Origin of the sequence: Enterocloster aldenensis (assembly GCF_003434055.1) — a bacterium.
Taxonomy (GTDB): Bacteria; Bacillota; Clostridia; order Lachnospirales; family Lachnospiraceae; genus Enterocloster; species Enterocloster aldenensis.
In genome coordinates, this window is record NZ_QVEX01000013.1 from 1 (window position 1) to 113,469 (window position 113,469).

Below are 113,469 nucleotides of genomic sequence, written 5' to 3' on the forward strand. Positions count from 1 at the left end.
CCCGTTCACCGAGCCACCCGTTTTACGGGTGGCGGCGACTTTTACTGCCGTAACCTTTCTTTATAAGAACCTGGCGGTTTTGCTGACTGCATATAAATTCCTTACCAGCTCCGGTTTGGGAAAATAGGGGATGCTGTTTGCTGTCAAAGAATAAATACAAGGTGCCTTCCGCTGATGGCTGGATGTCCCAAAGTCGCGATATATTTGCATAAATTTTATATAATTATCGGAAAATATAAACAATTAATAAGATTTTAAAACCATCAATTGTATAAAAACAGAAACAATTGTAATTAGATGGAGGTAAATATAAATAAACTAAAAAGATAATAAAAAAATTAAAAAAGCATTGACAAATGACAGGCCATTTACTATAATAAAGACAACAAAAGAACAGAGAACAAAAAGAATTTAAGGAACTGTAGACAATCAGTTCACAAGCAACTTAAATCCAAGCAAAGGAGGTACGGACCACCAAAGACTGAATTTTAGTTTCATATATAACAAAAGAAATTTTTTATATATGAAACCAGGAGAAACCAATCTACTAAAAAGTGAAACGCTCAAACAGTAAAGTAATTTAAGTAATTGATTTAAAGAAACAAAAGAATCCAATCGGTTGGTAAACGATTCAAAGAGTAACAAAGTTTCAATAGATTAAAGAAGTTCCAAGTGAATGGGTAAGTTCACAAAAGAAAAGTATTTAATATTATAGAAGCAAGTCAACAAATTGAATAGTTAAAAGCAATTGCAGTATTTAAAGAAAGAATTTAAAGAAACAAGCTGTTGAGCAGAAACATTTATTATTAAGTGGTTGATGGCATTTTCAATAAGCTATCTCAAGAGTATCAATAAAAATCGTGTATCGGTTTAGTGATATGACGAGAAAGTATCATTAGAACGAAATAGATTGATACCGGATAGTATAGTAAGCAAGATGTAAGGAAAATGAATCAGACACACTGGTAAGATGAAGTAACAAGAGCGCGGTAACAATAGTAGAGAGGTGTAACAACTTAATATAGAAGTAAAAAGAAACAATTGTTTCAGAAAAGTGAGGCTTGGTCCAATGGACGAAATAGTCAGAAGACGGATATCGTAATCGAGAACGTGGTTAGTCAAAGATTCGATATCCGTCTTCTATGTTATTCAGGAAGCCATGGGAATAAAGGAATGTAATGATGTCGGGCGTTTCGGATGAAGGGACGCTTTTTTTGTGGGTATTACAGGCCTTCCAGGTCAAAGGGAGGTCTGTATTCCTCCTTTGCACTGCTCTTTTGCTGCATGAAGCCATGGGTGAGGCCAAGTTCCAGGGCAGTGTCCACCACGCGGTTGTATTCGTAGGTGGTTATGCGGCGGTTCAGTCCGGGAAAGTCGCTGCTGCGATGACAGGGCGTGTACTGGCTCATGAGGCTGATCATGTACTGGTCCCGGGGCAGGTTCTCCTTTATCCAGTGCAGAAGGGCAATGGAATCATCCTTATGGCCGGGAAGGACCATGTGGCGGATGATGACGCCCTTTTGCATAAGGGATGGATCTGCCTCCTGCCACACAGGGGCGCCTGTCTGCCGTATCATCTGGAGGATGGACAGGGAGGCGCGTTCAAAGTAATCACCGGCATGGGAATATCTGAGGGCCAGACGGTTATCATAATATTTGAAGTCAGGAAGCCAGATATCCACATAATCTTTCAGGGCCAGGATGGTTTCAACGGTTTCATAACCGCCGCTGTTGTAGACAATGGGAATGGTAAGTTCAGGCCGGGCAAGGTCCAGGGCGGCCGTGATATGGGGCAGGTACTGGGTGGGGGTCACCAAATTGATGTTATGGGCGCCTTTGTCCTGCAGGTCCAGGAAGATGCGGGCCAGATGTCCTGTGGACAGCTCTTTCCCGAAGTTCTGGCTGCTGAGCTCTGAGTTTTGGCAGAAGCAGCATCGGAGGGTACAGCCTGAGAAAAATACGGTCCCGCTGCCGCCAGGGCCTTTTTCCGGCCCGCTGATGCAGGGTTCCTCCCAGTGATGGAGGGCGGCCCTGGCAGCCTTTAGCTCATGGGTGCAGCCGCAGTACCCCGCGGCCCTGGCACGGTCAGCCTTACAGGCCCTGGGGCAAAGGCTGCAGCTTGTATAGTTGTCAAAGGAAATAGGGGTTCTGTGCTGCATGGTTTCATATTCTCCTGGTTTCAGATTCAGCTGGTACAGCGTTACCCAGCTATTTACGTAATGGAGCACTAGATGGTATAGTCCTGCTGTGCAGGCAGGCGGTGCTGCTCCCTGTATTCTTTTGGGGAAACCCCGTACTCTTTTTTGAAGGCCCGGAAAAAGCTGGTATAGTCCTTGAACCCGTACTGATGGTACACATGGCCGATGGGCTGGTCGGACAGGATGGCATTTTTACTGGCATGCAGGCGCTTTTTAAGGATGTACTGGTGAAGGGAGATGCCCATGTTGTCCTTAAATATATGTGAGATATGGTATTTGCTCACATAGAAAAAGGCGGAAAGGCTGTCCAGGCTTAAGTCGCCTTCCAGGTGCTGGTTTATATAGTCACAGATATTGAGGTACAGGACATTTTCATAGACAGCTGATTTCTGATGCAGGCTGTCGTAGAGCAGGCGGTTGATATAGACCAGGAATGATACGGCCATGAGTTCGGATGTCAGACGGTGGAAGGCCCGTCCGCTGCCTGATTCCTCAATCAGGTCGGTCAGCTTTCCCTGAATCTCCTGGGTTGTGATGGTGTCTGTGTGGAAGCGGTAGACCTGATGGCTCCCCGCATAATCAAAGCCGTAAGCCAGTTCCTCATCTGCCTGGCGCAGTTTCCGGTAATAATCGCTTCCCAGCCAGAAGACAAAGCGCCTGTACGGTTTGTCATGGGAGAGGAATTCAGGAAAATGCGGGACGCCCGGAGGAATCAGGAGACAGTCACCGTATTCCAGCAGATAGCTTTTATCTGCCATATGGTATTCCACATCGCCTTCCAGAAAAAAGTAGAACTCGTAGTAATCATGCACATGGGCGGCCACGGATTTAAGCGTGGTGTCATTATAATAGAACAGCTCAAAGTCAACGGGCTGCATGTACTGCCGTGTGTTGAAATCCGAGGATATCTGTTTTTTCAAAGGGAGTCTCCTTTCCGGCCGGATAAAGCGGTGACCTGATTTATTTTACCCAATCTTAGCATGAAACAACAACATTTGCAATATGCTGGGCAAGTATCACTATGGACGGAAATCCTGAATCTGTTATAATAAAATTAAGTTAAGGGACAGATACCAACAACAATTCTTAAGGAGGAGTTTACACATGAAATTATCATTCAGATGGTACGGAGAAGATGACAAGGTAACCCTGGAGAACATCCGCCAGATTCCTGGCATGCAGTCAATCGTAACGGCTGTATATGATGTGCCGGTAGGCGAGGTATGGAGCCGCGAGAGCATTGCGAAGTTAAAAAAGCAGGTTGAGGACGCAGGTCTTGGCTTTGATGTAATTGAGAGCATTCCGGTCCATGAGGATATCAAGCTTGGTAAGCCGTCCAGGGACAAATATATTGAGAACTACTGCGAAAACATCCGCCGCGTGGCTGAGGCAGGCATCAAGTGCGTATGTTATAATTTCATGCCGGTATTTGACTGGACAAGGACACAGTTAGACCATGAGCTGGGCGACGGCTCTACTTCCCTGGTATATTATCAGGAGCAGGTAGATGCCGTGAATCCGTTAAACAGCGACAGCGACCTGACCCTTCCGGGCTGGGATTCCAGCTACACCAGGGACGGGCTTAAGGCTGTTGTGGAGGAATACCACAGCCTGACAGAGGATATGCTGTGGGATAATGTAAAATACTTCCTGGAGCGCGTGATTCCGGTTGCTGCTGAGTGTGATGTGAACATGGCAATCCATGAAGACGATCCATGCTGGAGTATTTTCGGCCTGCCAAGGATCATCACCTGTGAGGAGAACCTGGACCGCTTCTTAAAGCTGGTGGATGACAGGCACAACGGCATCACGCTGTGCACCGGTTCCCTGGGCTGCTCTGCTAAGAACGACGTGGTGAGGATGGCTGGAAAGTACGCTGCCATGGGCAGGATCCACTTTGCCCACATCAGGAACGTGGCTGTGCTGGACAATGGATTTGAGGAGAGGGCGCATCTGTCCTCCTGCGGTTCCCTGGACATGTTCGGCATCGTGAAGGCCCTGGTGGACAATGGCTTTGACGGTTATGTAAGACCTGACCACGGACGTATGATCTGGGGAGAGACAGGACGCGCCGGATACGGCCTGTACGACAGGGCCCTGGGCGCAACTTATCTGAACGGCCTGTTCGAGGCAGTGGAGAAGATGAGCCGGTAATCCGGGATGTATTTTCATAAAGCAAGGAGAAAGGATCAGTGGGCAGATGGACTGGTCCTTTTTGCTTATGGCAAGCCATCATAAGGCGTAACAGTGCATGAAGGCATGGTAAGGCAGAGGAATGTGAGGAGGCGTAGAGGATATGGTGTTTGGATTGGATCTGTCAGGGCGCATGGCCGTGGTAACTGGGGCGGGCGGGATCCTGTGCGGCATGTTTGCCAGGACCCTTGCACAGGCAGGAGCGTCGGTGGCGCTCCTTGATATCAACCTGGAGACCGCGGAGCGGACAGCCAGGGAGATACGGGCCCAGGGAGGCAATGCGGCTGCGTATGAAGTGGATGTGATGGATAAGGACAGGCTGGAAGGCGTACATGCCAGGGTACTGGCAGACCTTGGGCCGTGTGATATCCTGATAAACGGGGCGGGAGGCAACCAGGCCTGCGCCAACACATCCAAGGAGTATTTTGAAATGGGGGATATTGAGGCGGATGTGACAACATTTTTTGACCTGGAATACAGGGGGGTGCAGAAGGTCCTGGACCTGAATTTTCTAGGCGCTTTCCTGACCTGCCAGGTATTTGCAAAGGATATGGTGGGAAGGGAGGGCTGCAATATATTGAATATTTCCTCGGCCAGCGCGCTGCGGCCCCTGACCAGGATTCCGGTATACAGCGGAGCCGTGGCAGCGCTCAGTAATTTCACACAGTGGCTGGCAGTGCATTTTGCCAGGGCGGGAATCCGCGTCAATGCCATCGCCCCGGGATTCTTTGTGACAAAGCAGAATGAGGGGCTGCTGTATGAGGAGGACGGCACCCCGGCAGCCAGAACGGCCAGGGTACTGGCCGCCACCCCCATGGGCCGGTTCGGCAGGCCCGAGGAACTGAATGGGGCCTTGATGTTCCTCTTGAATAATCAGGCTGCCGGGTTCATAACCGGGGTGGTGCTGCCGGTGGACGGAGGCTTTGGGGCAAATTCGGGGGTGTGATCCGTGGCGCCTGGGAATGCGATGCCTGGGAGTGTGATGCCTGGGAATGAGATGCCAGGAACCCGGTTCCTAAAAATGCGGTTCCTGGGTCTCATCCTTTAGCCTGAACCTGCCCACAAGGCTCTTGAGTATCTGGGCCTGCCCGGAGAGTTCCTCGCTGGCAGCCGCGCTTTCCTCTGCAGTGGCTGAATTGGTCTGGACCACGGAGGATATCTGATCCACGCCCTGGGTTACCTGGTGTATGGAGTCTGCCTGGTTTTTGGAAGCCTCGGCGGATTTGCTGGCCAGGCTGCGCACCTCGTCAGCCACCCGCTGTCGATTTCAGATACAGGCTTTGTTATCCCGCACACAATATAGACTGCAAACAGGATGGCGATGATGGTCAGGGCAGTGAGGGTGGCCAGGGTGGTCTTCTGTGCAAACGCATAGGCAATATCCGCCTGTTCATTGGCCTGGTCGCTGCCTGTCTTGTTGAACTGCATAAGTTCCTGGCACTTGGCTGTGAAATCATTAAAATGGGTCAGATGTTCGCTGTTCATGACAGCCATGGCTTCCTGTGTCTTGTTTTGGGAGCGGAGTTCAATCATTTTCTCGCCCTCGGACAGATAATTGTCCCAGTCTGTCCGGATTTCAGCCAGGAGCCGGCGGTCCGTATCATTTGCAATCAAAGGGGTATACTGTTCACAAAGGTTTTCAAAATTGGCGGACAGTTTATCCAGTTCCGCATTTACCAGGTCCATTTCCTGTGTATTCTGGGATATGACATGCTTGTATTCCTGGATAAGTATATCGGAGACAGTGGTGTTGATTTCTTCTGCAATAAGGGCTGAGGGCAGCCAGTTAGATGCAATGTACGTGGTTTTAAATTCTTCATTTTCTTGATAATCTCCTGTATTTTTTTGATTTGGCGTAGGCATCCGCATACCTATGCGGATGCCTTAACAGCGTAAGAGAAAATGTGCCCCGTTCATGTTGTGACGGTTCCCTTTTTTGTTTGGGAAATCATGGAAATTAATAAGGGAAAAAGCGGCTGATGAATAAAAAAACCAGTAATGGCTGTAGGGGAATGTTAGGGATTGGATTGAAAAAATAAGGCATGGCAGCGTCCATGGCTGCCATGCCTTATTTTTTTAAGAACATGTATGGAAAATCCTGACAATTCGCGCGGATTGCCAATGAAAGACAGACATGGCCGCCCGGCTAACGCGCGCTTTCCCTGCTGATATATCTGGGAAGGCCGTTTTCCATAATCCGTTCTGGTTCGCCTGCTATCAGGGGAAGGGCGTATTCATGAAATGCAGGGCTGATGTCGGTGCCGCATGGGGTTATCCATTCCAACGGGAACCCCTTTTCCTTGTTGCACACATTGCCCACATCCGTAAGGCCGAATTCCAGGCGGTAGCCAGGCCCGTCTGCGCGGGAGCAGGAAACCATGCACCCGGTAGCGCCTTTTAAGGATTGCTTAACGGCGGTGCGGCCTGAGAGGATTGCCTCGTCCACATCGGCGGCAGAGGCAAGGAGGCTGCTGCACCTCTGGTTCACATTCAGTTCCACGGAACGCACCTTGACCTGGAAGCGGTTGCGCACGTAGCTTTCCAGGATTTTTGCGCTGCCGGTAAGCATTTTGTGGCCAAATGTATCAAGCTGGGCTTCATTGGAATATTCACATATGAATTTGCCGCTTTGGTCGCGGATGCCTTCGGACACGCAGATCACCACATTGGGCTGCCGGTCCAGGGCCTTCTGCACGTCATCGAAAAAGCGTTCCATGGAAAAGGGGACCTCGGGCATGTAGATGAGCAGGGGGTTGTCGCCCGCATGCCTTCTTGCCAGGGCGCTGGCCGCGGTGACCCATCCGGCGTGGCGGCCCATCAGTTCCACGATGGTGACGGCGGGCTGCTGGTACACGGAGGCGTCCAGGCAGATTTCCCGGACCGTGGAGGCCACGTACTTGGCAGCGCTTCCGTAGCCGGGTGTGTGGTCCGTCACCGGAAGGTCGTTATCAATGGTTTTGGGAACCCCGATAAAGGATATGGTTTCATGGCGCAGGCGCGCGCACCGGGACAGCTTGTCCACCGTGTCCATGGAGTCATTGCCCCCGATGTAGAAGCAGGCGCCGATGTCCAGTGAAGCAAACTTTTCAAACAAAAGCCCATACACAGGCGCGTCCATATTGTTGGGAAGCTTATACCGGCAGGAGCCTAAGTAGGCGGCAGGGGTCTGCTTTAGCAGGAGCAGGTCCTCCCGGCTCAGGCTTTTTGACAGGTTCATGCAGTGGCCGGAGAGGAAACCTTCAATGCCGTTTACCATGCCGTAAACAGCGCCTATCTGTTCAGGGTGGCTGCTGCCTTCTGTGATTACTCCGTATAAGCTGGCGTTGATAACAGCGGTGGGACCGCCGGACTGGCCGACCAGGATATTCTTTCTCATGATGGTTCTCCTTAATTGTTGTCCTTGTTGTTCCTATTTTGTTCTTCCTATTGTTCTTCTTGTTCAGTTTTTTTGAGCAAGTTTCTTTATGAGTATATAACAAACAAAAGGACAATGCAATCAGCTCTTGTTAACATGTATAGAATTCCCTGCCAGATTTGTGTATATTGCCAATTGAAAACAGATAAGGTCTGTGCTAATCTGTATACAGATATTAAAAGTTGTATACAAGTGAGATGATTGGAATACAATCACGAAGTTAAAGGAGGATTTAAGTAATGGATATTCGTTATTCTGCAAATCAGAGAGATGTGAAGCGCTACACCACTGAGGAATTAAGGGATGAGTTCCTGATCCAGAACCTGTATGTGGCAGATGAGGTGGTTGCCGTGTATTCACATGTGGACCGTATGGTGACATTGGGCTGCATGCCTGTGACAGAGACTGTTTCCATTGACAAGGGAATCGACTGCTGGAAGAATTTTGGCACCCACTACTTCCTGGAGCGCCGTGAGATCGGTATCTTCAACATTGGCGGGGCAGGCCAGATCGTGGCTGACGGACAGGAATTCAACATGGGATATAAGGACTGCCTGTATATCACAAAGGGCACCAGGGAAGTGCATTTTTCAAGCCAGGACGCTGCCAATCCAGCTAAGTTCTATATGGTAAGCGCACCTGCCCACACATCCTTTACCACTACCTACATCCCCATTGAGAAGGCTGCCAAGAGGCCGTGCGGCGCTTCTGAGACAGCGAATAAGCGCGTGATTAACCAGTTCATCCATCCGGATGTGCTTCAGACCTGCCAGCTGTCCATGGGCATGACCGTTCTGGAGGAAGGCAGTGTATGGAATACCATGCCCGCCCACACCCATGAGCGCCGTATGGAGATTTACATGTATTTTGAGGTTCCGGGGGACAACGTTGTGTTCCATATGATGGGAGAGCCCACAGAGACAAGGCACATCATCATGAAGAACGAGGAAGCTGTCATCAGCCCGTCCTGGAGCATCCACAGCGGGGCCGGTACATCCAACTACACTTTTATCTGGGCCATGGGCGGAGAGAACATGGAGTTTGACGACATGGATACCATGATGCCGAATCAGATGAAATAACACAGATATCAAACAGCATATATATGGATTAACAGCGGACAACGGCAGGAGTGCCTGCCGATGAAGGAGGATAAGGATATGACAGATTATTTACAGAACTTTTCATTAAACGGCAAGGTTGCGCTGATTACAGGCGCGTCTTATGGAATCGGTTTTGCCATTGCAAAGGCCATGGCAGGCGCAGGGGCAACCATTGTATTCAATGATATTAAGCAGGAACTGGTTGATAAAGGCCTTGCTGCTTACAAGGAAGAGGGGATTGAAGCCCACGGATATGTATGTGACGTGACGGATGAGGATGCTGTGAACGGGATGGTTGCCGCCATTGAGAAGGAAGTGGGCGTGATTGACATCCTGGTCAACAATGCAGGAATCATCAAGCGGATTCCCATGTGCGATATGTCTGCGGCCGAGTTCAGACAGGTAATTGACGTGGACCTGAATGCGCCCTTCATCGTGTCCAAGGCAGTTATCCCCAGCATGATCAAGAAGGGCCACGGCAAGATCATCAACATCTGCTCCATGATGAGCGAACTGGGACGTGAGACTGTTTCCGCTTATGCGGCAGCCAAGGGCGGCCTTAAGATGCTGACCAAGAACATTGCGTCTGAGTACGGCGAATACAACATCCAGTGTAACGGTATCGGGCCTGGCTATATTGCAACACCGCAGACAGCGCCTCTGCGCCAGGTCCAGCCGGACGGCTCCAGACATCCCTTTGACCAGTTCATCATTGCCAAGACACCGGCCGGCCGCTGGGGCGAGGCAGAGGATCTGGGCGGACCAGCCGTATTCCTGGCATCCGAGGCATCCAATTTTGTCAACGGCCTTGTACTGTACGTGGATGGCGGCATCCTGGCCTACATCGGCAAGCAGCCAAAATAATCTGAGACAGCTGAAGTCAGGCGGCCCTGACAGGATTGGGCCGCTGCCTGACGGTATGGGGGTGAAACCATGGGAGAGATGAATTTCAAGAACCGCGGCGAGCTGGTATTCGAGACCCTGAAGCGGGAGATTCTGGACCTGCGGCTAAAGCCGGGCCAGATGATAAGTGAAAATGAAATATGCGACCGCTTCGGCGTGTCCAGGACTCCTGTGCGGGACGCCCTCAGGCTTTTGCAGGAACAGGGCTTTGCGGAAACCATTCCCTACCGGGGAACCTATGTGACGCTTCTGAGCCTGGATAACATCAAGCAGATGATTTACATGCGTGTTGCGGTTGAGACCATGGTGCTGCGGGATTTCATGCAGAACCGAACGCCCATGGTGATGGAAGATATCCGCCATGCAATTGCCCAGCAGCGGGCATTGATTGAAGAGGCAGGCTTTGAGCCGGAGCAGTTCTACCACATGGATGCCCAGATGCATTCCATATGGTTCGGCGCCGTAAAGCGCCAGAAGCTTTGGGAAATGCTTCAGGCACAGCAGCTTCATTACACAAGGTTCCGCATGCTGGATTTTATCACGGAGACTGACTTTACGCGCATCATCGGGGAACATGAGGAATTGTTCCGGCTGATTTCAGAAGGAAATGAAAAGAAGCTGGAGGAATCGCTCAAGGAACACCTGTATTACAGCATGAAGCGCATGCGCCATTCCATCGAAGTGGATTATAAAGATTATTTTGAAGAAGAACCGGAAGAAGGGCGGTTTGTCATATGACAAGCCGTTCTATTCTTTTTTCAGATAAATCCGCTCATCCGGATTTTCCTTCAGATACTCTTCCAGGTCTTCGGGGGAAAGGTTGGAGCGGACCTCCTCAAAATAGGCTGCCCCGTCCATGGAGATGAAATCAATGAGGCGTTTCACCACCTCCGGGTCATCCAGTAACTGTTCAATCTTTTCATCCGTAAAATAAGCCATTGTCGTATACCTGCCTTCCTGTTTCCAATATATGTAATTTATACATCCTAATACCTATAGTATATTCGTAATTGCGAAGATATTCAATATCTGAAATCTATTTTATGCTTAATCTATCAAACAGACCAGATTACATAGGAGTAAGAGATGATAGATTATTCGCCCTTTTGGAAGACTTTGGAAGATTCAAAGGAAAACTGGTATACGCTTACCAAGCATCATCATGTGTCGGACAGTACGCTTCACAGACTGAAGCACAACAAGGATATTTCCATGAAGACAGTGAATGATTTGTGCAGGATACTGAATTGTGATATAGAGAATATTGCAACCTATGTGGCCTCGGATGAGGACCAGAAGCTGTAACTTTTATGGAATGGTGTGTGTCTGGGAACTGCCTTTTGTCAGCTGGCTGGAATGAAACCACATACCTGGCAGGAATGAATCTGCGAACACACACCGGAATCAGATAGATGCCCTTCAGCGCGGCCCCACGGCCATGGCTGGCGGGCATTTTATGTTTATCCCTTTTCAAACAGACCAAACTATTATAGAATGTTTTCAGGATGAAAGGAGGCGGATGGCGGATATGGGACAGAATAAGAAAAGCAATCAGGGATTCGTTGGCCGTATCTGGCTATCCTGTTCCCTGGAACAGAAGGTCCGCTATATTGCGGGTTCGGCTGCAATTGTGGTCATATTGTCCATTGCTGCCAATCTACTGGTGGCCGGCTTTGGCATGAAGGGATTCCATACAGTGCTTGAGAACAATTCCCATGCCCTGTCCTTCTGGTCCGCCATGTCAGGGGAGAGCAGTGCGTTCGTGGCCCTTGTCAGGGACAGGACAGAGGAAAACCAGAAGCGGTTTCATGAGGCGTGTCTTAAATCAGAAGCAGCCCTTGAGGGACTGAGCTTTGATTACAATAAGATCGGGGCAGTCCCTTATGCCAGGACCTGGTCCATTTTCAATATGTATGAAAACTATGCCAGGGAAAGGGACGGGTTCCTGGACATGGAGGAGGACGATGAGGGGTACATGGACCGGCTGTATACCATCTACCGCGTCCAGGGATATCTGGAAAACCATGCAGGACGCCTGGAACAGATGACGGTTGAGATGGGGAACGAGAGTTATGAAAGGCAGCGGCCCCTGCTCATAATCGTGCCTGTAATCAGCGTGCTCTGGGGAGCGGCTGCCCTGCTTATGGTGCGGTGGCTGAAGCAATCCGTGTACCGCGGCATTGTGCGGCCAGTGGTGGAACTGGCAGAGGATTCAAGACGTATTGGGGAAAATGATTTTTCAGGGCCGGATATCCAGGCAGAGGGGCAGGATGAGATTGCCAGCCTGGTCAGGGCCTTCTGTACTATGAAGGATTCCACCAAGGGTTATATCCAGGCGCTGACTGAAAAGCATGAAATGGAAAAACAGCTGGACGCGGTGCGGCTTCAGATGCTGAAGAACCAGATTAATCCCCATTTCCTGTTTAATACCCTGAACATGATTGCCGGCACGGCCCAGATTGAGGACGCTGATACAACGGAGAAGATGATTACGGCCCTTGGGCGGCTGTTCCGCTATAACCTTAAGTCATCGGACTCGGTCATGCCCCTGGAGCGGGAGCTTAAGGTGGTGCAGGATTATATGTACCTGCAGAAGATGCGGTTTGGACAGCGGCTTACATTTACCTGTGACTGCCATCCCGATACCCTGGAATTGCTGGTGCCTTCCTTTGCGCTTCAGCCGCTGGTGGAGAATTCCATCAAGTATGGGATTTCACCCAGAAGCCAGGGCGGGAAAATCCACATACGTTCCTGGCTGGAGGGAAAGCGGCTGTGGATATCTGTTGCGGACACAGGGCTTGGGATGGAGGAAGGGCGGCTCAAGGAGATACGGGAGGCGCTTAAGGCCGGGGACGACAGGTCTGCCGGAGTGGGGCTTGGCAATATATACCGGAGACTTCATGTCATGTATAAGGACGGCGGGATGTTCCTGTACAGCCGCAAGGGCTGCGGTACGGTGGTGCAGATGGCATTTACGGGGGAAAACCTCCACGGAGGGGAGAAGCTCAATGGAGGGAAGAACCTCAATGGAGGGAAGAACCTCAATGGAGGGGAGAACCTCAATGGAGGGGAGAACCTTAATGGAGAAGAAAACCCCAATGGAAAGGATGAAGTATGAACAGATATCGCATACTGCTGGCGGATGATGAACAGATTGAGCGTATGGCGCTGGCAAAACGGCTTGTGAAGCATTTTGGGGACAGCCTGGCCATCAGCGAGGCTGTCAATGGGGCGGAGGCCCTTAAGGTGTTTAAAAGGGAGCAGAGCCAGATCGTGCTCATGGATATTTCCATGCCCGAGATGAACGGGGCGGAGGCGGCGGAGCAGATCCGTGGAATGGATGAGGACTGTATCATCATTTTCCTGACAGCCTATGATGATTTTGCCTATGCAAAAAGGGCAATCGTAATCCGGGCCCTGGATTATCTTTTAAAGCCCTGTGACGAGGACGAGCTGGTGTCTGTGATTGAGGAGGCTATGCGTCTTACGGACCGCAGGGAGTTAAAGAAGGCGCGGGACTTTGGCATGGATGGAGGGAAGGCCCTGGATGGAGGCATACCGGGAGTCCGGGGGGTAAGTATGGCCAAAATCCCATCCGGGGGCGCCCAGGATATGGCGGGCGGCCATGGGCTGGAGGATGCGGGAACCGCCCGCATGGCCCTTGCAGCGGAAACCATGCGGGAGTATATACGGAATAATTACATGAAGGAAATATCCATGCAGGATGCGGCAAGGGTGATGAATTATTCGGATGCGTATTTCTGCAAATTATTTAAACAGTGCTTTGACCAGAATTTCACCTCTTATCTGACCAATTTCCGGGTGAACGAGGCAAAAAAGCTTTTGAAGGACCGGAATATCAGTGTGAAGGATGTGGGGATGCGGGTGGGATATTATGATTCCAATTATTTTGCCAAAGTTTTCAAGCGGGTCACAGGCGTGATTCCTTCGGAGTACAGGGACAGCCAGCACTCCATCCGGCATGGCGATGCCAACCGTCCCACCTGGAATTGTTAATAAAATGACAAAATCTTCTTCCCCAATGACAAACTTTTACGGTACAAATTAAATGCCCCGGGCTATATAATTAAGAAAGTGTTAAGGAAGGCGCCAAAACCTTAATGGATTCTGGATTGTAAAGCCGCGGGGTTTCTTTTTATGCGGTATGGTATGGAGGATTTCAGTCCAGAATAAGTACAGACCAGAATAAGTACAGAAAATATGGAACGTTTGCTGTATAAAGGGAAAGGAATGGAAAATGGTGAGGAAATTCATAAAGAAAACAACAGCAGTCCTGCTGTGTGCCGCTGTGGCTGCAGGCCTTATGGGCTGTGGATCCGTGACTTCCGGGAAACGGATCATCCGTGTCTCCCACGCACAGTCGGAAACACATCCCGAGCACATTGGATTGCTTGCATTTAAGGAATATGTGGAGGAACGCCTGGGGGACAGGTACGAGGTACAGATATTCCCCAATGAAATCCTGGGTTCTGCCCAGAAGGCCATTGAATTGACCCAGACAGGAGCCATTGATTTTGTGGTGGCGGGAACCGCCAACCTGGAAACATTTGCAGGTGTGTATGAAATCTTCAGCATGCCCTACCTGTTTGATTCCGAGGATGTGTATAAATCCGTGATGCAGGATACGGATTATATGGAACAGGTGTATGAGTCCACGGACGAGGCCGGATTCCGGGTTGTGACCTGGTATAACGCGGGAACCAGGAACTTTTATGCCAAGACGCCCATCCGCACGCCTGAGGACCTTAAGGGTAAGAAAATCAGGGTACAACAGAGCCCGGCCAGCGTTGCCATGGTCAATGCTTTTGGAGCGGCTGCCGCGCCCATGGGATTCGGGGAAGTGTATACGGCCATCCAGCAGGGCGTGATTGACGGGGCTGAGAACAATGAGCTGGCCCTTACCAACAACAAGCACGGCGAGGTTGCCAAATATTATGCTTACAATAAACACCAGATGGTGCCGGACATGCTGGTGGCAAACCTTAAATTCCTTCAGGGGCTGGATCCTGAGGAGTACCAGGTTTTCAAGGATGCGGCCCTCCTTTCCACCCAGGTTGAGATGGAGGAGTGGGATAAGAGCATTGAGGCGGCAAAACAGATTGCATCTGAGGACATGGGAGTGGAATTCATTGATGTGGATGTGGATGCATTTAAGCAGAAGGTACTTCCCCTTCATGAGAAGATGCTGAAGGAGAACCCAAAGATTGCAGACCTGTACCTGTATATCCAGGAAGTAAATGAAAAAGCAAAGGGAGGGCAGTAGGATGGAGAACATGCATAAAGTAAGAGCCGGCATCATGCGGGTCCTGGGGATTGTGATTACCTGCCTGTTTGCCCTGATGACTGTTATCGGCACGTATCAGATTGTGACAAGATACTTCTTTAACCGCCCCAGCACCGTGTCTGAGGAGCTTCTGACCTATTCCTTTACCTGGATGTCCCTGCTGGCTTCCGCCTATGTGTTTGGCAAGAGGGACCACATGCGCATGGGCTTTCTGGCAGATAAATTTACAGGGCCGGGCCGCAGATACCTGGAGGCTGCCATTGATCTGCTGACCTTTGCATTTGCAGGCGTTGTCATGGTATATGGAGGCATTTCCATTACAAAGCTGACCATGATCCAGACCACGGCATCCCTGAGGGTGCCCATGGGGTACATTTATGTAATCGTGCCTGTGACCGGCGTGCTGATCATGCTGTTCAGCCTGATGAACGCTGCGGACATGCTTCACAGGGATTTTAGCGGGAAAGAGGAGGTGTAGGAGATGAATATAGCAGTTGCCTGTGGATTGATCATATTAGTATTGCTGGTCATCATGCTTCTGGCCGGCGTCCCCATTGCAGTGGCCCTGGCCGTGTCATCCATCTGCGCCATCCTTCCTGTGCTGGATACGGGCGCGGCAGTGCTTACCGGGGCACAGAGGATATTTTCCGGTATTTCCGTGTTCAGCCTTCTGGCCATACCTTTCTTTATCCTGGCTGGAAATATCATGAACAAGGGCGGGATTGCCATCCGCCTCATTAATTTTGCAAAGCTGTTTACCGGCAATATCCCAGGCGCCCTGGCACATACCAATGCGGTTGCCAACATGCTCTTTGGCGCTATCTCCGGTTCCGGTACGGCGGCAGCTTCTGCCATGGGTTCCATCATTGGGCCCATTGAGGAGGAAGAGGGGTATGACAGGGATTTCTCTGCGGCAGCCAATATTGCCACGGCTCCCACCGGCCTTCTGATTCCGCCCAGCAATGTCATGATTACCTATTCCCTTGTCAGCGGAGGAACCTCCGTGGCAGCCCTGTTCATGGCAGGGTATATACCGGGAATCCTCTGGGGACTGGCGTGTATGGCCGTAATCTACTATTTTGCAAAGAAGAAAGGATACCGCAGCGCGGTTAAATACAGCTTTAGCGAAAAGGTTAAGGTATTCTTCCAGGCAATCCCATGTCTTCTCATGATTGTGATTGTAATCGGAGGAATCATAAGCGGTATCTTCACGGCCACGGAGGGAAGCGTGGTGGCTGTTGTATACAGCCTGATCCTGTCGCTGTTCTTCTATAAGTCAATCAAGGTTTCCGAACTGCCTAAGATTTTCCTGGACAGCGCCGAGATGACGGGTATCATCATTTTCCTGATTGGCGTGTCCAGCATCATGAGCTGGGTCATGGCGTTTACAGGCATACCCTCGGCTGTGTCCGAGGCCATGCTGGGAATCAGCAATAACCGGTATGTGATCCTCTTTATCATTAATATCCTGCTTCTGATCATCGGCACATTCATGGATATGACGCCTGCCTGCCTGATTTTCACCCCTATCTTCCTGCCCATCTGCCAGGCTTTGGGGATGAATACCGTGCATTTCGGCATCATGATGATATTCAACCTGTGTATCGGAACCATCACGCCGCCGGTGGGGACCACGCTGTTCGTAGGTGTTAAGGTGGGTAAGAGCAGGATTGAAAATGTGATTAAGCCGCTGTTATATTATTTCGCCGCCATATTCATTGTGCTGCTTCTTGTATCCTATGTTCCCATCCTGTCCATGTGGCTGCCGGGACTGCTGGGATATGTGTGATGGAACGCAGGAGGGATATGTAATTCATGTGAATGGAAGGACTGCTGTCTGCCGCCGGATGTCTGCGGCGGACGGCAGTCCTTTTGCAGGGGCGGGGGGAGCGGCGGAAAAATAAAGAAAAGGTGAAATTTATGGAAAAGTACGGGTTGTGGTCAGGGATGAATTCTGCTATAGTACATATCGTGCATTAAGATGTGTTAAAAAATGGATGAGGGAAAACAGGTATGGCAGAGATACTTATGAAAGCAGGCTCCTTTATAGCAATTATCATACTGGGGTATGTGCTGAGAAGAAGAGGATTTTTTAAAGAGGAAGATTTTTATGTGCTGTCCAGGATTGTGCTTAAGATAACGCTTCCTGCAGCCATCGTGACAAATTTTACGGGTATTGACATGAAGCCGTCCATGCTGCTCATGAGCCTTCTGGGACTGGGCGGGGGAATCATACTGACCGGCATGGCGTTTTTGATCAGTGCCGGAAAGAACGGCGAGGAAAAGGCATTTAATATCATCAATCTTACCGGATATAACATAGGGAACTTTACCATGCCCTTTGCCCAAAGCTTCCTGGGGCCGTTGGGAGTGGTTGCCACCAGTCTCTTTGACTCGGGCAATGCCCTGGTCTGCCTGGGAGGCACCTACAGTGTGGCGGTGATGGCCAAGGGGGAAAAGGGGAAGTTCAGCATCATGCCGATCATAAAGACCCTTTTATCATCCGTTCCCTTTGACGCGTATCTGCTGATGACCGTCCTGTCCCTGCTGCACCTTTCACTTCCCGCGCCAATGGTTTCATTTACCGGGATCATTGCCAATGGAAACGCTTTTATGGCAATGCTTATGCTGGGTGTGGGATTCAAGATGACCTTGGATAAAAGCCGCATGGGCAAAATCATACAGATACTGTTCATCCGGTATTCCGTATCCATTGCGCTGGCAGCCGCGTTTTATTTCCTCCTTCCCTTTGAACTGGAGTACAGACAGGCCCTGGCCATCCTGGCCCTCAGCCCCATCGCGTCTGCGGCGCCGGCCTTTACAGGGGATTTAGACGGGGATATCGGGCTGGCAAGCGCGGTTAATTCCATTTCCATTGTAATCAGTATTGTGCTGATAACGGGAACACTGCTGCTGGTTCTGTAAGGGAAGGGCAGCCATTCCCTTGAATAAATCAATGGGGACAGCAATATATATAATAAAAAAGGCTGAAAAAATGATAACTGAGCGTTATATCGTTAACTTTTACAGTGTGGGGGATAAACGGTTTAACCTGGCGGAGGTCAAAGAGACATGGATTCATGCTGCGGCCTATGAAAATCAGCGCTGCGGGGTTTTTGTAAATGGTGTGATAGAGAAAATGGAATTAATCTGTGATTTACAGGACCAGTGCAGAAGGGACAGCATGGGCGTAAGGATTATAGCAACCCGCAATCCTGTGCTTTATGAGGACAAAGAGGCATTCTTTGACGCGATACGCAGGGTAATCCTTGATGTGAAGCAGAGCCTCAATGATCCCTATGTCACTATCAGCATATTAAGTACCAATTATTTTTATTTTGACAGTCTTTAGGGCGTGCAGGTGACGGGAATGGTTATCCCTGCACGCCCTGGGCTGTTTTTGTCTTTTGCTGTTTCACAAAAAAGAAACCCCGCACATATTTCATATACGGGGTCCTAAAAAGGGGAGGATAAGTATTAAGAATTTTCTTAACACTCTCATTATTGCCCTATTTCCCGTGAATATACACCGGAAGGCTTATTTTTATTAAAATTCCCCCAAAAGGTTTTTGGGGGCTTATGGCATATCCGGTTTACGGTGCCCTGCCTGGCTGAGGCTTGGGATGCAGAAGCCTCAATGGCAGACATGGACAAGCGGGGCAGCGCCAAGGGGCAGAAAAAATCCAGGCCCACCGCAACCTTGCGGCGAGCCTGGAAAAAAGGGGAGGATAAGTATTAATTATTTTCTCTTTCGTGTATACCCTTATTATGGACACATACCGGAAGAATATACACTGGCATGAAAAAAATATTCAGACAGGGGTACGGCATAAGAAAATCAAATGCAGGCCATGGTTCAAAGGCGGGAAACCATAGCTGTCCCGTACTGCTTAAGGTTCACTGCATGGCTCAATAAATCGCTTGGCGCCACGAAGAGCGCAGGTACCGGCAGGTCGATGCCGGAATGTTCCAGGACCTGCTCCACCAGATCCAGGAAGTCTGCCGCCAGGTTTATGGTATTCCTCAATTCACCTGACCCAAGGAGGGTGCGGTCGTCGCTGGGTTCATTCAGGGCGGAATAGCACTCCTGGGCCAGGACCTCCAGGTCAAGATTACCATGGAATATATCCGATGGGTATCTCAGGTTCTCCCCCCATGTATCATCTAACATATCCGCAAGGCAGATCGTACCGGGATGACCGGCTTCAAGGAGGCCGTCCTTGAGCATGATCCGGTAGCCGGAACCACAGTCCGCGTAACACTGGTATACCAGTTGGGAGCAGACCATGACAGGCACATCACCTTTATGTATCACCTTATTAAGCAGCTTATCAAGTTCCCTGCACGCCATGTTGAGAATCAGGTCGGTAATCTTCTGCCATCTGGGCGTGGGACGGACAGTCCGGTAAATCAATAAGCCTGCAAAGAATATGAGATCAGGATAATCGTACTGCACGTCTTCATCCAGATAACGCTTGGCAGCAGCTATCAATGGGGCCGGGTCCTTTTCAGGGGACAGGCGCAGAAGATATGCCTTTTCGCCGCCGTGGGCTGTCTCACGGCAGCTGCTTAACTGGATGCCGTTTCCGCCCATCTCAATCATATTATCTCCTGAATACCGTATGGCTGCGTGGCTGACCGTGGAGTTGGTCAGCTTGGCGATACATTTACTGAGCCAGCTGTCCCCGGCCTCGAAAATGATGACATCACCAGGTTTCATTGTAATCATAAGGGGCTCCTTTCTCATTGGCTAAGATATGGTTTTATTATAACACCCCCTATCAGCGGATACAATGACCTTTCCAAAACATATGGCCTCCGCTTTTTCCCATGGTTTTCAGGGCCGGCCGCAATGTCCCTGGGGAGGATGCCGGATTATGGCAAATTTGGATCAAACAGGGGATGGCGCCCCGGCAATCCCTGTGATATGATAACAACAGCACGATACAGGTTTCCGGTTGGTCCGGAGGCTGGATCAATCTTTTCTGTAATCAGGAGGGACATCTGTGGAGGAGAGCAGGGAAAAGGAAGTAATGGAGGCAGCTTTGCAGGCCGGCCATCTGCTGTTGGAAAATGGGGCTGAGATATCCAGGGTGGAGGAGACAATGGAGCGCATCTGCCGGTACTATGGGGTGCATTCCGGCAATGCCTTTGTGCTGACCAACGGTATATTCGTAACCGTGGGGAACAGGAATGAACCTGTATTTGCAAAGGTGGAGCATATCCCGGTCAGCGGCACCCATCTGGACCGTGTGGCGGCAGTGAACCAGCTGTCCAGGGAGATAGAAGAGGGCAGGTACACCATAGGCCAGGTGTCAGGCAGGCTGGATGATATCAAGCGGATGCCCGGAAAGACAAAGCACATGCAGGTGCTGGCATCGGGCTGCGGCAGCGCTGCCTTCTGTTATCTGTTTGGGGGAAATGCATCGGACAGCGCAGTTGCATTTACAGCCGGAATCCTCCTGTATCTATATGTGCTGTATATAAGCGGGCCGCACCTGTCTAAAATCGTGGGCAACATAAGCGGCGGCGCCCTGGTGACGGCAATCTGCATCCTTTTGTTTACGGCAGGAATCGGGGACCATCTGAATTTCATGGTCATCGGTTCCATCATGCCGCTGATACCGGGTGTTCCCTTTACGAATTCCATCCGTGATATCGCGGACGGGGATTATATCTCGGGTTCGGTGAGGATGCTGGATGCCCTTCTGGTGTTTTTCTGCATTGCCATTGGCGTGGGTATCGGGTTTTCCCTGATAGGGGGGATGATGGGAGGGATGCTGTTATGATGCCGCAGGTTTGCGCTGCAATGATTGGTACGGTTGCTTTTTCCCTGCTATTCGGGGTGCCCCGGAAATACTATCCATGGTGCGGTGTGATCGGGGGCGCGGGATGGGCCGTATATGTGCTGGCTTCCGGCCGGTGGGGGATTGTATGCTCTTCCTTTGCGGCCACGGTAGTGGTCATTTTCCTGTCCCGGGCGTCAGCTGTCATAAACCGGTGCCCGGTTACGATTTTCCTTATATCCGGCATATTCCCGCTGGTGCCTGGCGCAGGGATTTACTGGACCGTATATTATCTTGTCACGGACCAGCTGGGACTGGCCGTGCATACCGGGTATGCGGCGGTTAAGGCAGCGGTGGCCATTGTGCTGGGGATTGTGGCTGTGTTTGAACTGCCTCAGGGGATGTTTGCCTGGATAGCAGGGAAACTGCGGCAGATTCCGGCATGCTGCCGCAGGAACGGCAGATGAAGGGACGGTATATAAAGCGAGGTATATAATAAAGTCTTTCGTTTCATTTTAGGAAATATTTTTATAAATGTAATAAGTTTGCTCTATCTATATGGCCGCCTGTGTTTTACAATAATAGTAGAAAGGAGGCGGCAGAAATGGAGTGGATGGATTGTGGACAAGAGGAAGCATTATTAAAGGAATGTCAGTGGGCAGAGGAGCATGTGAAGGACGAAGACGTACCGCAGCCAGCCCCGGACGAATTAGAGATGATCATAAAACGGATTGAGGAAGAATGCAGAAGGTAACGGCCCTGATGTGATGGTGCATCAGGACCGTTACTTTTTATATGCTGTTACGGCTGCTGTTAAAGCCAGATATATGCCCTTATCCCTATGGCAGTCATTAACAGAAGGAACATGAATCCCAATCCCATTAAGTCGTCCCTTGTCTGTTTTTTCATAATGGATACGCCTCCTTTCCTATCCTTGTCTGACACTATGATAATGCCGGACAGGATAAAGATTCCATTGGAAAGAAGGGGATGGGGATAAAGATTTCATCCATAAAAACAAAAAAGTGCCAAAAACCTTTTAAAATCAAGGCTTTCAGCACCAATATCCAGTGGAGACAACAGGACTCGAACCTGCGACCCTCTACACGTCAAGCAGATGCTCTCCCAGCTGAGCTATGTCTCCATAGGGCGATTATAGCATAGCAGACCGGGAGATGGCAAGAAAAAAATGTAATTTTTCTAATAATATATTCAATACAGATCCTTAAATCTAAAAATCCAATCCTTCAGGCATCAGGAACCGTTTATTCCGTAGGCGCCATAAGGATCCGTCCGCTGCCCCGGTAGACATTGACCAGTCCTTCGCCAGACACCGCGGAGCCCATAAGGGACTTTGAAGAACGCTCAACCGTGAATTTCAGGGAATTGGACCATGCGATAGCCATATTGCCGTCGATTTTCACTTCATCGTCCTGCAGGTTGAACTCAATCAACTCATCCCGGGGAACCGGGCTTTCCAGAACAGCGATGCCGCTGCCCGTAAGGCAGAGATTAAAAAGCCCTTCTTTGCCTGCAACCGCAGAGGAGAGGGTGGTCCTGGCAACCACTTTTTGGGATATATTGGAATCACATGCAAGGAAGAGCCCATCTTCCAAAACCAGGCTTCCCCACTCAGCTACATCCTCCAACAGGATATGCTTGTAAGTAGGCTCCAGCATGACCAGACCATTACCAGAATATTCCGGTTTGGCAGAACTTTCCTTTGTTACCTTGGAAGCAATGGCTTTTCCTAGAAAGTCGCCTACTCCCTTGATGCCGGATGTCATTTTTACGGCTCCTGCAATCCACTGCATGGCGCCGGCCTGAACCGTAAAAGTATTTCCGTTTAATTCAATAAGTACCTGACGTCTTCGCACGTTCATTTCTGCTGCGTAGTAAGCAGCCATTGCAGAGCCTGGATTAACGCTTAAATCACGCTGATGCTCAAACACTTTGATGCAGTCCCGCTGGTCTATCATTTTCATGTTGCCATTGTCATAGAGGTTATTACACTTTACCATACTTATATCTCCTCATTTCTTATGTTTGGTCAGGACATCCGGATATGTATTAAATGTGCCTGTGTTTTAACATACCACATATCCGGGGGGAAAACAAGAAAAGAAATAATTAGGGTGCGGCAGGACGAGATAATCGGAAATCCCCCATTAAAAGGGAGGAGCCGGTCAGAATTCCTTCTGCCGGCTGAGTATTATGAAAAAAATCTTATAAGCATTGTTTGTTTACAAGATATAGTATATTCAACAAATATGAGCATTTCATAGACAAAACATAGACAAAATATGAACAGTTTGTAAGAAGTTTGTGAAGCCGCAGAAGGCCTTCAATTGCCCATGACTTCCTTCATCTGTTCCGTGACGGGATGATAGCCGTCGCCATTTAACAGGCCATTGCGGACCGTGTCATATAAACCCATGGCAAGGACGATAATCAGTATGATTGCAATACATTTAACAAAAAATTTCACAGCAGGCCCTCCGCTTTTCTGAATCAGACACCATTTACATATCTACTTTATCATTTTACCCGGAATATCTCAATATAAAGATTATGTGCCGATATCATGCCCTTCTGTTATTTTCATGGTAGAAGGAGGGAACGGAATGGATGGCGGTGACAGGCTTCATAGGATTATTTTGAGGGAATACAGAAATAATCAGCTTTTAAATGAGGCCAGCTGGGCACAGAAGGCTGTGGATGAAAGCCGGGTTCCACAGCCCGGACCGGATGAACTGGATAAGATAATGGAAAAAATTGAACATGGCCATGAAAAATAGGCGGCGTGCTGATATGCGTTACAAAGGAGTGATTTTTGTTGTATAAGCCTCACCGCGTATTGGTTTATAGATGTCTACAATTGCAAAATGCGGTAAAAGGCCGGGTTCTTTTGGTTCAGCAATGGTCATGAACTTATAATTCGTCCCATTGACAATCTGTTTAGCCACTGCAATGGGATGATAGAAATAGTCCTCGTGTTTTCCAATGGCATTATAGAATATAAATGATTCGTATGTTGTCAGGTATGGCTGATATTCCCAGCTGCCAGGCATAGCGATCCTCCTCATATGCATTTTCTATACTATATGCTGATGGGGGAAAATGGTTGCAGATGGGATAGGGATAGAAACGCTTGTCCATACGGAACCGGGGATACAAAAGCTTATCCATGTGAAAAAGGCAGAAAAACACATTGCTTTTTGACATTTTAATGAATGGATATTAAAATGAAAGAAAACAGATTGGTGTTACGGAGGCCGGATTCGTCAGGCGGCGTTTCCGGAAATTGGGAGGATATCATGGAGAGCCGGGTATACAGGCCATTAAAGAATTATAGTATTGAGGAAATAAAAAGGATTTTATCTGAGGACAATCATGATGGGCTTATGCTGCTGCCACTGTCGGCAGGAGAGTATTTTAGGGATTGGCATATAGGTGAAAATGCTCGGAAGAGATACAGGGATGATGGCGGATATTAAATCCGTAATCAAATTAAAATAGACAAAGAACAGCCCACTTCGCGGTTTTTGAAACGTACATCCTACATGTAAAAACCTGTTCTGGCCTCTCGCCCAAAAAGCCAGGTCTTCCCGTACCTGGCTTTTTGGCGTGAACTTTCTTTATTCCTCAACCATTCCAATTAGGTCGAATTTTTCCGTCGAAACAATGACATCATACGATTTTTTCTCCGGTATCTCATACTTCACCCAGATGGTTCTGTCGGAAAGATTGTAATACCATCCGGTTTCGGCCTCCTCCCAACCGTCCCTTACAAGATAGCGCGGGATGCGCTCGCCGTCGACCGTTACCCAGAATGCACCTTTTTGCTTGCTGACAAGCCGGATTGTAACTCGCTCCAATGGGCTTTTGTAGGTTCCCTTGGTATCAAAGTGAATTATCGTCTGATTACCAGCAGTTACATTAACTGCGGTTTTCGCGTAAACACCTTTCTTATAGTCCTCCGTGTGTCCGTCATCGTCATAGAATACAAAGCTGGTGTCCGTATCCGCGCTGATTAGGAAATCCACATGACGCATCCTGTCCGACAGAATATGCTTAACATCCTCGCTGGTCACATAAACCGCACTTCCCCTGAGGAACATGGGAATGCTGCCCAGATTTACTGGAAGCTCGATGGTCTGACCGCCCGCATATTCCTTCAGGTTGTCATTCATGTCGAACCATCTGCAGCCTGACGGCAGATAGATAGTTCTTGTCCTTGCCTCCGGCTCCACCACATTGGCAACTAGCACGCTCCTTCCGAACATGAATATGAAATTATTATCGCTGTAACACTTCTTATCTTCCGGGAACTCTAAAAACAGTGGGCGCATAGCCGGCATGCCGTTCTGGTTTGCCTCATACATCAGGCTATACAGATACGGAAGCATCCGGTATCGCTGGGCGTAAGCCGCCTTCACATATTCCCGATTCTCCTCATACATCCAGGGCTGTGTCACCGTGTTGTCATTATTTGCCGAATTCAAGCAGAAGCGTGGCTGGAAAATACCACTTTGAATCCAACGAAGCAAAAGCTCCGCCTCCGGCACAGATCCCGCGAACCCGCCAATGTCACAGCCCATGTTGGCACAGCCGGAAAGTCCCATGCCTACGATTGTGGCGATGTTAAACTTTACTGTACGCCAGTCTGTCAGATTATCTCCTCCCCATACCTGCGCGTATCTCTGGATGCCTGCATATCCCGCACGGTTGATGATGTAGGGCCGCTCTCCCGGATAAACGTCGGCAATCGCCTGCTTTCCAAGAAATGCCATCAAATTGGAATGCAGGATCTTGAGCTCCGCCATTGTCCCTCCGGCGCCTTCAAAATCACAGTATGCGTCCCGATCCTCCACGCCGTCCATCTCACAGTTGTCATTCCATACGGTCTTTGTTCCCATTCTTAGGATCCGGTCTTCCAAAAGCATCTTCCAGGTCTCACGGGCCTTCGGGTTCGTGAAGTCTAAAAACCTGCCTTCTCCGCCCCACCATCTTCCATAATAATCCCCGTCGCCGCCTGGGTTTTTAATAAACACACCGTTCTCCTCGAATAGGTTCATATAAGGATGATTTTTCAGAATACCCGGTTTCAGATTGGGAATCACATTGATTCCTCTGGCATTCATACGCTTAAAGAAATCCTCAGGATTTGGAAATCTCCTGTAATTCCAGTTAAAGATATAGCGGAGGTTGTCCTCCTCGCCGCTGGAATAGCCGGAAGCCAGCCAGAAGTTATCGATTAGGATGCCCTCCTTCTCATGCTTATCGATTACCCGATAGATTTCCTGATCACAGTTAGCCTCAAGTTCTGCGTAATACATGGTCGAGGCACAATATCCCAGAGACTGTTTGGTGGGCAGCGCGCAGCGCCCTGTCAGCATCGTATAGCGGTCTAAAACCGCTGAAAGCTCAGGACCATTAATGAGGAACAGGTCAATATCTCCCCCATCAGTCTGGTAATAGCAATACCGATCCCAATAGCCGGAAATCTCTTGCCCCATATCAAATACGCTGTCGTAGGAATTATGATAAAATAAGCCGATGGCATAGGCTGTTTTCTCGTTAATCCGGATATAAAACGGTATATGCTTGTACATGGGATCCCCAAACTCCGGATCGTGGCCAATCGCGTCCTTGGGTGACATCCTGAGTCTTCTCCCTTTCTTGTCCAGACAGCCCGTCTTTTCACCAAAGCCGTAAAAGTGGTCGTTAACTGGATCCATTTTGGAATAGTGGGCCAACCGTCCCAGATAATCCTTCTCAAACGCCCTCTCCTTCAGATCCTGATAAACGACAGCCCCGTCCAGGGTCTTTAACGTCAGGAAAAAGGGGGTTTTCCTGATTTCCAGGATGCAGGTGCCTGTTGTAAATACCAGCTTTCCGTTCTTCTCCTCACAGGGAATATCCAGGGACTTGATGCGTGTGCGCTCGTCCTTTAAAAGTTCATCCATCCGATCCTCCCAGGCGGTAGTCACCAGCGTATAGGATTCTTCCTTAAAATCCCGCCGGAAGCTTACCCGTACCCGGATCACGTCATCCGTCATAAAAATCAGCAATACATCCGCCGCATCCCCGTGCAGAACATAACCGGAACCAGTCTTTTCTATTGATTTCAGTTCACGTAAAAGCATCGCGTTCCTCCATAATCATAAAACTGCAGCCGCCCGAACTCAGACGGCTGCGTCATTAGTTACATCCCAATCAAATCAAAATCTTCAAAGGAAACAACCAACTGAACATCCTTTTTCGGATTTGCATATTTTACCAGAACGGCCTTCTTTGTCTGGCTGTAATACCAGCCGCTGTCCGCAGCTTCATACTTCCTGCGGTTTAAGTAGTGTTTCAGCCGTTGTCCGCCAAGAGCTGCACAGAATGGGCTCCTGTCCTTGCGGATGATTTCTACAGTAACGTTCTCCACCGTATCCCGGTAGTCACCCTCAGCAGTAAAATTAATCTTCACCACATCGGTCCCGCTGACGCTGACAGTGGTTTTGCGGAAAAATCCTTTTTCGAAATCATTGGTTTTTCCGTCATCATCGTACAGCACAAATTGAGAGCCTTCCTTAGACGGGGCAATAATCAGACGGAGTTCCTCTACACAGTCACGTTCCATGTTCATCAGTTGATTATCCGCCATAGCCAGAATTCCGCCCTCCCGCAGAAACATTGGGATGGTCTCCATCGTTACAGGAACCTCAATCGTCTGCCCTCCCTCATAGCAGCGGTAATTATCATTCATGTCGTACCACCTTAAGCCGGCCGGCAGATAAACCCGGCGGCTTGCCGCATCTTTTTCAATAACATTAGCAACCAATAGGCTCTTTCCGAACAGAAAGTCGAAGCTATTGTCATAGGTGTTCTCATCCTCCTGAAATTCATAAACCAATGCCCGCATAATCGGCGCGCCGCACTTTGCCGCCTCGTACTCGCAGGAGTAAAGATAGGGGGCCATACGGTAGCGCAAGAGAATCGCGCTCCGAATCAGGTCCGTACTGTCCTTAAACATCCATGGCTCCGTCACGGTATTATCATTGCTTGCCGAATGGATGGAGAAACGGGCCTGGAAAATGCCCTGCTGCACCCAGCGCACAAGCAGTTCTTCCTCAGGCGCGGGCCCGGCAAAGCCGCCGATATCCGCTCCTTCATTCGGCTGCCCAGAAAGACCCATTCCGGTGATGGTCGGAATGTTGTACTTTAAGCTTTTCCAACTGGTATAGTTGTCGCCGCACCAGGTCTGCGCATAACGCTGTATGCCGCTGCTTCCGCTTCGGCATACAGAATAGGGCCGCATATCTGCGTCATGTTCCTTCACCGCATCGTTGCTCAGCTTGCACATCAGCGTGCTCATGATTGGCTTCAGTTGGGCAATGGTACCGCCTTTGCCGTCAAAGTCCACAATAACATCCTTATCCAGCAGGCTGTCATACTCACAGTTGTCATTCCAGATTGAGTTGGTTCCCACAGCAACCAGGCTTTCGGTCACATATTTTTTCCATGCCTCACGAGCCGCTGGCTTTGTAAAATCCCAGAACGCCCCGGGACCGCCCCACCAGCTTCCCACCGCGTACTGCTCCGGATTCTTGCTGTCCTTCACAAACACATCCTGGCTTTTGAACTCCTCGAACCACGGGTGGCACAGGAGAATACCAGGCTTGATATTGGGAACATTCTCCGCTCCCTTGTCCTGCATTGCATGGAAATATGCAGATGGATCCTTAAAGCGGGTCGTATTCCATGTGAACACGCAGCGCTTGTTTCCAACGCTGGTATATCCGGAGGAAAGATGGAAACCGTCAATCGGAAAGCCTTCCTCCTTAATTGTATCGATAAAGCCAAGAACCGCGTCATCGCTGTTCCTCTCCAGCTCCGGATAATACATGGAACTTCCCTGGTAGCCCAGCGCGCGCTTGGGCAGCAAAGCCGGTCTTCCGGTTAGCAGCGTGTAGTTATCTACAATCCGTGCAATGGAGTTTCCGCCCAGCAGAAACATATCGATGTCTCCGCCGTCTGCTTGCCAGTAGGTATAACGATGCCAGTAATTGCTCTTTTCACAGCCCATGTTAAAGCAGGACTCATAGAAGTTATGATAGAACACGCCTACCGCCTTTTTTGAGCTGCGGTTTAAGCGGATATAAAACGGGATATGTTTATATAGCGTATCGGTCTTTTCCGCGTCATAGCCCATGGCATCGGTAGCGCGTTCACGAAGAAACATCTTATTTTTATTCAGAGGACCAGCTTTTTCACCAAATCCGTAGAAGCAGTCCTCCTCCTCCATACAGGAATAATGGGTCACGCGATGGTTGGAGTCCAGCGAAACGGGATTTCCGTGCAAATCACTGTAAAGCAGGGTTCCTTCCGTGTCATACAGCTCAAATCCAATTGGATTCTTCATAAGTACAAGGCGGATTTTTCCAGTATCGAAGGTAATCTCATTATCTGTTTCTTCCACCCCAGGGATTACCGGTTCCACACGGGTTCTCTCCATCTCAAACAGCGGGTCCAGGCGGTCCTCCCATGCCGTTGTCATCAAAACATAGGATTCTTCAGTAAATTCCTTGTCAAATGCGGTACGGACCCTCACAATCTCATCGGTAACGAATATAATCTTGATATCGGCGCAGTTTGTATGTACCAGCCATGCGCCGTCTGTCCTTTCAATCCCTGAAAATTGTGTGCAAATTTCCATACTCTGTCTCCATTCTTAGGATTATCGGCGGTTTCTGCCGCTTTTTACCATTTTTACTACCACATGCTTGGTACAAGACCGCACAGATACGGTACAAGCAGCGGAATAGCAGGTATAAAGCTTACCAGGAACAGGGCGATTACCATTGCCGTGAATATCGGAACAATATATTTAGTAACCCCCTCAATCTTTACGCGGCCGACACCGCAGCCCACGAACAGGCAGGAACCTACCGGGGGTGTTACGGAGCCGATACCAAGGTTCATGATCAGCATAAGTCCGAAATGCACCGGACTCATTCCAACGCTGGTGGCGATTGGAAGGAAGATTGGAGTGAAAATCAGCACGGCCGGAGTCAAATCCAGAAACATACCCATCACCAGCAGGAACACATTCATGATTAAAATAATCATATACCGATTATTGGAAACACTCATCAGCCCCTCGCTGATAGCCGCCGGAATACCAGAATAGGACATCACGTAGGACATGATTGAGGATGCCGCAATCAGGAACAGAATTGTCGCGGAACTCTTCATCGTGTCTGCAAGCAGGTCATAAAAGGTTTTTATACTCATCTCACGGTAGATGATTGCCAGAAATGTGCAGTACAGGCACATGACCACGCCTGCCTCCGTTGCCGTGAAAATACCGGCCAAAATGCCTCCCATTACGATAATAACAGCCAACAGGGACGGAACTGCCTCCAGTACAATTTTCCATGCTGGATTCTCCTCCTTCACAGCGGATGCCTTGTAGCCCTTCTTCATCGCCAAAAAGATTGCCAGCCCCGCGACTGCAATGCCAAGCAGGGCTCCGGTCAGATAACCGCCCATGAACAAGGCTGCCACGGAAACGCCGCCTGCGGTGATGGAATACAGAATTAACGGACCAGACGGCGGTATTAGGATTCCTGTTGGCGCCGAACAGATGTTTACAGCTGCAGAATAATTGGGATCATATCCCTCGTCCAGCTCCAGCGGGCTCATGATGGAACCCATCGCTGAGGTTGCTGCTACGGAAGAACCAGATACGGCGCCGAAAAACATATTTGCCAGTACATTTGTAGCTGCCAGATATCCAGGTACCCAGCCTACCAGCAGTCTTGCAAGACGGACCAGCCGCTTTGCAATCCCTCCCTTGTTCATAATGTTGCCGCCCAAAGAAAAGAACGGAAGAGCCAGAAGGGAGAAGGAATCGCAGCCGGAGAAGCATCTCTGTGCAGCTGTCAACGCGAAGATATTCCCGTCCATACCGCTCATGATTGCAGTAATAATGGAAGCGATACCAATTCCCGCCGAAATTGGAACGCCTGCAAACAGCATAACAAAAAATGAACCAAACAGTATTAACGTAGCCTGAACAACCATGCTTATTTCCCTCCTTTGCTGTCAGCCAAAAGCTGTATATACTTGATTATACGGGCAATCACAATGAAAATGCCTGAGATTGGAAGACATCCGTACAGCAGTCTAAACGGGATACGCATCACGGAGGACTTGTTGGTTGCATTATTTGCAAGCTGCATTCCGCCGTAAATAAAAACATAGCACACAAAGAACAGAATCGCCGCCTCAATGAAAATCATAAGGACAGGGCGTACCAATCCTTTCACACGATCCTTTACCAAATCCAGCGCCAGATGCTCATCCTTGTAAAAGCAGTAGGCAGAACCAAGCATGGAAGCCCAGATTAGCACGTAGCGGAGGAATTCATCCGTAAATGTAGACGGATTTTTTAAAATCCAGCGGGTAAAAATCTGCCATGTACCGCCCGCCAGAAGAGCAAACATGGCAGCGGCCATGATAAAGCGCATTACGGTATCCAGAAAAAAATTAAACTTTTTCAAAATCTCATCTCCTTCATGAAGTAAGCAACAGCATCCGGCTGGTTCCTACTTGCCGGCAGCCTGAATCTTCTCAACGATTGCATATACCTCCGCGTTGCTGGTCTTTAAGCCGTCATAAATAGACTGGCATGCCTCCTGGAATGCCGCAGTGTCCACATCCTCTACAAAGGTAATGCCGTTTCCTTCCGCCGCAGTCTTAACCTCGTTCTCAAAATCCGCCCAGCGGGTCTTGTACTCGTCTGTTGCGGCCGCCGCAGTCTCCTTCATGATGTTCTTCTGGCTGTCGCTCATCTGATTCCAAACCTTGGTGGAGATTACAATGACGTCAGGAATACGGGTATGCTCATCATAGCAGTAGTATTTTGTAACATCGCTGTGATCGCGGAGAGCGGTGATGTTATTCTCAGCGCCGTCGATTACTCCCTGCTGCAGGCCAGTATAAATCTCAGAGTAGCTCATGACCGTTGCGGAGCCGCCCAGCGCGTTCATCATGTCGATGGCTATCTGGCTGTCCATGGTGCGGATTTTCAAGCCCTTTAAATCAGCCGGTACTCGAATGGGTGTGTTGGCGGTATAGAAGGAACGGGAACCGGAATCCAGCCAGGTCAGTCCAATAAAGCCGTCGCCCTCGGTAATGTTGTAGAGTTCCCCGGCAATCTCACCATCCATAACCTTATAGTAATGATTCTTGTCGTTAAATACATACGGAACAGACAGAGCGTTCCATGCCTCGTTAAAGTTACCAAGGGTTGACGCGGAAACCTTTGCCATATCCAGCGCACCCGCCTGAATGGAAGAAACGTTGTCTGCTTCAGACCCCAATTGACCATTGGGAAGGATTTTAATGTTGATTGTTCCATTGGACTTCTCCTTTACTGCTGCAGCCCATGCGGTCATCTGGATGTGCACCGCATGATCCTCAGCCAGTCCATGGCTCAGCTTTAGATTAAAGGTCTGCTCAGACGCCGATGTCCCGCCGTTTCCTCCTGCCGTCTGCGAAGACGCCGTGCCTGATCCGCCTCCACATGCCGTCAGCATCATTGCTCCTGTTACGGCCAATGCCATCATTGCGTAATTACGTAATCTCATAAATACTTCCTCCTTTTAAATGGTTTCATTTATCAATCAGCCAACGCCTGCTTTGCGGCTGTCAACTGTTGCTTTTTATGCAGATATGGAATATCATCCGCGCTTTAAATTGCATGCTATTATTTTTTATTGCCAGTTACTATTTTGAAAAATATAGTGTTTTTGCATAAAAATTTGATTGAAATACTGACTGTTGCATTAATAATCAGCATATCTTTTGTTCATACAAGCAAATTTTATCAGTTTTATATCATAAAAGTCCCATTCTTTTGTGATTAAAAACTTGCAAAATGTGATATTTAAGAATATACTTTTGGAAAAAGAAGAAGGTTTTTGATTTAAGCAAAGAGGGGGAACTAGATGATTGTTCAGAAGATTGCACACTGCACGGATTCCATTCTGACTCAGGAGATGGCCCGCATCGGTCTTGAGGACTATGGAGTGGTTGTAACCTGGTACACAAACCAGAACAACAAGCAGTCTGTGGTCCACTCACACCCGTACCACGAAATCGTCCTGCCTGTTTCCGGAAGCAACGTACTCTACGCCTTTCAGGGGAGCCTTTACACCCTCCATCCTGGAGAGATGGTCTTTTTTCCCGCGGAAATTTATCATTCCGGACGTTATACGGTTACAGACATCGTATCTAACCGACTGGTTGTCCAGATTAGCGCGGAAATCTGGGATTATGCCATTCACGCATCCGGATTAATCAATCCGGATTGGCAGAAGAATATCGTTATTTTGAGCGCGGACGCTGTATCCGCCTTTGACCTGCGGGGGCATTTGGAGCGCATGGCCCAGATTCCCTGGATTAAAAAAGCTTATCAGGAAACGGTGTTAAACTGTGAGTTGATGGAGCTCCAGCTTTTTATCAACCAACTCGTGGAGGAGCAGCATACCAAATCCCCCAGCTTAACCAGCGCGCTGATTTCCCGGGCTGTTGAATATATCCAGAAGCATTACACTGAGCCCACCCTTACGGTGGCGTCTCTCGCTGAAAATATCTTCATCAGCCGGGAGCATCTCTCCAGAGCTTTCAAGGAATACACTATGGAGAGCATTCACGGATATATCAACAATCTGCGAATGCAGCACTTTCGACGTGATATTGCCGCCGGACACAGCGTGCTGGATGCCTGTACAAACAGCGGCTTTGGCAGCTATAACAGTTTCCTAAAGTCCTTTAGGAATCTATATGGAATGACTCCCACCCAGTATCGCGCGCAGCTTAATTCCATTGAAAAAAGGAGCCTTAATACTTATAATTCACTGGCCGGGGCATGCAGATTTGGAAACGACACTTAAATATATTTTTAATCCTTTTAGGAAGATGAAGCCAAAGAGTAGATTAAAAACTTCTATATCGATAACAGACAGGGCTTATCTTCAATTGTCTTCGGAAATTTATGTGATGTCATAAAATAAAAAGTACCAAAACCCTTGATTCAGCAAGGATTTCAGCACTTTTTGATAATGGAGACAACGGGATTCGAACCCGCGGTCTCTGCGTTGCGAACGCAGCGCTCTCCCAGCTGAGCCATGTCCCCATGAGTTATATTATAGCACAAATGGGAAAAATTACAAGAACATCCTGGAGTGGAAATCAGCTGTCCCTGACATACTATCATTGAGGTGATGAAAATGGACAGGGACTTAGAAGAAAAGGCTGCCAGAAAGAAATCAAATGAAATGTTCAACAGCATAACAGAAAAACAGAAACCGGAAAACCAGAACCAGACCCATAACTCCCGCAGGGAGGGAATGGGACCTAATGCGAAGCGGAAACCTTGTTAAGCATAAAGTGGAACGCACAGCTGACGGAAAGCAATTTTCAAACACACCCCGAGGGTTCTGCCGGAATACAATTATCAAACATACCCCAGGACGTGAATGGACTTTTTCCACTATCCATTGCGTCCTGGGATACTTTTGTTTTGCCGAAATTACACGAATCACCCACTTATCCACAATAATGTGGAAAAGATTGTGGATAAAGTGTTATTATCTGAAAAATAAAACAGATTATCCACATTTATATAAAAACTGGGACAAAACCCTGCCGTTATGCGGCCAAAGTTTTGTCCCAATTCCTGACTTACTGAGCCTTATTTACAAAAGACTCACAGTCCGTGCATTCCTTCTGTGTGGGGTTTGCCTCATGTGTGCCAACCTTGATCCGGTCCAGGGTGCAGTAGTTTTCTTTCTGGTCATGGAATGTGCAGTTCTTGATGGTACATTCAATGCTCTCGTTTTTGCCATTTACCTTCATGGAAAAACCTCCTTTAAATTTGATTGGATTACATGTTTATTATCTGCACAAAACCGAAAAGTATGTAAAGCGCAAAATATATTTGAAAAATCTTTACTTTTGTTATATACTATGGACTAGCACATAAATAATACAAAAAGGATGGTTTTACTATGGCACTGTTAGAGACATGGAGAAATCTGGCGTATGGCGACGGCCTGGATGATAAAAAGAAAGAAGAATTGTGGGCTGGGTATTTTCAGATTGAAAAAGGGATTTATGAGCAGATTCTCAGCAACCCTGAGGAAGTGGTCACCGGAACTGTAAAAGAACTGGCAGAAAAGTATGAGACTGAGATCCTTATCATGACCGGTTTCCTGGATGGGATTAATGAGAGTCTTAAGGGATACGAAAACCCGATTGAGACAATGGAAGAGGATACCCAGGTCAAGATTGAGATTGACCCTGAGAAGCTGTATTACAATATGGTAGAGGCAAAGGCCAACTGGCTGTTTGAACTTCCGCAGTGGGACAGCATCCTTACTCCTGAGAAGCGCAAGGAGCTTTACAAGGCACAGAAGGCTTCCGGCACGGTCCGCAAGGGAAAGAAGATTTTCCCCAACGATCCGTGTCCATGCGGCAGCGGCAAGAAGTATAAGAAGTGCTGCGGTAAGAACGCATAGGATCCATATGTGTCTGAGGACATCTGATTGTAAGCCGCCTGTCCGGAGGGAGCTCCGGGCAGGCGCTTTTGCAGTATGGAAAGCAGGAGGATGAAGGATGGAGGCATACACTGGTTTTGCCGAGGTTTACGATGTATTCCAGGACAATGTACCATATGAAGAGTGGTGCTCTTATGTGACAGGGCTTCTTAAGGAGTACCAGGTCATGGACGGCCTGGTGCTGGATTTGGGATGCGGGACCGGAAGCCTGACCGGGCTTATGGCAAGGTCCGGGTACGATATGATTGGGATTGACAATTCCGGGGAAATGCTCCAGATAGCCATGAACAAGCGCAATGCATCGGGGTTGGATATCCTTTACCTGCTGCAGGACATGCGCGGGTTTGAACTGTATGGAACGGTTAAGGCTGTCATCAGTATCTGTGATTCCATGAATTATATTATGGAATATCAGGAACTGGTGGAGGTATTCCGGCTGGTCAACAATTATCTGGACCCCAAAGGCGTATTTATTTTTGACCTTAACACAGAATATAAGTACAGGGAACTGCTGGCGGACAATACATTTGCAGAAGACAGGGAGGAGTCCAGCTTTATCTGGAACAATTTTTATGATGAGGAAGATAAGGTCAATGAATATGACCTGACCCTTTTTGTAAAAGAAGGGGAGCTCTACAGGAAGTTTGAAGAAACCCATTACCAGCGCGCATACGGTCTGGACCAGATACAACAGGCAATCCGTGATGGGGGAATGGAATTCGTGGCTGCATATGACGCCTGCACCCGCAATCCCGTACAGCAGGACAGCGAACGGATTTACGTGATTGCGCGGGAAAACGGTAAATAAGATAGGAGAGATACAATGTCAGATTATGTGATAAGAGCAACTGCGGCGGACGGTGAGATCCGTGCGTTTGCTTCCACCACAAGGGATTTGGTGGAAGAGGCAAGAAAGGCCCATAATACCAGCCCGGTAGCAACCGCTGCACTGGGACGGCTTCTCACCGCGGGAGTCATGATGGGTATTGACATGAAAGGGGAAAAGGACCTTCTGACCCTGAAGATACAGGGGGACGGACCCATTGGCGGACTGACCGTGACCGCTGATTCCCTTGGGAATGTGAAAGGATATGCCTTTAATCCCATGGTCATGCTGCCCCCTAATTCAAAGGGAAAGCTGGACGTGGGCGGCGCCCTGGGCGTGGGTGTCCTGAGTGTGATTAAGGATATCGGCCTGAAAGAACCATATGTGGGGCAGACTATCCTGGTGAGCGGGGAAATTGCAGAGGACCTTACCTACTATTATGCCACATCCGAACAGATTCCTTCCTCCGTGGCGCTGGGTGTGCTGATGAATAAGGATAATACGGTGCGCCAGGCTGGCGGTTTCATGATTCAGCTGATGCCGGGCGCGTCCGAGGCAGTCATTGGCAAATTGGAAGATAAGCTTAAGGAAATATCCTCCATCACCACCCTGCTGGATGTGGGCAATACGCCGGAGAGAATACTGGAATATATTCTTGGCGGGTTCGGACTGGAGATAAATGACAGGACACCGGTGCAGTTTAACTGCAACTGTACCAAGAGCAGGGTGGAAAAGGCCCTGATCAGTGTGGGGAAAAAGGATATCCAGGAAATGATTGAAGACGGGAAGCCCATTGAGGTGAACTGCCATTTCTGCGGCAGGCATTATGAGTTCTCAACCCATGACCTGGAGGACATACTGGAACGCGCAAGATAGAAAAAGGGCAGAAAACAACAAGAGCCAATCATATGACTGGCTCTTACTTGTAATCATTTGAAATCAGATATAACTTACTTCAACTCTATCAATGATGATATATGTTTGAAAAAGGTACACTGTTGTTCATTGATTAAATTCTGGTTACGTTGGTAGCCTGAGGACCCTTAGCTCCGTTAACTACATCGAACTCAACCTCTGCGCCCTCATCTAAGGACTTGAAGCCTTCCATGTTCAGACCTGAGTAATGTACGAAAACGTCATTGCCCTGCTCGTCAGAAATAAATCCGTAACCCTTCTGGTTGTTGAACCACTTAACTGTACCTTTCATTACGATACCTCCAAAAAATATAAAAAAATTGTTCTGTTGCAAGTTATTTCGCAACTGTCCTTAGGATATCACAAATGTTGAAAAGTGTCAAACGTTTTTGGTTATAAAGCATAAACAATTTATACAAACCTTAGATTCTATTGTTCAAAGGTTAAAATATGAAGAAAAAGGGGCAAAAGGGTGAATTATATGATATACTAACTGGCATAAAGGGTAAGAAAAGAAGGGATTTAAGAATGAAGGTTCAAAATATATGGAGGCATTATTGCACCATTACAAAACACAGGCGCCTGGTTCGCAGGCACTGTTTTAAAATCGGCCTGTATTGGCAGGGACTGACACACGATCTTTCCAAGTACAGCCCTGAGGAATTCTGGACCGGCGTCCGGTACTACCAGGGCGACAGGAGTCCGAACGCTGCGGAGCGGGAGGACGTGGGATATTCCAGGGCCTGGCTGCACCACAAGGGCAGGAATAAGCACCATTATGAGTACTGGATCGATATTTCCAACCACAAGGAAGATGGACTGGTGGGCAATAAGATGCCGGTCAGGTATGTGGCTGAGATGATATGCGACCGGATTGCGGCCTGCGAAGTTTATAAAGGAAAGGACTATACCAGCGCGGCCCCGCTTGAATATTATGAATATACAAAAAAGTATATCACCATCCATCCAAGGACAAGGGCGCTGCTGGAAAAGCTGCTCATCATGCTGAGGGATAAGGGAGAAGAGGCGACCTATGCGTATCTTCGCAAACTGCTGAAAAAAGGGACATATTAAGGCCGGCTAAGAAGCCGGTATCCGCCTATTCCTCAGGAAACAGCTGCCGGTCAATGATCTGGACCGCATCTTCGATACAGCCAGGACATGGACGCAGCGGTGTCCCGGTGTCCTCCCCTCTTAATTCACGGCAGGTAAGACTGCCGTTCTTTTTTAGGAAAGCCTGAAGGCAGGAGGCGGATGCCTCATACGATGCCTTTTTGGAATCTGGCGCCTGCGTATGTCCGGTACTGCACTTCAGGCCGGACAATACGGCGGCGGCAGAGATTGCCCCGCATGTCCCATCCATACAGCCCATCCCAAGTCCAAGTCCTTCCGTTATCCGGAACAGGGTCTTTTCATCCAATCCTGTTTTCTCCGTAAATGCGCATGCAACAGACTGGGCGCAGTTAAAGCCCCTGTCGTGGAATGCGATTGCCTGTTTTGCTCTTTCTTTTCCTGAAATTCCTGACATAAGAAAATCTCCTTTAAAAAAATGGTCATGTTTTTTTAACGACATGGTTCCGCCCTGCCCTGAACCATGCAGGATGATTCATTCCCAACGGTTGACGGAAAGCAATTGTTAAACACATTATGGGCCTGTCTTAACACTGCCTTGGGATATGCCTGAGCATGACATGGAACAGAAAACCGCCCAGCACAACCGATAAAAGATACAGTATGTTGCCTGGAACCGTCCCTATGGTCAGGGCAATCTGATGAAAGACAACCTGCCCATTGGGGTAATATGGGCTGATGTAGAACATATCGGCATTTCCATAAGGATGGGATGCCACATTGATGAAGGTGGCAGCCGCAGCACACCCGCAGAAAAAGGGCAGCGTATCCGCGAATTCAGACAGGCTTTGTCCGCCCAGACCGGCAAACGCACAGTAAAGCCCAATGAAAATCAGGATAAAATGCCATATGAAGCCATGGAGTGTTAATACAAGATAAGGGTGCATCAGCCCGCTGGGTTCTGCCAGCGCCATGACGCCTCCTAATAAGGCAAAGTCCTGCAGGAAGGTATGGACTGCTTTTACGCAACGGCAGGACATACGCGGCTTTATGAATGGAAGCAGCAGGCACAGGTACATGGGAATGCTGCACAGCTGGAATGGAAAATACCACCAGTCGTATTGCCCGCCGTTGACAATATAATACAGGAATCCCTGCTTATAAATCTCACTGACAGCCAGAATCAGGCCGCAGGCTGGCAGCACCTGCGGATGTGTGCCGCGCGGCAGTTTCCATGCCAGGAAAATGGCGGCAAGGATACCTGCGCCCCCAAAGACAAGATGGAAGCCGGAATATGGGACAGGTGTCCTCATGGGCCATGACGACATCTGGAATAGGGCTTTTATAATGGTACTCATAGACAGCGCCTCCTGTGGGAACGATTATACAACATATGCAGATGCATGACAACTCTTTCGCCTGGAATAAAATTATATTCAGGGGGAAAGCTAAAGAAACAGGAAAAATAATGGAAAGGCAGGAAAGAAAAGATATGGGATTTGTCATAGCGTTGCTGTCAGGTGCATTAATGAGCATACAGGGCGTATTTAATACGGAGGTAACAAAGCAGACCAGCGTATGGGTGGCCGCGGGCTGGGTGCAGCTGACCGCGTTCATTACCTGTGTTGTAATCTGGCTTTTTACAGGAAGGGAGCCCATCGCAGGGCTGATGCAGGTATCGCCCAAATATGTCATGGTGGGAGGTATCCTGGGGGCCCTCATCACATACACGGTCATCCGCAGCATGGCCAGCCTCGGACCTGCACAGACAGCCCTCTTAATCGTGATTTCACAGATCATCGTGGCATACGGGATTGAGCTGTTTGGGATGTTCGGCGTGGAAAAGAGTCCCTTTGCATGGCATAAGCTCATTGGCGCTGCGGTTGCCATTGGCGGGATCATTATTTTTGAAAGATAAAAATTGGAAATAACTCTTGTATTTAAATAGGCTAACAGTTAGAATAGTACTATCAGGCTGGGATGGTACCCGTATAAAGGAGGGATACCATTCAGATGAGACTTATATCTTTAAAAACATGTAAGGTTCCTGCCATCGTCATATGCATGTTGGCTGCAGGCATATGTTATAGTTGTGGCGGGCATCCGGATCCTTCGGTAGGTTCCGGTTATGAAGGGATTGTCCTGGAGTTGGGAGATTCAGGTTCTGGACAGGATGGATTAGGAAATCCGGGTTCTGGGAAGGATGAACCAGGAGATTCGGGTTCTGGGAAGGATGAATCAGGAAATCCGGGTTTTGGAAAGGATGAATCAGGAAAGCCGGATTCAGGACAGGATGGATTAGGAAAGCTTGATTCAGGCCAGTCAGATCCGGGCCGGGGGGATTCCGCACAATCACCTGCCGCCATGGTTTATGTACATGTATGCGGAATGGTGGAACAGCCGGGCGTATATGGTCTTCCGGAAGGAAGCCGGGTATATGAGGCGGTTGAGGCGGCCGGAGGCATTAGGGACGGCGGCGCGGCAGATTACCTGAACCTGGCAGAGACGCTTAAGGACGGTATGAAGCTGGAAGTACCCAGCGAGAGCCAGGCCGAGGAATGGAAGGCACAGGGCATTAAGCCTGCTGCGGATCCTGAAGCAAAGGCCAGGCACATGGTGAACCTGAACACGGCTACCAGGGAGGAGCTTATGAGCCTTCGCGGTATCGGGGAGTCCAGGGCAGAGGACATCATCCGCTACAGGGAAACGTACGGCGGATTCCAGTCCATTGAGGATATCATGAATGTGTCCGGCATCAAGGACGCTGCGTTTGAAAAGATTAAGGACAGTATCACAGTATAAAAGAGTTGGGCGGCCCGAGGTTTGATTTGGGCCGCCATTGATAGATAAGGGGAATGAACATGCCGAGAGTATTAGTTGTTGATGATGAAAAATTAATTGTAAAAGGTATCCGCTTCAGCCTGGAACAGGATGGCATGGAAGTGGATTGTGCATATGACGGCGAGGAGGCAGTGGAACTGGCTAAAAAGACAGAGTACGATATCGTCCTTTTGGATGTGATGCTTCCAAAACTGGACGGTTATGAGGTCTGCCAGGCCATCCGGGAGTTTTCCGACATGCCGATTATCATGCTGACCGCTAAGGGCGGGGACATGGATAAGATTCTTGGACTGGAGTATGGGGCGGATGACTATATAAGCAAGCCCTTTAATATCCTGGAAGTCAAGGCCAGGATTAAGGCAATCATACGGCGCAGCTCCAAGAACAGGCGCCTGAAAAAAGAAGAGGCCAACAATAGCGTCATTGGTCAGGGGGACCTTAAGATGGACACGGAAAGCCGCAGGGTATTCATAGGAGAGAGGGAGATTAACCTGACAGCCAAGGAATTTGACCTGCTGGAACTTCTGGTGCGCAATCCCAACAAGGTATACAGCAGGGAAGCGCTGCTGACCTATGTGTGGGGCAACAAGGCCATGGACAGCGGCGATGTCCGCACCGTGGACGTCCATGTGAGAAGGCTGAGGGAAAAGATAGAGCCAAGCCCAAGCGACCCAAAGTATGTACATACGAAGTGGGGCGTTGGATACTATTTCCGTGTAAAGGGCTGAGAAACGGTTGGGAGAACGGCAGAATCGGCTGAGAAAACAGCTGGATTGGCTGGGAGTACGGTAGGATAGGCTGAGAGGATGACATAAAGATGACAGAGAATGGCAAATACAAAATCAGGACAGCGGTGCCGGATGATTTGGATCAGGCGGCACAGGTGGAACTGAATTGTTTCCCGGCGGCAGAGGCAGCTGACAGGGCAGCCTTAAAAGCGCGCCTGGAGGCATTTGGGGAAAGCTTCCTGGTGGCGGAAGCGGACGGGCGGATCATTGGATTCATTAATGGCGCGGTTACAGATGAAAAGACCATTGCGGACAAGATGTTTGAGGACATTTCCCTGCATGATCCGGATGGGGCGTTCCAGAGTATTTTCGGGCTGGATGTGATTGAGGAGTACCGTCATATGGGAGTTGCTTCCAGGCTTATGGAGGCCATGATTGAAACCGCAGGAAAGCAGGGCAGGAAAGGGCTTATACTGACATGCAAGGACAGGCTGATCGGTTATTATGAGAAGTTCGGGTATGTGAATATGGGTGTTTCAAAGTCAGTTCACGGCGGGGCTGTGTGGTATGATATGGTACTGGAGTTTTAGCGGATGAAGATTACCCTTGTAACAGTAGGAAAGATAAAAGAACGGTATTTTGAGGATGCCATAAAGGAGTATTCCAAACGCCTTGGCCGTTACTGCAGGCTGGATATCATCCAGGTGCAGGACGAGAAGACACCGGACGGGGCCGGCGAAGCAATGGAACGCCAGATTAAGGATAAGGAAGGACAGCGCATCCTTTCCAATATTAAAGATGGGGCTTATGTGATTGCCCTGGCCATTGAAGGCAGGATGTTATCCAGTGAGGAACTGGCATCCAGGCTTCAGAAGCTGGGAGTGGATGGCATAAGCCATATTGTGTTTGTGATTGGAGGTTCCCTTGGACTGTCGGAAGAAGTGATGAGGCGGGCGGATTTCGCGCTGAGTTTTTCAAAGATGACATTTCCCCACCAGATGATGCGGGTCGTTCTGCTGGAGCAGGTATACAGAAGTTACCGTATCATGGCTGGGGAACCGTACCATAAGTAACAGGGACGCCAGATGACAGGAGGACAGGAACAATGGGGGACAGGCAGGGGGAGGAATCGCCCAAAGCAATTATTTTCACAGGCATTCAGGCAAGTGGGAAATCCACTTTTTTTAAACAGCATTTCCGGTCCGGTTTTGTACATATTAATCTGGATACGCTGCATACCAGGAATAAAGAGGCGGCGATATTAGAACAATGCCTGCAGAACCGGGCATCCTTTGTTGTGGATAATACAAATCCAACCGCAGATGACAGGCAGCGGTACATAAAAGCAGCCAGGGAGCATGGGTACCGGATAGAAGGATATTTTTTCCAGTCCATTGTGAGGGACTGTGTGGAGCGCAATTCACACCGTTCTGGAAAGGCGTGTATTCCCGGAAAGGCAATTGCCTGTACCTCAAACCGCCTGGAACTTCCTTCCTATGAGGAGGGATTCGACGCGCTGTATTTTGTGCGGATTCAGGATGGCGCATTTGCAGTTGACAGGTGGAATGAAGTTTCAGACACAATGTAGTACTGCCTTGCATAAGGCGGTACGGAATGGGGGAACGATAATGATTTTTGACGAATTAGATACAAGTATGCGCAGGTTTGAGACATCCCTGGACCAGACCGTCCTTCCGGAACTTTACATGGCGGTGAGGATAGACGGGAGGAATTTTACAAAGCTGACCAAGGAGACCTGCCGATTTGAGGCGCCGTTTGACGTCCGTTTCAGGGATGCCATGGTTGATACGGTCAGGCATCTGATGGACTGCGGGTTCCGTATTGTGTACGGTTATACCCAGAGCGATGAGATTTCCCTGCTGTTCCACCCAAAGGACAATACCTTTGGCAGGAAGACAAGGAAAATCAATTCGGTCCTGGCAGGGGAGGCCAGCGCATTTTTCTCCCTGCATCTGGGGGTATTGGCCTGCTTTGACTGCAGGGTGGTGCCGCTGCCCAATCTGGAATGCGTGCGGGATTATTTTTCCTGGAGGCAGGAGGATGCCCACAGGAACTCCTTGAATGCCCACTGTTACTGGCTGCTGCGCAGGGAGGGAATGTCCCCCAGGGAGGCCACAAGGGAAATTGAGGGAAGGACCGTTGCTTTTAAGAATGAACTTCTGTTTTCCAGGAATATTAATTTCAATGATCTGCCCAACTGGCAGAAACGGGGAGTGGGCTTATACTACTCCTCCTATGAGAAGAAGGGATATAATCCGGTGAAGGATGAGACGGTAACCAGCATCCGCAGCAGGCTTGATGTAAATATGGACCTGGAAATAGGCCAGGCGTATACGGACTGGGTCATTTCCCTGATTCCGGAAGATTAAAAAGGATTAAGAATGCTTCTGTAAAAAGCATGAGGTTTTTTGGACCGCGGCAGCCATGGTATAATGGACACGCCGATGGTAAATTGAAAAACATGATAAGGAGGCCCTGTTTTTATGAGGAAATATGTTATAGCTGCATAGCATGGGCTTGTGCAGTGAAAATAAAGTAATTGTATAGCCTTTGCTATTCCGGACCGTATAATAGTTTGGGAGGCAGCGATGCGCTATCAGAAAGCAAATGAGATTCTTCCGGTGGAACTGGTGGAGTTGATTCAGGATTATATTGACGGGGAATACGTATATATCCCCAGAAAGCAGGAAAATAAAAAGGGCTGGGGGGAAACTTCCCGGGCAAGGGAGGAACTTCAGTCAAGAAATATAGAAATATTTGTAAAATATAGTCAGGGATTGGGAATAAAGGACCTGGCAGAGCAATATTTCCTGTCGGAAAAAAGCATACAGAGGATTGTGCTTCAGGAACGGAAAAAGAGTGAAGGGAAGCAAGGCAGCGTACCGGAATAGCGGATACGCTGCCTTTTCCTTGTTTCTGGTTTGAGTTTGAGGTTTATATCCGGGTCCGCGGATGATAGAGTGGATTGCGGAGGAAGATTTGAGATGAAACAGAATAATAGGAAAAAATGGATTATAATGCCGGAATCACTTCCGGTCGTATTGAGACGGTGCCCGAAGTGCGGAAAAAAGACAGAGTTTGGGAACAGCGGAAAATTCCGGGTCAATGCAAACGGGCGCATGCTGGACATATGGCTGATTTACCGCTGTAAGACGTGTGAAACATCCTGGAACATGACCATATATGAGCGCGTGGCACCGGACCGTCTGAAGCAGGAGGAGTACAGGCGTTTTCTTGACAATGACATGCACCTGGCAGCGGAATATGGAAGCAGCCCGGCCATATTTGCCAGGAACCGGGCGGACTGGACGCTTCCGTCCAATGAGTATACGGTACAGGCAGTGGATACACTGGCGCCGTGCAGGCGCGAGGGGTGGGATGAAATCCAGATAAAGCTGGGAGGCTGCATAACCCCCAGGCTGGACACGCTGTTTGCAAGGCAGCTGGGGATTTCCAGAAGCCAGGTAAAACGTCTCTGTGAGCAGGAATTGATATGGGGGCCGGAAGGGAAGGCGGCGGCCAATGCCAGGGTAAGGGACGGTCAGGAATTTTATGTCAGGACATCGTTGGAAACAGAGGCGGGCCAGGGCACGATGGAGAGGGCGTCAGGAGATATGGGTTGTATTTGCCATCCCCATGATTTATACTAAAATGTGACAAAACCTGAGGGAAAAGGAATACACTTCATGATACCTGCATTTGAATCACTATACCATCCATTGACATCGCGGCCCTTTTTAAGGGATGAATCTTATACGGAATATGCACCCTGCCCAGCCCTGCGCCCCTATATTGCATGCTTCTGGTCCATGGAGGGCAGCGGGAGAGGCGGCGCTGTGCGGGTAATCCCGGACACCTGCATTGACATCATCATTGAAGTCAACCATTCAAGACAGACCATAAAGACAAGGCTGTGCGGGCTGCAGGATTTTTCCGTGCTCAAACCCCTCAGGATGACAGGGGATGAGGTGACCAGCTTTGCCGTCAGGTTCCATTTTTGGGCGGCCAGGCTGTTTCTGGATTTGAATCTGAGGGATTTATACAACCAGGTATGGGATTTGGAACTGGTGCAGCCCGGATTTACGGCTGATTTTGACATATTTTTTTATTACCGTTCCGTGGGGGCACGGATTGCGTGGATGGAACGTTTTATGCTGGAAAAGCTGAATCCGGACCAGTATGACCCGAACCTGTACAATGCCGTTGAATATATCCTGAAAACAAAGGGAAATGCCGCGGTAAAGGAATTATGCGGACACACCTGTGTGGGCCAGAGGCAGATGGAACGTCTTTTCCAGCGGGATGTCGGCATTTCCATGAAGCGGACAGCCAGTCTGGTGCGGTACCAGAATGTATGGCGGGAGATTGTGGGCCAAAAGGAGTTCCAGATCCAGGATGCGGTATACCGGTATGGATACTCGGACCAGTCCCACCTGCTCAATGCGTTCAGACGGTTTCACGGTGTGTGGCCGGACCAGGCAAAGCAGGCTGCCCTTAAATGGGTCTGATGTCGTTTTTTTTCAATACAGACACAACCTCCTGTGATACAGTTTTCCTAAACCGAACTGGAGGTATCAGATGAAGAGATTAAGCAAGTCAGCCTATAAGGAAGTACGCACCTGGATATACCGCAATGCAAGGCCTCTGGAACTGGCATTATGGCAGTTCTGTTTTGAGGGCGGAACCAGGGAACATGTGATGGAGATGCTGGGATTTTACCAGAATGAGGACGGGGGCTTTGGGAACGCGGTGGAGCCGGATTGCTGGAATACGGAATCCTCGCCTTACGCGGTCCTGGTCGTTACGGGCATGCTCCGGCGGATTGGTTTTACGGACAGTAATCATCCGGTCCTCAGAGGGATGCTTCAATACCTTGACAGCGGCGCGCATGTGTCGGAGGATGGCTGGAATTTCAGTATCCCGTCCAATGACGCTTATCCCAGGGCTCCCTGGATGACATATGATGCGTCCGTCAACCGGGTTCAGGACATGGGAATCTCGGCAGGCTTATGTACTTTTATCCTGCGCCATGGGGACAGGCAGTCAGGACTATATGCAAAGGCCATTAATCTTTCTGGGCGGATACTGGATAAAATGAAGCGGACAGAGGATTTTGGGGAAATGGGGGCAGGAGGGATCGGCATGCTGGTCCAGGCGCTGGAAGCATGCGGCCTGGGGCAGCGCTTTGACTGCGGGTCCGTTAAGGCAATGCTGCCAGGTCTGGTGAACCGTTCCATTGAGCGCAACCCGGATCATTGGGCATCCTATACGCCCAGGCCGTCTGAATTCATCTGGTCTCCTGATTGTCCTTTTTATCCCGGAAACGAGGAAGTCGTGGATCTGGAACTGGATTACCTGGTGGATACAAGAAATCCGGGAGGCGTCTGGAATATTACATGGACATGGTTTGGGCTGGGGGAACAGTATCCAAAGGAGTTCGCCATCAGCGAGAACTGGTGGAAGGCTTTAAAGGCAATTGAGAAGCTGAGTTTTCTGGAGGCATTTGGAAGGATGGACCGATAGGGCAGACTGTGATAAGGCTGGAGCCGGACTTGGGGGCTGTCCCCGGCTCCAGCCTTCATTTCACAGGGATATAGAGGTCAATCTGGCTGTCGGCGCAGTCATACCCCAGAAAGCGTCCGTCGTACAGTTCAAAGTCTTCCCGCTCATCCAGCTGTTCGTCTGTTGTCAGAAACCAGGTGCTCCAGATATACCGGAAGGACAGGGACAGGTTTTTGAGGCTTCCGGTGTGGGTGAATACGGCGTATTTCCCGCCCTTCAGGATTTTGGGGATGAAGGGGGAAGGAAGGTTCTCAAAGGAGGATACCTCCACCGCAGCCACCTCCGGGAACAGCACATCATCATTCATGGTATAAAGGCTGTTGCCTTCTTCGCAGGCCTCGCAGATCCCAAAGCCGCGGCTGGACGGGAAGGTGTTGGGAACCAGGTGCATCTGGGCGCGGAAGGTATCCCACAGTCCGGGGATTACATTGTCCCCAAGGGTGGTGAAGCCGCGCAGTCCGGCTGCTTTTATATCCGGAAGTTCCAGGATCCTGGGATGGACAGTCAGGTTGTTCGTCAGATGGGCCAGCATCAGCTGGTCCATTTTTGGCTTGGAGCTGATGAAAAGTTCCAAACGGTTCTGACGGTACTTTATAGGGCTTACGTGATAGACGGATTTGAAGGCGCGGCTGAATGCCTCGCTGGATTCAAAGCCATGGCTGATTGCGATGTCAATAATCCGTCTGTCCGTGTAGAGCAGTTCCCTGGCCCCATTGGAGAGGCGCCGTTTCTTGATATAGCTGCCCACGCTTTCGCCCAGTAAAGCTGAGAATACCCGCGTCAGATGGTAGTAGGAGTAGCCCGCATGGCGGGCCACCTCCTCTACGGTCAGTGGGTCACCCAGATGGTTTTCAATATACACAACGGCCTGTTCCAGTGATTGTTCGTAATTCATGGAAAACTCCTGTTTATTCAATGTCTGTCAGTTGGAATAGGGATGGGGGAGCCGGCTGGCTGCACAGGTCCATGGCCCTGACGCCTTCCGTGAAATCCCCATCCAGGGAATAATGCTGCCAGCCGTTTGTTTCCTGTCCGCCCCAGCAAAGCTCCATGGTCCCGGCCGCCGGGTCAATGACCATGCTTTTTGTGGTGCCGAAGAAGTCATCATAATAAGGGCAGGACAGTCCGGCCGGATATGGGGTGAGAAGGAACTGCTTTAAATCCTCTGTCCCAAGACCTTTTCCGTGCTGTTCAAGGAATGCTTCTATGTTCCTGATGCGCTTAAGGGAGTTCTCCATGGCCCGGGGTTCATGGGGAATCAGTTCCTCAAGGAGCGGATGGTTTGTGGCATACAGGTACTGTGCATCAGAGGAAGGATCGATGGTCCTGAAAGCCTTCCGCCCGTCCAGTGTCTCATAGAGGGCTGCATTGCCCGCCTTGTCCGTAAGGATCAGGTTCATATTAAATGCAATGGGCATGTCTTTTAACCGGTCCAGGCATTCTTTTACATCCCGGCAGGTGTCAAGCAGTGTGCGGATGACGGCCCAGAACTGGAGGCCGGTGACGGCCGGGCGGCGCATGTTCTCATCAACCCCCACCGGGAAGCTGGTGGAGCTCATGGTTACCGCAAGTCCCATCTCATTGAAACCATCATCCCTGCCCAGTCCCAGGACGCTGGTCCCGATATGGATATAGGCGCCTTGGATGCTGGTCTTAATTACATTAAAATCCTCAAATGCATCGTTGAATTCATAGTTGCGCGCCACCTTCGGGCGCCCGTCCTTTGTCATGGACGGCAGCAGGGATATGTGGCTGCAGCCGGGATGAAGCCAGGTCATGGCGTAGTAGACAAGATTCTGGGGCCTGGTTTTAAGGGCGTCCGCAACACCCTGCAGCTCTTCATTCAGCCCCGGGCACCACTGGGAAAACAGGGCCGAGGCCTTTTCCCATTCCTCTGTTCCAAATCCCGGGTACCCGGCTGTGTAACATGATTTCAGCTGGGGGATGGCTGCGTACTGGGTGCCCAGGCGGTAACCGGCCTCATAATGTGTTCCTGTCAGCAGGGTGTTTCTGGTATATACTTTTTTCATGGAAATCCTCCTCTTTCTGGCTTGGTTTTATTTGTAAGACACTTCTATTGTACCGGAAAGGGAATTTATTTCATGATATTTCCTGCGGTTTTGCAGGGCCGGGTCAAGAGGCCTTCCTTTAGGGCGTGTTTGAAAATTCATTCCCGCCATCTGCCCATAGTATAACATGTTTCCAAAAAGGAAAACAGATAATGATTGCAGGGAGATGTTTCTTTAGGGTATACTAATACTGTGTTGTGTAAATAAATGCGTCTGATACGGCATTTATCCATCTAATTTATCAGCAGGAAGAAGGCAGGCCATGAAGAAGGATCCTCAGGGAAAGCGCTGGCACAGGCTTGACAACACGGGAAAGATATTTCCCATGATTGCCAATGAAAACCTGAGCAACGTGTTCCGCATCTCAGTCATATTAAAACATGATATAGTGCCCAATCTGCTTCAGCAGGCGCTTCAGGATACCCTTCCCATGTTTAAGGGATTTAAGGTAAAACTGAAGCGGGGGTTTTTCTGGTATTACTTTGAAGGCAACAAACGCACGCCTTATATAGAAAAGGAGACCTCCTGGCCCTGCCGCTATATTGACCCTAAGAGCAGCCAGCTGTATCTGTTCCGGGTCAGCTATTACGGCCGCCGCATCAACCTGGAGGTGTTCCACGCTGTCACGGACGGCATGGGGGCTGTGAACTTCATCCGTGAACTGACCGCCCGTTATCTTGACCTGAAGAACGGCACGCCCCACCTGCTAAGGGAGGAGGAACAGGGGACTGCTTATAAGATAGAGGACAGCTATCTGAAGAATTATAAAAAGATGCCGGGCAGACGTTACAGTTCCAAACCAGCCTACAGGATGGAGGGGGAATACCTTGCCATGGGCGGCGAGAGCGTGGTTCACGGCACCGTGGATATACAGGACCTGAAACGGGTATGCCGTGAAAAAGGGGTCAGTGTCACCAAATACCTGACCGCCTCCCTGATATGGTCCATCTGCCAGGTTTACATGGGCGGGACGCCCGGCACCCAGTCAATCGGCATCAACCTGCCCATTAACCTGAGGGCGTTTTTCGGTTCAGATACAGCGTCTAATTTCTTTGCGGTGACAGCCATTGATTATAACAGGGAGAAGGGTGACGGCTCCTTTGATTCCATCCTGGCCGCGGTCTGCAGCCAGATGGATGACAATATTGTCAAGGAAAAGCTGGAACAGACCATATCCTATAATGTGTCCAATGAAAAGAAATGGTATGTGCGCATCCTGCCCCTGTTTGTCAAATGGCTGGCCCTTGGATTTATCTTCAGGCGCAACGACAGGGCGCATACCATGACCCTGTCCAACATCGGCCCCATAACCATGGATGAGGAGTACCGGGAGGAGATTGAGAATTTCCATCTGCTTATCGGGGTTTCCAAACGCCAGCCCGCCAAATGCGGTGTATGCGCTTATGAGGGCAAGGTTAATATTACGTTTACCAAGGTATTTGGGGACAGCCGTCTGGAGGATTGTTTTTTCGGGCACCTTGAACAGGCCGGGATACCGGTGGGGTTGGAGAGCAACGGGCTTGTGAAACCGGAAGCGTGGAAGGGTACCTACCCGGTTGTGGAATATGATAAGAATAAGTGGAAGAAACTGGTTTATCTATTTTACGGAATCCTGGCCGTGGTTGCCGTGGTGCTGGGGGTGGTGAACATTGCCACCTATGACCATCTCTGGTGGTCCGGCATCGCCATACCTGGGATTGCCTATGCAGGGCTTACGGTCCGATATTCCATATTAAAACATGCGAATCTGGGGAAAACGGTTGTCATTGAGACCATTGGGATGCAGGTCCTGTTGATCATGATTGACCGGGTGCTTGGCTATGAGGGCTGGTCCGTTAATTATGCGGTGCCTGCCACCATCCTGTTCGCGGATGTGGCAGTGGTGTTTTTGATACTTGTCAACCGGCTGAACTGGCAGAGCTACTTCATGTACCAGCTTGCAATCACCATATTCAGCTTCATACCGCTGATTCTGTGGGCGGTGGGGCTTGTCACAAGACCACTGATGGCTTTCATTACAGTGGTGCTCACCGTGTTCATCCTGGCCATGACCATTTTCCTGGGCGACAGGGGAGTGAAGAACGAATTAATCAGACGGTTCCATCTATAGGGAACCAGGAGGAGACCAAATGCGGAATAAAAAGGTAAGTATCCGGGGAGGCCTGATGCGTGATATGATACACGACATCATGGAAACCTCCTTAGGAAAGCCCATACAGACAGGAGAATTCAGGAAGAATCCAGTGGAACCTGCCTGGGTCTGCCCGTCCGGTTATGAGTATGAAATCATTGAAAACGGGCCGTTTAAAATGGAGTTCTTAAAGCCCGAGGGCGTGGTGACGGGCCGTGCCGTGCTGCAGCTGCACGGAGGCGGCTACATCGGCCCCATGAAGAATATATACCGGAAGTTTGCGGTGCGCTATTCCCGTCTCAGTTTTGGCGGGGATGTGCTGACAGCGGATTACAGGGTTGCCCCGGAGTATCCGTATCCGGCGGCCCTGGAGGACGCGCTTCACGCCTACCAGTGGCTGGTGAAGGAAAAACGTTACCGTCCGGGCCAGATTGTGATTGCCGGGGATTCGGCAGGCGGCGGACTTGCCCTTGCCCTGTGCCTTTACCTCAGGGACCACGGACTGCCGCAGCCGGCCGGCCTGGTGCTCATGTCGCCCTGGGCGGACGTTACATGCAGCGGTGACAGCTATGATTTTAATTTTGAAAAGGACCCGCTGTTTGGCAATTCCAGAGAGACAATGCTTTATAATTCCCCATATATAGGGGATGCGGATCCAAGGGATCCATATCTGTCGCCGGTATTCGGGGACTTTCGGGGACTTCCGGCCATGCTGTTACAGGCAGGCAGCCATGAAATGCTTCTTAGCGATACGCTGGCGGCAGCTGAGAATGCCAGGCAGGCAGGCGTGCGGCGCCGGGTATCTGTTTACGAGGGCATGTTCCATGTGTTTCAGATGAGCATGGACCTGATACCTGAGAGCAGGGAGGCGTGGGATGAGGTGGCGCGCTTCATGCAGATTGTGTTCAGGATTGACAGGAGGCCTGAGGGGCGGGTGGTCAGGAAGGTTAAAAGGGGACGGTAGCTGCGTCCGCAGACTGGGAAGCCCCGGCCATGCGGAGTGGAACTAAGGATAAGATATTGGAGTGGGATGGCTCTGGATAATCAGAAGATTATCCAGGGCTTTTTTGGTCCCTGTTTTTGGGCGGTTTTTGCTGGATGGCGGAATTATGGGGCGTAAGGAGGATTTTGTCTGGGGTTAAGCGGTTTTTCATTTTTAATCTCCAGTCATATTTTCAGGCCTGTCTCATATATTGAGGTAAAAGGGGTGAGACAGATGGCTAAGAGGGAAGAAATCTTAAAAATATTTCCCAGGGAACTGAGAACCATATTGGGACAGGTTCCGGTGGATTTCAGGGATGTCCAGGAAATCCGGCTGAGGACGGGGATGCCGCTGATGATGATCTGCGGGAACCGGGAGTATCTGGTGACAAGGGACGGGAGCCTGAGACAGGATACCGGGAATATGGACCGGGAAATGTTTCTGGCGGCAACCCAGGCCCAGATGAAAGAGACAGTGGAATATATGGGCAGCTTTTCCCTTTATGCGGCAGAGGAGGAGCTTCGCCAGGGATTCCTGACCATCCAGGGCGGGCACCGGATTGGTGTTGCGGGAAGGACCCTGGTCCAGGGGCAGGATATCAGGCTGATGAAGTTCATCTCTTTTATCAATATCAGAGTGGCACACCAGGTTCCGGGCTGTGCCGATGGCGTGATGGATTTCCTTTATGACGGGAAATTCCTGAATACGCTGGTTATCTCGCCGCCCAGGTGCGGCAAGACCACCTTGCTGCGGGATATGATACGGCAGGTATCGGATGGATGGGTGAGGCGGTCTGGGGGCAGGGTTCCCGGCGTCAGCGTGGGGGTGGTGGATGAGCGGTCTGAACTGGCGGCCTGTTATCAGGGGGTTCCCCAGAATGATTTGGGGATGCGTACGGATGTGCTGGACTGCTGTCCTAAAAGCCAGGGCATGATGATGCTGGTAAGGACCATGGCACCCAGCGTGATTGCGGTGGATGAGATTGGAAGCCGCCGGGACGCGGAGGCCATTGAATATGTGAGGAACTGCGGCTGCGCCCTGGCTGCCACCATACACGGCAGTTCCCTTAAGGATATCAGGCAGAAGCCGTCCATGGGGGAACTTTTGGAACAGGGGACATTTGAACGTCTGATCCTGCTTGACAGCAGGGAAGGGCCAGGGCATGTGCAATGTATATGGGATGGCAGAAGCCGGGTCCTTTATGAGGATGGAACGGTTTCTAAGGAATTGTGATAAGGGATTGTAGGGATTGTGATAAGAGGTTGTGACGAGGAGGAGGCCATGGCATTGAAGTGGATAGGAAGCATGCTGGTCCTTTTTTCGGCCGGCGGTTTTGGGATATGGTCTGCCATGCAGTGGAGGGAACGGCTGCGGCTGTTGGAAAAGCTGCGGCAGATGATTTATTTCCTGAAAGGTGAGATTACATACAGCCATGCACCTCTGGCGGAAGCGCTGGAGCGGGTGGGGAAGCGGGAGGCTGGCCCCCTGGGACAGCTGTTTACGGCTGCGGCAGAGGGAATCTGCCGCCAGGAAGGGGAATCCCTGCAGGAGATATGGCGCAGGGAGGTTCAGGTCCTTTCATCCCCAAAGATAAGGCTTCCTCTCACAGAGGAGGATCTGGAACAGCTGGCAGGCCTGGGGGAGCATCTGGGATATCTGGATGTGGACATGCAGGAGCGTACGCTGGGGCTGTACCTGGAACAGCTGGATATTTCCATTGAATATCTCAGGACAAACCAGAGGGAAAAATGCAGGCTGTATACCAGCCTGGGCATCATGGGCGGCATGTTCCTTGTCATTGTGATGTACTGATGTATGACACACCTTAAGGAAATGGAATAAGAATAGTTGAGGAGACGGCAAATGGGTGTAAATCTGATATTTCGCATAGCGGCAGTGGGAATCCTGGTTTCCGTAATCTGCCAGGTATTAAAACACAGCGGCAGGGATGAACAGGCATTCCTTACAAGCCTTGCAGGACTTGTACTGGTATTGTTCTGGATGATCCCTTACATATATGACCTGTTTGAAACCATGAAGAACCTGTTTGCATTATAATGGCCCCCGGGCCTGTTTCAGGGAAGGCGGAGACATAATGACAATCATCACAATTGCGGCGGCCGGCATCGCAACCGTCCTGCTTGCAGTGCAGTTAAAGGGCATTAAGGGGGAGTATGCCGCCTACATGGTCATGGCGGCAGGCTTTTTCATCTTTTTTTACGGTACGGGAAAACTGAGGGCGATTCTGGATGCCCTGGAACAGATCCAGGGTTACATAAAGGTCAACAGTGTATATCTTGTGACCCTTCTGAAAATGATAGGAATCACGTATGTGGCGGAATTTGCATCCGGCATCTGCAAGGATTCGGGATATGGTTCCCTTGGAAACCAGATTGAAATATTCGGGAAGCTTTCCATCCTTGGAATCAGTATGCCGATACTTCTGGCGCTTTTTGGGACATTGGAGACATTTTTGCGATGAAAAGGATGGGAAAATGGCTGAAAAAAGGCCTGGCTGTCCTGGCATTGTCCGTACTGCTGTCAGGCGCCGGGGCAGGCGCGGCCCGGGCGGCAGGGACGGACATGTCCGGCAGTCCCGCGGTCAGCGGTGATCCGGAAGAGGAATTGACGCGAGGCGCAGAAGAACTTGGAATCACACAGGAGATGGAAGGGATGCAGCAGTTCCTGAACGAGGTCATGGGACAGCATGGGGGAGGCATGGGGGATTTCTCCTTCTGGGGCCTGATGAAGGAACTGGTGAAAGGCAATCTGGGCGGAATCCTGGGACAGGTGGGGGCAGGTATCAGGAATACATTGTTTTCCGAGGTGGATAAAGGCGGCCATATGCTGTTCCAGGTGGCGGCAATCGGGATTATCGGAGCTGTGTTTACCAATGTCTCTTCTGTTTTTAAGGGCGGACAGATATCCGATGCAGGCTTTTTCGTCACATACCTTCTGCTGTTTACCTGTCTGGCAGCCAGTTTTACAGCCAGTCTCCAGGTGGCGGCCCAGGTGCTGGAACAGATATTGGAATTCATGCGGCTGCTCATGCCGGCCTACTTCATGTCGGTGGCATTTTCCGGAGGCAGCATGAGCGCCCTGGCCCTCTATGAGGGGATGCTGGGAGGGGTAACGCTGATACAGTGGCTGTGCAGCACGGTCCTTTTGTCCATGGTCCGGATTTATGTGCTCATGGTGCTGGGCAGCCATGTGGTGAAAGAGGCACTGCTCTCCAAGCTGACCGAGCTGCTGGAACAGGCGGTGGGGTGGAGCCTTAAGACCCTTACGGGGCTGGTGGTGGGATTCCACCTCATACAGGCAATGATCCTGCCCTATGCGGATGCGGCAGGACAGGCGGGAATGAAACGGCTGATAGAAATCATACCCGGGTTGGGGCAGGGGGCAGGGGCCATGGCACAGATGGTGCTGGGGTCAGGAGTCCTGATCAAGAATACCATAGGGGCCGCGGCCGTGGTGGTGCTGGCGGTCATCACGGTCATCCCCATCATCAAACTGATGGTACTGATGGTCCTGTACCAGTGCGTGGCAGCGGTGATGCAGCCCGTTTGTGACAAACGGATCGTATCCTGCGTCTCAGGGGTGTCAAAGGGACATAAAATGCTGGTCCAGATTGTCCTTTATTCCATGTTCCTGTTCATGATATCCATTGCAATCACCTGCGCCTCTACTAATGTGAATTATTTTGCATCATAGCTACCGTGTCAGAAGGAGGAACCAATGCAGGCAGTATACGGATGGGTTAAAAATATCATATACTTCATGATTTTCCTGTCAGTGGTAAACAATCTCCTGGCAGATTCAAAATACGAAAAATACATCCGCTTTTTTGCCGGAATGGTGCTGATCCTCCTGGTTGTGAGCCCGCTTACAGGGAAAATGCGTCTGGACGAACAGATTTCTTCCATGTTCCAGTCCATTTCCCTCCATAACGATGCCAGCGACTTAAAGAGCCAGCTGTGGAACATGGATGAAAAACGTCTGGACCAGATCCTGGGACGGTACCAGGATGCGGTGGAAGCGGATGTGGCTGCCATGGCGGCTGCGGACGGCCTTATCTGTGTCCGTGCACAGGTGCGGATAGACGGGGACAGGAACAGCAGCACTTACGGCCAGGTGAAAGAAATCCGTATGGAAGTAAGGGATGACAAGGAACAGGAAAGCGGGAAAGAGGATTATATGGGAAGCAGGCCTGTGAATGTGGAGGCGGGCAATGTGGGCAGCATCAAGGTCAGGCCGGTGGAGCTGGGGGAGGACGATGGGGAAGAAGATAGGAAGGATGTGGGTAAGGACGTTGGGGATGTGGGAAAGAAGCCGGACAGTAATCCTGGCTTGGAGCATTTAACAGGAAAGGTGGCGCAGTACTATGGGCTTGAAGAATCGCATATCAAAGTTCAGTGGAAAGATGACTAAGGAAAAATGGCTGTTGCTGCTGCTGGTGGGGGTACTTCTCATGATTCTTTCATTTCCCCTTCCGGGCAGCAGACGTACCGGGAAGGATGGGGAAAGCCGGTCAGGACAGGTCAGCCGGAATGAGGGCGCTGTCCCCCTGTGGACTGGGGATGCACAGGAAAATGACCAGGATGCAGAACCGGACCAGGCGTCCCTTAACGGACCGGGCCAGGACGGGGATGGTCCTGACAGCGTTTACCCTGCCTCGGCCTCGGCCGGGGGAGAGGGGTCCTATGAAACACAGATGGAGAACCGGATTAAGAATATCCTGAAGTCGGTGGACGGGGTGGGGAAAGTGGACGTGATGGTGGTCTTAAAATCCTCCAGTGAAAAGGTGGTGCACGTGGACCGGACCACCAATTCAAGCACCACCCAGGAAAAGGATTCCGGAGGCGGCACCCGTGATGTGGTGAATAACCAGTCGCAGGAAAGCACGGTCCTGTCCGGTTCCGGATCCGGGTCAGGCGGGAACAGCCCCATCATAGAAAAGGAACTGAGTCCGGAACTGTCCGGAATCATCATCAGTGCGGAGGGAGGAGGCAGTCCAACCGTAAAAGCTGAAATTTCTGAAGCAATGGAAGCATTATTTGGCCTTCCCCCACATAAAATAAAAGTATTAAAGAGGGTGGAATAAATAAAGGAGTGCAGGATATGAAGATCAAGAATATGAAACAGGTAAAAGAGCATATGAAGGACATGAACATGAAACGTCTGTTCCGCAGGAACCAGATCATCATCACCACACTGGCCGTGATGATTGCAGCGGCAGGATACCTGAACTACGCAGGTAAAAAAGATCTGGCAAACGGAAACAGGGTGTACGAGGCAGGAGCCATGGACATCTCGGATGAAGATATCCTGGCAGAGAACCAGGCAGCTTCCCTCAATGGCCAGGCAGGGCTTCAGGAGATACAGAGCCTGGACCAGGACCCCTCGGACCTGGACGCTGTCAGCAATATGGATGGGGCCCAGGCAGCCGCTGACACTGGTACGGACGCGGGCCAGCTGGCTCAGGCCGGGGATGTGGAGGAAGCAACCCAGGCAGCCGCTGACACCGGTACGGACGCGGGCCAGCTGGCACAGGCAGAAAACGGGGCTTCCCAGACCGGCCTTGAGAATCCGGGTGAGGCAGTGCTGACCAGCGGCATGAGTGTTGCGGATTACATAGCAAATGTCCAGCTCAGCAGGGAGCAGATCCGTGCAAAGAACAAGGAAACCCTGATGAACCTGATTAACAGCACAAGCATTGACGAGGCAGCCAAGCAGCAGGCAATCCAGGATATGATTAAACTGACCGAGGTTTCCGAGAAGGAAAATGCCGCAGAAACCCTCCTGATGGCAAAGGGATTCTCTGACCCGGTTGTCAGCATCACCCAGGATAAGGTGGATGTTGTCATCAACGCCCCGTCCATCACCGATCCGCAGCGCGCCCAGATTGAAGATATCGTAAAGCGCAAGGCAGAGGTAGGAGCGGACCAGATCATCATCACACTGTTAAATATGGCAGAGTAGGGACAGGGAAGGTATCTTATAGAAACCGCCGGCATGGCAACACGGCGCGCGGCAATATGGCAAGGCTTTCAGAACAGGACTCCGGGAAAACGGGAAGTCCTGTCCTGTAAGCCTTGTTTCCTTATTACGCTTCACAGGAATGACTGGAAATTAATCCTATACATCTCCCCGCAGATTTGTTATAATACTAATTAATTAAGTCTTAACAGGAGGTTATTTGTGATGGCAGAGGATAATCGCAGTATCCATAAATTATACGAAAAGGATAAGATCGGCGAGGTGCAGATTGCGGATGAGGTGGTTGCAATCATTGCAGGCCTGGCGGCCACCGAGGTGGAGGGAGTTGACTCCATGGCAGGCAATATCACCAATGAACTGGTGGGCAAGCTGGGCATGAAGAACCTGAGCAAGGGCGTCAAGGTGGAGGTGACCGAGGAGCATGTGTCCGTGGACCTTTCCCTGAACATCCGGTACGGCTACAACATCCCGGCTGTAAGCGAACAGGTGCAGGATAAGGTAAGCGCGGCCATTGAGAATATGACAGGCCTGACCGTGCTGGATGTAAACATCAAGATAGCAGGTGTCAACATGGAAGAGGGCAAGTAGCCGGATTTTGCGCAGATTAGGGTCTGTTGTATGGATCCTGCAATATACCCCGGTACTGGATCATATGGATAAGAACACTCCCCGGAGCGTTGCCTGGGGAGTGTTTTATACATTTTTTATTGTTTTTATGCAGTGATTTTGCTATAATGTCTACAGCGGAACTTCCTTTATCAGGGGAGGACCAACCAACATTGAAGAAAGGAAAATGTACGGAAGGCCTGATGCATGAAGGAAAGCATTTTTAAAACCGGACCAGGCGCAGCCCGGCACCGGGACATGCCCAGGAGCTTTTCAGGTACAAGAAGAGAAAATGACCAGAAGAGAATTGCGGGAGCACTGTTTCAAGATGTTGTTCTCGGCAGACTTCTATCCAACCCAGGAGGAGGCCGTCGCCCAGCTGGACCAGTATTTCCAGTCCCCGGAAGAATATGACACTGATCCGGAAGGTGTCCTTCAGGTATTGCATAAAGTAGAATTAAAATCAGAAGACAGTGAATATCTTCAGGCAAGAACAGTCAACATAATAGATAAGATACCGGAGATTGATGCGAAGCTGAACGAGGTGGCAGCCGGATGGAAGACAAAGCGTATGGGTAAGGTGGAACTGACCATCCTGCGCCTGGCTCTTTTTGAGATGCTGTATGATGAGAATATCCCGGAGAAGGTATCCATCAACGAGGCAGTGGAGCTGGCCAAGAAGTTTGGCGGCAATGACTCGCCTGCTTTTGTCAACGGAATCCTTGCAAGGTTCATAGGCTAGCGTATGGCAAGTATCTATACCGTATCACAGGTAACTGCATATATCAGGAACATGTTTACACAGGACTTCGCACTGAACCGGATTTCCATCAAGGGCGAGGTCTCTAATTGTAAATACCACACATCCGGACATATTTATTTTACCCTGAAGGACGGCGGCTCGCAGATTGCCGCCGTCATGTTTGCAGGGCAGAGGAAGGGACTGGCCTTTGATTTGGAGGAAGGCCAGGAAGTCACGGTAACAGGCAATGTGGATGTGTATGAGCGGGACGGAAGATACCAACTTTATGCAAAGGAGATTACCAGGGAAGGAAGGGGCGACCTTTTTGCACGGTTTGAGAAGCTGCGGGATGAACTGGAGGAGATGGGGATGTTTGACGGCTGTTACAAGCAGCCCATTCCCAAGTACGCCAGGAAGGTAGGCATCGTGACGGCCGGTACAGGCGCGGCCATCCGTGATATCATGAACATTTCCGCAAGAAGGAATCCCTATGTGCAGCTGGTGTTATACCCGGCCCTGGTGCAGGGGGAGAGGGCAAAGCACAGCATTGTAAAAGGGATTGAAACCCTGGACGCCATGGGACTTGACGTAATCATCGTGGGCAGGGGCGGAGGTTCCATTGAGGATTTGTGGGCCTTTAACGAGGAAATGGTGGCCAGGGCCATATTTAACTGTTCCACCCCTGTGATTTCAGCGGTTGGACATGAGACAGATGTGACCATTGCGGATTATGTGGCGGACCTTAGGGCGCCCACGCCGTCCGCGGCAGCTGAATTGGCTGTGTTTGATTACAGCCAGTTTGAGGAGCAGGTCAGGCTGTACAGCCAGGTCCTCAACCGTTCCATGGAAAGGAAGCTGGAACGGCTTCATTTCCGCCTGGAGCAGGGAAAGATGCGCCTGAAAATGCGCAGCCCGGAGCGCCAGCTGGCAGACCGCCGCCAGCGCCTTGCTGATATAGAGAGTTTCCTGGAACGCAGGATAAAGGATAAGCTGGAGCAGGACAGGCGCAGCCTGGAGGATAAGCGCCAGCGCCTGGAACTGTATATGTGGGACGGACTGAAGGCGGGACGGCACCGTCTGGCGCTGGACGCCGGGCGGCTGGATGCATTATCCCCATTGAAAAAACTCAGCGGAGGCTACGGTTTCGTAACGGATTCGCGGGGAAATGCTGTCAGGAGCATTGGACAGACAGGCACAGGGGACAGGATAGGAATAAGTGTAAGGGACGGCAGGATAGAGGCACAGGTAACAGGAACCGTGGCCGTCAGGCTGCCGGAAAGTGAGGAGTAAGGAATGCCACGCAGGAAAGCAGACGCGCAGGAGAATATAGAAAAGAAGCAGGACGCAAAGACACAGCCAAAGGAAGAAAAACAGCAGGGCATAGAGGAGAATTTTGCACAGCTGGAGGAAATCATAAGAAAACTGGAAGCAGGGGACAGCACGCTGGAAGAATCATTTACATGTTATGAAGCCGGAATGAAGCTGGTAAAGTCCCTGGGCAGCCAGATTGATAAAGTGGAAAAGAAAATTCAGATATTGAGCGAGGGTGATGAAAATGAATGACAAGGAAACATTTAAGCAGGAATTGAAAACACGCACAGCGGAGATTGAACAGTTAATCGGGACGTATCTGCCGGAGGAGACCGGACATCAGAAAACCATCCTGGAAGCCATGAACTACAGCATGACAGCCGGCGGGAAACGCCTGCGTCCCATGCTGATGCAGGAGATGTGCCGTCTGTTCACGGGCTGCCTCCTGGAGTCTGTGATTCCTTTTATGGCCGCAGTGGAGATGATCCACACCTCTTCCCTGGTCCACGACGACCTTCCATGCATGGACGATGACATGATGCGCAGGGGCAAGCCAAGTACCTGGGCTGAGTTTGGCGAGGACATCGGCGTGCTCACAGGAGATGCCCTTATGATGTATGCATTTGAGACAGCGGTATCCGCGTTTGAGACAAGCATTGACCCGGACGAGCTGTCAAGGATTGGCAGGGCCATGGGAATCCTTGCGCGAAAGACCGGTGTCTATGGCATGATCGGCGGACAGACCGTGGATGTGGAACTGGCAGGAGGGCCCATTCCAAAGGACAAGCTGGATTTCATCTACCGTCTGAAGACAGGCGCCCTGATTGAAGCCTCCATGCTGATTGGCGCCGTGCTGGGCGGAGCCGCGGAGGAGGACTGCAAGATTGTGGAATCCCTTGCATTGAAGATCGGCATGGCATTCCAGATCCAGGATGATATCCTGGATGTGACCGGCAGCCAGGAAGTAATCGGCAAGCCGGTGAACAGTGATGAGAAGAACAAGAAGACCACCTATGTGACCCTGGAGGGTCTGGACAAGGCAAAGAAGGACGTGGAACAGATATCCGCGGAGGCCATTGAGGAGCTGGGTAAACTTCCGGGCAACAACGAGTTCCTGGAGCAGTTAATCCATGTGCTGATTAACAGGCAGAAATAAGCCGGTGCAACTATTTGGAGAACCATCAATATGATATTGGAACAGATTAAAGGGCCGGAGGAGCTGAAAGCCCTTCCGCCCGAGGATTTAAAAACGCTGGCTCAGGAGATACGTGAATTCCTGATAGAGAAAATCAGCCATACAGGGGGCCATCTGGCCTCAAACCTGGGCGTGGTGGAGCTGACCATTGCCCTTCATACTACCTTTAACCTGCCGGAAGATAAGCTGATCTGGGATGTGGGCCACCAGTCCTATACCCACAAGATACTGACCGGCAGGATGGCTGATTTTGATGAGCTCAGGCAGTATGGGGGCTTAAGCGGCTTTCCCAAACGCAAGGAAAGCCCGTATGATTCATTTGATACAGGGCACAGTTCCACGTCCATATCCGCAGGGCTGGGGATTGCCCTGGGCAGGGATTTAAAAGGGCTTGATTATAAGGTGGTGTCCGTTATCGGCGACGGGGCGCTTACAGGCGGGATGGCCTATGAGGCGCTTAATAATGCCGCAAGGATGAAGAGGAATTTCATCATTGTCCTCAATGACAACAAAATGTCCATATCGGAGAATGTAGGGGGCATGTCCCGTTACTTAAACGGTCTGCGTACAGGCAGCGGATACAATGACTTAAAGAAGAATGTGGCAGATGCCCTTGACCGGATACCGGTTGTGGGGTCTGTGATGATAGACAAGATCAAGCGCACCAAGAACAGCATCAAGCAGCTGTTCATACCCGGAATGCTGTTTGAGAACATGGGCATTACCTATCTGGGCCCTGTGGACGGCCATAATATCCCGGCCATGTGCAAGGTGTTTAAGGAGGCGCAGAAACTGGACCATTCAGTCCTGGTCCATGTAATCACGAAAAAAGGAAAAGGCTACCGTCCGGCGGAAAAAAATCCTTCCCGGTTCCATGGGGTTGGACCTTTTGATGTTGGGACAGGGGAGCCTTTGTCAACACAGGAGCATCCGTCCTACACAGATGTATTTTCCAGGAAAATCTGTCAGTTGGGCGGGCAGTATCCCAATCTGGTGGCTGTGACCGCAGCCATGCCGGACGGGACGGGGCTGACTGCCTTTGGAAAGAAATACCCCTTCCGCTTTTTTGATGTGGGCATAGCGGAGGCCCACGCCGTGACCTCTGCGGCCGGGATGGCGGCGGCCGGGCTAAGGCCGGTGGTGGCGGTCTATTCCTCCTTTTTACAGCGGGGATTTGACCAGGTGCTTCACGATGTCTGTATCCAGAACCTGCCCGTGCTGTTTGCAGTGGACCGGGCAGGGCTTGTGGGCAGCGATGGGGAGACACATCAGGGGATTTTTGATTATTCTTATCTTACCTGCATCCCGAACATGAGCGTCATGGCCCCCAAGAACCTGTGGGAGCTTCGGGCCATGCTGGATTTTGCCATGGAATATAACGGTCCGCTGGCCATCCGTTACCCCAGGGGGGAGGCCTACCGTGGGCTGAGGGAATTCCGGCAGCCCATTGCATACGGCAAAGGTGAGATGCTTTACGAGGAAAAGGACATTGCCCTTCTGGCAGTGGGAAGCATGGTCAGCACAGGTGAGCATGTCAGGGAAAAGCTGAAAAAGGAAGGTTATTCCTGCTCCCTTGCCAATGGAAGGTTCGTGAAGCCTGTGGACACGGAACTGGTGGCACATCTGGCCGGGAACCACGGCCTGATTGTGACATTGGAGGAAAATGTGCTTCAGGGCGGGTATGGGCTGGCAGTGACAGCTTATATCCATGCGCATTTTCCTCATATAAAAGTATTGAATGTAGCGCTGCCCGACGCTTATGTGGAGCACGGCAATGTGTCCATCTTAAGGGAAGGGCTGGGAATCGACAGCGATTCCATCATAAGGAGCATGAAGGCAGGAGGATGGCTGGAATAATGAAAGAACGGTTGGATGTGCTTATGGTGCAGAAAAACCTGGCAGGGTCCAGGGAAAAGGCCAAGGCATTGATTATGTCGGGAATCGTTTATGTAAACGGACAAAAGGAAGATAAAGCCGGCACCTCCTTTGACACTGCGGCCCAGATTGAGGTCAGGGGAAATACGCTCAGATATGTAAGCCGGGGAGGACTTAAGCTGGAAAAGGCCATGAGCCATTTTGGCGTGGGACTTGAAGGCAAGGTGTGCATGGATGTGGGAGCCTCCACCGGGGGATTTACGGACTGCATGCTCCAGAACGGGGCGGTTAAGGTGTACAGCGTGGACGTGGGACACGGACAGCTGGCATGGAAACTCAGGAATGACGAGCGGGTTGTTTGTATGGAAAAGACGAATATCCGCTATGTACTGCCCGGTGATATCGGGGACAGGATCATGTTCGCAAGTATCGACGTATCCTTCATCTCCCTGACCAAGGTGCTGGGGCCGGTGAAGAACCTTCTTGCAGAGGATGGACAGATTGTGTGCCTGATTAAGCCGCAGTTTGAGGCCGGCCGTGAAAAGGTAGGCAAGAAAGGGGTTGTCAGGGACAAGAGCGTGCATCTGGAGGTCATTGACATGGTAATCCGGTATGCAGTCAGCATTGGCTTTGAGGTGCTGAACCTGGAATTCTCACCAATCAAGGGGCCTGAGGGCAATATCGAATATCTGCTTTATCTTCAGAACCATCCTGAGGGACAGGACGGGGAATTGGTCCTGTACAGCCAGGTGCCTGTGGATGCCAGGGAGATTGTGGAACAGGCCCATGGATCCCTGGATAAATAACATAACCGGTACCATGGAATCCATACAGCACCGAACTGGTATCCATGCATCAGTTATCCATGCATCAACTATCCATGCATCAATGGCATGACAGAGCATACACATAAAACGGCAGGAGCCCAACCATGAAACATTTTTATATTATTGCCAATCTGGATAAAGAATATGTAAAAGAGGCCCAGGCATTCATCAAGACTTATCTGGAAGCCAAGGGAGCCGCGTGCAGGCTGAACAATCCATACCAGAAGGGGAGGGAGAGCACCCATACGGATTCCGGCCAGGTACCGGCGGACACGGAGTGCATCATCACCATTGGAGGCGACGGGACCCTGATACAGGCTGCCAGGGATCTGGCCGGTAGAGGTATCCCCATGGTGGGGGTGAACCGGGGACATCTGGGGTATCTGAACCAAATCAGCCGCCAGGAGGACATAGCGCCTGTCATGGACGCGCTTTTGGAAGACCGCTTCCAGCTAGAGAAGCGGATGATGCTTGGGGGAACCGCATACCATGACGGTGGGCCGGTCCTTGAGGACATTGCGCTCAATGAAATAGCAGTGACAAGGCAGGATCCATTAAAGGTCCTGCGGTATTCGGTATATGTAAATGATGAATATCTCAATGAATATGCGGCGGACGGCGTGCTGGTGGCAACACCCACCGGCTCCACGGCTTATAACCTGTCGGCCGGCGGCCCGGTCATAGCGCCGTCAGCCAGGATGATGGTGCTTACGCCCATCTGTTCCCACTCGCTCAATGCCAGGAGTATCGTGCTGGCGCCGGAGGACAAGATAGAAATCCGGCTTCTGAACAGCGGGCAGGTGGTATCCTTTGACGGGGACAGCTTTGTGGAGCTGACCGCGGGGGACAGCATCCGTATTGCATGTTCCAGGCTGGAGACAGTCATGGTTAAACTAAAACAGGTTTCATTTATGCAGAATCTCAGCAACCATTTGGGGAGAATATGACATGAAAGTAGAAAGGCACAGTAAAATTGTAGAATTAATTGGAAAATATGAGATAGAGACCCAGGAAGAGCTGGCCGAAAAGCTGAACCAGGCAGGGTTCAACGTGACCCAGGCAACCGTGTCCAGGGACATACGGGAACTGAAGCTGACCAAGATGCAGTCAGAAAGCGGAAGACAGCGTTACATGGTGCTAGAAAGCCCGGCCGGCACATCCGCCATCAAGTATATCCGTATCCTCAAGGATGGTTTCATGTCAATGGATATGGCCCAGAACATCCTGGTGATTAAAACCGTATCCGGCATGGCCATGGCTGTGGCAGCTGCTTTGGATGCCATCCATTTTACTGAGATTGTGGGCTGCATTGCGGGAGATGACACCATTATGTGTGCAATCCGCAGCGTGGATGATACGATTATCGTGATGGAGAAGATTAAGAAAATGGTTCAGGACTGATTTGCCATAGGAATGGGAGGTGCAAGATGCTGCTGGAACTGCATGTAAGGAATCTGGCCCTGATTGAGAAAGCAGATGTGGAATTCGGCGAGGGGCTGAACATACTCACGGGTGAGACCGGCGCCGGTAAATCCATCATAATCGGCTCCGTGACCATGGCCCTGGGAGGAAAGGCTTCCAGGGAGAGCATCCGCCATGGGGCGGATCATGCCTACGTTGAACTTGTATTCTCTGTGTCCGGGGAGGATAAGATTAAGGCCTTAAGGGACCTGGAGGTGGAGCCTGCAGAGGACGGGCTTGTAATTGTCTCGCGCAAAATCATGGCTTCCAGAAGCGTAAGCCGTATCAATGATGAGACGGTGACCACGGCCAGGCTCCGCCAGATTACGGGCCTTCTCCTGGATATCCATGGGCAGCATGAACACCAGTCCCTGCTGTACAAATCAAAACATCTGGAAATTCTTGACGCCTATATTAAGGCCGGTACCCAGCCTGTCAAACAGAAAATTGCAGACGGATACCAGTCCTACCGCGCCCTTGTGCAGCGGCTGGAGGAATTTGACATGGACAGCGAAAGCCGTATCCGTGAAGCTGATTTCCTCCGCTTTGAGATACAGGAGATTGAGGAAGCAGGCTTGAAGGATGGCGAGGAGGAGGAACTGACTGCGGTTTACAGAAAGTTTTCCCATTCGCAGAAGATAGCGGCCAGCTTGGGGGAGGCCTATAACGCGGTGGAGGGGGAGTGGCTGTCGCGCGCCCTTAAGGAAGTGGAGCAGGTGGTGGAATTTGACCATGCCCTGGACAATATCCGTGACCAGCTTTATGATGCGGATTCCATATTGGAAGATGCAAAGCGGGAAATATCCTCCTACATGAGTTCCGTGGAGTTTGATGAGGAGACATTCCGCCAGACCGAGGAACGTCTGGATTTAATCCATAACCTGCAGGCCAAGTACGGCGCAACCATATCAAAAATCAACCAGAAACTGGAAGAAAAAAGGAAACGTCTGGACGAACTGGAGGATTATGATTATCACAGGGAACAGACAAAGAAGGAACTGGATCAATGCAGGAATCATTTAGAAGGATTCTGCGCACAATTATCAGAGATACGTAAAAAGGCATCTCGGGACCTTGTTAAAAAAATCAGGGACGGCCTCATTGACCTGAACTTCCTGGATGTGGAATTTGACATGGAATTCAGGCGCCTGGAGCATTTTAGCGCATCAGGATGGGATGAGGCACAGTTCATCATTTCCACCAATCCCGGACAGCCCATGCGGCCCCTGAAGGACGTTGCTTCCGGCGGCGAGCTGTCCAGAATCATGTTGGCCATCAAGACCGTGCTGGCGGATTCCGACGACATCCCCACATTGATTTTTGATGAGATTGACACCGGGATCAGCGGAAGGACCGCCCAGAAGGTATCGGAAAAGCTATCCTATATAGCTGGCAGCCATCAGGTCATCTGTATCACCCACCTTCCCCAGATTGCAGCCATGGCGGACGCCCACTTTGAGATTTCAAAATCTGCCAGTAATGGCAGCACTCTTACAACCATCCGGATCCTGGACCGCCAGGCATCCGTAGAAGAGCTGGCCAGGCTATTAGGCGGCGCTGAGATTACGGATACGGTGCGCAAAAATGCGGCTGAGATGAAGGAATTGGCAGACAGGACAAAATAAAACAGATTGAAATCCGCAGGACGGATAATACTAAGAAAGAGGCAGTGAGCATGCGTCTTTCTTTTTTTGACTTTAAAATGGATCCGGCGGGCATAAGGAAGTCCGGAAACATTTAAAAACACGCTCTTGCCGAAATAACATGGTGACTATATAAGGAGGCAGGGCGATGACAGGAAAATCTAAATTTTACCGGTGGCTGGGACGCATTTTCTGGCTTTCCATTGTGGCTGTAACAGGATACACGTGGTATTATATGGACCAGGCGGTGCCGGACCGGGTAAGTATCATACAAAACCAGGAGGAGGATTTTTCCTTTGGACTGCCTTTGAAAGCAACCATCATCAGTGACAGTGAGGAAGTATCGCTTGGAAATGAAAGCAATATACCGGCTGACCAGATTACCATCAGCGGCAGGCAGCATTTTTCCATGATCGCAGGAGAGCAGGGAAGCTACCAGGTGGGGCTTAAACTGTTTGGACTTATAAAATTAAAGGACATCCAGGTGGATGTGGTGGATACAAGGTACGCAATCCCATGCGGAAGCCCGATTGGCATTTATCTGAAATCAGACGGCGTCATGGTAATCGGAACCGGGCGGATCACGGGACCGGACGGGATGGAAGTGGAGCCGGCCTTTGGCATTTTAAAAACAGGGGATTATATAGAAGCATTCAACGGCAAGCCCATGAAGACAAAAGAAGACCTTATCAGTGCGGTAAATGATTCAGGGGGCCAGGATTCGGTGGTAACCGTGCGCAGGGACGGGGAACCAATCGATGTAAGCGTAAAACCAATTGCATCTTCAGACGGGAAATATAAGCTTGGGGCCTGGGTCAGGGATGATACCCAGGGAATCGGAACCATTACTTATGTGGATATGAATGGTAACTTCGGCGCACTGGGCCACGGCATCAGCGACAGTGACACCGGAGACCTGGTGGAGACTTCCCAGGGCGCGCTATATTCCACGGAAATCATGGGGATTGAAAAAGGAACCATAGGAAAACCGGGCCTGCTTTCCGGCGTCATCTATTATGGCCCGCAGTCCCACATGGGGGATATCTCACAGAACACCAACGAGGGCATATTCGGAACCGTGAACCAGCAGTTTAAGAAGCAGCTGACCGGCGAGCCCATGGAGATTGCCTGCCGCCAGGACGTGAAGCCGGGGGTTGCATATATCAGGAGTAATGTAAGCGGGGAACTGGAGGATTATGAGATAGAGATACAGAAGGTGGATTATAATGCCAGCCACAAGAATAAGAGCATGGTAATCAAGGTGACGGACCCGAGGCTTCTGGAATTGACAGGGGGGATTGTGCAGGGTATGAGCGGTTCGCCTATCATACAGGATGGGAAGCTGGCAGGAGCGGTGACACATGTGTTTGTGCAGGATGCGAGCAGGGGGTATGGGATTTTGATTGAGAATATGTTGGAGCATTGAGGCCGGTAATAGGAAATGAGGGATTAGAGAAAAGGGGACCATCACACAGGTTGGTTAATTTAGTGTGATGGCCCCTTTTCCTTAAAGCTGTTGTAAATTTCATAAAACTTATTTCAATCCACGAAACAAGAAACTTTCGACATTTGTATTATAATAAAATATGAACGCCTTGTCAAAACCATACTAACTACTAAAAAATAAGTGAAAGAGATTTAATTATTAAAATTTAAGTTATATAAAATTTAAAAAACATAATTATATCCTTGACAATCAACTCAACAAGTAGTAATCTATATTTAGAATTAACCCCCTACCCCACGTAATCAGACATATTGCACAATTCCAATCAACCTACAAAGGAGGGATTCATATAATCAACCAACCATATGCTCATTATAACTCCCACTCAGATACATATCAACTAAATTCCAAACACAATTCCGACACCGCTGTAATCGCAGAAAAGAAAAATCCCATTCCTATTTTAAAAGATATTTTATGGCTGACCTGCCAACTCCACGATTCCGGAAAGTATCCGGAACACTGGCAGCAATATTTTATGAAATCCATTTGTAATAATGGTATCCCATCCGGTCCCAAGCAAGACCATACCACGGCGGGAGGTCAGATAATCCAGGAAACCTTTCCGGGTACGCTGCTATCTGAGATGATTCAGATAGCTATCTACTCCCACCATGGCCTGAAGGATTGTATTTCCATAATTGACAGTTCCATTCTGCTACGTCAGCGGAAGGAAAAGGCAAAGAAGCTGCCCATAGAAGAGGCAAAGGATTATTTCTATCAGACGGTAGAACCATCGGAATTTGCAAGGCGATGCGCCGGGGCCAGGGAAGAATCAAAGCTGATTCCCGGAAAAATCAAGGATACCATGAAAAGTTGGGATAAGCCGGAACTTTATGGAAACAGGGATTTTTTCCTTGGAATGTATGAGCGTATCTTATTATCACTGCTTATTGACGCCGACCGCAGGGATACAGAAGATTTCATGACCGGGGATGGGAAAGCGGTCTGTCAGCCGGAGGAATACCCTCCTGAGAAGCTTCAGGATGTCTGGAGGATATGCATGGAACACGTGGAAAAAAAGTATGCCCAATTCACAGACAAGAGCGGCATAAACCGATACCGCAGTGAGATATCCGACAGATGCATGAAACAGGCGCTGAAGAATATAAGGCTCTATTGCCTGACAGTACCTACCGGTTCCGGGAAAACACTAAGCAGCCTCCGTTTTGCGGTCCGCCATGCCCTGGAGTATCAGAAAAGGCGGATTATATATGTGGCTCCATATCAATCAATCCTGGACCAGAATGCAGAGGAGATTAGGAGAGCGTTGGATTATCCTGGTATCGTTCTGGAGCACCATTGCAACATTATTTTGGAAACAGAGGAAGAACAGGCATACTACGATCGTGTTACTGAAGATTGGGCGCTTCCTGTAATCGTCACTACGGCCGTGCAATTCCTGAATACCCTTTTTGCCGGTAAGACTGGTAACATACGAAGGATGCACAGTCTATGCAATAGTGTCATCATCATGGATGAGGTACAGTCCCTGCCGGTCAGGACCATCCAGTTATTTAACATGGCTGTAAATTTCCTCACAGAGTTCGCGAATACCACCATGGTGCTGTGTACGGCAACCCAGCCCCTTCTGGACAGGATACCAGTAAACCGCCTCCGCCCAACAAACGATATGGCAGGACATGTGGATTTCTATCAGGAGGCATTCCGCAGAACAGAGATAAAAGATTGTACGGATTTGGTTCCGGGCGGTATGGATATCCGGGAAGCAGCGGAGTTTGTGCTGGAAAAAGCCAGGGATTTGAAACAGGTCTTATTTGTGGTTAACACCAAACGGTGCGCCAGGGAATTATTTGAGATGCTGGAGTCGCTGAATGTAGATGGGTTTAAGCTCTTCCATCTCAGTACAGGGATGTGCCCGGAGCACCGCAGTGACGTATTGAAGGAATTGTCAGGTTGTTTGGAAAACAATGGGTATGAGCCAGTACCTCTTATATGTGTCAGTACCCAATTGATTGAGGCCGGGGTAGACCTTTCGTTCCGGTGTGTAATCCGTTCACTTGCAGGGCTGGATAATATCATCCAGGCTGCGGGCCGCTGCAACCGCCACAAGGAAGTTGCTATGGGTAAGGTTTTTATTGTGAAAATGTCAGGAGTTGCTGAGAATCTCTCCCATCTGGCTTACATTCGGAAGGCACAGGAATCTACGGAACAGGTACTGACTCAATTCGCCAGGAACCCCGAAGTATTAGGCGGTAGGCTGGACAGCGGGTTATCAGTAAAGATGTACTATGAATGTAATTTCCAAAAATGGCTGAAGGAGATGGAATACCCGGAAACCGTGGAAGGGGTTTCCACCAGCTTGGTAGAACTTTTGTCGGGAAACCATGATTTCCTACCGTACCAGCAAAGGAAACCAGCGTGCAAAGACGCGGGGCTGCCTATATTAAAACAGGCATTTAAGACCGCAGGGGACCTTTTTGAGGCAATTGAGGAGAATGGAAAAACCACGGTCATTGTTCCGTACAATAACGAGGCAGTTGAATTGTTGAGCCAGCTGACAGGCGACTCAGCTTCCTCACAGCAGAAGAAGCAGGCGCTTAGAAAGCTGCAGCGCTTTACTGTTGCCATATCCGGGACAGAGAAAAGAGGATTAGAAGACGCTATTCATTCAGTATGGGATGGGAGGGTGCTGGTTTTGGATGAGCGGTATTATGACAAAGATAATCTGGGGGTTACCCAGATTCCAGGTCTGATGAGCGAGTTGATGATATAAAGAGAAAACAAAAGGAGGTGAAAGGGATATGCATGAAAACAGGGTGGAATTTCAGGTCAGCGGTGACTATGCGATGTTTGCAGACCCGGTAACCAGAGTGGGAGGGGAAAAGCTTTCCTATCAGATTCCTACATATGAGGCATTAAAAGGCATATTGCAAAGTGTATATTGGAAACCAACGCTCGTTTGGTTTATTGACGCTGTGCGTATCATGAATCCAATCCAGACCGAGACAAAAGGGGTGCGCCCTATTGGCTATGGAGGGGGAAATGATCTTTCCTACTACACATATCTAAAGCACGTGCGTTACCAGGTAAGAGCACATTTTGAATGGAACATGAACCGTCCGGAACTTGCCGCGGACCGCAATGAGAACAAGCATCACAATATCGCGAAACGGATGATAGCCAGAGGCGGACGCCGCGATATTTTCCTTGGGACAAGGGAGTGCCAGGGATATGTGGAGCCATGCGATTTTGAAGCGGGGCAGGATGAGGGATTTTATTCCAGCATTGCGGAATTGGCATACGGATTCATGTATCACGGCATTACTTATGCGGACGAGGCCGTCCTGGAGGAGGATAAAGGCAGGATGACAGTCAGGTTCTGGCGTCCGGTGATGAAAAATGGCGTGATTCATTTCCCAAGGCCAGAAGAATGTACGGATAAACGCCATATTAAAGATATGGAGATGAAGCTGTTTGATAACAGGAATTTTTTTGGCTTAGAAGAATTTTCCGAGGAGGAGGTGTCTGAGTGGACTGGGTAAGGGAATTATGTGATTTATACGAGAAAAATGCGAATCTGGCCGGTCAGTATGAGAAGGGCCGTTTCGGTGAACCACTCATTCTCCTGCCGGTATTCCACTCTACGGTTGCGTCCCAGATTACGGTGACCATAAATGAAAAAGGAGAATTTCTACGGGCGGTTACTGTAGAGGATGAGGAAAAACTGACCGTGATACCGGTGACAGAGAAATCTGCCAGCCGGACTGCCGGTGTAGAAGCCCATCCTCTTTGTGATAATTTAAAATATCTGGCTGGTGATTATATGGATTACGTGGTGCCGGATAAAGGAAAGGGCTATACGGAAAACCATAAGTTATATATGGAGGGGCTGAGAAAGTGGGTTGAATCTGCATTTTCACATGAAAAGGTACAGGCTATCTGGAACTATCTGAACCAGGAATGTCTGATGAAGGATTTGGTTTCCTATGGTTGTCTGAAGACGGATGGGCAAGGTAAGGTTTTGAAGACGGTAAAAATACAGAATGTATCCCAGATAGATTCTTTCGTGAGGTTCCGGGTTGAGAAGCCATGGGATATAGAGGGGAATCTGCTGGAGGGACTGGACGGTGCGGAACGGCCTGAGTGCTGGCTGGATGTTTCCCTTGAAAATGCCTATATTGCCTACTGCCGTGCTTCGTGGCAGAAGAGAGGACTTTCCTACCTGACCGGGAATCAGGAACATATATCCTATCTCCACCCTAAAAAGATACGGAATGAAGGAGATGGGGCAAAGCTGATTTCAGCCAATGATGAGACATACTTCACATACAGGGGCAGATTTTCCAATAAGGATGAGGCATTTGCCATCGGATATGAGGATTCCCAGAAAGCCCATAATGCCCTGAAATGGATTATCCGCAGGCAGGGTAGAAATTGGAACAGCCTCTGTGTGGTGACCTGGGAGTCGGATTTGATTCCTCTTCCGGATTGGTGTCTGGATACGGATATGGTCTGTGATATTTATGAGTCAGAGGATGTCTGGGGAGATGAAGAGGAAAGTGGGGAAGGGCCTGGATATGCAGGTACGAATCCCAGGGACGCTGCCAGATTCCAGGCCGCGATTGCAGGATATAGGGCGAGGCTGGATGTGGATTCCAGGACTGTGCTGATGGCTTTTGACGCTGCTACCACCGGGCGCCTGGCCATAATGGAATATGAGAGCCTTGCCTCCAGCCATTATCTGGAGCGGTTGAGGGAATGGTACACCGGCTGTGGGTGGCTGCATCCGAAGTTTAAGGATAAAAAATACTGCCTGTATTATGGGATGGCCGGAGTGAGGGATATAGCTGATATTTTATATGGGTCGGAGCAGAATGGAATGCTTACTTTAAAAGGCGGTAATGAGAAAATGTATGCGGAAGTTTTAAAACGCCTGCTGCCCTGCATTATTTCCGGGCGACCGGTTCCGGAGGATATGGTGCACCTGGCTTATAGGAAGGCCTCATCCCCGGTGTCATATGACAGCTGGTATAATTGGGAGCGTGTGCTGGCACTGGCGTGTTCCTTTGAGAAGAAAAAGAGGATGGAACAGAGGAAGGAGGAGTGGACAGTGGCATTAAACACAGAGAGCCAGGACAGGAATTACCTGTACGGGAGGCTGTTGGCAATCGCTGACCGGGTGGAGTACCGGACATTTGAGAAGGATGAGGTGAGGGAGACGAATGCAAAGCGGTTCATGAATGCATTTTCCCAACAGCCTTTTAGAACATGGAAGGTTATTGAAGAAAGGCTGGGACCGTACTTTGTAAAGCTGTCCCTGCCCGAAAGACTGCGCTATGAGCACATGATAGAGGATGTTAGCTGGAAGTTCCAGGAAGGGGATTTTGAGAAAAATGATGCGTTAAACGGCCTTTATCTATTGGGATACCATAATCAATCGTATGCGTTTAGAAATTATGCAGAGGAGGAAAAGAAATGAGCAAGTTAAAGGGGAAAATTGATTTTGTACTTCTGATTTCGGCTACAAATGCCAATCCAAATGGAGACCCGCTTAACGGGAACCGCCCCAGGGAAAATTTTGATGGATATGGTGAGATTTCCGATGTCTGCATCAAAAGAAAGATTAGGAACCGTCTCCAGGATATGGGACAGAAGATTTTTGTGCAGTCCGATGACCGTGCGGATGACGGCTATGGAAGCCTGAGGGAGCGCGCGGAGGGCTGTGAATCCCTGAAGACCGAGATGAAACAAGGAAAAAAGGCCAACAAGGAGAGATGTGCCCAGATTGCATGCCAGGAATGGATGGATGTGAGAAGTTTCGGACAGGTATTTGCTTTTAAGGGTGCGGATGTCTCACTGGGAATCCGTGGCCCTGTCTCAATCCATCAGGCAGTGAGCCAGTCCCCTGTGGATATAATCAGTATGCAGATTACAAAAAGCGTGAACAGTGAGTCTGGAAAAGAGGGAAAGGCATCAGACACCATGGGAACAAAGCACAGGATTGGGTTTGGGCTATATGTTGTGAAGGGCAGTGTTAATGTGCAGTTGGCTGAGAAAACCGGATTTTCCCAGGAAGATGCTGATATTTTAAAAGCGGCTCTGAAGACATTATTTGAAAATGACGCATCCTCTGCCCGGCCGGAAGGCAGCATGGAGGTATGCCGCCTGTATTGGTGGCAGCATGATGAGAAGACACCCAAGACGCCATCCGCAAAGATTCAAAGGAGTGTAAAGATTACGCCCATGGTAGAGCGTCCCAAGTCGTTTGAGGATTATCAGGTAGAATTGGAACCTGTTGACTGTGTAAAACCGGAGGTATACAATTTTGTATGAAGAAGATGAGTTCCTTCAGCTGTCAGGAATCCAACATTTTTCCTTTTGCAGGAGACAATGGGCATTGGCTTATATTGAACTACAATGGAATGAAAATGTGCGGACCGTAGAAGGGCATCTGCTTCACGAGCGGGCTCATGATAGGACAATTGCAGAGAAGCGGGGAGATATCATTGTTTCCAGGGCAATGCCGGTCCATTCCAGGGAGTTGGGAATCAGCGGGGAGTGTGATGTGGTGGAATTCCATAGAAGCCAGGGTGGAATTCCACTTACTGGCAGAGAAGGACTCTATCAGGTGGTGCCAGTGGAGTACAAAAGAGGAGAACCTAAAGAAAGCGATGTGGATATACTACAGCTGACGGCCCAGGCTATATGCCTGGAGGAGATGATGTGCTGTGAGATACCGGTGGGATATCTGTTCTATGGGGAGACCAGGCATAGGACTAAGGTGGATATTACAGATGGGATGAGAGCAAAAGTCCGGGAAATATTCTGTGAAATGCATCAATATTTTGAAAAGAGATATACTCCCCGGGTAAAACGTACAAAAAGCTGCAATGCCTGTTCCTTAAAGGATATGTGTCTGCCGGTGCTGGGAGAGGACAAGACAGCGAAAGCATATATTGAAAAAATGCTGGATGAAAAATGAAGGATGGGATTGAATTGCGTGATAAGCATGATTAACATAGAAATTACACAATACAGTACCAGATAAGGAGCTGCCATGAAAAGACTTCTGAATACACTTTATATTACCTCACCAGACAGATATCTGTCCCTGGACGGGGAAAATGTGGTGGTTTATGAAAAACAGGTAGAAATAGGAAGGGTTCCTCTGCATAATCTGGAAGCAATCGTGACTTTTGGCTATACCGGAGCCAGTCCAGCGCTTATGGCGGCATGTGCGAAACGGGATATAGCATTATCCTTTCTGTCCGGAAGCGGGCGGTTCCTGGCCAGGATATCCGGCGAGGTGCGGGGGAATATTACACTCCGTAGGGAACAATATAGGATAGCTTGGGATACAGAAAAAAGCATACGGATATCCCGGAACTGTATAGCAGGTAAAGTGTATAATGAAAAATGGGTACTGGAGCGTGCTGCCAGGGATTATCCTATGCGGTTAGATGGAGAGAAGCTGAAGAAAAAATCAGGCTTTTTATCAAGTTCCCTGAAAAAAATCAGGGTATGTGAGGACGCGGCTGAGTTAAGAGGGCTTGAGGGCGAGGCGGCATCTGTTTATTTTTCTGTGTTTGACGATTTGATATTGCAGCAAAAGGAGGATTTCTTTTTCCACGGACGCTCAAAGCGTCCGCCCACAGATAAAGTAAACGCCATGCTGTCATTTGCGTATACACTATTAACCGGAATGTGTGCAGGAGCGTTAGAGACAGTAGGATTGGATCCATATGCCGGTTTTTTCCACACGGATAGGCCGGGAAGGATGTCTTTGGCTTTGGATATGGTGGAAGAATTAAGAAGCGTGCTGGCGGACCGTTTTGTGTTGACCATAATTAATAAAAAAATAGTGAAGCCAGAAGGGTTTGACCAAAAGGAAAATGGAGCAGTGATTATGGATGATGACACCAGAAAGCTGTTCCTATCTCAGTGGCAGATAAAAAAACAGGAGATTATCCGTCATCCCTTTCTAGGGGAAAAGGTAGAATGGGGGATGGTGCCGTATGTCCAGGCCCTATTGCTGGCACGGTATATCCGTGGTGATTTGGATGAATATCCTCCGTTTTTTTGGAAGTAGGTGATGGGATGCTTGTGTTAATCACATATGATGTGAAAACAGAAACAGCGGCTGGAAGGAAACGTCTCCGGCAGGTGGCTAAACAATGTGTCAATTATGGCCAACGGGTGCAGAATTCAGTCTTTGAATGTAATATGGATGCAGCAAAATGCAGGGAAGTAAAAGCTATCCTGGAAAAAATCATAGATAAGGATGTGGATAGTTTGAGATTTTATTATTTGGGTGACAAGTATAAAAATAAAGTGGAGCATATGGGGGCAAAGCCAGGATTTGATGTAACAGAACCGTTAATTATGTAGTGCGAATGTGATGCTCTCATAAAATCCCTGGGGGATTCGCACCGGATTATGGGGGGATTATGGGATCAGGTTAAAAGGTTTGATTGTTTGGAGTGAAGATTTGAGAGGTTTGTGAAAGAAAATATTGGATAATATGGACAAAAAGCATTATGATTTTTTGTGAATATTTGCTGTCTCCCTTCGTGAGAAGGGAGTGGATTTAAACATTGGAGCTGGGGTACTGGCTGGAGCAGCTGCCTGGTCTCCCTTCGTGAGAAGGGAGTGGATTTAAACATCTGGGCAATACCGGGGACCCGGTCCGCAACTGTCTCCCTTCGTGAGAAGGGAGTGGATTTAAACAGTTACAGGAAATACATTACAGAATGCCGCTAATTGTCTCCCTTCGTGAGAAGGGAGTGGATTTAAACGATTAGCAGTACCCCAGCCAGTATAACGTTGTAGTCTCCCTTCGTGAGAAGGGAGTGGATTTAAACCCGGCCAGAGGTAACGGTCATCTTCCTCGCCTCTGTCTCCCTTCGTGAGAAGGGAGTGGATTTAAACACACGGTCCGACATTATGGTGTTATAGGCATCAATGTCTCCCTTCGTGAGAAGGGAGTGGATTTAAACGCATTGGAATACATGGAAAAGGTGAGGTACCAGGAAGTCTCCCTTCGTGAGAAGGGAGTGGATTTAAACGTGAGGAGTTTTGGGTCTGTCCCCACCAGGAAGGCCGTCTCCCTTCGTGAGAAGGGAGTGGATTTAAACGAGAAAGGGTTGGAAGCGGATGGAGATACGGGAATGTCTCCCTTCGTGAGAAGGGAGTGGATTTAAACACCAAAAAAGGTTATTTCTGCCCTTCCTTCCTCGTCTCCCTTCGTGAGAAGGGAGTGGATTTAAACCTTTTGCCTTATACATGGTCTTGTTTTCAGGAGCTGTCTCCCTTCGTGAGAAGGGAGTGGATTTAAACATCGCAACCATTTCCTAAGGAGGGATGCCATGGAGTCTCCCTTCGTGAGAAGGGAGTGGATTTAAACATATGACACCAGCGTTGATTATCTGATAGGACGGGTCTCCCTTCGTGAGAAGGGAGTGGATTTAAACATTGATACCTACGAATTTTCCAGCACAGATACAATGTCTCCCTTCGTGAGAAGGGAGTGGATTTAAACTAACAAGGACAAATCAGCCTCCGTCTGGATGTATGTCTCCCTTCGTGAGAAGGGAGTGGATTTAAACAACGAATAGTTAGCAGGGGTGAGGTTTCCCATCCGTCTCCCTTCGTGAGAAGGGAGTGGATTTAAACGCTGAAAAACGTTGCAAGGCTGTAATGGAACGTAAGGTCTCCTTTCGTGAGAAGGGAGTGGATTTAAACATATCTGTCACCTCAAACACGCCTCCATTTCGATGTCTCCTTTCGTGAAAAGGGAACGCATTGAAGTAAAAGTACATCTTAAAACAAGAGAAATCAAAAAAGCCTTCCTACAAAGAAAGAGTTGTAAGCCAACTGTATAACTTAAGTAAAAATGTATTGTCTTTATTGTTAAGAAAGAAAAAATCTATCCCAGCTACTCATGCTTGAAGAATGGGGGGGGGGGGGGATACAGAAGCGGATGTGCTTATGAAATTCATAAACAAAAGGGATTATAACGGCGAAATTGGGCTGTTAAATGCTGGATACGGTAAGAGACTGAATCTGATTTTAACGGGAAAATACAGATGAGAAGTTTGGGACTTTTCTGATGTAGATGTTCAGCCTTGCTGTTGCTGCCTAAGTTGAATCCATTCCCAATAGTACTACCAATGACAACCTTATCAATTCTACACCGCCATATTACTAAAAATTGAAGGTTCCTCCATATTTGAATATGCAGTGGATTTTTTATCGTGGCAGGAAAGTAATATCCTTTTGGTTTCAGTAACTTCCTGTTTAGCATCTAAAGGGCCGATAAGTACCGGGTCGTTAACCCCCTGTCTGAATTAGTTTGTACAAAGAAAAGACAGTATAATAAATCGGACAAATCATAAAGAAGTACAATGTACGGAATAAGCCCAAAAAGAGAAGTACAATATGGAATATGGATATTTAGCACGGGAATCGGAAGGGGTGAATAAGACTACAAGGAAAATGTTCATTAAATTAATGAGTGTTTTTTATATACGCGTTTGCAATCATTTAATTTCTTGGAAAGGATTCTATTAATTTCGAAAACATCTCTTATAGCAGTGTATCTTTTTACCTAATCATCATAATAAGTCTTATTCTGATTTGTACATTGATTAAATTAGTCGCTACTGGACGGACAGCCAGTAATGGTGATAATTTATTTCTCCCTTATAAGGATAACACACAGTAAGAGGCGGGCAGGATTATTGACAGGAGGCTCTTGAGGGGAAAATCCTTGTAGAGGAATACATCGACAAATTTTCAGACCCAGAAAAGGCATCTGGAGAAAAGATTGTTCTGATGCCTTCCTACTTGCTGTTATGCGGGAGAAAGGGCGGACCTAAAGGTACTTCAAAGGTAACGGCAATCACCTGCCAAAAGATTTATTGGATATGCGCACAGGCTGGTATCAAGGGAGGACCATTTATTGTAAGACTCCTTATTTTTACTGAAAATAAGATTTACAGTCTGACCGGGACAGATATAGAGCATGTTCAGAGGATAGCATATAAGCTTTATCAGTACATACCAAATGTTTTCAGCGGCTGCGATTCATTTTCCCTGTCTTATGAATTGGAAAAAGCTTTTAGTAAAAATCCGGCGGAGTTTCTGGAGATTTATGAGAATAAAAAAAGAAAATCAAGAATGTTGGATTAATGTCCGCCTGGTACAGACATACAAAGGGCAGCCTGCCTCTGAGGACAGGCTGTCTTTTGCATCTGTTATATGAACCGGGACCACCTATGCTTACTGTCTGATATTGGACAATAAACCGCATTTGTGTTGGATATTGGATACATAAAGTCCGTAATGAACGGGAAGCGGTGCCGGATGTACGATTATATGAATTAATATTATGGATACCAAAACAGGAGTCAGATATAATTCAGCGTTATACAGCTAGTTTGTTTAAACATAATCTTATAACCTCATTTTATGACCTATGAGATTGTCATATGTCATGGGGCTTGCTTCCTGGTTATCCGCGGTCCAATGGATGAAATACCAATTTAGTGTTGTAAAGTATAGAATTATTTTGATAATATACCCAGCACATTTGGGGATGGTACGGCATCTGCTAAGGAACGGTGTCTTATATAGGCGACTGGCAGGGGGGCTTTCTATACGCATTCCACAAAGAATCTGCGGTTTACAATCATCCTGCACCGACAGGATTTTAAAATTTTCTGGTCCAAAAGACAGGGGGAAATCAATCTTCTGTGCGTTCTATATATTGCCTGTAGAAATATGGACATAATGGTCGAAAAAAGAGGAAAATGATAAAAAGTATGTCGAATTGTGTAATATTCCCAAAAAAGTACTGGATATTAATTACAAATTTGTTAATAGATAAAACAAAATATTGCAAAATATCACCCTCAATGATACAATGGTAATTCGACACGTGTCTAAAATTGCGACCACGAATCTTATTATATATGCTATGGGGAGCATATATAATAAGATTCGCCAGGAGCTCAGGACGAATGATATGGATTTTTGTAAACCATAAGGTCGAAAATCAACTAACACATATTTTAGCAGGCAGTTTAGCATAGGCAAACAATTTTAGGAGGTAAAAGGAAGTGGAAAAGCTGAATGTTGCGATTGTTGATGACAATCCGCTGATTCTGAATACTCTGGATGAGCTGATTAACGCTGAAGATGGATTATCCGTGATTGGAAAGGCTGACAATGGCGCAGATGCCATTGATATGATTGTAGATACAACGCCGGATATTGTGCTGTTGGATTTAGTTATGCCGAAAATTGACGGTATATCTGTTGTGGAAAAGGTCAAGAGCGAACATACATTTATGAAAAACCCTGCGTTTATCATTTTAAGTGCGGTAGGCGGGGAACAGATGACAGAAGATGCGTTTAAAGCAGGCGCCAACTACTATTTGATGAAGCCTTTTGACAAAGAAATCCTGGTGAATAAAATTCGTCATATTGGAAAACTGCCTGAAAAACAGATGACTGGTAAGGTGGTAGCTGCTCCATTTGAACCCGGAGAGGAATCACATATTACCAGGGAAGAGTACATGAAGGAGCATCTTGAGACAGATATCACGAAAATGCTCCATGAACTTGGGATACCTGCCCATATCAAGGGTTATCAGTATCTGAGGGATGCAATCGCCATGTCCGTGGAGGACCAGGAGATGATGAGCTCGGTCACGAAAATCCTCTACCCTGCCATTGCCAAACGCAACCAGACAACTGCAAGCCGTGTGGAAAGAGCCATCCGACATGCCATTGAGGTTGCATGGGGAAGAGGGAAAATGGAGACCATTGACGAGGTGTTCGGGTATACAATCAGCACAGGGAAAGGCAAACCCACCAACTCCGAGTTCATTGCCTTGATTTCAGATAAAATATTGTTAGAATATAAAAAAATTTAAAACAATTCCATCAGAAAGAACTTCCTAATTTCGGTAAAATACGGTATACTATATGGAAAGGCATAAGGAACCTGTTCGTCAGGAGAGGGAGGTTTGGATGAAGAAAATACTATTTGCAGCTTCAGAAGCAGTGCCGTTTATCAAAACAGGAGGACTGGCAGACGTGGTTGGCTCTCTGCCCAAATGCTTTGACAAAGAGTATTTCGATGTAAGGGTCATGATACCAAAGTACCTGTGCATAAAGGAACAGTGGCGTTCCAAGATGGAATACGTGGACCATTTTTATATGGATTTCCTGGGACAGAGCCGCTACGTAGGCATCCTCAAGTACGTCCATGAAGGCATTACTTTTTATTTTATTGATAATGAAAGCTATTTTAACGGTCCCAAACCATATGGAGACTGGTACTGGGATTTGGAGAAATTCTGCTTTTTCTGCAGGGCAGCCTTGTCCGCACTGCCTGTTATTGGATTCCAGCCTGATGTAGTGCACTGCCATGACTGGCAGACAGGACTGATACCCGTGCTTCTTAAGGATAAGTTCCATGAGGGTGATTTCTTCCGTGACATGAAGTCCGTCATTACAATCCATAACCTTAAGTTCCAGGGCGTATGGGATGTTAAGACAATCCAGCGCTTTACGGAACTGCCCAGCTACTACTTTACTCCGGATAAGCTGGAGGCATATAAGGACGGTAATCTGTTAAAGGGCGGCATTGTGTTTGCAGATGCCATTACCACGGTAAGCGATACCTACGCGGAAGAGATTAAGATGCCATTCTATGGAGAGGGCCTGGACGGACTTATGAGATCCAGGGCAAATAGCCTGAGGGGCATTGTCAACGGGATTGACTACGATGAATTCAACCCTGAGACGGACCCGTATATTGTCCAGAAGTACAATGCCAAGAATTTCCGTAAGGAAAAGGCAAAGAATAAAAAGGCGCTCCAGGAGGAACTGGGACTGCCTGTGGATGAGAAGAAGTTCATGGTGGGAATTGTCTCACGGCTCACGGACCAGAAGGGCCTGGATTTGATTCAGGGCGTCATGGATGAACTGTGTAATGATAACATGCAGCTGGTGGTCCTGGGAACCGGTGACGAGAGATATGAGAACATGTTCCGTCATTATGACTGGAAGTATCATGATAAGGTATCTGCCCAGATTTATTATTCTGAGCCCATGTCACATAAGATTTACGCTGCATGTGATGCATTCCTGATGCCGTCCCTGTTTGAGCCGTGTGGTTTGAGCCAGCTCATGTCCCTTCGTTATGGGACAGTGCCCATTGTCAGGGAGACCGGCGGATTAAAGGATACGGTTGAGCCATATAATGAATATGAGGGCGCCGGCACCGGATTTTCATTTGCAAATTACAATGCCCATGAGATGTTGGGCAGTGTGCGGTATGCAATGTATATATACTACAATAAGCGCCGTGAGTGGAATAAGATTATTGACAGGGCCATGGCTAAGGATTATTCCTGGTCAACCTCTGCCGCCAAGTATCAGGAACTTTATGATTGGCTGATTGGATATTGACAGCGGACCTGAAATGTCAGATAATGTATCTGATAAAAGAAGAAAGGTGTGATGCCCATGGAGCCGTCCGGATTATATGACTACACGGGGGACCAGGAATATATGGAATGTGTCAGGGACATTTTAGAGCATCCTGTATTCCAGTCTATGGATCAATATATACAGCATGGGACTACCACATGTAAAGCCCACTGTATACAGGTTTCATATTTAGGATATAAGTTATGTAAAAGGTTTGGAGGAAATTGGAGAAGCGCTGCGAGAGCAGGGCTTCTCCATGATTTGTTTTTATACGATTGGCATACACATGCCAGGGAGACGGGGAAGCATTTCCATGGGTTTACCCATCCCAAAGAAGCGCTCCGCAATGCAGGGAAGTATTTTGAACTGACAGGGGAAGAGGAGGTAATCATCCTCCGCCATATGTGGCCCCTGACGCCCATACCGCCTGTGACCAAGGCCGGATATGCCGTGACATGCGCGGATAAGCTATGCAGTACATTGGAGACAACGGCCCGGTTTAAGCGCTGGCTGATGATGTGCTTTTTTGCACAGCCGGCCAGACGTTAGCGAAAGGGGAAAGAGAAAAACAATATGAATGTTTGGACAGAAATGCTTGGCAATCAGGTTCTTGTCAGCGCGGTGATGGGATGGGTGGTTGCCCAGTTCCTCAAGACACTGATTGACTTTGCTCTCAATAAAAGCTTTAATGCGGAGCGTTTGGTGGGGTCAGGCGGCATGCCCAGTTCCCACTCAGCCACTGTGTGCGGCATGACCACGGCCGCCATGCTGAAATATGGGGTTGGCTCCTTTGAATTTGCAGTGTCATTTGTGGTGTCCATGGTTGTCATGTATGATGCCATCGGAGTGAGGCGCGAGACCGGTAAGCAGGCCAAGCTTCTCAACTCCATCCTGAATGAGAATCCGCTGAAACTGAAGCTGAACGCGGAGGTGCTTCAGGAGAAGCTTAAGGAGTATGTGGGACATACGCCTCTTCAGGTCATGGCTGGTGCGATTCTTGGAATTTTGCTGGCCCTGGGAATGAATCCTTACTTTTAGTGTGTTGGGGGATAGCGTCACATTAGACAGGAAGGACAGAAGATACAATGGATATTTATAGTTTCATCAACTGGTTTTTTATGTATAGTTTCCTTGGATATTTACTGGAATGTGTCGTTCTCAGTGTTGAATATAAGCGGCCTGTGGTGGACCGTGGCTTTGGCCATGGCCCCTTTTGCATCATATATGGGTTTGGTGCCCTGGGAGCGTGTATGCTTCTAAGCCCGGTCTCAGGAAGGCCGGTTGAGCTTTATACGGCATCCATGGCCATGGCTACGACCCTGGAACTGGTGACTGCCAATATCATGGTGCGCCTGTTTGGCGCATTTTGGTGGGATTACAGCCATAAGGCATTTAATTATAAAGGAATGGTATGTCTGGAGAGCAGTCTGGCCTGGGGGCTTTTGGGCCTGTTTTTCTTCTATGTGCTGGACAGCAGGGTCCGCACCCTGGTAATCCGCATACCCGGTAATCTTGGCAGTATGCTGGCAGTGGGGCTGACGGTATTCTACCTGGTGGATTTCATACACTGCCTGAGGCTTCGGATGGGCGGTATGGAAGAAGAGGAGCCGGTGATTGGTCGCCTCAAGGTTTATTGATTGGTCAGTCATAGTGAAAGGACAGGTATGTCCATGACTCATTTGTCAAATGATGGGCGGCATGGAGATTATGATAGGAGAACGGCATGAATGGAAATGAACAATGGGGCGGATACCATGTTGTACTGGCGTCCGCCTCTCCCAGGAGAAAGGAACTCCTGAATCAGATTGGTATTTTTCCGGAAATCAGGCCCAGCCAGATGGAGGAAGAGACGGTTGAGAAAAAGCCTGAGCAGGTGGTCATGGAGCTGTCCAGGCAGAAGGCGGAGGACATAGCGGCCGGATGCGGGACAGGCACCATGGTAATCGGAGCAGATACCGTGGTGGCTGTGGGCAACGAGATTCTTGGAAAGCCAGGAACCCCTATGAGGGCTTATGAGATGATAGGGAAACTTCAGGGCAGGACCCATCAGGTTTATACGGGCGTGACCGTGCTTCTATGCCTGGAAGAGGGAAGGACCCATGGGATTACCTTTGCTGAGAAGACAGATGTCCATGTGTATCCCATGACACCCAGGGAAATGAGTGAATACGCAGAATGCGGCGAGCCTCTTGACAAGGCCGGCGCATATGGGATACAGGGCCGGTTTGCGGCCTATATAAAGGGCATTGACGGAGATTATGCAAATGTGGTGGGCCTGCCTCTGGGGCGGCTGAATCAGGAGATAAAAGGGCTTTTGGAGGACAGGGAAGATGATTAAACTGATTGTTTCGGATGTGGATGGAACCCTTGTACCGGACGGTTCGTCAAAGATTAATCCAGAAGTATTTGATACCATTTTAAAACTGCGTGAAAAAGGCATTCAGTTTGCCATTGCCAGCGGAAGACCCTGGGCCAGCGTGGAACATGCCTTTGAACCGGTTAAGAGGAAGATATTTTATGTTGCCAACAATGGGGCGTATGTGGGATGCTGCGGCAGAAGCCTTTATGTGTACTCAATTGAACAGGAACTGGTCCACCGCATAATCAAGAAGGTCCGCAGGTATCCTGACCTGGAGGTTGTGTATGCGGGCGCCAATGGGGATTACCTGGAATCTTCCAATGAAAGGCTGATGAACTGGCTGATTGAGAGTTACAAGTTCAACCTGACGCGGGTGGATGACCTTCTTGGATTGGATGAGCCGTGTGTAAAGGTATCCATTTATAAATCCCAGGGAATTGAAGCCGCCAGCAGGGATATATACGAAGAATTTAAGGACGAACTGAAGATGTCCTGCGCAGGCGATATGTGGATGGACTGCATGGCCAAGGGCGTGAATAAAGGAAGGGCAATCCGTACAATCCAGGAAAGCCTGCACATAAAGCCTGAAGAGACAATGGCATTCGGGGACCAGCTCAATGACATGGAGATGCTGGAACAGGCATATTACAGTTTTGCAGTGGCCAATGCAAGGGATGAGGTGAGGAAGGCAGCCAGGTTCCAGGCGGACAGTAATGAGAATGATGGTGTGCTCAAAATCCTGAAACACCTGCTTTGAAAGGAGTTCCGTATTGGACATAAGTAAAATAACAAGAGTACGGGGGATGAAAAAGCGGGCTGTCTATATGTATCTGGCGATGTGTCTGGCATTGGCTCTGTCTGTCACGGGCTGTTCTAAAAAAACAGTGTCATCCGACGGCGTAAGGACAGTTGAAAAGGATTACACAAAGGGACAGATCATGGTTGTTGCAGCCACGGAACGCAACCGGTACCAGAATATATATACCAGCCAACTGTGGTCTGTTAAGGCAGATGACAGCGGCGCCACGTTTGAGGAAAAACTGCTGGGACAGATTGAACAGTTCCTCATTGAGCTGGGGACCACCAACCTTATGGCGGATGAACAGGGGATAGAACTGACAGGGCAGGAAAAGGACAGCCTGAAGGCCCTGGCAAAAGAATATTACCGCGGCCTGTCGGAGCAGGACCGGGATTACATGGGTGTGACTGAAAGCGAGGTCTATGACCTGTACTGCGAGTATTACCGGGCAGATAAGCTGGTGGCGGAGCTTACAAGGGATGAGAATCTGGAGGTGAGCGATGCCGAGGCAAAAGTAATCCAGGTACAACAGATTGTGCTGGATTCCAGGGAACGCGCTGAGGATATCCTGTCCCAGGTACAGCAGGAAAATGCCGACTTTGCCAACATTGCGTCCAGAAGTTCAAGGGATGTGCAGATTAACCATACCATGGAATGGAGCAGTGACATGGATATCAGGGAGGAAGCTGCATTTACACTTGAACAGGATGAAATCAGTGATATCCTTGAACAGGATGGAAAATATTACGTCCTTAAGTGTACCAATGCTTATGACGAGGAAGCTACTGCAGCGAGAAAAAGCATGCTGGCTCAGGAAAAAAAGACGAAGGCATTTCTTGCCATTTATGAACCTTTTGTAAGGAAACATACTGTAAAACTCAAGGATAATCTGGAAGAGATTGTGGATTTCTCCAAGGGGCAGGGGTGTACTTCTGATAACTTTTTTCAGATGTACCATAATTATTTTACGGTCCGTTAGGATTTGCCGGACAATTGACTGGCATCAGATGCAATGGTTGTGTATGGATAAGGGACAGCAGACAGATGTAAGAATCCGTCTGCTGTCCTGTTCAGTTTATATTGGCCTGAACCGTACTTCCCGTCATGCGGTAAATCATGCCGTATCTCCCAGACGTACAACGGTCAGGGAAACATCGCTGAACGTAAAGCCCGCATTGTCCACCACCACCCGGATGGTCTCTGGCGTTGCGGTTACCTGGAACGGTACTGTGAAGGACAGGTTGCCCGTTTCACCGGAAGCCGCGAAGGTATGGCTTGCAACCGCACCGGGAACAGGTACGCCATTGGCCTCCAGCCTTACTGTAACAGTAGCCGGAATGGGTGTCCCGGATGCAACTGCAACCGTGGAATGAAATGCAGCTTCATAGATGCCGGGCTGATTGATGATGATATCAGTGGAACCGGCCTGGTGTGAAATGGTAAAACCGGATACAAGTGGATTTTCATTAAATACCAGTGCTCCGCCAGGGGTAGTATCCTGGCTTGTTGTGTCTACGGTTGCCAGGACTTCGGGCGTTCCGCCTCCGCCAGGCTCACCTCTTGGAATGATGAAGTCAAATATTGCATTGTTCTCGTCCCCGGAGTTAATGACTTCTGCGTTCGTCCCAGGATCGCCTGTGGTTACTGAGCCGATGTTTATCGTAGCAGCTGGGCCGGTCGGGCCGGTTTCACCTGTGGCTCCGGTTTCGCCGGTTGCACCAGCTTCTCCGGTCGGGCCGGTGTCTCCAGTCAGGCCGGTGTCCCCGGTCGGTCCAGTCGGTCCGGTGGCTCCGGTAGGTCCGGTAGCGCCCGTGAGACCGGTGGTCCCGGTCGGTCCCGTGGCTCCGGTAGGTCCGGTAGCGCCCGTGGGACCGGTGGTCCCGGTCGGTCCAGTAAGTCCGGTCGGTCCGGTGGCCCCAGTAGGTCCGATTGGTCCGGTCGGTCCAGTGGCCCCGGTAGGTCCAGTAGGTCCGGTTGGTCCGATTGGTCCGGTCGCACCCTGAATGCCCTGAGGACCAGTTGCGCCGGTAGGTCCAGTCGGTCCGGTAGCTCCAGTTGGCCCGGTTACACCCTGGATACCCTGAGGACCCGTGGCCCCGGCAGCTCCAGCAATACCCTGAATACCTTGAGGACCAGTTGCGCCGGTTGCTCCGGTGACACCCTGGATACCTTGAGGACCAGTTGCCCCAGCAGGTCCAGTGCTCCCGGTGACGCCCTGAATTCCTTGCAGACCAGTCGGCCCGGTTGGCCCGGTTGCTCCTGTAAGGCCTGCGGCCCCTGTAGCCCCCGATGTACCGGTCGGTCCGGTTGGCCCCTGTAGTCCTGTTGCGCCGGTCGGCCCGGTTGGTCCCTGTAGTCCCGCTGCGCCAGTTGGCCCGGTTGGCCCCTGCAGTCCAGTTGCGCCGGTCGGTCCGGTTGCTCCCTGTAACCCCTGAGCACCCGTGGCTCCGGCAGGACCCTGAATTCCCGCAGCCCCGGTAGGTCCGGTAGCGCCTCTTGGAATTGTGATATCTAATATATGATTTGGTGAGCCTGTTACATCAACTACGTTGGCAGGGTCACCAGGATTACCGGTTATGGTATCCCGTATGGTGATTGTTTCACTGGGACCAGTAGGGCCAGTAGGGCCGGTTGGGCCTGTCATTCCTGTATATCCCTAGGCTCCCTGGGGCCCGGCAGGTCCGGCAGGGCCGGTCGCTCCCGTATTGCCTGGTATTCCCTGGGGGCCGGCTGCCCCGGTCGCTCCGGTTGGTCCTACATAACCTTGTGGTCCCATGGCACCGGTCGGTCCGGCAGGCCCCATTTGGCCCGGGCATCCTCTGGGACCCATGGGACCAGCCGGTCCGGTGGGGCCAGTGGGACATCTGTCTGGGCAGCAGTCAGGACCGGGCCAGGGAGGACAGCATCCGGGATTAGGACAGGGCGGCTGGCAGCCGCTGTTTATGGTGTTACAATTGCTTCCATAAGGGTCAGTTTGGGTATAAGGCATTGAGGAGGGAATATGGATATTCCCGGAATAATTATAATACATATAGTTCACTCCTTATCTTGTTTCTAGAATTATGGCGTGGGTCAGGTTTATCAGGATTGCTAAATGCAGTCATGGACCGCCGGGAAAGAAAACGCTTCAGGGGCAGCAGATTTTTCAGGCTGGTGGATTATCACTTGCGTAATTGCCAAATAGCCGATAATATTGTTAGATTTGTCATAGAATCTGATAGGTCTGCCCGATACTATTTTATAATCAACATGTGTGGCGGCCTTAAAAAGTGGACGCTGCCGCGGTCATTATACTGTTCTTTAAACTCCTTCAGGTTCCGCTGATTTCTGCTCCGTTTAACAGGGGAAACAGTACTACAGTAATATCCCCCTGCGGATGGAGAGAAGCATAGCTGGCAGCATTTTCGGCTGGACCGGCAGGCCACTGTGGACCAGCGTCCTCTGGAATACCGATTAATCCGCTGTTAAAAGGAATGTGACTCTATACCCAGTAAATCTGGAAAGATTAAAATTATCAGTGTCCCTTTGTTCCATTACGTGCACCCTTTTCACATCATGCTGAATTTTCCCTACCAGCATACTTTAATATATGAGTAATGGATGGCGTTGGTGTACAAGTCAGCCGCATACAGGCCTTTCTCCGCTGTTTCAGATAATAGGTGGAGAGAGGGGACTTTCTGCATTGTTTTTTCAGATATAAATTTCATATCAATATTGACAAGCGTTAATATAGCGGATATAATGAATATTAACATATGTTAACTTAGAGGGATGGAATATGAATACAGATACAAGCGGAAAAAAGCCATATCATTTTGGTAATTTAAAAGAAACACTCATTGAACAGGGAATTGAGCTAATCCATGAGGAGGGAATTGAAAAGTTTTCTTTACGAAAGGTAGCAAAGAAAGTAGGAGTATCAGCAACTGCCTGCTATAATCACTTTGGAAATATTGATGAGTTGCTTCTTGGAATGTACTCTTATGTTACCGACAGATTCGCAACCGCCCTAAAACAGGCAGTGGAAGAAAACTCCTGTCAGTATGTTACAATTTCCATGGGCGTTGCTTATGTGGAGTTTTTTGCAAAATATCCCCACTATTTTAATTTCTTATTTGACAGTGAGTACCTGGGCATTCAGATAAAAGAAACTGAGATTACATGGGATGGCTCCTGTACTCCATTTGAAATTTTCGTAAATGGTGCAAAAAGAAGTATGAGGGAGCTAAACATTGATGAAAAAGAATTAAGAGATGACCTTTTGGTAATGTGGGCAACCGTACATGGTTTGGCAGCCATGGCTAACATGAAAGGAATACAGTATGAAAATGGCGATTGGGGCGCCCTTACAGAGAGAATACTGCTTAACAAGGTAATACTGTGACATGAAATTGAGCGAAAACAGGAGGAACCAATTATGACGGAATTAGAAGCAATCAGGGCAAGGCACGCAGTTAGGAATTATACTACAAAACCACTTCCACCTGCAATTATTGATGGACTGAAAGAAGAAATCGGGCAGTGTAACCGGCTGGGACAGTTGCATATTCAGTTAGTAACGGACAATGAGGGTGCATTTAAAAGCTTCATTCCCTTATTTGGGAGATTTAAAAATGTAAAAAACTATATTGCTCTGGTAGCAAAAATGCAAGGCGATTTTTATGTGAAGAGTGGCTATTTTGGAGCACGCCTTATGATTAAAGCCCAACAGGCAGGTCTTAATTCGTGTTGGGTCACAAGCACATACAATGCGAAAAAGTGTCAGGTTACGTTAGCTCCTGATGAGGAATTAGTTGGTGTCATTGCGATTGGTTATGGCATGACTGATGGCAGGCAGCATAAGTCAAAGAGCATGGAACGTTTATGTAAGCCATGCAGTGATAAATGGTTTATAAATGGCATGAAAGCGTCGGTGCTTGCTCCGACGGGCCTTAACAAACAGAATTTTTTCATCGAAGCGAATGGGAATACCGTATCCATCCACACAAAGGACAATCGCCCGATGTCCCAGATTGATACCGGCATTGTGAAATATCATTTTGAGATTGGCGCCGGAAAAGAAAATTTTAATTGGGGATAATTAACAATAAAGCTGCCGCAATATCACCGACTAATGCCAGTGGGATTGCAACAGCCTTATTTCAAGGACAGCCATATGGTACCGCCGATAATGACGATTGCAGCTTGCTGTCCTGTCTGACTGTTCTCACTGCCAGGGGCTGGGTACTTGTTATTATATTCGTATTAGTTCCGGCAGCCCCGTGGAATTAGATGGGGAATCGGATAAGGGATTGGACATGTTTGTATTTTGGGTATAGTTATCATACATATAAACTGCCCCTTAACTTTGCGATGAGTTTAAGGTATGATTGCCGGGGAAGGCAGATAAAAGGATATTATGGCTCTGCCCCGGCAAAAAGATTTATACCAGCAGTGTCACATGTTTACTGTATAAGCTGCATGGATTTATCTGGTGAGTATTTCTGCTTTACATGCAGAAACAAAGGTGGGGTCACTGTTATTGGCACCTACAAGTACTAGAATGCCAAATTCATTGACCAGAACAGTTCCTTGTCCCACCGTCTGCCCTCCAGCCTTGATACTGGCGCCAGCAGTTCCTACCGGAAGATAGGAACGGACAGCGGCTTCGCAGTCCGCACCGCAGCCTGTTGGTGTCGGCGTTGGTGCAGGAAGGTAAGTGATGGCATCATTATAAGTTGTACTAGTAATCCTTACCGAAGCAATCCGGCAAATGGAAACGGCTTCCTGTGCCACGCCTTGGTTATTGGTTAGCTGGAGAAGGCCGGCATTGGGATTAGTATTAGGGGCTGGCAGAAGGCTGCCTGGACGGCCGCTTGCGTTGTCCCCGCTTTCCATTGATACCACAATATTATCAGTTGGATAAAGCTGAATTATCTGCTGAAGTACATTTCGCATCTGAGCAACACATGCACAGGCTACGCTGTCACCGGCAGGTCCGGTAGCGCCCGTGGGACCGGTAGCGCCCGTGGGACCGGTAGCGCCCGTGGGACCGGTAGCGCCCGTGGGACCGGTAGCGCCCGTGGGACCGGTAGCGCCCGTGGGACCGGTAGCGCCCGTGGGACCGGTAGCGCCCGTGGGACCGGTAGCGCCCGTGGGACCGGTAGCGCCCGTGGGACCGGTAGCGCCCGTGGGACCGGTAGCGCCCGTGGGACCGGTAGCGCCCGTGGGACCGGTAGCGCCCGTGGGACCGGTAGCGCCCGTGGGACCGGTAGCGCCCGTGGGACCGGTAGCGCCCGTGGGACCGGTAGCGCCCGTGGGACCGGTAGCGCCCGTGGGACCGGTAGCGCCCGTGGGACCGGTAGCGCCCGTGGGACCGGTAGCGCCCGTGGGACCGGTAGCGCCCGTGGGACCGGTAGCGCCCGTGGGACCGGTAGCGCCCGTGGGACCGGTAGCGCCCGTGGGACCGGTAGCGCCCGTGGGACCGGTAGCGCCCGTGGGACCGGTAGCGCCCGTGGGACCGGTAGCGCCCGTGGGACCGGTAGCGCCCGTGGGACCGGTAGCGCCCGTGGGACCGGTAGCGCCCGTGGGACCGGTAGCGCCCGTGGGACCGGTAGCGCCCGTGGGACCGGTAGCGCCCGTGGGACCGGTAGCGCCCGTGGGACCGGTAGCGCCCGTGGGACCGGTAGCGCCCGTGGGACCGGTAGCGCCCGTGGGACCGGTAGCGCCCGTGGGACCGGTAGCGCCCGTGGGACCGGTAGTGCCGGTGGGACCGGTAGCGCCCGTGGGACCGGTAGCGCCCGTGGGACCGGTAGCGCCCGTGGGACCGGTAGCGCCCGTGGGACCGGTAGCGCCCGTGGGACCGGTAGTGCCGGTGGGGGCGGTAGCACCCGTGGGACCGGTAGCGCCTGTGGGACCGGTAGCGCCTGTGGGGCCGGTAGCACCCGTGGGACCGGTAGCGCCTGTGGGACCGGTAGCGCCCGTGGGACCGGTAGCACCCGTGAGTCCAGTAGCGCCAGTAGGCCCGGCAATACCGGTAGCACCAGTGAGCCCGGTAGCGCCAGTCGCTCCGGTAGGCCCGGCAGTGCCGGTGAATCCGGTAGCACCCGTGGGTCCGGTAATTCCAGTGGCACCAGCAGGCCCGATTGGCCCTTGAATGCCTTGAGGTCCGGCAGGGCCAGTAGGCCCGGTGGGGCCGGCAGCTCCAGTTGCGCCGGCAGGTCCAGTTGCGCCGGCAGGTCCGGCGGGCCCTTGTATACCTTGGGGGCCCTGGGCCCCAGTAGCCCCTGTGGGACCATTAAGGCCCATGGGACCGGTCGAACCAATCGGTCCGGTTGGGCCTACATAACCTTGTGGTCCCATGGCTCCGGTAGGACCGGGTGGTCCCTGTTCACCTGGGCATCCGCGAAGCCCCATTGGGCCTTGTGGCCCGGTCGGGCCGACACATTCAATTGGACATATTCCCGGACAGTGGCAGCGACAGGGATTGGAACAGCATTCCTGATTCCCGCCGGTTCCAAATGGTGGAACAGGAAATCCTGTTATTTGATTGGACAAATCCAAATCCTCGTGGTAATTATGATACATCAATCTCCCTCCTTTAATTAGTTTAAGGTTAAGGTGCGAATAAGCTAAGAGGGCTTATCCAGCCTTAATGGTTTAAAATGCAGCATTTGACAAATGCATGGTAATGTCGGTCGGCGTAATGTCTCAATATGGCAGCAGATAACCGCTGTATTACGGCAGTATAACATGCCATGGGACATGCTCATATCTAAATGGTTTTAAGAATGTCCACATCTGACCTGTTTGGGACGGAACCACTGGTTTCTATAATTTTGGGGCCGGATATCCGGCCCCTTTTTATAATTATCATACGAGACGTACCACTGCCAGGCTTGCGCCGGTACCCCCTTGCAGGATGGCTGTTCCTAATAATCCGAACAGCTGCAGTTCCAGCGTATCACCAGCAGTCAGATTGGCAATAAGGGTTGCCGAGAAATCGCTGGCAGATACAGCAGGAGATACAACAGAGCCGGCCAGAGCCGCGCCATTCCTCAATATACGGGAGGACAGCAGCAGTGCGGCAGTGGTTCGGACTGTATAGGTTATGAGATAAGAACCTGTTGCCGGTACGGTAAAGATTGTATTGGCAGCATTGACCGTAAAGCTATCTAATACCTGGTCATTAGGAAGCGGAACCGCTGTACCTCCCACTACTACGGCAAGGGTTGTTCCTGATGTGTTAAGGGCGCTCATACTGTTGGCAGTAACAGAAGTTCCGGTAGCACCTGTGGCGCCGGTAGGTCCTGTGGCGCCGGTAGGTCCTGTGGCGCCGGTAGGTCCTGTAGCGCCGGTAACACCGGTAGCTCCAGCAGCGCCGGCTGCCCCTGTAGGTCCGGTAGGTCCTGTGGCTCCGGTAGCACCGGTAGCTCCAGCAGCGCCGGCTGCCCCTGTAGGTCCGGTAGCCCCGTTAGCGCCCGTAGGCCCTGTAGGTCCGGTAGCCCCGTTAGCACCCGTAGGCCCGGTAGGTCCTGTAACCCCGTTAGCGCCTGTGGCACCCGTAGGTCCTACAGCCCCAGCAGCGCCGGTAGCCCCTGTAGGTCCGGTAGGTCCGGCGGCTCCGTTAGCGCCTGTGGCGCCGGTAGCCCCAGCAACGCCAGTAGCTCCTGTGGGTCCTGTAGGCCCGGCGGCTCCGTTAGCGCCTGTGGCTCCGGTAGGTCCGGCAACCCCGTTAGCGCCAGTGGGCCCGGTAGCTCCGGTAGGTCCGGTTACTCCGGTAGGTCCGGTTACTCCGGTAGGTCCGGTAGTTCCGGCTGTTCCGGCGGCGCCGGTTGCTCCGGTAGGCCCAACCGGCCCCTGGAGACCCTGTGCGCCAGTAGCCCCGGTAGGTCCAGCCGGTCCCTGAATACCCTGTGCGCCAGTAGCGCCGGTAGCACCGTTGGCTCCGGTAGGTCCGATGAGGCCCTGGATGCCCTGCGGCCCGGTTGCCCCGGTAGGTCCAGCCGGTCCCTGGATACCCATTGCTCCAGCCGGTCCTGTAGCGCCCGTAGCTCCTGTAGGCCCCTGAAGGCCGGTAGTGCCTGTGGCACCTCTAAGCCCAGCCGGTCCCTGAATACCCTGTGGTCCCTGGATACCCTGTATCCCGGTAACACCAGTCGGACCCTGTATGCCCTGTGGTCCCTGAAGACCGGTGGCGCCTGTGGCTCCCCTTGGCCCGGCAGGACCCTGTATGCCCTGTGGTCCCTGAGGTCCAACAGCGCCTGTAGCCCCGTCAAATCCCCGCGGCCCCATTGGCCCGGTCGGTCCGGTCGGTCCGACATATCCCTGCGGTCCCATGGCACCTGTGGCCCCGGTTGGTCCCTGCATGCCAGGGCATCCCCGTGGTCCCATGGGTCCGGCAGGCCCGGTAGCGCCGTTGTTAAAAGGAAAATGGCTTATACCCCGTAAATAAGGGAAAAAATAAAATAAGAGCTTATCACGTTACCGGACAAGCGCCGCCCAAGCAGAGACTACGGGTGGCGTTGTCCGTAGTGAGGCGGAAAGGACGACAATTCCCATGCTTCGGGCCAAGTTGGCCCGAGGTTCCGCAGGGTTTGGGGATGGCCCCAACAAGCGGGATTTTTCAGGTTTCGGCGGGAACCAGAACATGGAAAATTCGCAAGTGTATAGACACTTACATCGCTTGCCGTTTAGCGCAAACCCGTTAACCGCATGAAAAAACGGGGGTTTTATTCCTCCGCTTCTCTGGCTTTCTGTATTCCTTTTATCGTATCAGTTACTATGACTAAATCAGTTTCATCAATGCCGTTGAGGAGTTCGTCGAGTTGGCGGCGCTGTGTGGTCTTATCCGGCGCTTTTGCTGGAAAGAAGATTTGGTCTACCGATATATCAAAAAAAGTTACAAGCTCATAAAAAATTTGTAGGCTTGGGTGCTGTCCGCTGTTCTCAATGGATGCAATATAGCGCGGCGCAATGTTCTGCCTGTCCGCTAACTGGTTGCGCGATATACCCTTTGCCTTTCTTGCTTCTTTTATGGCTTGACCGAAGGCCTTAAAATCATACTTCGCTTTGACCTGCTTCATATTTTTCACCATACTACATTTTACCGTTCACCTTTTCGTTTTGGATATGATTACACATAGCATAGTATTAATGGTAATATAGCATATTATTTGTGAAGTAAAATTTTGAATAAAGATAAAGCTTCCCCAACTGATATACAATAATTTTAGATAAGGGGAAGTCTAATAAAATAATTTTAGACTATCTCTTGACAATAAAGAAAGCAAGTGATATATTATATATGACGATATGAAATATTTAGTCATAAGGAGGTGAGAAAAATTGCCGCGCTTTACAGAACAAGAAAAAGAAATCATAAACAGGAAACTTTTGATAGAGGGGGAAAAGCTGTTTGCAGCACACGGCTTGAAAAAAGTAACGGTTGATGATTTAGTAGCTGCTGTAAATATATCGAAAGGTTCATTCTACGCTTTTTATCCGAGTAAAGAACACTTATATGTAGAAATCAATTTTCGCTTACAGAAAGAGCTATTTACTAATATTGAAACAGCAATTAAAGGAAGAAAGTATGAAAATCATAGGGACTTAACAAAAGATGTTATCACTTTGGGGGTAACTGGGTTAATTAATTCTCCTATTCTTTCGCAGATTGATTTGTCTTTAATGGACTATCTGCAAAGGAAACTTTCGCCAGATATATTTGACAGTCATATGCACAATGATATACATATACTGGAAATGCTTGAAGATTTAGGGGTTATTTTTACGATTCCGCATACGGTTATCATAAAATCCCTGTATTCTGTTTTATCCTGTTTGGAACAGTTCAAGGAGGATAAAGAACTGAATATGATACAAAATCTTTTAGTGAATGGCATTGTTCAACAAGTAGTAGCAGAGTAATAATTTTGTTTGGTTATTTGACAGGCAGATAGCCAAACATATTTTTTACAATTTATATGACTATATATTTATATAAGTCACAAAGTCTAAGGAGGACAAAATAATGATTGATGTAAAAAGACTGTATTTTAGCTATACTGACAAACCGTTTGTCGAGAATATAAGTTTCCATGTTGGGAAAGGAGAAATTTTTGGATTTTTGGGCCCTTCTGGTGCCGGAAAATCAACCATTCAAAAAGTTTTGACCGGACTTAATACAAAATATAAAGGCAGCGTAAAAGTTGCAGGTACAGAAATACGGGAGCGCACAAATCGGTTTTATGAAAATATCGGTGTTGATTTTGAATTTTCAACCTGTTATGAGAAATTCACTGCACGACAAAATCTCGCCTATTTTGCTTCTCTGTATGAAAAGCAGCCCCGGTCTATTGACGAACTATTGCATATGGTTGGATTGGAAAATGACGGAGATAAAAAGGTTGGCGATTTTTCCAAAGGTATGCGTTCCCGCTTGAATTTTATCAAAGCGTTGATACATGACCCAGACATATTATTCCTTGATGAACCGACAAGCGGTCTTGACCCTACGAATAATCGTTTGATGAAAGATATTATCCTTGCAGAAAAGAAACGTGGAAAAACGGTTATCATTACTACTCACAATATGTTTGACGCAACAGAGCTATGTGATCAGGTAGCCTTTATCGTTGCCGGAAAAGTAAGCGCATTGGATAGTCCGCATAATTTGATTATGTCAAGGGGGGCTGCAAAAATACAATATACCTACTATGACAAAGGTGAGAAAACGGGAGAATGTCTGCTTGATAGAACCACAGAAGATAAGTTATTGAAAAACTTAATTTCCGAAAACCGTCTGCTTTCCATTCATAGCAGTGAGCCTACATTAAATGATATTTTTGTAGATATTACAGGGAGGACACTTCAATGAGATTGGGACGTTTAATTTGTGGTGATATACATTTCCAATGGAAATATGGTTTCTATTTTATCTACTTTATTTTAACCGTTTTATATGTGTGTGGGATTGCCGCTTTGCCCGAACATTGGAAAACGGATATTGCTTCTATTATGATATACTCTGACCCGGCAGCAATGGGATTGTTTTTCATGGGAGCGATTGTTCTTTTGGAAAAAAGTCAAAAGGTATTAAATGCTATGGTGGTATCTCCTGTAAAAATATCTGAATATATACTTTCAAAAACAGTTGCGTTGATTGCTATTTCTACGGTAATTGCATTGATATTAGGGTTAGTTTCCGGCAGCAATCATTTGCTTGGTATCGCAGTTGGTACTGCTTTGACATCAGCAATCTTTACTATGCTTGGAATTATTGCAGCTACAAAGATTTCAAACTTGAACCAGTTTCTTATTGTAATTATGCCGATAGAAATTGTTTGCTTTGTTCCACCTATTGCTGGTCTGTTTGTGACTTTACCAGATGTGTTTTGCTTTTTTCCGTTCATGGCTTGTATGAACCTTATAACTGGAAAAAGTATGTTACTATCGTTCGATATGGTAATTGTAATTGCTACGTTGAATATCCTCTACATAATTGCAAGGGATACAGTTGAGCATATGTGGAAAAGTTTGGGAGGTGTAAAGCTATGAAAAGGATACTATCCAGTGCCATACAAGTATTTAAGCAAATCAAAAGCGACCCTATGATGTTTGCGGCTTGCTTCACCCCTTTTATTATGGGAGCTTTAATCAAATTTGGTATTCCACTTTTTGAAAGAATAACAAAGTTTTCTTTACAAGGATACTATCCGATTTTTGATTTATTGCGTTCTATCATGGCTCCTGTACTGCTTTGTTTTGCATTTGCCATGATTACGTTAGAGGAAATTGATGATAAAGTATCGCGGTACTTTTCAATTACTCCTCTTGGTAAGGCGGGGTATCTCTTTACAAGGTTGGTAGTACCCGCAATTATTTCAGCGGTCATTGCTTTTATCGTACTTTTGCTTTTCTCATTAGAAAAGCTACCCACTAGAATGATGATTGGTTTAGCACTTCTCGGTTCGGTACAGGCAATCATTGTTTCACTTATGATTATTACCTTATCCGGTAATAAATTAGAGGGTATGGCTGTAACAAAACTTTCTGCACTTACACTGTTAGGCATTCCAGTTCCTTTCTTTATAGATAGTTACTACCAGTTCGCGGTTGGCTTCCTCCCATCATTTTGGGTAGCAAAAGCCGTACAGAATGAAGCAGTTCTTTATTTTCCCATAGCATTGGTAGTAGCTTTGATCTGGTACTACTTTCTTATAAAACGTCTGTTTCGGAAGCTGGCAGGATAAGGGGGCATATATGAATAAAAATAAAATCCTGCCAAACGAAAATGTAAATACGGCAATCCGGGTTTCCACAATTACACTAATCATCAACCTGATTTTATCGCTGCTTAAATTTGCCGCCGGATATATAGGAAAGTCAAGTGCCATGCTGTCAGACGCTGTTCACTCGGCCTCTGATGTATTAAGCACAATCATTGTGATGGCTGGAATTAAAATATCAGAAAAACGGCCTGATAGAGAACACCCCTATGGGCATGAACGTATGGAATGTGTGGCTTCCATTATTCTTGCTGTTGCATTGGCTGTAACAGGAGCCGGAATTGGATATTCAGGTATTAAGAAAATCTTTTCAGGGCAGTACAATACATTTTCCGTACCCGGCGGAATCGCACTCACGGCGGCAGTTGTATCCATTGTAATAAAAGAGTGGATGTACTGGTTTACGAGAGGTGCTGCAAAGCATACAAATTCTGACGCACTTATGGCTGACGCATGGCACCACCGCTCTGACGCACTCTCGTCAGTTGGTTCTTTAATTGGCATTTTAGGAGCGCGTTTGGGCTTTGCCATTCTTGACCCTATTGCAAGCGTTGTAATTTGCAGTTGTATCTTAAAAGCTGCTTTGGACATTTTCAGAGAAAGCATTAACAAAATGGTGGATCATAGCTGTGACAATACTATAGAAACAAGAATTAGGGAACTTGTACTTCAACAGCAAGGGGTTGAAGGTATTGATGATTTAAAAACCCGCATGTTTGGAACGAAAATGTATGTAGATATTGAAATATTAGCCGATGGCAGCTTAGTTCTCTATGACGCTCACCGAATTGCCGAGGAAGTCCATCAGGCGATTGAAAACAGCTTTCCACAATGTAAACATTGTATGGTACATGTTAATACTAATGAACTTTCCCATTCTGCATAGGACGGGGAAGAGGATTTAAGGTCACTGAAAGGAGGTGAAGTAGGTTATGGAACAATACTGGTGGATTATCATGATTGCGGTTTTGATTGTCGTTGGCTTACTTAAAATGGTTATTATGAAAAAATACAACGATAAAAAGAATCCCAAAAAGCGTCCGCATAATGATGAAGATTAGTAAAGAGCAACTAAAAGGGAAAACGGCTATCTGTGTAGCAGCACAAAACGGCGGTTTCATTTCAAACCGCCGTTTTCTTTTTTTCAAACATTGGATTACGGAGGGTGTATTAAAATCCCCCCTTTTTAAGGACACGGCGGTATCAAGGAGGTATCGCTGTGTCATTATTTTATCAACATAATTCAACAATCTTTTCGTCAAAAAAAGTCCGCCCACCACCACGGGACATTCCGACTTCATAGATGAATATACACATCATTATAATGCTGTTCATATTTCCTTTGCGCCCGATTGTGTTTTGCAGTCGGGCGTTTTTCTTTTCTTACAAGACAGCATATCAAGTTGACCCGAGGTCTTATGAGCAGATGGCAAAGGGCGGCGCGTGAGAATGGGCCGCCTTTTGTCATTTCCTCATAGGACAATCAGGGAATGACATACACATGGAAGAAAGGGGGCGAATATACATGCAAAAACAAATTCATTTAGCGGAGCTCGCGGGTGTTGATATAACCACAGTCAACAAAGAGGACTTAGTTGACGTGTCCGGGCTGGCCTTCGATAACACGATTCCGAGAGAACAGCGGGCGGCGCAGGTGCTCCGCAAAGTAAAAAATCCGTACTGCTTTCGGGTGGGCGATATGGGCGTAAAACTGGAATTTCTGGATAGCGCCCCGCCCCTTGAGGATTGCTTCACCGACTTCCTACAACGTAAAAAGAGCGGCCTGTAACCAATGTGCAGGCCGTTTGCGTCGGCCTCTGGGCGAGATTTGCAACGGCTCGACAACATTGCTCACACCACCTATAAAGGGTATAATATAGGTGTAACGTGATAGGGGAAGGAGGTTCACATGGCACGCAGAAGCCGTACTATCACAGATACAAAAAAACAAGAATTCAGGGTATGGAGAATTGCAATCTATATCCGGCTTTCTAAAGAGGATGCCCGAAACAATGACGAAAGCGAAAGTGTTTCAAACCAGCGGGCTATCATTGAAGAACATATTGCCAGCTTTAATGACGGAGACGAATATATTATTGTTGACGAGTATGTAGACGACGGGATTTCCGGCACAACCGACGACGAGCGGGACGATTTCCAAAGAATGTTGGGTGACATTAAAAAAGGCCGCATCAACTGTGTGATTGTAAAAGATCTTGCCCGTTCTTTCCGAAATTACAGCGATCAGGGCTATTATTTAGATGATTGGTTTCCGAGATTTAACGTCCGTTTTATATCCCTCTATCATCAGTCATTAGACAGCTACAAGGAGCCGCAGAATATGCGGAGTATCGCGGTTCCCATTCAGGGCGTTTTGAATGAAAACCATTGTGCCGAGACTTCTGATAAAATCCGGGAAGTGTTTGATATGAAGCGGCGCAACGGGGAACACATTGGTTCTTTTGCCGCTTACGGATACATAAAAGACCCTAACCATAAAAACGCCTTAATAGTTGACGAAGAAGCCGCCGAAGTAGTCCGGGACATTTTCGCAAAATTTCTGGACGGAATGAGTAAAAACGCGATTGTTCAGTATCTCAATGAACACGGCGTACTTTCCCCCGCCGCCTATAAGCGGGAGCGGTTAGGGCTTAAATACCAAAATCCAGGCATTGACCCGGCAAAGCGGCCCTTGTGGGGCGCAGTGACAATCACCACGATTTTGAAAAACCGTATGTATTGCGGGGATATGGTACAGGGCCGTTACCGTGTGAAAAGCTATAAGATACACGTTCAGGAGGTCGTACCCGAGGACGAATGGTACATAGTGGAAAATACCCATGAAGCCATTATAGACCGTGACACCTTTGATAAAGTACAGCGGTTATTGCTCCGGGACACCCGGACGGCCCCGCAAAAAAAGCAGATTTATCTGTTCAGCGGTTTCCTTCGGTGTGCTGATTGCGGTAAGGCTATGACCCGAAGCAAAGTAGGCGGGACGGTTTACTATTATTGCCGTACCTACAAAAACCAATCTAAAAGCGCCTGCACGAAACACACAATAAAACATAACCGCTTAGAGGTAGCCGTTCTCTATGCGATACAGCAACAGGTTTATTTGGCGGTTGACTACACTAAGACCATAGAACGGATAAACCGGGCTCCGCTCGTCAAAAGCCAGTCCAAGAAACTGGCGGACGCTATCAAGCAGAAGGAACGGGAACTTGCCAAAATTGCCCGATACAAACAAGCAATCTATCAGGATTGGAAGGACGGGGAAATTACCCATTCCGACTACCGCCACATGAAAGAGGACTACGGGGAACAAGCCGAGGCACTAAATAAAGTCATTGAAAAGCTCCGGGCCGAACAGGCAGAGCTTGAAAATGGCATTGATACCGAAAACCCGTTTTTGAAGGCGTTCAGGCAATACGGCAATATTGAAAAGCTGACAAGAGATGTTCTGATTGAATTGGTTGACCATATCAAGGTATACGAGGGCGGGAACATCAGCATAGTATTTCGGTTCGCTGATGAGCTCCGCAGAATACAAGAGTTTATCGAGGTCAACAATCCGAGCGAAGCGGTTTAGAAAGACCGCGTTTTTATAGGTAGTACGCTTTCCTTATAAAAATGGCCCGGTAGGTCCCATGGGTCCGGTTGGCCCTCTGCCATGGCACCCGCATCCGCATCCCGGGTCCGGAGGAGGGCAGGGGGCAGGAGGGCAGGGAGCCGGAGGGAATCCGTTTCCGCAGCCTGGCCGGCGCTGTCCCATGTTCATGGAATTACCGCGGCTGTCCATATTATAGTCATTATATTGATTCATCCCATTTGGAAAATTAAAATACATAACAACATCTCCTTGTTTACTGGTTCAGAGGCACTGCCCCTGTTTCTTGTTCTAATATACGTTCAAAATAAGCCTGGTTCTGTTTGACAGCTTCGCTGTCCGGCTTAAACTTCTGTGATTTCTGATGATAATAGTAAGCCCGTTTGTGGTCCCCCAGCCGGTCATAGCAGACACACAGCTGGATGGAGGGAAGGTATCCATAGCAGTCCCTTTGGACAAAAGCTCCTGATTGTTCATCCGGATTCAGAGTGAGCGCCTGGGTGTACCAGTAGACTGCTTCCTCAAGTTTTCCGGCCTCCATTTTAAGCTTTCCAAGCTCACAGCAGGCTTCCCCGCGGGGCCTGTCATAGACAAAGCTTCTGGTCAGGGCATTCATGGCGTCTTCCTGCCGGCCAAGTTTTTCAAAGCAGTAGGCCAGGTGAAGGCAGGCGTCAATCTGATTCTCAATCCATGCGCCCGGTTCTTTCAGGAAGCCTTCCAGCACCTGGATGGCTTCGGCATGGCGCCCGTGGTAGTAAAGTTCCCTGGCATAGTAGAACTGATGCCTGGGCTCCAGCGTTTCCCCTTCTTTCAGCATGGTCTCATAGATCCTGAGGTTACGGTCTTTGTCCCCTGTTCCCTCTTTTTTATGCCGGATTTCAATATCTGAGTATACAATCTGTCCCATGGGCGTGACTGCTTCATGGACACGCCCATGCCAGATAAAGCCGCGGTGGTTTTTCAGGATCCTTTCCCTGTAGTAGGCAAATGTGGTCCTGCCTTTGGCGTCAAAACCAGTGGCGTATTTCATCATCACCACATCCGTGGATGGGTCCAGTTCCTCCTTCAGCTTCATAATCTTCCTTACTGTTTCAGGGCTGACGGTATCATCTGCATCCAGCCACATCCAGTAGTCCATGGCGGCTTTTCCGCAGGCAGCGTTCCTGGCAGCGGCAAAATCATCCTTCCAAGGATAATCGTAGACTTCCTGGGTATAACGTTTTGCAATCTCCTTGGTCCTGTCTGTGGAACCGGTATCCATGATGATGATCTGGTCTGCTGCCAGGGACATGGGTTTCAGGATACGTTCCAGCACAGCCTCTTCGTTTTTCACAATCATGCAAAGACTTAATGTAATCAAGCGGTAATCCCCCTGTGTTCAACTATTTTTATGGCCGGGGCCAAGGGGCTTGCCGGCTTATTAATACTATATGAAAATAGAACAAGTTTGGTGTATGCCGTACCGGCCCTGTCCAGTAGCGGCAGGTCCAGTGGCGGCAGGTCCAGAAACGGCATCCGTATCCGTTCCCCATCTCCCCATCTCCTATGGCAGGAATCCTGTTTTTGTGATATGATGAAGTGAGAATGATTCAAAGGAGGAGTTCTTATGAGAAGAAAGCGGGAATGGGGCATCACGCTGGGGTTGGCCCTGGCTGTTGCGGCATCCATATCCATGGTAAGCCTGGCAAAAGAGGAGCGCCAGAAGGTGGGCACCATTGAACTGTCCTTTTCTTATGATATCCAGGCAGGAGAGTCAGGAGGCGATGTGGATGTCACACTGGGCAGCGGCAACTGCTCCATTGAGAGCGTGGATATTGTCAATGAAAAGGAGTTCTGGGTGGGAGGCGACAAGCCGAAGGTGGAGGTGTGGCTGTCAGCTGATTCCGATTATTATTTTGCAAAGTCGGGAAAGAGCGCATTTTCCTTTAGCGGGGATAAGGTGAAGTATGTGACAAGCTCCACCAAGTATGACAAGTCTGAGATGGTGCTTACCGTCACCCTGGAAAAGCTGGATGAGGATGATGAGGACCTGGATGTGAGCGGGCTTACCTGGGATGAATACAATGGAATTGCGCACTGGGACCATCAGGAGCTGGCTAAGAACTACAAAGTGCGGCTGTGCCGTTATGGCAATAATACCACGACCTCGGATGATGGGATTGGGACCGTCTATACGGTGAAAGAGAATAGTTTTGATTTTTCAGGCAAGTTCCCGAAGCCAGGCACCTATTACTTTAAGGTGAGGGCGGTTGACAGCCGCGGCAATACAGGCGACTGGCAGGAATCCGTCTATATGGACGTGACGGAGCAGGACCTTGCCAGGCTGAACGGCCAGTGGATGCGGGATGACAGAGGATGGTGGTATGTCAATCCGGATGGAAGCTATACAAAGGATAACTGGCAGTATATCCGCACCAAGTGGTACTTCTTTGATAAAGAAGGCTATATGAAGACCGGTTGGATCCAATGGAATGACAAGTTTTATTACTGCGATGACAGCGGGGCCATGCTGGCGGGCACGGTTACGCCGGACGGATATACAGTGGGTGCGGACGGGGCTCGGCTCAATTAAGATTTTCATACATAAAATGCTAAAAAATGGCTATCCTTATATCATTGAGAGATTGATATGAGGAGGTCATTTTTTATGTTGAATGAGTTAGAGATAGAGGCGGTCACAGGCCGTGAGATACTGGATTCCAGAGGGAATCCCACCGTGGAGGTGGAGGTCTGCCTGGCGGGCGGGGCAACTGGACGCGCGGCCGTTCCCTCAGGCGCGTCCACGGGTAAATTTGAGGCAGTGGAATTAAGGGATGGCGGGGAGCGCTATAATGGACAGGGCGTGAAAAAGGCAGTGGAGCATGTGAATTCAGTACTCAGCGAGGCAGTGCTTTTTGAAAGCGCCATGGACCAGAGGTATATTGACCATCTGCTGATAGAAGCAGACGGTACTGAGAACAAGGCAAAGCTGGGAGCCAACGCAATCCTAGGGGTGTCCATGGCAGTGGCCAGGGCGGCGGCTAATGGGCTTCATATGCCTTTATACCGGTATCTGGGCGGAATCCATGCCTCAAAGCTTCCTATACCCATGATGAACATCCTGAATGGAGGAAAGCACGCGGACAATACAGTGGACCTTCAGGAATTCATGATCATGCCTTACGGCGCATGCTGTTTTTCAGAAGGATTAAGGATGTGCGCGCAGGTGTACCATACCTTGAAAAAGCTTTTAAAAGAAGACGGATACAGCACAGGCGTCGGCGATGAGGGAGGCTTTGCACCTGACCTTAAGAATTCCGAGGAGGTACTTGGCTACCTTGTAAAGGCCATGGAGAAGAACGGCCTGAAGCCTGGTTCGGACATGAAGATTGCCATTGATGCTGCGTCCAGTGAGCTTTACGATGAAGCCACCGGCATGTACCTGTTCCCGGGCGAGAGCCAGATGGCGGGCAGGCAGGTACGGCGCAGCGCAGACGAGATGGTGGAATACTACAGGGGGCTGGTGGACCGTTTCCCAATCTGCTCCATTGAAGACGGGCTTGAGGAAGAGGATTGGGACGGCTGGAAAATGCTCACAGAACAGCTGGGAAACCGCATCCAGCTGGTAGGGGACGACCTGTTCGTGACCAATACAAAACGGCTGAAAAAGGGCATTGACCTGGAGGCGGGTAATGCAATCCTGGTCAAGGTCAACCAGATCGGCACGCTGACAGAAAGCTTTGAAGCCATTGAGATGGCAAAGCGGGCCGGGTTCGGGACCATTATCTCCCACCGTTCCGGTGAAACAGAGGATTCCATCATTGCCGATATCGCGGTGGCTGTAAATGCCGGACAGATTAAGACAGGGGCGCCCTGCCGCTCAGACCGTGTGGCTAAATACAACCAGCTGCTCCGCATTGAGGAAAACCTCAACCTGGCCGCTGAATAAATTCATGATACACACTATCAGGCAGCCCCTTGAGAAAGAGGCTGCCTGATATGGACCTCCTGTGTTTTCCAATGTTGTCCCCTGGGGATTTCCATCCTGACTTTAAGCCACATCAGCGGTAAATCTTGACAACCTCTTATTTTTATGTATGATGAAATAAGGCAATATTGAAATATAAATAATGCAGTAAGGATGGGAGATAAGGGAATGAGAGAACTGTTGATGATGGAACCGATATTTAAGGAGGCAATCTGGGGCGGAAGCCGCCTGAAAGAAGTGTATGGTTATGATATCCCCAGCGGGCACACAGGGGAGTGCTGGGCTGTCAGCGCCCACAGAAGCGGTGACTGCAGGGTGTCTTCCGGCACATATGCAGGACATACCTTGAGTTCGTTATGGAGGGAGCATAAGGAACTGTTTGGGACAGCGGCTGATTCCTATGGGGAATTCCCACTGCTGGTGAAGATCATCGATGCAAGGGAAGATTTAAGTATCCAGGTCCACCCGGACAACGCCTATGCGGCAGAGCATGAGAATGGTTCCCTTGGGAAGATGGAATGCTGGTATATCCTGGACTGTGACAAGGACGGAACCATTGTCATCGGCCACCATGCAAAGGACAAGGAAGAACTGAGGTCCATGATTGAGCAGGGCAGATGGACGGAGTTCATACGGGAGGTGCCGATTAAGAAAGGGGATTTCTTTCAGATCAATCCCGGGTGCGTCCATGCAATCAAGGGAGGAACCCTGATTCTGGAGACACAGCAGAGCAGTGACATTACATACCGGGTCTATGACTATGACAGGCTTTCTGAGGGCAGGCCAAGACAGCTGCATGTGCAGCAGAGCATTGACGTGATAGAAGCGCCGTTTGTGCAGCGTGAGGATGAGAAGCCGGTGCTTGTGGAAGAAACGGACAGCGGTAAGAAGTACCACCTGATTACCTGCTCCTATTATACCGCTGACAAGGTGGATATGGCAGGTGAATGGGAGGAGGACTTCGGGGACAGGTTTGCCAATGTGAGCATCCTGGAAGGACAGGGCACGGTGGACGGCGCTGTAGTGAAAAAGGGATGCCATTTCATTGTGCCTGCCGGATACGGGATTGTCAGGTTCCAGGGGAATCTGTCCTTTATCACATCCCAGGCCATGTAGCCTTGGGGAATAGGGCCGGATTGCTGTCACACACTGTTTTCCTGTTTCAGGAACAGGCCATCAACCGCATAAAAGCTGTGTGAAAATGGGAAAACAGGTTGTTTTTTCGGACAAAGTGTGATAAGATATCTGTGTTTGACTATAAGAAAATGAAGAGGTGCAGGCGGATGTCAGTTATACAGGTTATATTATCAATCATATATGTAATCCTTGGTGTTGCCATATCAATCGTTATCCTGATGCAGGAAGGCAAGTCCAACGGACTTGGAAGTGCAATCGGCGGTATCTCCACAGACAGTTACTGGAGCAAGAACAGAGGCCGTTCCATGGAAGGCGCCCTGGAACATTTTACCAGATACGGTGCGATTGTATTTATGATTATTACCATTATCCTGAATATTCTTCTGAGGATTGCGGGATAATAAGAGAAAAGAAGTGAACGTGACCAAAACACCCTTGTATTCATATAAGGGTGTTTTATTTCTTTAGGCGGAAAAGAGGGTATATGGAAAAAGAATTATTGGAACAGCGCAAACAGATACTGACGGAATTAATGGATGATAAGGCTTATGTGCCCATGAAGGCCAAGGAACTGGCCATCCTTTTAAACATTCCAAAATCACAGAGGGAGGACCTGATGGAGGTCCTTGATGCCTTGGTGGCAGAGGGAAGGATTGGTGTTTCCAAAAAAGGGAAATACGGAAAGGCTGAGACATTTTCCGTCAACGGCATATTCTCCGGGCATCCCAAAGGCTTTGGCTTTGTGACCGTGGAGGGGATGGAGCAGGATGTGTTCATACCCGAGGACAAGACCGGTGCAGCCCTTCATGGGGACCGGGTGCAGATCGTGGTGGAACCGGACAGCAGGATGTCTGGCAGCCGCTCCGGCATGGGTTCGGGCGGACGAAGGGCAGAGGGCGCTGTCATCCGGGTCCTGGAACATGCCAATGAGGAGGTGGTGGGATATTACCAGAAGAATAAGAATTTTGGTTTTGTCATACCGGACAACCAGAAGCTGGCAAAGGACATTTTCATTCCCCAGGGCTGCGATATGGGGGCAGTGACCGGCCACAAGGTGGTTGTGAAGATTACGGATTTTGGCAGTGAGAAGCATAAGCCGGAGGGACGTGTTACGGAGATCATCGGTCATGTCAATGACCCGGGCACGGATATCCTGTCCATTGTAAGGGCCTATGGGCTGCCTGAGGCATTTCCCCAGGAGGTGATGGAAGAGATAGAGGATATCCCGGACCATGTGACGGTTCCGGGCCAGCCGGTGGAGATGGGCAGCCTTTATGGCATCAGTGACCTTGTATCCCCCGATGGATGGAGCGGGGAACTATCGGGCCGCCTGGACCTGCGGGGGCTTCAGACCGTGACCATTGACGGCGAGGATGCCAAGGACCTGGATGACGCGGTGACCATATGCAGGGACGGGCAGGGGCATTATATCCTGGGTGTCCATATCGCCGATGTGAGCCATTATGTGAAGGAGGGAAGCCCCCTTGACCGGGAGGCACGAAAGCGGAGCACCAGCGTTTATCTGGTGGACCGGGTCATACCCATGCTGCCCCACAAGTTGTCTAACGGCATATGTTCCCTGAACGCTGGCACGGACCGTCTGGCCTTAAGCTGCATCATGGAAGTGGACGCACAGGGAACCGTGCTGGACCACCGGATTGCCGGGACCGTAATCCATGTGGACAGGCGCATGACTTATACTGCGGTCAATGCCGTGGTGACGGACCGGGATGAGGCCGTGATGGCGGAATACGAGGAATTCGTCCCCATGTTCGACTGCATGAAGGAACTGGCGGATATCCTCAGGGAGAACCGCAGGAAGCGGGGCGCCATTGACTTTGATTTCCCGGAGAGCAAGATTGTGCTGAATGAACAGGGAAAGCCCCTGGAAATCAAGCCCTATGAGCGCAATGCGGCCACCAGGATCATCGAGGACTTCATGCTGCTGGCCAATGAGACCGTGGCTGAGGACTATTACTGGCAGTCCATCCCGTTCCTTTTCAGGAGCCATGACAACCCGGACCCGGAAAAGATGAAACAGCTGGGGACATTTATCAATAATTTCGGATACTTCATTAAAATGCAGCATGGGGAAATCCATCCCAAGGAACTTCAGAAGCTGCTGGACAAGATAGAAGGCACACCGGAGGAGGCGCTGCTCTCCAGGCTGACCCTGCGCTCCATGAAGCAGGCAAAGTATACCACCCTATGCTCCGGGCACTTTGGCCTGGCCACCAGGTATTATACACATTTTACCTCCCCTATCCGGCGCTATCCTGACCTCCAGATCCACAGGATCATCAAAGAGACCCTGAAGGGAGGGCTCAATGACAAGAGGGCGGCACATTATGAGAAAATCCTGCCGGAAGTAGCGGTGCAGACCTCTGCCCTGGAACGCAGGGCGGACGAGGCGGAGCGGGAGACAGATAAACTGAAGAAGTGCGAATATATGTCACGGTTCATCGGACAGGATTTTGACGGAGCCATATCAGGCGTCACCAACTGGGGCCTTTATGTGGAACTTCCCAATACCGTGGAGGGACTGGTCCGCATGAGCGATCTGGATGACGACTATTATATATTTGATGAACAGCACTATGAACTCATAGGGGAGATGACGAAAAAGACCTATAAGCTGGGACAGCCCGTCAGGGTGACCGTGTCCTCCACGGACAGGCTTTTAAGGACCGTTGATTTCATCCTGGCAAAGGACTGGGAGAAGCATCCGGTGGAAGAGAAAGGGGAATAGACGCATGGGGAAGGAAAGTATTAAGCTGGTAGCCAACAATAAGAAGGCATACTATGATTATTTCATTGATGAGAAATTCGAGGCTGGAATCGAGCTTTTCGGCACGGAGGTAAAATCCATCCGTATGGGCAAGTGCAGCGTCAAGGAAGCATTTGTCAAGATTGACAAGGGGGAAGTGTATGTCTGCGGCATGCACATCAGCCCCTATGAGAAAGGCAATATATTCAATAAGGACCCGTTGCGTACCCGCAGGCTCCTGCTTCACAAGTATGAGATCATGAAGCTGGACGGGAAGATTGCGCAAAAGGGTTTTACCCTGGTTCCGCTTCAGGTGTATTTTAAAGGAAGCCTGGTTAAGGTCCAGATTGGGCTTGCGCGCGGTAAAAAGCTTTATGACAAGAGGGCGGATATTGCCAAGAAGGATCAGAGAAGGGAACTGGAAAAGGATTTCAAGGTGAAAAACCTTTATTAAGGCAGGGAAGCATGAAGGAATATCTGAATTTTATAAAAGAAGTAGAAGGACTGAAATCCACGCTGAGGACAGCATGGACCGTATCCGGACGTCAGGAGAGCACGGCAGAGCACTCCTGGCGCCTGGCCCTTGGCGCGGCAGTACTCTGTCATGAATTTCCTGAACTTGACAGGGAAAAGGTGATGCTTATGTGCCTGGTCCATGACCTTGGGGAACTGTACAGCGGCGATGTTTCCGCGGCGCTCCGGCCCGATGCCGGAAAAAAGCATGACCAGGAGCAGAGGGATGTGGAAAGAGCGGCCGCTAGCCTTCCAAAGGCCTGCGCAGAGGAAATCAGAAGCCTGTGTGAGGAATACAACCGGGCAGGGACACCGGAAGCCAGGTTCGTAAAGGCCATGGACAAGGCAGAGACCATCCTGCAGCACAGCCAGGGAAAGAATCCGCCGGATTTTGACTACGGTTTTAATCTTTCCTACGGAAGGGAGTATTTTGGGCAGGATGGCCGGCTGGAGGAATTACGCGAACTGGTTGACAGGGAGACGGAAAAGCGCATGGAAGAACCGTAAGGGACTGAGGGTGAGCAATCACGGAAGATTTCAGATAATAGGATATAACATAATAGGATATAACAAAAAGCAAGCATTATCTGCTTGCTTTTCTTATGACCTGACCGGGAATCGAACCCGGGTTTACGCCGTGAGAGGGCGTCGTCTTAGCCGCTTGACCATCAGGCCTTTTGTTGTTTGCTGTACTCATCAGCGACAGCTTGTTTATAATACCATAGAGTTTTTAATTTGTCCAGTATTTT

General features: G+C 49.4%; 115 protein-coding genes, 3 tRNA genes, 1 pseudogene and 1 CRISPR repeat array. Of the genes and pseudogenes, 90 read left to right on the forward strand and 29 right to left on the reverse strand.

Annotation, left to right across the window (positions count from 1 at the left end; genetic code table 11):
- Window positions 1–1,223 precede the first annotated feature (1,223 nt).
- Both DWX59_RS20465 and DWX59_RS20470 read right to left on the reverse strand, forming a co-directional pair.
- Window positions 1,224–2,159, reverse strand: coding sequence for a radical SAM protein (locus DWX59_RS20465; RefSeq protein WP_117561013.1), 936 nt, complete (start codon window positions 2,157–2,159; stop codon window positions 1,224–1,226).
- 68 nt (window positions 2,160–2,227) lie between these two features.
- Window positions 2,228–3,118, reverse strand: a complete 891-nt coding sequence (locus tag DWX59_RS20470; RefSeq protein ID WP_117561014.1) for a helix-turn-helix domain-containing protein — start codon at window positions 3,116–3,118, stop codon at window positions 2,228–2,230.
- Between the two features lie 184 nt (window positions 3,119–3,302).
- Between DWX59_RS20470 and DWX59_RS20475 the strand changes: the two genes are divergently transcribed.
- On the forward strand, window positions 3,303–4,352 hold the full coding sequence (locus tag DWX59_RS20475; RefSeq protein WP_117561015.1) for a mannonate dehydratase: 1,050 nt from the start codon (window positions 3,303–3,305) through the stop codon (window positions 4,350–4,352).
- A 142-nt stretch (window positions 4,353–4,494) separates the two neighbouring features.
- Window positions 4,495–5,337 carry an SDR family oxidoreductase gene (locus DWX59_RS20480; protein WP_117561016.1) on the forward strand — a complete coding sequence of 281 codons (843 nt, stop codon included), beginning with the start codon at window positions 4,495–4,497 and terminating at the stop codon, window positions 5,335–5,337.
- A 69-nt stretch (window positions 5,338–5,406) separates the two neighbouring features.
- Here DWX59_RS20480 and DWX59_RS29435 read toward each other — a convergent pair.
- The 3 genes and pseudogenes from DWX59_RS29435 to DWX59_RS20490 all read right to left on the reverse strand — a co-directional run.
- Window positions 5,407–5,646 (reverse strand): annotated as a pseudogene (locus tag DWX59_RS29435) (methyl-accepting chemotaxis protein); the annotation flags it as partial.
- Window positions 5,568–6,260 (reverse strand): MCP four helix bundle domain-containing protein, encoded by a 693-nt coding sequence (locus tag DWX59_RS20485; protein WP_353626776.1) that lies wholly within the window; start codon window positions 6,258–6,260, stop codon window positions 5,568–5,570. The pseudogene DWX59_RS29435 and the gene DWX59_RS20485, both read right to left, overlap by 79 nt.
- A 277-nt stretch (window positions 6,261–6,537) precedes the next feature.
- Window positions 6,538–7,767, reverse strand: coding sequence for a 6-phosphofructokinase (locus DWX59_RS20490; protein WP_117561017.1), 1,230 nt, complete (start codon window positions 7,765–7,767; stop codon window positions 6,538–6,540).
- Between the two features lie 278 nt (window positions 7,768–8,045).
- Between DWX59_RS20490 and kduI the strand changes: the two genes are divergently transcribed.
- From kduI to DWX59_RS20505, 3 genes are all read left to right on the forward strand, one after another.
- The gene (kduI, locus tag DWX59_RS20495) at window positions 8,046–8,888 is read left to right on the forward strand and encodes a 5-dehydro-4-deoxy-D-glucuronate isomerase (RefSeq protein WP_117561018.1); all 843 of its coding nucleotides are present in this window, start codon (window positions 8,046–8,048) and stop codon (window positions 8,886–8,888) included.
- Window positions 8,889–8,966: 78 nt separating this feature from the next.
- A complete protein-coding gene (locus tag DWX59_RS20500; protein ID WP_117561140.1) occupies window positions 8,967–9,773 on the forward strand; it encodes a gluconate 5-dehydrogenase in 807 nt (268 codons plus the stop codon).
- 69 nt (window positions 9,774–9,842) lie between these two features.
- On the forward strand, window positions 9,843–10,550 hold the full coding sequence (locus tag DWX59_RS20505; protein WP_117561019.1) for a GntR family transcriptional regulator: 708 nt from the start codon (window positions 9,843–9,845) through the stop codon (window positions 10,548–10,550).
- Between the two features lie 9 nt (window positions 10,551–10,559).
- Here DWX59_RS20505 and DWX59_RS20510 read toward each other — a convergent pair whose 3' ends face one another.
- Window positions 10,560–10,751, reverse strand: a complete 192-nt coding sequence (locus tag DWX59_RS20510) for a hypothetical protein (protein ID WP_117561020.1) — start codon at window positions 10,749–10,751, stop codon at window positions 10,560–10,562.
- A 147-nt stretch (window positions 10,752–10,898) separates the two neighbouring features.
- Here DWX59_RS20510 and DWX59_RS20515 point away from each other — a divergent pair, with 147 nt between their 5' ends.
- From DWX59_RS20515 to DWX59_RS20550, 8 genes are all read left to right on the forward strand, one after another.
- Window positions 10,899–11,117: a helix-turn-helix domain-containing protein gene (locus DWX59_RS20515; RefSeq protein ID WP_117561021.1), complete on the forward strand. Its 219-nt coding sequence runs from the start codon at window positions 10,899–10,901 to the stop codon at window positions 11,115–11,117.
- 223 nt (window positions 11,118–11,340) lie between these two features.
- Window positions 11,341–12,930 carry a sensor histidine kinase gene (locus DWX59_RS20520; protein WP_227116866.1) on the forward strand — a complete coding sequence of 530 codons (1,590 nt, stop codon included), beginning with the start codon at window positions 11,341–11,343 and terminating at the stop codon, window positions 12,928–12,930.
- Window positions 12,927–13,829: a response regulator transcription factor gene (locus tag DWX59_RS20525; RefSeq protein WP_117561022.1), complete on the forward strand. Its 903-nt coding sequence runs from the start codon at window positions 12,927–12,929 to the stop codon at window positions 13,827–13,829. The genes DWX59_RS20520 and DWX59_RS20525 overlap by 4 nt, the downstream gene beginning before the upstream one ends.
- 241 nt (window positions 13,830–14,070) lie before the next feature.
- Window positions 14,071–15,096 (forward strand): TRAP transporter substrate-binding protein, encoded by a 1,026-nt coding sequence (locus DWX59_RS20530; protein ID WP_117561023.1) that lies wholly within the window; start codon window positions 14,071–14,073, stop codon window positions 15,094–15,096.
- Window position 15,097: 1 nt separating this feature from the next.
- A complete protein-coding gene (locus tag DWX59_RS20535; RefSeq protein WP_117561024.1) occupies window positions 15,098–15,595 on the forward strand; it encodes a TRAP transporter small permease in 498 nt (165 codons plus the stop codon).
- A gap of 3 nt (window positions 15,596–15,598) precedes the next feature.
- On the forward strand, window positions 15,599–16,906 hold the full coding sequence (locus DWX59_RS20540) for a TRAP transporter large permease (protein WP_117561025.1): 1,308 nt from the start codon (window positions 15,599–15,601) through the stop codon (window positions 16,904–16,906).
- Window positions 16,907–17,130: 224 nt separating this feature from the next.
- Window positions 17,131–18,042 carry an AEC family transporter gene (locus tag DWX59_RS20545; RefSeq protein WP_117561026.1) on the forward strand — a complete coding sequence of 304 codons (912 nt, stop codon included), beginning with the start codon at window positions 17,131–17,133 and terminating at the stop codon, window positions 18,040–18,042.
- Between the two features lie 70 nt (window positions 18,043–18,112).
- The gene (locus DWX59_RS20550) at window positions 18,113–18,469 is read left to right on the forward strand and encodes a hypothetical protein (RefSeq protein WP_117561141.1); all 357 of its coding nucleotides are present in this window, start codon (window positions 18,113–18,115) and stop codon (window positions 18,467–18,469) included.
- A gap of 504 nt (window positions 18,470–18,973) precedes the next feature.
- On the opposite strand, the gene DWX59_RS20555 is transcribed toward DWX59_RS20550, so the two are convergent.
- The gene (locus tag DWX59_RS20555) at window positions 18,974–19,846 is read right to left on the reverse strand and encodes a C40 family peptidase (RefSeq protein WP_147325842.1); all 873 of its coding nucleotides are present in this window, start codon (window positions 19,844–19,846) and stop codon (window positions 18,974–18,976) included.
- Between the two features lie 304 nt (window positions 19,847–20,150).
- Between DWX59_RS20555 and DWX59_RS20560 the strand changes: the two genes are divergently transcribed.
- From DWX59_RS20560 to DWX59_RS28840, 3 genes are all read left to right on the forward strand, one after another.
- On the forward strand, window positions 20,151–20,906 hold the full coding sequence (locus DWX59_RS20560) for a threonine/serine exporter family protein (RefSeq protein ID WP_117561142.1): 756 nt from the start codon (window positions 20,151–20,153) through the stop codon (window positions 20,904–20,906).
- Window positions 20,903–21,370 (forward strand): threonine/serine exporter family protein, encoded by a 468-nt coding sequence (locus DWX59_RS20565; RefSeq protein ID WP_117561028.1) that lies wholly within the window; start codon window positions 20,903–20,905, stop codon window positions 21,368–21,370. Before DWX59_RS20560 ends, DWX59_RS20565 begins: the two co-directional genes overlap by 4 nt.
- Before the next feature lie 137 nt (window positions 21,371–21,507).
- The gene (locus DWX59_RS28840) at window positions 21,508–21,657 is read left to right on the forward strand and encodes a hypothetical protein (protein WP_165642313.1); all 150 of its coding nucleotides are present in this window, start codon (window positions 21,508–21,510) and stop codon (window positions 21,655–21,657) included.
- 317 nt (window positions 21,658–21,974) lie between these two features.
- Here DWX59_RS28840 and DWX59_RS20570 read toward each other — a convergent pair.
- The 3 genes from DWX59_RS20570 to DWX59_RS28845 form a co-directional block, all read right to left on the reverse strand.
- Window positions 21,975–22,047: transfer RNA gene (locus DWX59_RS20570), tRNA-Val, on the reverse strand.
- Window positions 22,048–22,168: 121 nt separating this feature from the next.
- Window positions 22,169–22,924 (reverse strand): AIM24 family protein, encoded by a 756-nt coding sequence (locus DWX59_RS20575; RefSeq protein ID WP_117561029.1) that lies wholly within the window; start codon window positions 22,922–22,924, stop codon window positions 22,169–22,171.
- 323 nt (window positions 22,925–23,247) lie between these two features.
- Entirely contained in the window at window positions 23,248–23,391 is a 144-nt protein-coding gene (locus DWX59_RS28845) for a hypothetical protein (RefSeq protein ID WP_165642876.1), read from the reverse strand.
- 136 nt (window positions 23,392–23,527) lie between these two features.
- Between DWX59_RS28845 and DWX59_RS28850 the strand changes: the two genes are divergently transcribed.
- Window positions 23,528–23,701 carry a hypothetical protein gene (locus DWX59_RS28850; RefSeq protein WP_165642875.1) on the forward strand — a complete coding sequence of 58 codons (174 nt, stop codon included), beginning with the start codon at window positions 23,528–23,530 and terminating at the stop codon, window positions 23,699–23,701.
- Between the two features lie 18 nt (window positions 23,702–23,719).
- Here DWX59_RS28850 and DWX59_RS20580 read toward each other — a convergent pair whose 3' ends face one another.
- Window positions 23,720–23,974, reverse strand: a complete 255-nt coding sequence (locus DWX59_RS20580; protein WP_117561030.1) for a hypothetical protein — start codon at window positions 23,972–23,974, stop codon at window positions 23,720–23,722.
- Window positions 23,975–24,136: 162 nt separating this feature from the next.
- Here DWX59_RS20580 and DWX59_RS20585 point away from each other — a divergent pair, with 162 nt between their 5' ends.
- Entirely contained in the window at window positions 24,137–24,400 is a 264-nt protein-coding gene (locus DWX59_RS20585; RefSeq protein WP_117561031.1) for a hypothetical protein, read from the forward strand.
- 141 nt (window positions 24,401–24,541) lie between these two features.
- On the opposite strand, the gene DWX59_RS20590 is transcribed toward DWX59_RS20585, so the two are convergent.
- From DWX59_RS20590 to DWX59_RS20610, 5 genes are read right to left on the reverse strand one after another with little or no spacing between them, the layout of a single operon-like run.
- Window positions 24,542–27,052, reverse strand: a complete 2,511-nt coding sequence (locus DWX59_RS20590) for a glycoside hydrolase family 31 protein (RefSeq protein ID WP_117561032.1) — start codon at window positions 27,050–27,052, stop codon at window positions 24,542–24,544.
- A gap of 59 nt (window positions 27,053–27,111) precedes the next feature.
- Window positions 27,112–29,610 (reverse strand): glycoside hydrolase family 31 protein, encoded by a 2,499-nt coding sequence (locus tag DWX59_RS20595; RefSeq protein WP_117561033.1) that lies wholly within the window; start codon window positions 29,608–29,610, stop codon window positions 27,112–27,114.
- A 56-nt stretch (window positions 29,611–29,666) separates the two neighbouring features.
- Window positions 29,667–30,980, reverse strand: a complete 1,314-nt coding sequence (locus tag DWX59_RS20600) for a TRAP transporter large permease (protein WP_117561034.1) — start codon at window positions 30,978–30,980, stop codon at window positions 29,667–29,669.
- A gap of 2 nt (window positions 30,981–30,982) precedes the next feature.
- Window positions 30,983–31,459, reverse strand: a complete 477-nt coding sequence (locus DWX59_RS20605; RefSeq protein ID WP_117561035.1) for a TRAP transporter small permease — start codon at window positions 31,457–31,459, stop codon at window positions 30,983–30,985.
- Between the two features lie 45 nt (window positions 31,460–31,504).
- Window positions 31,505–32,548 carry a TRAP transporter substrate-binding protein gene (locus DWX59_RS20610; protein WP_117561036.1) on the reverse strand — a complete coding sequence of 348 codons (1,044 nt, stop codon included), beginning with the start codon at window positions 32,546–32,548 and terminating at the stop codon, window positions 31,505–31,507.
- A gap of 360 nt (window positions 32,549–32,908) precedes the next feature.
- Between DWX59_RS20610 and DWX59_RS20615 the strand changes: the two genes are divergently transcribed.
- Window positions 32,909–33,856, forward strand: coding sequence for an AraC family transcriptional regulator (locus DWX59_RS20615; RefSeq protein ID WP_117561037.1), 948 nt, complete (start codon window positions 32,909–32,911; stop codon window positions 33,854–33,856).
- A 169-nt stretch (window positions 33,857–34,025) separates the two neighbouring features.
- Here DWX59_RS20615 and DWX59_RS20620 read toward each other — a convergent pair.
- Window positions 34,026–34,098, reverse strand: a tRNA-Ala gene (locus DWX59_RS20620).
- A gap of 94 nt (window positions 34,099–34,192) precedes the next feature.
- On the opposite strand from DWX59_RS20620, the gene DWX59_RS28855 reads away from it, so the two are divergent.
- Window positions 34,193–34,345, forward strand: coding sequence for a hypothetical protein (locus tag DWX59_RS28855; protein ID WP_165642872.1), 153 nt, complete (start codon window positions 34,193–34,195; stop codon window positions 34,343–34,345).
- A 301-nt stretch (window positions 34,346–34,646) separates the two neighbouring features.
- Here the strand turns inward: DWX59_RS28855 and DWX59_RS20625 are convergent, their stop codons facing one another.
- Window positions 34,647–34,820, reverse strand: a complete 174-nt coding sequence (locus DWX59_RS20625; protein ID WP_008718137.1) for a DUF1540 domain-containing protein — start codon at window positions 34,818–34,820, stop codon at window positions 34,647–34,649.
- Window positions 34,821–34,972: 152 nt separating this feature from the next.
- Between DWX59_RS20625 and DWX59_RS20630 the strand changes: the two genes are divergently transcribed.
- The 3 genes from DWX59_RS20630 (at window position 34,973) to hslO (ending at window position 37,223) form a co-directional block, all read left to right on the forward strand.
- Window positions 34,973–35,482, forward strand: a complete 510-nt coding sequence (locus tag DWX59_RS20630; protein WP_117561038.1) for an SEC-C metal-binding domain-containing protein — start codon at window positions 34,973–34,975, stop codon at window positions 35,480–35,482.
- A gap of 97 nt (window positions 35,483–35,579) precedes the next feature.
- Entirely contained in the window at window positions 35,580–36,329 is a 750-nt protein-coding gene (locus tag DWX59_RS20635; protein ID WP_117561039.1) for a class I SAM-dependent DNA methyltransferase, read from the forward strand.
- A gap of 15 nt (window positions 36,330–36,344) precedes the next feature.
- Window positions 36,345–37,223 carry an Hsp33 family molecular chaperone HslO gene (gene hslO, locus DWX59_RS20640; protein WP_117561040.1) on the forward strand — a complete coding sequence of 293 codons (879 nt, stop codon included), beginning with the start codon at window positions 36,345–36,347 and terminating at the stop codon, window positions 37,221–37,223.
- Between the two features lie 133 nt (window positions 37,224–37,356).
- Here hslO and DWX59_RS20645 read toward each other — a convergent pair whose 3' ends face one another.
- Window positions 37,357–37,554 carry a cold shock domain-containing protein gene (locus DWX59_RS20645; RefSeq protein ID WP_007860545.1) on the reverse strand — a complete coding sequence of 66 codons (198 nt, stop codon included), beginning with the start codon at window positions 37,552–37,554 and terminating at the stop codon, window positions 37,357–37,359.
- Window positions 37,555–37,790: 236 nt separating this feature from the next.
- On the opposite strand from DWX59_RS20645, the gene DWX59_RS20650 reads away from it, so the two are divergent.
- Window positions 37,791–38,336: a DUF5662 family protein gene (locus DWX59_RS20650; protein WP_117561041.1), complete on the forward strand. Its 546-nt coding sequence runs from the start codon at window positions 37,791–37,793 to the stop codon at window positions 38,334–38,336.
- Between the two features lie 25 nt (window positions 38,337–38,361).
- On the opposite strand, the gene DWX59_RS20655 is transcribed toward DWX59_RS20650, so the two are convergent.
- Complete coding sequence (locus DWX59_RS20655) at window positions 38,362–38,790, reverse strand: C-GCAxxG-C-C family protein (protein ID WP_117561042.1); 429 nt, start codon at window positions 38,788–38,790, stop codon at window positions 38,362–38,364.
- Between the two features lie 130 nt (window positions 38,791–38,920).
- Window positions 38,921–39,691 (reverse strand): TMEM164 family acyltransferase, encoded by a 771-nt coding sequence (locus DWX59_RS20660; RefSeq protein ID WP_117561043.1) that lies wholly within the window; start codon window positions 39,689–39,691, stop codon window positions 38,921–38,923.
- A 134-nt stretch (window positions 39,692–39,825) separates the two neighbouring features.
- Between DWX59_RS20660 and DWX59_RS20665 the strand changes: the two genes are divergently transcribed.
- The 11 genes from DWX59_RS20665 to DWX59_RS20715 all read left to right on the forward strand — a co-directional run bounded on the left by DWX59_RS20665 (window position 39,826) and on the right by DWX59_RS20715 (window position 47,446).
- Window positions 39,826–40,251 carry a DMT family transporter gene (locus DWX59_RS20665; protein ID WP_117561143.1) on the forward strand — a complete coding sequence of 142 codons (426 nt, stop codon included), beginning with the start codon at window positions 39,826–39,828 and terminating at the stop codon, window positions 40,249–40,251.
- Window positions 40,252–40,346: 95 nt separating this feature from the next.
- Window positions 40,347–41,135: a helix-hairpin-helix domain-containing protein gene (locus DWX59_RS30285; protein WP_117561044.1), complete on the forward strand. Its 789-nt coding sequence runs from the start codon at window positions 40,347–40,349 to the stop codon at window positions 41,133–41,135.
- A gap of 59 nt (window positions 41,136–41,194) precedes the next feature.
- Entirely contained in the window at window positions 41,195–41,902 is a 708-nt protein-coding gene (locus DWX59_RS20675; RefSeq protein WP_117561045.1) for a response regulator transcription factor, read from the forward strand.
- An 89-nt stretch (window positions 41,903–41,991) separates the two neighbouring features.
- A complete protein-coding gene (locus DWX59_RS20680; protein ID WP_117561046.1) occupies window positions 41,992–42,492 on the forward strand; it encodes a GNAT family N-acetyltransferase in 501 nt (166 codons plus the stop codon).
- 3 nt (window positions 42,493–42,495) lie between these two features.
- Window positions 42,496–42,975 (forward strand): 23S rRNA (pseudouridine(1915)-N(3))-methyltransferase RlmH, encoded by a 480-nt coding sequence (gene rlmH / locus DWX59_RS20685; protein WP_117561047.1) that lies wholly within the window; start codon window positions 42,496–42,498, stop codon window positions 42,973–42,975.
- A gap of 32 nt (window positions 42,976–43,007) precedes the next feature.
- Complete coding sequence (locus tag DWX59_RS20690; protein WP_117561048.1) at window positions 43,008–43,490, forward strand: AAA family ATPase; 483 nt, start codon at window positions 43,008–43,010, stop codon at window positions 43,488–43,490.
- Between the two features lie 40 nt (window positions 43,491–43,530).
- Window positions 43,531–44,292 (forward strand): tRNA(His) guanylyltransferase Thg1 family protein, encoded by a 762-nt coding sequence (locus tag DWX59_RS20695; RefSeq protein WP_117561049.1) that lies wholly within the window; start codon window positions 43,531–43,533, stop codon window positions 44,290–44,292.
- Between the two features lie 219 nt (window positions 44,293–44,511).
- Window positions 44,512–44,814, forward strand: a complete 303-nt coding sequence (locus tag DWX59_RS20700) for a CD3324 family protein (protein ID WP_117561050.1) — start codon at window positions 44,512–44,514, stop codon at window positions 44,812–44,814.
- A 93-nt stretch (window positions 44,815–44,907) separates the two neighbouring features.
- Window positions 44,908–45,573 carry a DUF1062 domain-containing protein gene (locus DWX59_RS20705; RefSeq protein WP_117561051.1) on the forward strand — a complete coding sequence of 222 codons (666 nt, stop codon included), beginning with the start codon at window positions 44,908–44,910 and terminating at the stop codon, window positions 45,571–45,573.
- A gap of 36 nt (window positions 45,574–45,609) precedes the next feature.
- Complete coding sequence (locus DWX59_RS20710) at window positions 45,610–46,431, forward strand: AraC family transcriptional regulator (RefSeq protein ID WP_117561052.1); 822 nt, start codon at window positions 45,610–45,612, stop codon at window positions 46,429–46,431.
- Window positions 46,432–46,501: 70 nt separating this feature from the next.
- Complete coding sequence (locus tag DWX59_RS20715) at window positions 46,502–47,446, forward strand: hypothetical protein (protein ID WP_117561053.1); 945 nt, start codon at window positions 46,502–46,504, stop codon at window positions 47,444–47,446.
- 55 nt (window positions 47,447–47,501) lie between these two features.
- Here the strand turns inward: DWX59_RS20715 and DWX59_RS20720 are convergent, their stop codons facing one another.
- Both DWX59_RS20720 and DWX59_RS20725 read right to left on the reverse strand, forming a co-directional pair.
- Window positions 47,502–48,380, reverse strand: a complete 879-nt coding sequence (locus DWX59_RS20720; protein WP_117561054.1) for an AraC family transcriptional regulator — start codon at window positions 48,378–48,380, stop codon at window positions 47,502–47,504.
- Window positions 48,381–48,393: 13 nt separating this feature from the next.
- Entirely contained in the window at window positions 48,394–49,515 is a 1,122-nt protein-coding gene (locus DWX59_RS20725; RefSeq protein ID WP_117561055.1) for a C45 family autoproteolytic acyltransferase/hydrolase, read from the reverse strand.
- Window positions 49,516–49,816: 301 nt separating this feature from the next.
- Here DWX59_RS20725 and DWX59_RS20730 point away from each other — a divergent pair, with 301 nt between their 5' ends.
- The 37 genes from DWX59_RS20730 to DWX59_RS20910 all read left to right on the forward strand — a co-directional run bounded on the left by DWX59_RS20730 (window position 49,817) and on the right by DWX59_RS20910 (window position 88,437).
- Complete coding sequence (locus DWX59_RS20730) at window positions 49,817–51,664, forward strand: DUF6320 domain-containing protein (RefSeq protein ID WP_117561056.1); 1,848 nt, start codon at window positions 49,817–49,819, stop codon at window positions 51,662–51,664.
- 19 nt (window positions 51,665–51,683) lie between these two features.
- Entirely contained in the window at window positions 51,684–52,649 is a 966-nt protein-coding gene (locus DWX59_RS20735) for an alpha/beta hydrolase (protein WP_117561057.1), read from the forward strand.
- Between the two features lie 252 nt (window positions 52,650–52,901).
- The gene (spoIIIAA, locus tag DWX59_RS20740; protein ID WP_117561058.1) at window positions 52,902–53,900 is read left to right on the forward strand and encodes a stage III sporulation protein AA; all 999 of its coding nucleotides are present in this window, start codon (window positions 52,902–52,904) and stop codon (window positions 53,898–53,900) included.
- Window positions 53,901–53,948: 48 nt separating this feature from the next.
- Window positions 53,949–54,479, forward strand: coding sequence for a stage III sporulation protein AB (locus DWX59_RS20745; RefSeq protein ID WP_117561059.1), 531 nt, complete (start codon window positions 53,949–53,951; stop codon window positions 54,477–54,479).
- Between the two features lie 51 nt (window positions 54,480–54,530).
- Window positions 54,531–54,725: a stage III sporulation protein AC gene (gene spoIIIAC, locus DWX59_RS20750; protein WP_002569682.1), complete on the forward strand. Its 195-nt coding sequence runs from the start codon at window positions 54,531–54,533 to the stop codon at window positions 54,723–54,725.
- Between the two features lie 37 nt (window positions 54,726–54,762).
- Window positions 54,763–55,149 carry a SpoIIIAC/SpoIIIAD family protein gene (locus DWX59_RS20755; RefSeq protein WP_008718077.1) on the forward strand — a complete coding sequence of 129 codons (387 nt, stop codon included), beginning with the start codon at window positions 54,763–54,765 and terminating at the stop codon, window positions 55,147–55,149.
- A complete protein-coding gene (locus tag DWX59_RS20760; protein WP_117561060.1) occupies window positions 55,146–56,381 on the forward strand; it encodes a stage III sporulation protein AE in 1,236 nt (411 codons plus the stop codon). Before DWX59_RS20755 ends, DWX59_RS20760 begins: the two co-directional genes overlap by 4 nt.
- A 24-nt stretch (window positions 56,382–56,405) precedes the next feature.
- Window positions 56,406–57,098: a stage III sporulation protein AF gene (locus DWX59_RS20765; RefSeq protein ID WP_117561061.1), complete on the forward strand. Its 693-nt coding sequence runs from the start codon at window positions 56,406–56,408 to the stop codon at window positions 57,096–57,098.
- Complete coding sequence (locus tag DWX59_RS20770; RefSeq protein ID WP_117561062.1) at window positions 57,052–57,771, forward strand: stage III sporulation protein AG; 720 nt, start codon at window positions 57,052–57,054, stop codon at window positions 57,769–57,771. Before DWX59_RS20765 ends, DWX59_RS20770 begins: the two co-directional genes overlap by 47 nt.
- Before the next feature lie 17 nt (window positions 57,772–57,788).
- On the forward strand, window positions 57,789–58,649 hold the full coding sequence (locus tag DWX59_RS20775; RefSeq protein WP_117561063.1) for a SpoIIIAH-like family protein: 861 nt from the start codon (window positions 57,789–57,791) through the stop codon (window positions 58,647–58,649).
- A gap of 222 nt (window positions 58,650–58,871) precedes the next feature.
- Entirely contained in the window at window positions 58,872–59,255 is a 384-nt protein-coding gene (locus DWX59_RS20780; protein ID WP_117561064.1) for an Asp23/Gls24 family envelope stress response protein, read from the forward strand.
- Between the two features lie 310 nt (window positions 59,256–59,565).
- On the forward strand, window positions 59,566–60,015 hold the full coding sequence (gene nusB / locus DWX59_RS20785; RefSeq protein ID WP_008718063.1) for a transcription antitermination factor NusB: 450 nt from the start codon (window positions 59,566–59,568) through the stop codon (window positions 60,013–60,015).
- A gap of 3 nt (window positions 60,016–60,018) precedes the next feature.
- A complete protein-coding gene (xseA, locus tag DWX59_RS20790) occupies window positions 60,019–61,305 on the forward strand; it encodes an exodeoxyribonuclease VII large subunit (protein ID WP_117561065.1) in 1,287 nt (428 codons plus the stop codon).
- Window positions 61,306–61,308: 3 nt separating this feature from the next.
- Window positions 61,309–61,578 (forward strand): exodeoxyribonuclease VII small subunit, encoded by a 270-nt coding sequence (gene xseB, locus DWX59_RS20795; RefSeq protein ID WP_180215774.1) that lies wholly within the window; start codon window positions 61,309–61,311, stop codon window positions 61,576–61,578.
- The gene (locus DWX59_RS20800; protein ID WP_117561066.1) at window positions 61,571–62,482 is read left to right on the forward strand and encodes a polyprenyl synthetase family protein; all 912 of its coding nucleotides are present in this window, start codon (window positions 61,571–61,573) and stop codon (window positions 62,480–62,482) included. The genes xseB and DWX59_RS20800 overlap by 8 nt, the downstream gene beginning before the upstream one ends.
- 30 nt (window positions 62,483–62,512) lie before the next feature.
- The gene (gene dxs, locus DWX59_RS20805) at window positions 62,513–64,378 is read left to right on the forward strand and encodes a 1-deoxy-D-xylulose-5-phosphate synthase (RefSeq protein ID WP_117561067.1); all 1,866 of its coding nucleotides are present in this window, start codon (window positions 62,513–62,515) and stop codon (window positions 64,376–64,378) included.
- Window positions 64,378–65,202, forward strand: a complete 825-nt coding sequence (locus DWX59_RS20810) for a TlyA family RNA methyltransferase (protein WP_117561068.1) — start codon at window positions 64,378–64,380, stop codon at window positions 65,200–65,202. The genes dxs and DWX59_RS20810 overlap by 1 nt, the downstream gene beginning before the upstream one ends.
- A gap of 125 nt (window positions 65,203–65,327) precedes the next feature.
- Window positions 65,328–66,170, forward strand: a complete 843-nt coding sequence (locus DWX59_RS20815) for an NAD(+)/NADH kinase (RefSeq protein ID WP_117561069.1) — start codon at window positions 65,328–65,330, stop codon at window positions 66,168–66,170.
- A gap of 1 nt (window position 66,171) precedes the next feature.
- The gene (argR, locus tag DWX59_RS20820; protein ID WP_008718047.1) at window positions 66,172–66,624 is read left to right on the forward strand and encodes an arginine repressor; all 453 of its coding nucleotides are present in this window, start codon (window positions 66,172–66,174) and stop codon (window positions 66,622–66,624) included.
- Window positions 66,625–66,650: 26 nt separating this feature from the next.
- Complete coding sequence (recN, locus tag DWX59_RS20825) at window positions 66,651–68,309, forward strand: DNA repair protein RecN (RefSeq protein ID WP_117561070.1); 1,659 nt, start codon at window positions 66,651–66,653, stop codon at window positions 68,307–68,309.
- 166 nt (window positions 68,310–68,475) lie between these two features.
- On the forward strand, window positions 68,476–69,753 hold the full coding sequence (gene spoIVB / locus DWX59_RS20830) for a SpoIVB peptidase (protein WP_117561071.1): 1,278 nt from the start codon (window positions 68,476–68,478) through the stop codon (window positions 69,751–69,753).
- Window positions 69,754–70,126: 373 nt separating this feature from the next.
- Window positions 70,127–72,571 (forward strand): CRISPR-associated helicase Cas3', encoded by a 2,445-nt coding sequence (gene cas3 / locus DWX59_RS20835; protein ID WP_227117005.1) that lies wholly within the window; start codon window positions 70,127–70,129, stop codon window positions 72,569–72,571.
- A 28-nt stretch (window positions 72,572–72,599) separates the two neighbouring features.
- Window positions 72,600–73,340 carry a type I-C CRISPR-associated protein Cas5c gene (cas5c, locus tag DWX59_RS20840; RefSeq protein WP_117561073.1) on the forward strand — a complete coding sequence of 247 codons (741 nt, stop codon included), beginning with the start codon at window positions 72,600–72,602 and terminating at the stop codon, window positions 73,338–73,340.
- Window positions 73,328–75,277, forward strand: coding sequence for a type I-C CRISPR-associated protein Cas8c/Csd1 (gene cas8c / locus DWX59_RS20845; protein WP_117561074.1), 1,950 nt, complete (start codon window positions 73,328–73,330; stop codon window positions 75,275–75,277). The genes cas5c and cas8c overlap by 13 nt, the downstream gene beginning before the upstream one ends.
- A complete protein-coding gene (cas7c, locus tag DWX59_RS20850; protein ID WP_117561075.1) occupies window positions 75,274–76,131 on the forward strand; it encodes a type I-C CRISPR-associated protein Cas7/Csd2 in 858 nt (285 codons plus the stop codon). Before cas8c ends, cas7c begins: the two co-directional genes overlap by 4 nt.
- Complete coding sequence (cas4, locus tag DWX59_RS20855; protein WP_117561076.1) at window positions 76,121–76,780, forward strand: CRISPR-associated protein Cas4; 660 nt, start codon at window positions 76,121–76,123, stop codon at window positions 76,778–76,780. The genes cas7c and cas4 overlap by 11 nt, the downstream gene beginning before the upstream one ends.
- A 75-nt stretch (window positions 76,781–76,855) precedes the next feature.
- Window positions 76,856–77,887 (forward strand): type I-C CRISPR-associated endonuclease Cas1c, encoded by a 1,032-nt coding sequence (gene cas1c / locus DWX59_RS20860; protein ID WP_117561077.1) that lies wholly within the window; start codon window positions 76,856–76,858, stop codon window positions 77,885–77,887.
- Window positions 77,888–77,895: 8 nt separating this feature from the next.
- Window positions 77,896–78,186 carry a CRISPR-associated endonuclease Cas2 gene (gene cas2 / locus DWX59_RS20865; protein WP_117561078.1) on the forward strand — a complete coding sequence of 97 codons (291 nt, stop codon included), beginning with the start codon at window positions 77,896–77,898 and terminating at the stop codon, window positions 78,184–78,186.
- A gap of 172 nt (window positions 78,187–78,358) precedes the next feature.
- Window positions 78,359–79,539: a CRISPR direct-repeat array (repeat unit 33 nt; unit sequence GTCTCCCTTCGTGAGAAGGGAGTGGATTTAAAC).
- Window positions 79,540–80,631: 1,092 nt separating this feature from the next.
- Window positions 80,632–80,988, forward strand: a complete 357-nt coding sequence (locus DWX59_RS29445; RefSeq protein WP_227116995.1) for a hypothetical protein — start codon at window positions 80,632–80,634, stop codon at window positions 80,986–80,988.
- Between the two features lie 929 nt (window positions 80,989–81,917).
- The gene (gene spo0A, locus DWX59_RS20875; protein WP_117561079.1) at window positions 81,918–82,736 is read left to right on the forward strand and encodes a sporulation transcription factor Spo0A; all 819 of its coding nucleotides are present in this window, start codon (window positions 81,918–81,920) and stop codon (window positions 82,734–82,736) included.
- A gap of 97 nt (window positions 82,737–82,833) precedes the next feature.
- Window positions 82,834–84,279 carry a glycogen synthase GlgA gene (glgA, locus tag DWX59_RS20880; protein WP_117561080.1) on the forward strand — a complete coding sequence of 482 codons (1,446 nt, stop codon included), beginning with the start codon at window positions 82,834–82,836 and terminating at the stop codon, window positions 84,277–84,279.
- Window positions 84,280–84,336: 57 nt separating this feature from the next.
- The gene (locus tag DWX59_RS20885; RefSeq protein WP_117561145.1) at window positions 84,337–84,849 is read left to right on the forward strand and encodes an HD domain-containing protein; all 513 of its coding nucleotides are present in this window, start codon (window positions 84,337–84,339) and stop codon (window positions 84,847–84,849) included.
- Window positions 84,850–84,891: 42 nt separating this feature from the next.
- Window positions 84,892–85,338, forward strand: a complete 447-nt coding sequence (locus tag DWX59_RS20890) for a divergent PAP2 family protein (protein WP_117561146.1) — start codon at window positions 84,892–84,894, stop codon at window positions 85,336–85,338.
- A 47-nt stretch (window positions 85,339–85,385) separates the two neighbouring features.
- The gene (locus tag DWX59_RS20895) at window positions 85,386–85,937 is read left to right on the forward strand and encodes a putative ABC transporter permease (RefSeq protein ID WP_117561081.1); all 552 of its coding nucleotides are present in this window, start codon (window positions 85,386–85,388) and stop codon (window positions 85,935–85,937) included.
- An 86-nt stretch (window positions 85,938–86,023) separates the two neighbouring features.
- Complete coding sequence (locus DWX59_RS20900; protein WP_117561082.1) at window positions 86,024–86,638, forward strand: Maf family protein; 615 nt, start codon at window positions 86,024–86,026, stop codon at window positions 86,636–86,638.
- Window positions 86,631–87,416 (forward strand): HAD family hydrolase, encoded by a 786-nt coding sequence (locus DWX59_RS20905; protein WP_117561083.1) that lies wholly within the window; start codon window positions 86,631–86,633, stop codon window positions 87,414–87,416. Before DWX59_RS20900 ends, DWX59_RS20905 begins: the two co-directional genes overlap by 8 nt.
- A gap of 67 nt (window positions 87,417–87,483) precedes the next feature.
- Window positions 87,484–88,437, forward strand: coding sequence for a peptidylprolyl isomerase (locus tag DWX59_RS20910; RefSeq protein WP_235845125.1), 954 nt, complete (start codon window positions 87,484–87,486; stop codon window positions 88,435–88,437).
- A 135-nt stretch (window positions 88,438–88,572) separates the two neighbouring features.
- Here the strand turns inward: DWX59_RS20910 and DWX59_RS20915 are convergent, their stop codons facing one another.
- Entirely contained in the window at window positions 88,573–90,102 is a 1,530-nt protein-coding gene (locus tag DWX59_RS20915) for a collagen-like domain-containing protein (protein ID WP_353626777.1), read from the reverse strand.
- 104 nt (window positions 90,103–90,206) lie between these two features.
- Here DWX59_RS20915 and DWX59_RS29450 point away from each other — a divergent pair, with 104 nt between their 5' ends.
- From DWX59_RS29450 to DWX59_RS20930, 3 genes are all read left to right on the forward strand, one after another.
- Complete coding sequence (locus DWX59_RS29450) at window positions 90,207–90,374, forward strand: hypothetical protein (protein WP_235845126.1); 168 nt, start codon at window positions 90,207–90,209, stop codon at window positions 90,372–90,374.
- Window positions 90,375–91,236: 862 nt separating this feature from the next.
- A complete protein-coding gene (locus tag DWX59_RS20925) occupies window positions 91,237–91,842 on the forward strand; it encodes a TetR/AcrR family transcriptional regulator (protein WP_117561085.1) in 606 nt (201 codons plus the stop codon).
- A gap of 33 nt (window positions 91,843–91,875) precedes the next feature.
- Window positions 91,876–92,538 (forward strand): nitroreductase family protein, encoded by a 663-nt coding sequence (locus DWX59_RS20930; RefSeq protein ID WP_117561086.1) that lies wholly within the window; start codon window positions 91,876–91,878, stop codon window positions 92,536–92,538.
- 386 nt (window positions 92,539–92,924) lie between these two features.
- On the opposite strand, the gene DWX59_RS20935 is transcribed toward DWX59_RS20930, so the two are convergent.
- From DWX59_RS20935 to DWX59_RS20950, 3 genes are all read right to left on the reverse strand, one after another.
- Window positions 92,925–94,799, reverse strand: a complete 1,875-nt coding sequence (locus DWX59_RS20935) for a collagen-like protein (protein ID WP_235845127.1) — start codon at window positions 94,797–94,799, stop codon at window positions 92,925–92,927.
- Between the two features lie 510 nt (window positions 94,800–95,309).
- Window positions 95,310–96,806, reverse strand: a complete 1,497-nt coding sequence (locus tag DWX59_RS28570) for a BclA C-terminal domain-containing protein (RefSeq protein ID WP_353626779.1) — start codon at window positions 96,804–96,806, stop codon at window positions 95,310–95,312.
- Window positions 96,807–97,168: 362 nt separating this feature from the next.
- Window positions 97,169–97,522 carry a helix-turn-helix transcriptional regulator gene (locus tag DWX59_RS20950; protein ID WP_117561148.1) on the reverse strand — a complete coding sequence of 118 codons (354 nt, stop codon included), beginning with the start codon at window positions 97,520–97,522 and terminating at the stop codon, window positions 97,169–97,171.
- Window positions 97,523–97,784: 262 nt separating this feature from the next.
- On the opposite strand from DWX59_RS20950, the gene DWX59_RS20955 reads away from it, so the two are divergent.
- The 8 genes from DWX59_RS20955 (at window position 97,785) to DWX59_RS20985 (ending at window position 104,318) form a co-directional block, all read left to right on the forward strand.
- A complete protein-coding gene (locus DWX59_RS20955) occupies window positions 97,785–98,366 on the forward strand; it encodes a TetR/AcrR family transcriptional regulator (protein ID WP_117561087.1) in 582 nt (193 codons plus the stop codon).
- Between the two features lie 103 nt (window positions 98,367–98,469).
- Window positions 98,470–99,315, forward strand: a complete 846-nt coding sequence (locus DWX59_RS20960) for an ABC transporter ATP-binding protein (protein WP_117561088.1) — start codon at window positions 98,470–98,472, stop codon at window positions 99,313–99,315.
- Complete coding sequence (locus tag DWX59_RS20965) at window positions 99,312–99,995, forward strand: fluoroquinolone export ABC transporter permease subunit (RefSeq protein ID WP_117561089.1); 684 nt, start codon at window positions 99,312–99,314, stop codon at window positions 99,993–99,995. The genes DWX59_RS20960 and DWX59_RS20965 overlap by 4 nt, the downstream gene beginning before the upstream one ends.
- The gene (locus tag DWX59_RS20970; protein WP_117561090.1) at window positions 99,992–100,690 is read left to right on the forward strand and encodes an ABC transporter permease; all 699 of its coding nucleotides are present in this window, start codon (window positions 99,992–99,994) and stop codon (window positions 100,688–100,690) included. Before DWX59_RS20965 ends, DWX59_RS20970 begins: the two co-directional genes overlap by 4 nt.
- Before the next feature lie 10 nt (window positions 100,691–100,700).
- Window positions 100,701–101,612: a cation diffusion facilitator family transporter gene (locus DWX59_RS20975; RefSeq protein WP_117561091.1), complete on the forward strand. Its 912-nt coding sequence runs from the start codon at window positions 100,701–100,703 to the stop codon at window positions 101,610–101,612.
- 46 nt (window positions 101,613–101,658) lie between these two features.
- Complete coding sequence (locus tag DWX59_RS29685; protein WP_002591420.1) at window positions 101,659–101,787, forward strand: hypothetical protein; 129 nt, start codon at window positions 101,659–101,661, stop codon at window positions 101,785–101,787.
- Window positions 101,788–102,251: 464 nt separating this feature from the next.
- Window positions 102,252–102,515, forward strand: coding sequence for a DUF6870 family protein (locus DWX59_RS20980; protein WP_117561092.1), 264 nt, complete (start codon window positions 102,252–102,254; stop codon window positions 102,513–102,515).
- Between the two features lie 120 nt (window positions 102,516–102,635).
- Window positions 102,636–104,318: a recombinase family protein gene (locus DWX59_RS20985; RefSeq protein ID WP_117561093.1), complete on the forward strand. Its 1,683-nt coding sequence runs from the start codon at window positions 102,636–102,638 to the stop codon at window positions 104,316–104,318.
- 274 nt (window positions 104,319–104,592) lie between these two features.
- Here DWX59_RS20985 and DWX59_RS20995 read toward each other — a convergent pair whose 3' ends face one another.
- Window positions 104,593–105,696 carry a glycosyltransferase gene (locus DWX59_RS20995; protein ID WP_117561095.1) on the reverse strand — a complete coding sequence of 368 codons (1,104 nt, stop codon included), beginning with the start codon at window positions 105,694–105,696 and terminating at the stop codon, window positions 104,593–104,595.
- A 246-nt stretch (window positions 105,697–105,942) separates the two neighbouring features.
- Here DWX59_RS20995 and DWX59_RS21000 point away from each other — a divergent pair, with 246 nt between their 5' ends.
- From DWX59_RS21000 to DWX59_RS21030, 7 genes are all read left to right on the forward strand, one after another.
- Window positions 105,943–106,908 (forward strand): hypothetical protein, encoded by a 966-nt coding sequence (locus DWX59_RS21000; protein WP_117561096.1) that lies wholly within the window; start codon window positions 105,943–105,945, stop codon window positions 106,906–106,908.
- A gap of 75 nt (window positions 106,909–106,983) precedes the next feature.
- Complete coding sequence (gene eno, locus DWX59_RS21005; protein ID WP_117561097.1) at window positions 106,984–108,264, forward strand: phosphopyruvate hydratase; 1,281 nt, start codon at window positions 106,984–106,986, stop codon at window positions 108,262–108,264.
- Window positions 108,265–108,471: 207 nt separating this feature from the next.
- Window positions 108,472–109,419 carry a type I phosphomannose isomerase catalytic subunit gene (locus tag DWX59_RS21010; RefSeq protein WP_117561098.1) on the forward strand — a complete coding sequence of 316 codons (948 nt, stop codon included), beginning with the start codon at window positions 108,472–108,474 and terminating at the stop codon, window positions 109,417–109,419.
- Window positions 109,420–109,586: 167 nt separating this feature from the next.
- The gene (secG, locus tag DWX59_RS21015; protein ID WP_117561099.1) at window positions 109,587–109,841 is read left to right on the forward strand and encodes a preprotein translocase subunit SecG; all 255 of its coding nucleotides are present in this window, start codon (window positions 109,587–109,589) and stop codon (window positions 109,839–109,841) included.
- A gap of 116 nt (window positions 109,842–109,957) precedes the next feature.
- Window positions 109,958–112,189, forward strand: coding sequence for a ribonuclease R (rnr, locus tag DWX59_RS21020; protein ID WP_117561149.1), 2,232 nt, complete (start codon window positions 109,958–109,960; stop codon window positions 112,187–112,189).
- Between the two features lie 4 nt (window positions 112,190–112,193).
- Window positions 112,194–112,661, forward strand: coding sequence for an SsrA-binding protein SmpB (gene smpB / locus DWX59_RS21025; protein WP_117561100.1), 468 nt, complete (start codon window positions 112,194–112,196; stop codon window positions 112,659–112,661).
- Window positions 112,662–112,672: 11 nt separating this feature from the next.
- On the forward strand, window positions 112,673–113,227 hold the full coding sequence (locus DWX59_RS21030; RefSeq protein WP_117561101.1) for an HD domain-containing protein: 555 nt from the start codon (window positions 112,673–112,675) through the stop codon (window positions 113,225–113,227).
- A gap of 96 nt (window positions 113,228–113,323) precedes the next feature.
- Here DWX59_RS21030 and DWX59_RS21035 read toward each other — a convergent pair.
- Window positions 113,324–113,395: transfer RNA gene (locus tag DWX59_RS21035), tRNA-Glu, on the reverse strand.
- Window positions 113,396–113,469: the final 74 nt, after the last annotated feature.

What these genes read in the sequence shown, in the direction of transcription:
- DWX59_RS20465 (WP_117561013.1), bottom strand. Translation starts at nt 2,159, where the DNA reads ATGCAGCACAGAACCCCTATTTCCTTTGACAACTATACAAGCTGCAGC.
- DWX59_RS20475 (WP_117561015.1), top strand. Translation starts at nt 3,303, where the DNA reads ATGAAATTATCATTCAGATGGTACGGAGAAGATGACAAGGTAACCCTG.
- DWX59_RS20480 (WP_117561016.1), top strand. Translation starts at nt 4,495, where the DNA reads ATGGTGTTTGGATTGGATCTGTCAGGGCGCATGGCCGTGGTAACTGGG.
- DWX59_RS20485 (WP_353626776.1), bottom strand. Translation starts at nt 6,260, where the DNA reads ATGCGGATGCCTACGCCAAATCAAAAAAATACAGGAGATTATCAAGAA.
- DWX59_RS20490 (WP_117561017.1), bottom strand. Translation starts at nt 7,767, where the DNA reads ATGAGAAAGAATATCCTGGTCGGCCAGTCCGGCGGTCCCACCGCTGTT.
- kduI (WP_117561018.1), top strand. Translation starts at nt 8,046, where the DNA reads ATGGATATTCGTTATTCTGCAAATCAGAGAGATGTGAAGCGCTACACC.
- DWX59_RS20500 (WP_117561140.1), top strand. Translation starts at nt 8,967, where the DNA reads ATGACAGATTATTTACAGAACTTTTCATTAAACGGCAAGGTTGCGCTG.
- DWX59_RS20505 (WP_117561019.1), top strand. Translation starts at nt 9,843, where the DNA reads ATGGGAGAGATGAATTTCAAGAACCGCGGCGAGCTGGTATTCGAGACC.
- DWX59_RS20510 (WP_117561020.1), bottom strand. Translation starts at nt 10,751, where the DNA reads ATGGCTTATTTTACGGATGAAAAGATTGAACAGTTACTGGATGACCCG.
- DWX59_RS20515 (WP_117561021.1), top strand. Translation starts at nt 10,899, where the DNA reads ATGATAGATTATTCGCCCTTTTGGAAGACTTTGGAAGATTCAAAGGAA.
- DWX59_RS20520 (WP_227116866.1), top strand. Translation starts at nt 11,341, where the DNA reads ATGGGACAGAATAAGAAAAGCAATCAGGGATTCGTTGGCCGTATCTGG.
- DWX59_RS20525 (WP_117561022.1), top strand. Translation starts at nt 12,927, where the DNA reads ATGAACAGATATCGCATACTGCTGGCGGATGATGAACAGATTGAGCGT.
- DWX59_RS20530 (WP_117561023.1), top strand. Translation starts at nt 14,071, where the DNA reads ATGGTGAGGAAATTCATAAAGAAAACAACAGCAGTCCTGCTGTGTGCC.
- DWX59_RS20535 (WP_117561024.1), top strand. Translation starts at nt 15,098, where the DNA reads ATGGAGAACATGCATAAAGTAAGAGCCGGCATCATGCGGGTCCTGGGG.
- DWX59_RS20540 (WP_117561025.1), top strand. Translation starts at nt 15,599, where the DNA reads ATGAATATAGCAGTTGCCTGTGGATTGATCATATTAGTATTGCTGGTC.
- DWX59_RS20545 (WP_117561026.1), top strand. Translation starts at nt 17,131, where the DNA reads ATGGCAGAGATACTTATGAAAGCAGGCTCCTTTATAGCAATTATCATA.
- DWX59_RS20550 (WP_117561141.1), top strand. Translation starts at nt 18,113, where the DNA reads ATGATAACTGAGCGTTATATCGTTAACTTTTACAGTGTGGGGGATAAA.
- DWX59_RS20555 (WP_147325842.1), bottom strand. Translation starts at nt 19,846, where the DNA reads ATGATTACAATGAAACCTGGTGATGTCATCATTTTCGAGGCCGGGGAC.
- DWX59_RS20560 (WP_117561142.1), top strand. Translation starts at nt 20,151, where the DNA reads ATGGAGGCAGCTTTGCAGGCCGGCCATCTGCTGTTGGAAAATGGGGCT.
- DWX59_RS20565 (WP_117561028.1), top strand. Translation starts at nt 20,903, where the DNA reads ATGATGCCGCAGGTTTGCGCTGCAATGATTGGTACGGTTGCTTTTTCC.
- DWX59_RS28840 (WP_165642313.1), top strand. Translation starts at nt 21,508, where the DNA reads ATGGAGTGGATGGATTGTGGACAAGAGGAAGCATTATTAAAGGAATGT.
- DWX59_RS20575 (WP_117561029.1), bottom strand. Translation starts at nt 22,924, where the DNA reads ATGGTAAAGTGTAATAACCTCTATGACAATGGCAACATGAAAATGATA.
- DWX59_RS28850 (WP_165642875.1), top strand. Translation starts at nt 23,528, where the DNA reads ATGGATGGCGGTGACAGGCTTCATAGGATTATTTTGAGGGAATACAGA.
- DWX59_RS20580 (WP_117561030.1), bottom strand. Translation starts at nt 23,974, where the DNA reads ATGCCTGGCAGCTGGGAATATCAGCCATACCTGACAACATACGAATCA.
- DWX59_RS20585 (WP_117561031.1), top strand. Translation starts at nt 24,137, where the DNA reads ATGGATATTAAAATGAAAGAAAACAGATTGGTGTTACGGAGGCCGGAT.
- DWX59_RS20590 (WP_117561032.1), bottom strand. Translation starts at nt 27,052, where the DNA reads ATGCTTTTACGTGAACTGAAATCAATAGAAAAGACTGGTTCCGGTTAT.
- DWX59_RS20595 (WP_117561033.1), bottom strand. Translation starts at nt 29,610, where the DNA reads ATGGAAATTTGCACACAATTTTCAGGGATTGAAAGGACAGACGGCGCA.
- DWX59_RS20600 (WP_117561034.1), bottom strand. Translation starts at nt 30,980, where the DNA reads ATGGTTGTTCAGGCTACGTTAATACTGTTTGGTTCATTTTTTGTTATG.
- DWX59_RS20610 (WP_117561036.1), bottom strand. Translation starts at nt 32,548, where the DNA reads ATGAGATTACGTAATTACGCAATGATGGCATTGGCCGTAACAGGAGCA.
- DWX59_RS20615 (WP_117561037.1), top strand. Translation starts at nt 32,909, where the DNA reads ATGATTGTTCAGAAGATTGCACACTGCACGGATTCCATTCTGACTCAG.
- DWX59_RS28855 (WP_165642872.1), top strand. Translation starts at nt 34,193, where the DNA reads ATGGACAGGGACTTAGAAGAAAAGGCTGCCAGAAAGAAATCAAATGAA.
- DWX59_RS20625 (WP_008718137.1), bottom strand. Translation starts at nt 34,820, where the DNA reads ATGAAGGTAAATGGCAAAAACGAGAGCATTGAATGTACCATCAAGAAC.
- DWX59_RS20630 (WP_117561038.1), top strand. Translation starts at nt 34,973, where the DNA reads ATGGCACTGTTAGAGACATGGAGAAATCTGGCGTATGGCGACGGCCTG.
- DWX59_RS20635 (WP_117561039.1), top strand. Translation starts at nt 35,580, where the DNA reads ATGGAGGCATACACTGGTTTTGCCGAGGTTTACGATGTATTCCAGGAC.
- hslO (WP_117561040.1), top strand. Translation starts at nt 36,345, where the DNA reads ATGTCAGATTATGTGATAAGAGCAACTGCGGCGGACGGTGAGATCCGT.
- DWX59_RS20645 (WP_007860545.1), bottom strand. Translation starts at nt 37,554, where the DNA reads ATGAAAGGTACAGTTAAGTGGTTCAACAACCAGAAGGGTTACGGATTT.
- DWX59_RS20650 (WP_117561041.1), top strand. Translation starts at nt 37,791, where the DNA reads ATGAAGGTTCAAAATATATGGAGGCATTATTGCACCATTACAAAACAC.
- DWX59_RS20655 (WP_117561042.1), bottom strand. Translation starts at nt 38,790, where the DNA reads ATGTCAGGAATTTCAGGAAAAGAAAGAGCAAAACAGGCAATCGCATTC.
- DWX59_RS20660 (WP_117561043.1), bottom strand. Translation starts at nt 39,691, where the DNA reads ATGAGTACCATTATAAAAGCCCTATTCCAGATGTCGTCATGGCCCATG.
- DWX59_RS20665 (WP_117561143.1), top strand. Translation starts at nt 39,826, where the DNA reads ATGGGATTTGTCATAGCGTTGCTGTCAGGTGCATTAATGAGCATACAG.
- DWX59_RS30285 (WP_117561044.1), top strand. Translation starts at nt 40,347, where the DNA reads ATGAGACTTATATCTTTAAAAACATGTAAGGTTCCTGCCATCGTCATA.
- DWX59_RS20675 (WP_117561045.1), top strand. Translation starts at nt 41,195, where the DNA reads ATGCCGAGAGTATTAGTTGTTGATGATGAAAAATTAATTGTAAAAGGT.
- DWX59_RS20680 (WP_117561046.1), top strand. Translation starts at nt 41,992, where the DNA reads ATGACAGAGAATGGCAAATACAAAATCAGGACAGCGGTGCCGGATGAT.
- rlmH (WP_117561047.1), top strand. Translation starts at nt 42,496, where the DNA reads ATGAAGATTACCCTTGTAACAGTAGGAAAGATAAAAGAACGGTATTTT.
- DWX59_RS20690 (WP_117561048.1), top strand. Translation starts at nt 43,008, where the DNA reads ATGGGGGACAGGCAGGGGGAGGAATCGCCCAAAGCAATTATTTTCACA.
- DWX59_RS20695 (WP_117561049.1), top strand. Translation starts at nt 43,531, where the DNA reads ATGATTTTTGACGAATTAGATACAAGTATGCGCAGGTTTGAGACATCC.
- DWX59_RS20700 (WP_117561050.1), top strand. Translation starts at nt 44,512, where the DNA reads ATGCGCTATCAGAAAGCAAATGAGATTCTTCCGGTGGAACTGGTGGAG.
- DWX59_RS20705 (WP_117561051.1), top strand. Translation starts at nt 44,908, where the DNA reads ATGAAACAGAATAATAGGAAAAAATGGATTATAATGCCGGAATCACTT.
- DWX59_RS20710 (WP_117561052.1), top strand. Translation starts at nt 45,610, where the DNA reads ATGATACCTGCATTTGAATCACTATACCATCCATTGACATCGCGGCCC.
- DWX59_RS20715 (WP_117561053.1), top strand. Translation starts at nt 46,502, where the DNA reads ATGAAGAGATTAAGCAAGTCAGCCTATAAGGAAGTACGCACCTGGATA.
- DWX59_RS20720 (WP_117561054.1), bottom strand. Translation starts at nt 48,380, where the DNA reads ATGAATTACGAACAATCACTGGAACAGGCCGTTGTGTATATTGAAAAC.
- DWX59_RS20725 (WP_117561055.1), bottom strand. Translation starts at nt 49,515, where the DNA reads ATGAAAAAAGTATATACCAGAAACACCCTGCTGACAGGAACACATTAT.
- DWX59_RS20730 (WP_117561056.1), top strand. Translation starts at nt 49,817, where the DNA reads ATGAAGAAGGATCCTCAGGGAAAGCGCTGGCACAGGCTTGACAACACG.
- DWX59_RS20735 (WP_117561057.1), top strand. Translation starts at nt 51,684, where the DNA reads ATGCGGAATAAAAAGGTAAGTATCCGGGGAGGCCTGATGCGTGATATG.
- spoIIIAA (WP_117561058.1), top strand. Translation starts at nt 52,902, where the DNA reads ATGGCTAAGAGGGAAGAAATCTTAAAAATATTTCCCAGGGAACTGAGA.
- DWX59_RS20745 (WP_117561059.1), top strand. Translation starts at nt 53,949, where the DNA reads ATGGCATTGAAGTGGATAGGAAGCATGCTGGTCCTTTTTTCGGCCGGC.
- spoIIIAC (WP_002569682.1), top strand. Translation starts at nt 54,531, where the DNA reads ATGGGTGTAAATCTGATATTTCGCATAGCGGCAGTGGGAATCCTGGTT.
- DWX59_RS20755 (WP_008718077.1), top strand. Translation starts at nt 54,763, where the DNA reads ATGACAATCATCACAATTGCGGCGGCCGGCATCGCAACCGTCCTGCTT.
- DWX59_RS20760 (WP_117561060.1), top strand. Translation starts at nt 55,146, where the DNA reads ATGAAAAGGATGGGAAAATGGCTGAAAAAAGGCCTGGCTGTCCTGGCA.
- DWX59_RS20765 (WP_117561061.1), top strand. Translation starts at nt 56,406, where the DNA reads ATGCAGGCAGTATACGGATGGGTTAAAAATATCATATACTTCATGATT.
- DWX59_RS20770 (WP_117561062.1), top strand. Translation starts at nt 57,052, where the DNA reads ATGGGCTTGAAGAATCGCATATCAAAGTTCAGTGGAAAGATGACTAAG.
- DWX59_RS20775 (WP_117561063.1), top strand. Translation starts at nt 57,789, where the DNA reads ATGAAGATCAAGAATATGAAACAGGTAAAAGAGCATATGAAGGACATG.
- DWX59_RS20780 (WP_117561064.1), top strand. Translation starts at nt 58,872, where the DNA reads ATGGCAGAGGATAATCGCAGTATCCATAAATTATACGAAAAGGATAAG.
- nusB (WP_008718063.1), top strand. Translation starts at nt 59,566, where the DNA reads ATGACCAGAAGAGAATTGCGGGAGCACTGTTTCAAGATGTTGTTCTCG.
- xseA (WP_117561065.1), top strand. Translation starts at nt 60,019, where the DNA reads ATGGCAAGTATCTATACCGTATCACAGGTAACTGCATATATCAGGAAC.
- xseB (WP_180215774.1), top strand. Translation starts at nt 61,309, where the DNA reads ATGCCACGCAGGAAAGCAGACGCGCAGGAGAATATAGAAAAGAAGCAG.
- DWX59_RS20800 (WP_117561066.1), top strand. Translation starts at nt 61,571, where the DNA reads ATGAATGACAAGGAAACATTTAAGCAGGAATTGAAAACACGCACAGCG.
- dxs (WP_117561067.1), top strand. Translation starts at nt 62,513, where the DNA reads ATGATATTGGAACAGATTAAAGGGCCGGAGGAGCTGAAAGCCCTTCCG.
- DWX59_RS20810 (WP_117561068.1), top strand. Translation starts at nt 64,378, where the DNA reads ATGAAAGAACGGTTGGATGTGCTTATGGTGCAGAAAAACCTGGCAGGG.
- DWX59_RS20815 (WP_117561069.1), top strand. Translation starts at nt 65,328, where the DNA reads ATGAAACATTTTTATATTATTGCCAATCTGGATAAAGAATATGTAAAA.
- argR (WP_008718047.1), top strand. Translation starts at nt 66,172, where the DNA reads ATGAAAGTAGAAAGGCACAGTAAAATTGTAGAATTAATTGGAAAATAT.
- recN (WP_117561070.1), top strand. Translation starts at nt 66,651, where the DNA reads ATGCTGCTGGAACTGCATGTAAGGAATCTGGCCCTGATTGAGAAAGCA.
- spoIVB (WP_117561071.1), top strand. Translation starts at nt 68,476, where the DNA reads ATGACAGGAAAATCTAAATTTTACCGGTGGCTGGGACGCATTTTCTGG.
- cas5c (WP_117561073.1), top strand. Translation starts at nt 72,600, where the DNA reads ATGCATGAAAACAGGGTGGAATTTCAGGTCAGCGGTGACTATGCGATG.
- cas7c (WP_117561075.1), top strand. Translation starts at nt 75,274, where the DNA reads ATGAGCAAGTTAAAGGGGAAAATTGATTTTGTACTTCTGATTTCGGCT.
- cas1c (WP_117561077.1), top strand. Translation starts at nt 76,856, where the DNA reads ATGAAAAGACTTCTGAATACACTTTATATTACCTCACCAGACAGATAT.
- cas2 (WP_117561078.1), top strand. Translation starts at nt 77,896, where the DNA reads ATGCTTGTGTTAATCACATATGATGTGAAAACAGAAACAGCGGCTGGA.
- DWX59_RS29445 (WP_227116995.1), top strand. Translation starts at nt 80,632, where the DNA reads ATGCCTTCCTACTTGCTGTTATGCGGGAGAAAGGGCGGACCTAAAGGT.
- glgA (WP_117561080.1), top strand. Translation starts at nt 82,834, where the DNA reads ATGAAGAAAATACTATTTGCAGCTTCAGAAGCAGTGCCGTTTATCAAA.
- DWX59_RS20885 (WP_117561145.1), top strand. Translation starts at nt 84,337, where the DNA reads ATGGAGCCGTCCGGATTATATGACTACACGGGGGACCAGGAATATATG.
- DWX59_RS20890 (WP_117561146.1), top strand. Translation starts at nt 84,892, where the DNA reads ATGCTTGGCAATCAGGTTCTTGTCAGCGCGGTGATGGGATGGGTGGTT.
- DWX59_RS20895 (WP_117561081.1), top strand. Translation starts at nt 85,386, where the DNA reads ATGGATATTTATAGTTTCATCAACTGGTTTTTTATGTATAGTTTCCTT.
- DWX59_RS20900 (WP_117561082.1), top strand. Translation starts at nt 86,024, where the DNA reads ATGAATGGAAATGAACAATGGGGCGGATACCATGTTGTACTGGCGTCC.
- DWX59_RS20905 (WP_117561083.1), top strand. Translation starts at nt 86,631, where the DNA reads ATGATTAAACTGATTGTTTCGGATGTGGATGGAACCCTTGTACCGGAC.
- DWX59_RS20910 (WP_235845125.1), top strand. Translation starts at nt 87,484, where the DNA reads ATGTATCTGGCGATGTGTCTGGCATTGGCTCTGTCTGTCACGGGCTGT.
- DWX59_RS20915 (WP_353626777.1), bottom strand. Translation starts at nt 90,102, where the DNA reads ATGACAGGCCCAACCGGCCCTACTGGCCCTACTGGTCCCAGTGAAACA.
- DWX59_RS20925 (WP_117561085.1), top strand. Translation starts at nt 91,237, where the DNA reads ATGAATACAGATACAAGCGGAAAAAAGCCATATCATTTTGGTAATTTA.
- DWX59_RS20930 (WP_117561086.1), top strand. Translation starts at nt 91,876, where the DNA reads ATGACGGAATTAGAAGCAATCAGGGCAAGGCACGCAGTTAGGAATTAT.
- DWX59_RS20935 (WP_235845127.1), bottom strand. Translation starts at nt 94,799, where the DNA reads ATGGGACCACAAGGTTATGTAGGCCCAACCGGACCGATTGGTTCGACC.
- DWX59_RS28570 (WP_353626779.1), bottom strand. Translation starts at nt 96,806, where the DNA reads ATGCAGGGACCAACCGGGGCCACAGGTGCCATGGGACCGCAGGGATAT.
- DWX59_RS20950 (WP_117561148.1), bottom strand. Translation starts at nt 97,522, where the DNA reads ATGAAGCAGGTCAAAGCGAAGTATGATTTTAAGGCCTTCGGTCAAGCC.
- DWX59_RS20960 (WP_117561088.1), top strand. Translation starts at nt 98,470, where the DNA reads ATGATTGATGTAAAAAGACTGTATTTTAGCTATACTGACAAACCGTTT.
- DWX59_RS20965 (WP_117561089.1), top strand. Translation starts at nt 99,312, where the DNA reads ATGAGATTGGGACGTTTAATTTGTGGTGATATACATTTCCAATGGAAA.
- DWX59_RS20970 (WP_117561090.1), top strand. Translation starts at nt 99,992, where the DNA reads ATGAAAAGGATACTATCCAGTGCCATACAAGTATTTAAGCAAATCAAA.
- DWX59_RS20975 (WP_117561091.1), top strand. Translation starts at nt 100,701, where the DNA reads ATGAATAAAAATAAAATCCTGCCAAACGAAAATGTAAATACGGCAATC.
- DWX59_RS29685 (WP_002591420.1), top strand. Translation starts at nt 101,659, where the DNA reads ATGGAACAATACTGGTGGATTATCATGATTGCGGTTTTGATTGTCGTT.
- DWX59_RS20980 (WP_117561092.1), top strand. Translation starts at nt 102,252, where the DNA reads ATGCAAAAACAAATTCATTTAGCGGAGCTCGCGGGTGTTGATATAACC.
- DWX59_RS20985 (WP_117561093.1), top strand. Translation starts at nt 102,636, where the DNA reads ATGGCACGCAGAAGCCGTACTATCACAGATACAAAAAAACAAGAATTC.
- DWX59_RS21000 (WP_117561096.1), top strand. Translation starts at nt 105,943, where the DNA reads ATGAGAAGAAAGCGGGAATGGGGCATCACGCTGGGGTTGGCCCTGGCT.
- eno (WP_117561097.1), top strand. Translation starts at nt 106,984, where the DNA reads ATGTTGAATGAGTTAGAGATAGAGGCGGTCACAGGCCGTGAGATACTG.
- DWX59_RS21010 (WP_117561098.1), top strand. Translation starts at nt 108,472, where the DNA reads ATGAGAGAACTGTTGATGATGGAACCGATATTTAAGGAGGCAATCTGG.
- secG (WP_117561099.1), top strand. Translation starts at nt 109,587, where the DNA reads ATGTCAGTTATACAGGTTATATTATCAATCATATATGTAATCCTTGGT.
- smpB (WP_117561100.1), top strand. Translation starts at nt 112,194, where the DNA reads ATGGGGAAGGAAAGTATTAAGCTGGTAGCCAACAATAAGAAGGCATAC.
- DWX59_RS21030 (WP_117561101.1), top strand. Translation starts at nt 112,673, where the DNA reads ATGAAGGAATATCTGAATTTTATAAAAGAAGTAGAAGGACTGAAATCC.